Source organism: Paenibacillus sp. LC231, from assembly GCF_001860525.1.
Taxonomy (GTDB): domain Bacteria; phylum Bacillota; class Bacilli; order Paenibacillales; family Paenibacillaceae; genus Paenibacillus_AQ.
In genome coordinates, this window is the sequence record NZ_JFOM01000053.1 from 1 (window position 1) to 115,343 (window position 115,343).

General features: G+C 51.3%; 105 protein-coding genes, 1 tRNA gene, 1 other RNA gene and 1 riboswitch. Of the genes, 33 read left to right on the plus strand and 74 right to left on the minus strand.

The window, feature by feature from the left end:
- Nucleotides 1-174 precede the first annotated feature (174 nt).
- Genes AK95_RS27335 through AK95_RS27345 form a run of 3 tightly spaced genes read right to left on the minus strand, consistent with a single transcriptional unit; the run spans nucleotide 175 to nucleotide 5,837 of the window.
- Nucleotides 175-3,387 (minus strand): AAA family ATPase, encoded by a 3,213-nt coding sequence (locus AK95_RS27335; RefSeq protein WP_071223074.1) that lies wholly within the window; start codon nucleotides 3,385-3,387, stop codon nucleotides 175-177.
- On the minus strand, nucleotides 3,384-4,691 hold the full coding sequence (locus AK95_RS27340) for a metallophosphoesterase family protein (RefSeq protein WP_071223075.1): 1,308 nt from the start codon (nucleotides 4,689-4,691) through the stop codon (nucleotides 3,384-3,386). The genes AK95_RS27335 and AK95_RS27340 overlap by 4 nt, the downstream gene beginning before the upstream one ends.
- A 9-nt stretch (nucleotides 4,692-4,700) precedes the next feature.
- A complete protein-coding gene (locus tag AK95_RS27345; RefSeq protein WP_071223076.1) occupies nucleotides 4,701-5,837 on the minus strand; it encodes a glycosyltransferase family 4 protein in 1,137 nt (378 codons plus the stop codon).
- Between the two features lie 109 nt (nucleotides 5,838-5,946).
- Between AK95_RS27345 and AK95_RS27350 the strand changes: the two genes are divergently transcribed.
- Together AK95_RS27350 and AK95_RS27355 are read left to right on the plus strand one after the other, a co-directional pair.
- Nucleotides 5,947-7,110 (plus strand): GGDEF domain-containing protein, encoded by a 1,164-nt coding sequence (locus AK95_RS27350; RefSeq protein WP_071223077.1) that lies wholly within the window; start codon nucleotides 5,947-5,949, stop codon nucleotides 7,108-7,110.
- A gap of 193 nt (nucleotides 7,111-7,303) precedes the next feature.
- A complete protein-coding gene (locus AK95_RS27355) occupies nucleotides 7,304-8,692 on the plus strand; it encodes an RsmB/NOP family class I SAM-dependent RNA methyltransferase (protein WP_071223078.1) in 1,389 nt (462 codons plus the stop codon).
- 353 nt (nucleotides 8,693-9,045) lie between these two features.
- On the opposite strand, the gene AK95_RS27360 is transcribed toward AK95_RS27355, so the two are convergent.
- The 12 genes from AK95_RS27360 to AK95_RS27415 all read right to left on the minus strand — a co-directional run bounded on the left by AK95_RS27360 (nucleotide 9,046) and on the right by AK95_RS27415 (nucleotide 27,912).
- The gene (locus AK95_RS27360) at nucleotides 9,046-9,273 is read right to left on the minus strand and encodes an MbtH family protein (RefSeq protein ID WP_071223079.1); all 228 of its coding nucleotides are present in this window, start codon (nucleotides 9,271-9,273) and stop codon (nucleotides 9,046-9,048) included.
- Nucleotides 9,257-16,489: an amino acid adenylation domain-containing protein gene (locus tag AK95_RS27365; RefSeq protein ID WP_083397742.1), complete on the minus strand. Its 7,233-nt coding sequence runs from the start codon at nucleotides 16,487-16,489 to the stop codon at nucleotides 9,257-9,259. Before AK95_RS27365 ends, AK95_RS27360 begins: the two co-directional genes overlap by 17 nt.
- A 12-nt stretch (nucleotides 16,490-16,501) precedes the next feature.
- Complete coding sequence (locus AK95_RS27370) at nucleotides 16,502-17,479, minus strand: isochorismatase family protein (RefSeq protein ID WP_071223081.1); 978 nt, start codon at nucleotides 17,477-17,479, stop codon at nucleotides 16,502-16,504.
- 20 nt (nucleotides 17,480-17,499) lie between these two features.
- Entirely contained in the window at nucleotides 17,500-19,152 is a 1,653-nt protein-coding gene (locus AK95_RS27375) for a (2,3-dihydroxybenzoyl)adenylate synthase (protein ID WP_071223082.1), read from the minus strand.
- A gap of 3 nt (nucleotides 19,153-19,155) precedes the next feature.
- The gene (dhbC, locus tag AK95_RS27380; RefSeq protein ID WP_071223083.1) at nucleotides 19,156-20,400 is read right to left on the minus strand and encodes an isochorismate synthase DhbC; all 1,245 of its coding nucleotides are present in this window, start codon (nucleotides 20,398-20,400) and stop codon (nucleotides 19,156-19,158) included.
- A 69-nt stretch (nucleotides 20,401-20,469) separates the two neighbouring features.
- Nucleotides 20,470-21,255, minus strand: coding sequence for a 2,3-dihydro-2,3-dihydroxybenzoate dehydrogenase (locus AK95_RS27385; protein WP_071223084.1), 786 nt, complete (start codon nucleotides 21,253-21,255; stop codon nucleotides 20,470-20,472).
- Entirely contained in the window at nucleotides 21,236-22,111 is an 876-nt protein-coding gene (locus AK95_RS27390; RefSeq protein WP_071223085.1) for an alpha/beta hydrolase, read from the minus strand. Before AK95_RS27390 ends, AK95_RS27385 begins: the two co-directional genes overlap by 20 nt.
- A 13-nt stretch (nucleotides 22,112-22,124) precedes the next feature.
- Nucleotides 22,125-23,195, minus strand: a complete 1,071-nt coding sequence (locus AK95_RS27395) for an ABC transporter substrate-binding protein (protein ID WP_071223086.1) — start codon at nucleotides 23,193-23,195, stop codon at nucleotides 22,125-22,127.
- A 48-nt stretch (nucleotides 23,196-23,243) separates the two neighbouring features.
- Nucleotides 23,244-24,458, minus strand: a complete 1,215-nt coding sequence (locus AK95_RS27400; protein WP_071223087.1) for a helix-turn-helix domain-containing protein — start codon at nucleotides 24,456-24,458, stop codon at nucleotides 23,244-23,246.
- A 261-nt stretch (nucleotides 24,459-24,719) separates the two neighbouring features.
- The gene (locus AK95_RS27405; RefSeq protein ID WP_071223088.1) at nucleotides 24,720-25,520 is read right to left on the minus strand and encodes a Cof-type HAD-IIB family hydrolase; all 801 of its coding nucleotides are present in this window, start codon (nucleotides 25,518-25,520) and stop codon (nucleotides 24,720-24,722) included.
- 38 nt (nucleotides 25,521-25,558) lie between these two features.
- The gene (locus tag AK95_RS27410; protein ID WP_071223089.1) at nucleotides 25,559-26,311 is read right to left on the minus strand and encodes a pseudouridine synthase; all 753 of its coding nucleotides are present in this window, start codon (nucleotides 26,309-26,311) and stop codon (nucleotides 25,559-25,561) included.
- Entirely contained in the window at nucleotides 26,308-27,912 is a 1,605-nt protein-coding gene (locus tag AK95_RS27415) for an RsmB/NOP family class I SAM-dependent RNA methyltransferase (RefSeq protein ID WP_071223090.1), read from the minus strand. The genes AK95_RS27410 and AK95_RS27415 overlap by 4 nt, the downstream gene beginning before the upstream one ends.
- 159 nt (nucleotides 27,913-28,071) lie before the next feature.
- Here AK95_RS27415 and AK95_RS27420 point away from each other — a divergent pair, with 159 nt between their 5' ends.
- Together AK95_RS27420 and AK95_RS27425 are read left to right on the plus strand one after the other, a co-directional pair.
- Entirely contained in the window at nucleotides 28,072-28,599 is a 528-nt protein-coding gene (locus AK95_RS27420; protein ID WP_071223091.1) for a thioredoxin family protein, read from the plus strand.
- Nucleotides 28,596-29,051, plus strand: coding sequence for a PCYCGC motif-containing (lipo)protein (locus AK95_RS27425; RefSeq protein WP_071223092.1), 456 nt, complete (start codon nucleotides 28,596-28,598; stop codon nucleotides 29,049-29,051). Before AK95_RS27420 ends, AK95_RS27425 begins: the two co-directional genes overlap by 4 nt.
- 134 nt (nucleotides 29,052-29,185) lie before the next feature.
- Here AK95_RS27425 and AK95_RS27430 read toward each other — a convergent pair whose 3' ends face one another.
- The 3 genes from AK95_RS27430 to AK95_RS27440 are packed head-to-tail and all read right to left on the minus strand — an operon-like array spanning nucleotide 29,186 to nucleotide 31,551.
- Nucleotides 29,186-29,629, minus strand: a complete 444-nt coding sequence (locus tag AK95_RS27430) for a DUF309 domain-containing protein (protein WP_071223093.1) — start codon at nucleotides 29,627-29,629, stop codon at nucleotides 29,186-29,188.
- Complete coding sequence (gene yjbM / locus AK95_RS27435; protein WP_071223094.1) at nucleotides 29,619-30,431, minus strand: GTP diphosphokinase; 813 nt, start codon at nucleotides 30,429-30,431, stop codon at nucleotides 29,619-29,621. The genes AK95_RS27430 and yjbM overlap by 11 nt, the downstream gene beginning before the upstream one ends.
- Nucleotides 30,432-30,456: 25 nt before the next feature.
- Nucleotides 30,457-31,551: a quinone-dependent dihydroorotate dehydrogenase gene (locus tag AK95_RS27440; RefSeq protein WP_201259441.1), complete on the minus strand. Its 1,095-nt coding sequence runs from the start codon at nucleotides 31,549-31,551 to the stop codon at nucleotides 30,457-30,459.
- A gap of 196 nt (nucleotides 31,552-31,747) precedes the next feature.
- Between AK95_RS27440 and AK95_RS34640 the strand changes: the two genes are divergently transcribed.
- The gene (locus AK95_RS34640; RefSeq protein WP_015736685.1) at nucleotides 31,748-31,885 is read left to right on the plus strand and encodes a hypothetical protein; all 138 of its coding nucleotides are present in this window, start codon (nucleotides 31,748-31,750) and stop codon (nucleotides 31,883-31,885) included.
- On the opposite strand, the gene AK95_RS27445 is transcribed toward AK95_RS34640, so the two are convergent.
- From AK95_RS27445 to AK95_RS27455, 3 genes are all read right to left on the minus strand, one after another.
- Nucleotides 31,882-33,294 carry a L,D-transpeptidase gene (locus tag AK95_RS27445; protein ID WP_071223096.1) on the minus strand — a complete coding sequence of 471 codons (1,413 nt, stop codon included), beginning with the start codon at nucleotides 33,292-33,294 and terminating at the stop codon, nucleotides 31,882-31,884. The genes AK95_RS34640 and AK95_RS27445 overlap by 4 nt on opposite strands.
- A 166-nt stretch (nucleotides 33,295-33,460) precedes the next feature.
- Nucleotides 33,461-33,700, minus strand: coding sequence for a ferredoxin (locus AK95_RS27450; RefSeq protein WP_009594795.1), 240 nt, complete (start codon nucleotides 33,698-33,700; stop codon nucleotides 33,461-33,463).
- A gap of 187 nt (nucleotides 33,701-33,887) precedes the next feature.
- Complete coding sequence (locus AK95_RS27455) at nucleotides 33,888-35,219, minus strand: DNA polymerase IV (RefSeq protein ID WP_074961964.1); 1,332 nt, start codon at nucleotides 35,217-35,219, stop codon at nucleotides 33,888-33,890.
- A gap of 330 nt (nucleotides 35,220-35,549) precedes the next feature.
- Here AK95_RS27455 and cimA point away from each other — a divergent pair, with 330 nt between their 5' ends.
- Entirely contained in the window at nucleotides 35,550-37,166 is a 1,617-nt protein-coding gene (gene cimA / locus AK95_RS27460; protein WP_071223097.1) for a citramalate synthase, read from the plus strand.
- A 92-nt stretch (nucleotides 37,167-37,258) separates the two neighbouring features.
- Here cimA and AK95_RS27465 read toward each other — a convergent pair whose 3' ends face one another.
- Nucleotides 37,259-37,810, minus strand: a complete 552-nt coding sequence (locus AK95_RS27465; RefSeq protein ID WP_071223098.1) for a TlpA family protein disulfide reductase — start codon at nucleotides 37,808-37,810, stop codon at nucleotides 37,259-37,261.
- A gap of 107 nt (nucleotides 37,811-37,917) precedes the next feature.
- Between AK95_RS27465 and AK95_RS27470 the strand changes: the two genes are divergently transcribed.
- Complete coding sequence (locus AK95_RS27470) at nucleotides 37,918-38,451, plus strand: Mov34/MPN/PAD-1 family protein (RefSeq protein WP_071223099.1); 534 nt, start codon at nucleotides 37,918-37,920, stop codon at nucleotides 38,449-38,451.
- A 31-nt stretch (nucleotides 38,452-38,482) separates the two neighbouring features.
- Here AK95_RS27470 and AK95_RS27475 read toward each other — a convergent pair whose 3' ends face one another.
- From AK95_RS27475 to AK95_RS27485, 3 genes are read right to left on the minus strand one after another with little or no spacing between them, the layout of a single operon-like run.
- Nucleotides 38,483-39,223 (minus strand): 3'-5' exonuclease, encoded by a 741-nt coding sequence (locus AK95_RS27475; RefSeq protein WP_071223100.1) that lies wholly within the window; start codon nucleotides 39,221-39,223, stop codon nucleotides 38,483-38,485.
- Nucleotides 39,220-40,299, minus strand: coding sequence for a DUF294 nucleotidyltransferase-like domain-containing protein (locus AK95_RS27480; RefSeq protein ID WP_071223101.1), 1,080 nt, complete (start codon nucleotides 40,297-40,299; stop codon nucleotides 39,220-39,222). The genes AK95_RS27475 and AK95_RS27480 overlap by 4 nt, the downstream gene beginning before the upstream one ends.
- 48 nt (nucleotides 40,300-40,347) lie before the next feature.
- Nucleotides 40,348-41,787, minus strand: coding sequence for an ammonium transporter (locus AK95_RS27485; protein ID WP_071223102.1), 1,440 nt, complete (start codon nucleotides 41,785-41,787; stop codon nucleotides 40,348-40,350).
- Nucleotides 41,788-42,101: 314 nt separating this feature from the next.
- On the opposite strand from AK95_RS27485, the gene AK95_RS27490 reads away from it, so the two are divergent.
- The gene (locus tag AK95_RS27490; RefSeq protein ID WP_071223103.1) at nucleotides 42,102-42,551 is read left to right on the plus strand and encodes a MerR family transcriptional regulator; all 450 of its coding nucleotides are present in this window, start codon (nucleotides 42,102-42,104) and stop codon (nucleotides 42,549-42,551) included.
- 42 nt (nucleotides 42,552-42,593) lie between these two features.
- Nucleotides 42,594-43,274: a zinc metallopeptidase gene (locus AK95_RS27495; protein ID WP_009594846.1), complete on the plus strand. Its 681-nt coding sequence runs from the start codon at nucleotides 42,594-42,596 to the stop codon at nucleotides 43,272-43,274.
- A gap of 126 nt (nucleotides 43,275-43,400) precedes the next feature.
- On the opposite strand, the gene gltC is transcribed toward AK95_RS27495, so the two are convergent.
- Both gltC and AK95_RS27505 read right to left on the minus strand, forming a co-directional pair.
- Nucleotides 43,401-44,321, minus strand: a complete 921-nt coding sequence (gene gltC / locus AK95_RS27500; RefSeq protein ID WP_071223104.1) for a glutamate biosynthesis transcriptional regulator GltC — start codon at nucleotides 44,319-44,321, stop codon at nucleotides 43,401-43,403.
- 89 nt (nucleotides 44,322-44,410) lie between these two features.
- A complete protein-coding gene (locus AK95_RS27505) occupies nucleotides 44,411-45,025 on the minus strand; it encodes a rhomboid family intramembrane serine protease (RefSeq protein WP_071223105.1) in 615 nt (204 codons plus the stop codon).
- Between the two features lie 121 nt (nucleotides 45,026-45,146).
- Between AK95_RS27505 and tpx the strand changes: the two genes are divergently transcribed.
- A complete protein-coding gene (gene tpx / locus AK95_RS27510) occupies nucleotides 45,147-45,665 on the plus strand; it encodes a thiol peroxidase (RefSeq protein WP_071223106.1) in 519 nt (172 codons plus the stop codon).
- 72 nt (nucleotides 45,666-45,737) lie between these two features.
- Here tpx and AK95_RS27515 read toward each other — a convergent pair whose 3' ends face one another.
- From AK95_RS27515 to AK95_RS27525, 3 genes are all read right to left on the minus strand, one after another.
- Nucleotides 45,738-46,130, minus strand: a complete 393-nt coding sequence (locus AK95_RS27515; RefSeq protein ID WP_006211699.1) for a DUF1499 domain-containing protein — start codon at nucleotides 46,128-46,130, stop codon at nucleotides 45,738-45,740.
- Nucleotides 46,131-46,275: 145 nt separating this feature from the next.
- Nucleotides 46,276-46,467: non-coding RNA, 6S RNA (ssrS, locus tag AK95_RS27520), on the minus strand.
- A gap of 43 nt (nucleotides 46,468-46,510) precedes the next feature.
- Entirely contained in the window at nucleotides 46,511-47,314 is an 804-nt protein-coding gene (locus AK95_RS27525; RefSeq protein WP_071223107.1) for a YesL family protein, read from the minus strand.
- 188 nt (nucleotides 47,315-47,502) lie between these two features.
- On the opposite strand from AK95_RS27525, the gene AK95_RS34645 reads away from it, so the two are divergent.
- Entirely contained in the window at nucleotides 47,503-47,604 is a 102-nt protein-coding gene (locus AK95_RS34645) for a sporulation protein YjcZ (RefSeq protein WP_194543886.1), read from the plus strand.
- A 190-nt stretch (nucleotides 47,605-47,794) separates the two neighbouring features.
- Here the strand turns inward: AK95_RS34645 and cshA are convergent, their stop codons facing one another.
- The gene (gene cshA, locus AK95_RS27530) at nucleotides 47,795-49,402 is read right to left on the minus strand and encodes a degradosome RNA helicase CshA (RefSeq protein WP_083397743.1); all 1,608 of its coding nucleotides are present in this window, start codon (nucleotides 49,400-49,402) and stop codon (nucleotides 47,795-47,797) included.
- A gap of 286 nt (nucleotides 49,403-49,688) precedes the next feature.
- On the opposite strand from cshA, the gene AK95_RS27535 reads away from it, so the two are divergent.
- From AK95_RS27535 to AK95_RS27550, 4 genes are all read left to right on the plus strand, one after another.
- A complete protein-coding gene (locus tag AK95_RS27535) occupies nucleotides 49,689-50,510 on the plus strand; it encodes a YitT family protein (protein ID WP_071223109.1) in 822 nt (273 codons plus the stop codon).
- A gap of 172 nt (nucleotides 50,511-50,682) precedes the next feature.
- Nucleotides 50,683-50,877, plus strand: a complete 195-nt coding sequence (locus tag AK95_RS27540) for a hypothetical protein (RefSeq protein ID WP_071223110.1) — start codon at nucleotides 50,683-50,685, stop codon at nucleotides 50,875-50,877.
- A 379-nt stretch (nucleotides 50,878-51,256) separates the two neighbouring features.
- Nucleotides 51,257-52,444, plus strand: a complete 1,188-nt coding sequence (locus AK95_RS27545) for a putative glycoside hydrolase (protein ID WP_071223111.1) — start codon at nucleotides 51,257-51,259, stop codon at nucleotides 52,442-52,444.
- Nucleotides 52,445-52,712: 268 nt separating this feature from the next.
- On the plus strand, nucleotides 52,713-54,110 hold the full coding sequence (locus AK95_RS27550) for an MATE family efflux transporter (protein ID WP_071223369.1): 1,398 nt from the start codon (nucleotides 52,713-52,715) through the stop codon (nucleotides 54,108-54,110).
- A 169-nt stretch (nucleotides 54,111-54,279) separates the two neighbouring features.
- On the opposite strand, the gene pfkA is transcribed toward AK95_RS27550, so the two are convergent.
- The gene (gene pfkA, locus AK95_RS27555) at nucleotides 54,280-55,251 is read right to left on the minus strand and encodes a 6-phosphofructokinase (protein WP_071223112.1); all 972 of its coding nucleotides are present in this window, start codon (nucleotides 55,249-55,251) and stop codon (nucleotides 54,280-54,282) included.
- A gap of 21 nt (nucleotides 55,252-55,272) precedes the next feature.
- The gene (locus tag AK95_RS27560) at nucleotides 55,273-56,355 is read right to left on the minus strand and encodes a tetraprenyl-beta-curcumene synthase family protein (RefSeq protein WP_071223113.1); all 1,083 of its coding nucleotides are present in this window, start codon (nucleotides 56,353-56,355) and stop codon (nucleotides 55,273-55,275) included.
- A 243-nt stretch (nucleotides 56,356-56,598) separates the two neighbouring features.
- On the opposite strand from AK95_RS27560, the gene AK95_RS27565 reads away from it, so the two are divergent.
- On the plus strand, nucleotides 56,599-57,789 hold the full coding sequence (locus AK95_RS27565; protein WP_071223370.1) for an MFS transporter: 1,191 nt from the start codon (nucleotides 56,599-56,601) through the stop codon (nucleotides 57,787-57,789).
- Between the two features lie 92 nt (nucleotides 57,790-57,881).
- On the opposite strand, the gene AK95_RS27570 is transcribed toward AK95_RS27565, so the two are convergent.
- Nucleotides 57,882-58,079 carry a cold shock domain-containing protein gene (locus AK95_RS27570; RefSeq protein WP_006211711.1) on the minus strand — a complete coding sequence of 66 codons (198 nt, stop codon included), beginning with the start codon at nucleotides 58,077-58,079 and terminating at the stop codon, nucleotides 57,882-57,884.
- A gap of 195 nt (nucleotides 58,080-58,274) precedes the next feature.
- Here AK95_RS27570 and AK95_RS27575 point away from each other — a divergent pair, with 195 nt between their 5' ends.
- From AK95_RS27575 to AK95_RS27595, 5 genes are all read left to right on the plus strand, one after another.
- A complete protein-coding gene (locus tag AK95_RS27575; protein ID WP_071223114.1) occupies nucleotides 58,275-58,508 on the plus strand; it encodes a hypothetical protein in 234 nt (77 codons plus the stop codon).
- 3 nt (nucleotides 58,509-58,511) lie between these two features.
- Nucleotides 58,512-58,694, plus strand: a complete 183-nt coding sequence (locus AK95_RS27580) for a hypothetical protein (RefSeq protein WP_071223115.1) — start codon at nucleotides 58,512-58,514, stop codon at nucleotides 58,692-58,694.
- Between the two features lie 202 nt (nucleotides 58,695-58,896).
- The gene (pepF, locus tag AK95_RS27585; RefSeq protein ID WP_071223371.1) at nucleotides 58,897-60,687 is read left to right on the plus strand and encodes an oligoendopeptidase F; all 1,791 of its coding nucleotides are present in this window, start codon (nucleotides 58,897-58,899) and stop codon (nucleotides 60,685-60,687) included.
- Nucleotides 60,688-60,795: 108 nt separating this feature from the next.
- Entirely contained in the window at nucleotides 60,796-61,122 is a 327-nt protein-coding gene (locus tag AK95_RS27590; RefSeq protein WP_071223116.1) for a LapA family protein, read from the plus strand.
- 39 nt (nucleotides 61,123-61,161) lie between these two features.
- Nucleotides 61,162-62,196 carry a M42 family metallopeptidase gene (locus AK95_RS27595; protein ID WP_071223117.1) on the plus strand — a complete coding sequence of 345 codons (1,035 nt, stop codon included), beginning with the start codon at nucleotides 61,162-61,164 and terminating at the stop codon, nucleotides 62,194-62,196.
- 178 nt (nucleotides 62,197-62,374) lie between these two features.
- Here the strand turns inward: AK95_RS27595 and taeA are convergent, their stop codons facing one another.
- The 7 genes from taeA to hemE all read right to left on the minus strand — a co-directional run bounded on the left by taeA (nucleotide 62,375) and on the right by hemE (nucleotide 70,169).
- Nucleotides 62,375-64,321, minus strand: coding sequence for an ABC-F type ribosomal protection protein TaeA (gene taeA, locus AK95_RS27600; protein ID WP_071223118.1), 1,947 nt, complete (start codon nucleotides 64,319-64,321; stop codon nucleotides 62,375-62,377).
- A gap of 66 nt (nucleotides 64,322-64,387) precedes the next feature.
- A complete protein-coding gene (locus AK95_RS27605; protein WP_071223119.1) occupies nucleotides 64,388-65,194 on the minus strand; it encodes a DUF92 domain-containing protein in 807 nt (268 codons plus the stop codon).
- Between the two features lie 36 nt (nucleotides 65,195-65,230).
- The gene (locus AK95_RS27610) at nucleotides 65,231-65,854 is read right to left on the minus strand and encodes a fumarylacetoacetate hydrolase family protein (protein WP_071223120.1); all 624 of its coding nucleotides are present in this window, start codon (nucleotides 65,852-65,854) and stop codon (nucleotides 65,231-65,233) included.
- Nucleotides 65,855-65,858: 4 nt separating this feature from the next.
- Nucleotides 65,859-66,632, minus strand: coding sequence for a glycerophosphodiester phosphodiesterase (locus AK95_RS27615; protein WP_071223121.1), 774 nt, complete (start codon nucleotides 66,630-66,632; stop codon nucleotides 65,859-65,861).
- Nucleotides 66,633-66,665: 33 nt separating this feature from the next.
- Nucleotides 66,666-67,991, minus strand: coding sequence for a CapA family protein (locus AK95_RS27620; protein WP_071223122.1), 1,326 nt, complete (start codon nucleotides 67,989-67,991; stop codon nucleotides 66,666-66,668).
- 142 nt (nucleotides 67,992-68,133) lie between these two features.
- On the minus strand, nucleotides 68,134-69,075 hold the full coding sequence (gene hemH, locus AK95_RS27625) for a ferrochelatase (RefSeq protein WP_071223123.1): 942 nt from the start codon (nucleotides 69,073-69,075) through the stop codon (nucleotides 68,134-68,136).
- 35 nt (nucleotides 69,076-69,110) lie between these two features.
- A complete protein-coding gene (gene hemE / locus AK95_RS27630) occupies nucleotides 69,111-70,169 on the minus strand; it encodes a uroporphyrinogen decarboxylase (protein WP_071223124.1) in 1,059 nt (352 codons plus the stop codon).
- A 237-nt stretch (nucleotides 70,170-70,406) separates the two neighbouring features.
- On the opposite strand from hemE, the gene AK95_RS27635 reads away from it, so the two are divergent.
- On the plus strand, nucleotides 70,407-71,618 hold the full coding sequence (locus tag AK95_RS27635) for an MFS transporter (protein WP_071223125.1): 1,212 nt from the start codon (nucleotides 70,407-70,409) through the stop codon (nucleotides 71,616-71,618).
- Between the two features lie 111 nt (nucleotides 71,619-71,729).
- Here AK95_RS27635 and AK95_RS27640 read toward each other — a convergent pair whose 3' ends face one another.
- Entirely contained in the window at nucleotides 71,730-72,362 is a 633-nt protein-coding gene (locus AK95_RS27640) for an O-methyltransferase (protein WP_071223126.1), read from the minus strand.
- Nucleotides 72,363-72,525: 163 nt separating this feature from the next.
- Here AK95_RS27640 and AK95_RS27645 point away from each other — a divergent pair, with 163 nt between their 5' ends.
- Both AK95_RS27645 and AK95_RS27650 read left to right on the plus strand, forming a co-directional pair.
- Entirely contained in the window at nucleotides 72,526-73,674 is a 1,149-nt protein-coding gene (locus tag AK95_RS27645; protein WP_071223127.1) for a THUMP domain-containing class I SAM-dependent RNA methyltransferase, read from the plus strand.
- A 121-nt stretch (nucleotides 73,675-73,795) separates the two neighbouring features.
- Nucleotides 73,796-75,781 (plus strand): LTA synthase family protein, encoded by a 1,986-nt coding sequence (locus AK95_RS27650; protein WP_071223128.1) that lies wholly within the window; start codon nucleotides 73,796-73,798, stop codon nucleotides 75,779-75,781.
- A gap of 178 nt (nucleotides 75,782-75,959) precedes the next feature.
- Here AK95_RS27650 and AK95_RS27655 read toward each other — a convergent pair whose 3' ends face one another.
- From AK95_RS27655 to racE, 9 genes are all read right to left on the minus strand, one after another.
- A complete protein-coding gene (locus tag AK95_RS27655) occupies nucleotides 75,960-77,420 on the minus strand; it encodes a serine hydrolase domain-containing protein (RefSeq protein WP_083397744.1) in 1,461 nt (486 codons plus the stop codon).
- Complete coding sequence (locus AK95_RS27660) at nucleotides 77,417-77,980, minus strand: hypothetical protein (protein WP_071223130.1); 564 nt, start codon at nucleotides 77,978-77,980, stop codon at nucleotides 77,417-77,419. The genes AK95_RS27655 and AK95_RS27660 overlap by 4 nt, the downstream gene beginning before the upstream one ends.
- Nucleotides 77,977-78,339 carry a PadR family transcriptional regulator gene (locus tag AK95_RS27665; protein ID WP_074961966.1) on the minus strand — a complete coding sequence of 121 codons (363 nt, stop codon included), beginning with the start codon at nucleotides 78,337-78,339 and terminating at the stop codon, nucleotides 77,977-77,979. The genes AK95_RS27660 and AK95_RS27665 overlap by 4 nt, the downstream gene beginning before the upstream one ends.
- Nucleotides 78,340-78,459: 120 nt before the next feature.
- On the minus strand, nucleotides 78,460-78,726 hold the full coding sequence (locus AK95_RS27670) for a hypothetical protein (protein WP_071223132.1): 267 nt from the start codon (nucleotides 78,724-78,726) through the stop codon (nucleotides 78,460-78,462).
- 132 nt (nucleotides 78,727-78,858) lie between these two features.
- Nucleotides 78,859-79,080, minus strand: coding sequence for a YuzB family protein (locus AK95_RS27675; protein ID WP_071223133.1), 222 nt, complete (start codon nucleotides 79,078-79,080; stop codon nucleotides 78,859-78,861).
- A 30-nt stretch (nucleotides 79,081-79,110) separates the two neighbouring features.
- Nucleotides 79,111-79,413, minus strand: a complete 303-nt coding sequence (locus tag AK95_RS27680) for a heme biosynthesis protein HemY (RefSeq protein ID WP_071223134.1) — start codon at nucleotides 79,411-79,413, stop codon at nucleotides 79,111-79,113.
- A 104-nt stretch (nucleotides 79,414-79,517) separates the two neighbouring features.
- Complete coding sequence (locus tag AK95_RS27685; protein ID WP_071223135.1) at nucleotides 79,518-79,793, minus strand: hypothetical protein; 276 nt, start codon at nucleotides 79,791-79,793, stop codon at nucleotides 79,518-79,520.
- Nucleotides 79,794-79,955: 162 nt separating this feature from the next.
- A complete protein-coding gene (locus AK95_RS27690) occupies nucleotides 79,956-81,158 on the minus strand; it encodes a M14 family metallopeptidase (RefSeq protein ID WP_071223372.1) in 1,203 nt (400 codons plus the stop codon).
- A gap of 230 nt (nucleotides 81,159-81,388) precedes the next feature.
- A complete protein-coding gene (racE, locus tag AK95_RS27695; protein ID WP_071223136.1) occupies nucleotides 81,389-82,195 on the minus strand; it encodes a glutamate racemase in 807 nt (268 codons plus the stop codon).
- A gap of 230 nt (nucleotides 82,196-82,425) precedes the next feature.
- Between racE and AK95_RS27700 the strand changes: the two genes are divergently transcribed.
- Nucleotides 82,426-83,523, plus strand: coding sequence for a nitric oxide synthase oxygenase (locus tag AK95_RS27700; RefSeq protein ID WP_071223137.1), 1,098 nt, complete (start codon nucleotides 82,426-82,428; stop codon nucleotides 83,521-83,523).
- 117 nt (nucleotides 83,524-83,640) lie between these two features.
- Here the strand turns inward: AK95_RS27700 and AK95_RS27705 are convergent, their stop codons facing one another.
- From AK95_RS27705 to AK95_RS27725, 5 genes are all read right to left on the minus strand, one after another.
- Nucleotides 83,641-84,003 carry a YtxH domain-containing protein gene (locus tag AK95_RS27705; protein WP_071223138.1) on the minus strand — a complete coding sequence of 121 codons (363 nt, stop codon included), beginning with the start codon at nucleotides 84,001-84,003 and terminating at the stop codon, nucleotides 83,641-83,643.
- Between the two features lie 15 nt (nucleotides 84,004-84,018).
- Nucleotides 84,019-84,471, minus strand: coding sequence for a DUF948 domain-containing protein (locus tag AK95_RS27710; RefSeq protein ID WP_071223139.1), 453 nt, complete (start codon nucleotides 84,469-84,471; stop codon nucleotides 84,019-84,021).
- A gap of 271 nt (nucleotides 84,472-84,742) precedes the next feature.
- Nucleotides 84,743-85,165, minus strand: a complete 423-nt coding sequence (locus AK95_RS27715) for a DUF86 domain-containing protein (RefSeq protein ID WP_071223140.1) — start codon at nucleotides 85,163-85,165, stop codon at nucleotides 84,743-84,745.
- A gap of 43 nt (nucleotides 85,166-85,208) precedes the next feature.
- Nucleotides 85,209-85,496 carry a Dabb family protein gene (locus AK95_RS27720; RefSeq protein ID WP_071223373.1) on the minus strand — a complete coding sequence of 96 codons (288 nt, stop codon included), beginning with the start codon at nucleotides 85,494-85,496 and terminating at the stop codon, nucleotides 85,209-85,211.
- A 196-nt stretch (nucleotides 85,497-85,692) separates the two neighbouring features.
- Nucleotides 85,693-87,129 carry an NAD(P)/FAD-dependent oxidoreductase gene (locus tag AK95_RS27725; RefSeq protein ID WP_071223141.1) on the minus strand — a complete coding sequence of 479 codons (1,437 nt, stop codon included), beginning with the start codon at nucleotides 87,127-87,129 and terminating at the stop codon, nucleotides 85,693-85,695.
- Between the two features lie 77 nt (nucleotides 87,130-87,206).
- Nucleotides 87,207-87,306, minus strand: a riboswitch (purine riboswitch).
- A gap of 289 nt (nucleotides 87,307-87,595) precedes the next feature.
- Here AK95_RS27725 and AK95_RS27730 point away from each other — a divergent pair.
- Together AK95_RS27730 and AK95_RS27735 are read left to right on the plus strand one after the other, a co-directional pair.
- Nucleotides 87,596-88,192, plus strand: coding sequence for a helix-turn-helix domain-containing protein (locus AK95_RS27730; protein ID WP_071223142.1), 597 nt, complete (start codon nucleotides 87,596-87,598; stop codon nucleotides 88,190-88,192).
- A gap of 168 nt (nucleotides 88,193-88,360) precedes the next feature.
- Nucleotides 88,361-88,552: a hypothetical protein gene (locus AK95_RS27735; RefSeq protein WP_071223143.1), complete on the plus strand. Its 192-nt coding sequence runs from the start codon at nucleotides 88,361-88,363 to the stop codon at nucleotides 88,550-88,552.
- A 116-nt stretch (nucleotides 88,553-88,668) separates the two neighbouring features.
- On the opposite strand, the gene AK95_RS27740 is transcribed toward AK95_RS27735, so the two are convergent.
- From AK95_RS27740 to AK95_RS27750, 3 genes are all read right to left on the minus strand, one after another.
- On the minus strand, nucleotides 88,669-89,394 hold the full coding sequence (locus AK95_RS27740) for a WD40/YVTN/BNR-like repeat-containing protein (RefSeq protein ID WP_235613237.1): 726 nt from the start codon (nucleotides 89,392-89,394) through the stop codon (nucleotides 88,669-88,671).
- 200 nt (nucleotides 89,395-89,594) lie between these two features.
- Nucleotides 89,595-89,678: transfer RNA gene (locus tag AK95_RS27745), tRNA-Leu, on the minus strand.
- Nucleotides 89,679-89,815: 137 nt separating this feature from the next.
- Nucleotides 89,816-90,796 (minus strand): copper amine oxidase N-terminal domain-containing protein, encoded by a 981-nt coding sequence (locus AK95_RS27750; RefSeq protein WP_071223144.1) that lies wholly within the window; start codon nucleotides 90,794-90,796, stop codon nucleotides 89,816-89,818.
- A gap of 253 nt (nucleotides 90,797-91,049) precedes the next feature.
- On the opposite strand from AK95_RS27750, the gene AK95_RS27755 reads away from it, so the two are divergent.
- Nucleotides 91,050-91,310: a YczF family membrane protein gene (locus AK95_RS27755; protein ID WP_071223145.1), complete on the plus strand. Its 261-nt coding sequence runs from the start codon at nucleotides 91,050-91,052 to the stop codon at nucleotides 91,308-91,310.
- Here the strand turns inward: AK95_RS27755 and AK95_RS27760 are convergent.
- Genes AK95_RS27760 through AK95_RS27770 form a run of 3 tightly spaced genes read right to left on the minus strand, consistent with a single transcriptional unit; the run spans nucleotide 91,305 to nucleotide 95,359 of the window.
- The gene (locus AK95_RS27760) at nucleotides 91,305-92,426 is read right to left on the minus strand and encodes a GerAB/ArcD/ProY family transporter (protein WP_071223146.1); all 1,122 of its coding nucleotides are present in this window, start codon (nucleotides 92,424-92,426) and stop codon (nucleotides 91,305-91,307) included. The genes AK95_RS27755 and AK95_RS27760 overlap by 6 nt on opposite strands.
- A gap of 14 nt (nucleotides 92,427-92,440) precedes the next feature.
- Nucleotides 92,441-93,655, minus strand: a complete 1,215-nt coding sequence (locus AK95_RS27765) for a Ger(x)C family spore germination protein (RefSeq protein ID WP_071223147.1) — start codon at nucleotides 93,653-93,655, stop codon at nucleotides 92,441-92,443.
- A gap of 21 nt (nucleotides 93,656-93,676) precedes the next feature.
- Nucleotides 93,677-95,359 carry a spore germination protein gene (locus AK95_RS27770; RefSeq protein ID WP_071223148.1) on the minus strand — a complete coding sequence of 561 codons (1,683 nt, stop codon included), beginning with the start codon at nucleotides 95,357-95,359 and terminating at the stop codon, nucleotides 93,677-93,679.
- Nucleotides 95,360-95,506: 147 nt separating this feature from the next.
- Between AK95_RS27770 and AK95_RS27775 the strand changes: the two genes are divergently transcribed.
- On the plus strand, nucleotides 95,507-95,731 hold the full coding sequence (locus AK95_RS27775; RefSeq protein WP_071223149.1) for a hypothetical protein: 225 nt from the start codon (nucleotides 95,507-95,509) through the stop codon (nucleotides 95,729-95,731).
- A 231-nt stretch (nucleotides 95,732-95,962) separates the two neighbouring features.
- Here AK95_RS27775 and AK95_RS27780 read toward each other — a convergent pair whose 3' ends face one another.
- The 5 genes from AK95_RS27780 to AK95_RS27800 form a co-directional block, all read right to left on the minus strand.
- Complete coding sequence (locus AK95_RS27780; protein WP_071223150.1) at nucleotides 95,963-96,676, minus strand: MgtC/SapB family protein; 714 nt, start codon at nucleotides 96,674-96,676, stop codon at nucleotides 95,963-95,965.
- A gap of 43 nt (nucleotides 96,677-96,719) precedes the next feature.
- A complete protein-coding gene (locus AK95_RS27785) occupies nucleotides 96,720-97,325 on the minus strand; it encodes a glycerol-3-phosphate responsive antiterminator (protein ID WP_071223375.1) in 606 nt (201 codons plus the stop codon).
- 67 nt (nucleotides 97,326-97,392) lie between these two features.
- Entirely contained in the window at nucleotides 97,393-98,205 is an 813-nt protein-coding gene (locus AK95_RS27790; protein ID WP_071223151.1) for an HAD-IIA family hydrolase, read from the minus strand.
- Between the two features lie 337 nt (nucleotides 98,206-98,542).
- Nucleotides 98,543-100,306: a glycerol-3-phosphate dehydrogenase/oxidase gene (locus tag AK95_RS27795; RefSeq protein WP_071223152.1), complete on the minus strand. Its 1,764-nt coding sequence runs from the start codon at nucleotides 100,304-100,306 to the stop codon at nucleotides 98,543-98,545.
- 227 nt (nucleotides 100,307-100,533) lie between these two features.
- Nucleotides 100,534-101,391 (minus strand): AraC family transcriptional regulator, encoded by an 858-nt coding sequence (locus AK95_RS27800; protein WP_071223153.1) that lies wholly within the window; start codon nucleotides 101,389-101,391, stop codon nucleotides 100,534-100,536.
- Nucleotides 101,392-101,517: 126 nt separating this feature from the next.
- Between AK95_RS27800 and AK95_RS27805 the strand changes: the two genes are divergently transcribed.
- From AK95_RS27805 to AK95_RS27815, 3 genes are read left to right on the plus strand one after another with little or no spacing between them, the layout of a single operon-like run.
- Nucleotides 101,518-102,576 carry a Gfo/Idh/MocA family protein gene (locus tag AK95_RS27805; protein WP_071223154.1) on the plus strand — a complete coding sequence of 353 codons (1,059 nt, stop codon included), beginning with the start codon at nucleotides 101,518-101,520 and terminating at the stop codon, nucleotides 102,574-102,576.
- Nucleotides 102,573-103,430: a sugar phosphate isomerase/epimerase family protein gene (locus AK95_RS27810; RefSeq protein WP_071223155.1), complete on the plus strand. Its 858-nt coding sequence runs from the start codon at nucleotides 102,573-102,575 to the stop codon at nucleotides 103,428-103,430. The genes AK95_RS27805 and AK95_RS27810 overlap by 4 nt, the downstream gene beginning before the upstream one ends.
- 49 nt (nucleotides 103,431-103,479) lie before the next feature.
- Nucleotides 103,480-104,376 (plus strand): sugar phosphate isomerase/epimerase family protein, encoded by an 897-nt coding sequence (locus AK95_RS27815; protein WP_071223156.1) that lies wholly within the window; start codon nucleotides 103,480-103,482, stop codon nucleotides 104,374-104,376.
- 140 nt (nucleotides 104,377-104,516) lie between these two features.
- On the opposite strand, the gene AK95_RS27820 is transcribed toward AK95_RS27815, so the two are convergent.
- Together AK95_RS27820 and AK95_RS27825 are read right to left on the minus strand one after the other, a co-directional pair.
- On the minus strand, nucleotides 104,517-105,548 hold the full coding sequence (locus AK95_RS27820) for a Gfo/Idh/MocA family protein (protein WP_071223157.1): 1,032 nt from the start codon (nucleotides 105,546-105,548) through the stop codon (nucleotides 104,517-104,519).
- Nucleotides 105,549-105,572: 24 nt separating this feature from the next.
- A complete protein-coding gene (locus AK95_RS27825) occupies nucleotides 105,573-106,460 on the minus strand; it encodes a sugar phosphate isomerase/epimerase family protein (protein WP_071223158.1) in 888 nt (295 codons plus the stop codon).
- A gap of 219 nt (nucleotides 106,461-106,679) precedes the next feature.
- On the opposite strand from AK95_RS27825, the gene AK95_RS27830 reads away from it, so the two are divergent.
- Nucleotides 106,680-107,585: a helix-turn-helix transcriptional regulator gene (locus tag AK95_RS27830; RefSeq protein WP_071223159.1), complete on the plus strand. Its 906-nt coding sequence runs from the start codon at nucleotides 106,680-106,682 to the stop codon at nucleotides 107,583-107,585.
- On the opposite strand, the gene AK95_RS33930 is transcribed toward AK95_RS27830, so the two are convergent.
- The 5 genes from AK95_RS33930 to AK95_RS27860 form a co-directional block, all read right to left on the minus strand.
- Entirely contained in the window at nucleotides 107,571-108,776 is a 1,206-nt protein-coding gene (locus AK95_RS33930) for an aminotransferase class I/II-fold pyridoxal phosphate-dependent enzyme (protein WP_071223160.1), read from the minus strand. The two genes, AK95_RS27830 and AK95_RS33930, sit on opposite strands and share 15 nt — an antisense overlap.
- A gap of 6 nt (nucleotides 108,777-108,782) precedes the next feature.
- A complete protein-coding gene (locus tag AK95_RS33935; RefSeq protein ID WP_071223161.1) occupies nucleotides 108,783-109,700 on the minus strand; it encodes a D-alanine--D-alanine ligase in 918 nt (305 codons plus the stop codon).
- A 529-nt stretch (nucleotides 109,701-110,229) separates the two neighbouring features.
- On the minus strand, nucleotides 110,230-111,684 hold the full coding sequence (locus AK95_RS27850) for an aminotransferase-like domain-containing protein (RefSeq protein WP_071223163.1): 1,455 nt from the start codon (nucleotides 111,682-111,684) through the stop codon (nucleotides 110,230-110,232).
- A gap of 373 nt (nucleotides 111,685-112,057) precedes the next feature.
- Nucleotides 112,058-113,722, minus strand: coding sequence for a DUF4091 domain-containing protein (locus AK95_RS27855; protein WP_071223164.1), 1,665 nt, complete (start codon nucleotides 113,720-113,722; stop codon nucleotides 112,058-112,060).
- 173 nt (nucleotides 113,723-113,895) lie between these two features.
- Nucleotides 113,896-115,323 carry an alpha-L-fucosidase gene (locus AK95_RS27860; protein ID WP_071223165.1) on the minus strand — a complete coding sequence of 476 codons (1,428 nt, stop codon included), beginning with the start codon at nucleotides 115,321-115,323 and terminating at the stop codon, nucleotides 113,896-113,898.
- Nucleotides 115,324-115,343 lie beyond the last annotated feature (20 nt).

Genomic DNA, 115,343 nt, shown 5'->3' on the forward strand with positions numbered 1-115,343 from the left:
TCCTCCTCGTGTTTTAAATTTGGTTGGCGAACCGAATTTATCTTAACACTTCGGAGGATTTTTTTTATACAACGCTTAAGCTATCCTGAACCATACGCATAGCGTATGGTTTTCTTTTTACAATAAAGGGGCTATCCCAAAGGTAAGGTAAACCTGCCTTTGGGAAGCCCCTTTTTACGGCTGCATCGTGATGAATCGCGCACCCGGTATGAGTTTCATGGTTTGCTCCGCTACATGCCGATGACACGTCATCATCACGATTTGCCGGTCCTGCGATAATTCAGAAAACAGTTCGAGCGCATGTCCGAGCCGTTCGCCGTCAAAATTAACAAACAGATCATCAAGCAATAACGGCAACCCCGATGCATGCGGCATCGATTGGATCAAGCCGAGCCGCATCGCCAGATATAACTGCTCCGCCGTACCGCGGCTTAACCGGCTGCTCTCCACCAATTCACCAGTCGGGCGCTCTGCCAGCAGGCTCTGATCTCCCATCCGCATGACAATCCGGCTGTACATGCCGCCGGTCAGCATGGAGAAGTAGTGGGAAGCCAACTGCAGCACCTGCGGCTGTTTCTCTTCCTCGTACATGCGGCGCGTACGTTTGATAAATTCGGAAGCCATCGAACGTACCGCATATTGCGAGACTAATTCCCGCAGGGCGGTGCGCTGCTCCTCCAGCTGCTGCAGGGCGAAATCCTCGTTCCCCGCTGCTTCCAGCGACTCTCTCTCCTGAAGCAGCCGCCCCCGCCGTTCCTGGAGCTCGTCCCGCAGGTGGAGCGCAGCGGATACGGCTTCCTCCTTCTTCATGCATTGAGCATCAAGTTCCGCTGCATCCGTCAGCTCCAGCAGCTGTTCAAGCTGCCGTTGCCCCCCTTCATCCCATCCGCTGAACATGGTAATTTCGTGATGGCGGATCGTGCGAACAAGCTCCTCACGACGCTTCGCAGCAGCTCCCATACGAAGAAAGGTTTCTTCGTCTGCCGATTGGGATGATGCAATCAGAGCTGCTTTGCGCAGCTGCAGCCCTTCCCGCTCATCTGCAATCGCAATCCCCTCCTTGCGCAGCTCTTGAATACGCTCTGCAAGGACATTCCTCTGTCTCGATTCCTCTTGATAGGACTTCCATCTGGAATAGACGTTACCGAGCTCGGCAACGGCTGGGATTCGGTTGCCGTTAACGTCACCTTGGGGATCCGCCGCAAAGATCTCATGGCATTGGATGATATAATCCTCCGCCTCTTTTAACAGCACGTCCATTTTCAGTCCAAGCGATTTCTGCTGCCGGATCAGCTCCTGCCCCTGCTCCACTTTGACGAACACGTCCAGCATAACGTCAGGCGATAGACTCTGCGGGAGTGATCGGGACATAAGCCAATCCTCCCACTGCCGCTCCAGCTCCAAATATCGCTTCTCTTCCTGATCAATAGCGCCCTGAACCGTTTGTAATTCAGCCGCTTGCAGCGCAGCTTTCTCCTCAGCACCCGCACAATCGGATGTCAGTCGATCCAGCCGCTGCCGCCATGCTTGCCAGCCCTCCATCACGGATCGAAGCTCGCGCATTTGAGCCTCCACCATGAAGGGGTCGCGAGCCAATGCAGCGTTTTTGTCCCTTCGACTGCCCGGAATCGTGCTCGCTGCTGCCGCCGCATATGGGTCAGAGACGAGACTGGAATAGAGATGATCTATATGTTCCGTTCCCTGCACGTCTTGAATAGGAGTCTCATTCGAAGCTGCACCATGAACCTCCCGACCTCTTTGACCGCTCCAGAATACATAACCCATACCGAGCAGCATCACGATGCCTGAGACCACGGCAGCTTCCGAGGTTGACGTCCATAACAATACGGCCACCAACAGGAATGTCATAACAGCCATTCCCGCCAGCAGACCCGCGTGCATCCCAGGTAGACTGCCTCTTCCCGATGGGCGCGTGGAAGCAGGCTCAGGCTGAGTCCGGGTCAATCTCCGTTCGCGCCAGCGCTCAATCTCCAGCTGCAGCTGATTCCACAGCACAGCGGTCTCCTGGGGCGCTGCCGACTTAATCATGGCAAATGCCTCTTGTCCCCGCTCCATCTCCTCGCGCAGCTGCCGCCTGGCTTCCCGCAGCGCCGATTCGGCTGCCGCCGCAGAACGCTGGGCCCCGCGCTGTTCAATGAACAGCGCCTCCATCCGGCGATCATACCCGGCAAAGGCCGCACTGATACGCCGGACCTCCTCGCGCTCTGAAGCGGATAAAGACAGACCCAGCAGCTCCTTCCGGGTCCATGCCGGGTCGATATCCCGAAGCAGCTGTTCCAGCCGGATCTCCTGAGATTTGTATTCGGTCGTAAGCTCGGCAAGCTCCCGGTTGGCGGCTTCGTGCAGGCTTCGTTTCGCCCAGAGCTCCTCAATCTGTTCGCCATACTGTTCCATGAACGCATTCAGAGGGAGCGCTCTCAGCTTATCCTCCGCATCCTCGATCGCCCGCTCGGCGCGAATCGACTGGGTGAGGAGAAGGCGCTCTTCCTCCTGCATCTTTTCGTATCGGGGGATTCCATCCGGAGGAAAGTTGTCACTGTCCATCAGATCCTCTAATTCCAATCTGGCCTCACGCCATTCCAGCCAAGCCGGACGAATGTCCTGCGCTTTTCGAAGGAGCAACAGATCCTCGGCGTCCCGGGTGCGATCCTGTTCCAGAAGATTCAACCGTTCCTGTATTTCCAGAATGGATGTAACGGTCTCGTTATAGCGGGAAACGTACGTCTTGCTCTCCGAAACCCGGGTTCTTAAATGCTCGATGGCTTGCAGCAGCTTGGCGGTGTGCTGAACCTTTCCTCGCGGCTTATACAGCTTGTCCATCTCCTGGGATAACTTGCGCTCGGCTTCCAGTATATTGGCCCCGCCGCCGATTCCGGCATGGAACAGGTAACCGCTCATCTCGGCAGATTGCAAACTCCGGATTTCCTGCAGCTCGCTTAACGAGATGGCAAACAGCTGACGAAACATATCCTTGGACACACCGCCCAAAGCATATTGCTCCAGCTCCAGTTGTCCAAGCTCAATTACAATTCCATTATCCGCTAGTTTATGAATATGTGCGCGCTCGCCTCTGCCGGTGGCTGAATTTCCTTCTCTGGACCGGTTGTAGCGCCGAACCACCCAAGGCACTCCCTCCTTATCCAGAAACCGCAGCTCGCCGCCGTGAATGCCTTCCTCCGGAGGCTCTCCGCGTTCTGCAGGCGAGCCCTTGCCAGGGAATCCGTACAGCATGGCTCGGATAAAATACAGGACGCTGCTCTTCCCCGCTTCATTCGGCCCATATAGCACGGTCACAGGCGCATCTATCTCAAGGCTCTTGTCCCGAACAGCTCCAAAGCCTTGAATGTTCATCCGCTCTAGTCTCATGTTCCGACACCTTCCCCTTGCGAACGTTCGCGCAGCAACAACCCTAAGGTCAGTTCCTCCGCTCTGCGAACCCATTCCAGCAGTTCCTCCGGACTGATCTCGTCCAGCAAGGAGCGGATTTCCGCATGCTCAAGCAGAGGCTCCAAGCTTTTGGCAACAACCCCGCCAGGATCTTGAACCCGTTCCTGTTCCCCTCGAACAAGACGAAGCAAGTCCCCTGCAAAGCTGTCTTCCGCAAGCAGCCTCTGCCTATCGATCGCATCTCCGGAATGAAGCGAGAAGCTCTCGATCCAGACGCATCCCCGATAGCCGCATGTCTGTCCCTTCGCGGCCTCTCTTCTCCGCAGATCGATCAGCAGCTCATCGAGCACATATCCGCCTTCAAGCTGACGATGAACCGGACCCCGGCCCGTAATCCGAACGCGGATCATGCTCAGCCCATCCGCGTTCTCTCTGCTTATTTCGGTGAGAATGGATTCCAGTGAGCGTCTCCATTCATCGACGTCCTGACAAGAATCCAGAGGCGCTTCAACGATGTGCCAGCGCATGGAGCCGAGCTCATGGAAGCTCAGCTTCGTGTTGGAGCTCTCATCCACATCGACGATATAACATCCCTTGGGTCCCGTCTCCCGGATATGACGTCCCTGGATATTGCCCGGATACACAATATAAGGAGATTTCTGCAAGATTCGACGGGAGTGAATATGCCCGAGCGCCCAGTAATGAAATCCGGACTGGATTAAATCCCTTTTCGTACAAGGTGCATAGGTTTCGTGTTGGGGATCCCCATCCACGTTTGCGTGCAGAAGTCCGATATGGTATAGCCTGGATGACGGGGCAGGATAACGTATTGCAATATTATCGGTTACCTTCGAGGTCGGATACGACATGCCCGTAATGACCGCCACTTCATGATGATCCGAGCGGCGAACGGCCGTTACGCTTGCAGGCTCCGCCCCAAACACATGGACATGGGGAGGCAGCGCCATGCTAAGCTTGGTGCTGTCGAGTGGATCATGGTTGCCATGGATCACATATACCGCAATCTCTTCCATTCCCAGACGGTTAAGGGAATCCAAGAAGCGAAGCTGCGCGCGCAGCGAGATGTTGGAGCTGTCGTATATATCCCCGCTGATGACAATAAAATCAACCTGCTGGTCGATGGCCAGCTGAACGAGCCGTTCCAGCGCACGGAAGGTCGATTCCTGAACGTACGACCGCAGAGTGTCATCGAGTCCGCTTATCCCGATAAACGGACTGTCCAGATGTAAATCCGCAGCATGCATAAATCGAAAAGAAGCCATAATCGATCCCTAACTCTCTATCTTAGGTTGAAATTTCAAATACATTTTTTTCAGTTCATTCACGGATCGGGACAGGGAATATTGATTCTTCGCCTTATCCGAAGCGGTCCGGGCAAGCTCGTAGCGATAGAGCGGATCACTGATGACCTTCTCGAGCGCAACGCTGAGCGCTATCGGATCCTCCGGAGGTACAAGCAAGCCGTTTACCCCATCCTCGATCTGCTCCGCGATGCCGCCGACATCGGTACCTACCAATGCAAGGCTGCTAAGCGCCGCTTCCGCGAACACCGAGCCGAATGCCTCCGCTCTCGAGGGCAGGACAAAGATATCAAAGAACGGCATGAACTCCTCGGGATGCAGCGTATATCCGTAAAAAATCGTCTCCTGGTAGATGCCGAGTGTTTTGGCCATCTCCTCAAGCTCCTGACGGGAAGGTCCGTCGCCGATAATATGAAGGACGTAATCATATCCTTTGCGCTTCAGTTCCGCGCAGGCTTGGAGCAGAATGTCCAACCCTTTTGCAGGGACCAGACGGCATACCGTAATCAACTGCGGCACTGCATTTTCATGAGGCACCGGCTTAAATCTTTTATCGTCAAATCCGTTATGGATAACCCCGATCGATTCGGGTTCCTTCACGTACGGAGCCATGTAAGCCTTGAAGGAGTTCGACACCGTCAACAGACGGTCGCTGATATATTCAAGCTCCTTATATAAGGAGACCAGGAATCTGTGCTCCAGCCCACCTTCTTTGATTCTTCCGTTGAGGATAAGCTCACGCTCGTAACTGGAATGCACGGTTTGGATGAGCGGAACCTCTGGGAATACCGCTTTCATCGACATGCCTGCAATCGGATGATGGCTATGGATAAGATCATAAGGCTTTTGAAGACGCAGACGTGTCCACCACAGGTAATCCCGGTAGGTTTGAAGGTATTTGGCCACTACGGCACTCCCTTCAAACTCTTTCCAATCAAAGGTGTGAAATATCGGATCCTCCTGGCCTTTGTTGCGGATCCGCTTGGGCAGCCAGAACATCTCCATCTCCCAACGGGATGAATGAAAACGCTCCTGCAAATAAGGAATCATGGACGAGACGCCGCCTGGCTGTTCAGGAGGGAAGAATAATGCTTGAAGAAGTTTCATGGGGATCCCCCTTTCTCTAAATCTCTTTTCAGATTCTTTTTCGATATGATATATTAGAACATATGTTTCATGCAACGAAAAACCCATCTCTACTCAGGAGTGAATCGATTTGTCCTATGAATTGAGCTACTGGTCCACTTCTCCTCTACCCACCATATTTGCTGTGTGCGGAGCCTATATCGCGCTCATGATGCTGATCATGTGTCTCTTTATGTACAGCAAACAACGCAAGAATGCTTACATATATATGGCGGCAGCCTTCTTCTTCATTATGACATACGAGAGTTTGAACATCCATTCGGCTTGGACAGGAAAATCTGTTTTTCCGCCGGAATCGGACATCCTCCGTTTCATTCAGCTTTTTTCGTTTGTCCTGCTGAACGTCTCGGTTGTCATGCTGTACCGTAAGATCAAGACCATGCATTATTGGCTTCCCTTGTTGTCAGCCGCACTGCTTATGCTTCCGCTCATTCTTCCCTCATTTCTTCCTTACACTCTGGACCCGATATGGCAAAGCATATATTTTGATGGTTTTCAGCTCGCTGCGCTCTACCTGGCTTATACCCAAGTCACTCCGCGGATCGGACAACCGATCAAATATGCGATTGGACTTGCTGTCTACGCCATCTCGGCAGTTCTGCAATCTATCCATACCTATTCCGGCGGCCTGTCGCCTGCGTTTCAGGGACTCGCTCTCGCTCTGCCGGTGCTCTTCTACAGCATCGTGTTCTTCATCCTGTTCAGACGCATTGTGGAGCTGATGCAGTCCATCTACCGGTCTGCCATTACGGACGGATTAACAGGACTATACAACCGCAGGCATTTTATGAAGTATCTGGACCATTACGCCTCGCAGGAATTGAAAATATCCGCTATCTTCTGCGACATCGATAATTTCAAGAAACTGAATGATACCCAAGGCCATGCCCGAGCCGATGAAGTGCTGAAGCAGGTCGCGGCCATTATGGAGGAAGAGCTTGACGGTATCGGGATTACCGGCCGGTATGGCGGCGAGGAGTTGGTGGCCCTGGTGGTTGACCGCAAAGTCAAACCCGCACAGGTCGCCGAGAGCATCCGGGCCAGAGTGGCAAGCGAGAGCATCGTCACGCTCAGTATCGGCTACAGCGTACTGCGCAAAGGCGTTCGCGGCGATGAACTCATGAAACAGGCCGACAAAGCGATGTATCATTCCAAAACGACCGGCAAAAACAAGGTATCCGATTACCGGTCCTTAACAACCTCATCAACCGAACCAACGGAATCCGCCGGATAACTCTGGCGCAGGCTGCTCACGATATAAAGTGGGCGGTCTTTTTTTTGCTTGACATTTCTTTACTACGCCTGCGGCATCATGATAAACTAATGACCGATTCCTTAAAGACAGAGAAGAAATGACGCTGAACCAGGATTCTTTTGCCTTTACACTGCAGCATGTACCTTATTCTAAAGAAGGAGCAATCTAACGAATGCGAAAGGAACTATTACCTGTTGGCTTTGTTGCCAGCATAAATGATATTCTCGGGTATGCCTCGTGCGATTTTTGGGACAGCTACGATTTGCCCCGCACCCACGGGCTGCGCCTTAACCGGCTGAAAGCGGTTCATGCCGCAGACAGCGTAAAAAACCTCATCCGGCAATTCAAGCTGACGCCCGTGCCCTGGTGTGATTCCGGATACTATTATGATGAAAGCCTGCGTCCAGGCAAACACCCCTATCATGCCGCTGGATTATATTATATTCAGGAGCCCTCGGCAATGTCCGCAGTCGAGCTGTTGAATCCTCAGCCCGGAGAGACCATCCTGGATCTAGCGGCAGCTCCCGGCGGCAAGACAAGCCATATTGCCTCCAAGATGATGGGCCGGGGACTGCTTGTCTCCAATGAGATCCATCCCGAACGGGCACGGATTCTGGCCGAGAACGTGGAACGTATGGGAATAATGAATACCGTCGTTACGAATGCGGCACCGGATCAGCTATCCCGCCGTTTCGTTGCCTGCTTTGACCGGATCATGCTCGATGCGCCATGCTCCGGTGAAGGCATGTTTCGAAAGGATGCCGCAGCGATTGAGGAATGGTCTCCTGAACATGTGGATCTGTGCGTTGCCCGGCAGTGGGACATTGTTCAGGAGGCGTACCGGATGCTCAAACCGGGAGGAACCTTGGCTTACTCCACCTGTACGTTCAATACGGCTGAGAACGAAGAGATGATTGAGCGTATTCTTTCGCAGTATCCCGATATGGAGCTGCGTGAAATGAAGCGATTGTGGCCGCACTTGGAACGGGGGGAGGGGCATTTTGTTGCCATCTTGGTCAAATCGACGGCTGCCGAAGTTTTAAATGAAGATCTAGCATACTCTTCGGTCAGCAGCAAATCCCCGGCCAAATCCAACCGGGGCGGCAAACAAGGACCTGCGCTTTCGGCCCTGGCCGACTTTCAAGACTGGGCAAAGCAGGAACTACCCGGCTTTGAGCTTGACTTCGGCACTCCGATATTGTTCGGCGAGGAACTGTACTGGCTTCCGGTCAGCGAGAGCTGGGCATGGAATGACAAGCAGCTGAAAGGCTTGAAGATGCCGCGCGCTGGTCTGCATCTGGCTCACCTGAAGAAGAATCGAATCGAACCGGCCCATGCTCTTGCCATGTCCTTGCATCCTGGCCAAGCTGCCCGCAGCTGGGATCTGCCTTCAGATTCAGCCGAGACGGCTGCTTATTTGCGGGGAGAGGTGCTCTCCATTCCTTCCGAATACCGGGGCTGGACGTTGGTCACCACGGATGGATTACCTCTGGGGTGGGGCAAGGCCAGCGGCGGACAGCTCAAAAATCATTTGCCCAAAGGTTTGCGTAACCCTAAGTAACGCTTCTATTCGCAGTTTTATAATGAATGATAAGCCGATCCGAACCGAATACTGTATAACATACGTTCAAACGCGACATTAAAAGGGGCGTCTCTCTGCATTACAAACAGAGAGACGCCCCTTACTTTATCCACCTAATCAAAACCGGATGCTTTTTTCCTCATCTTAGGCTGCATCCTTATCTTTAACGAGACGACAGTTACTTCTTACAGTTCCGAAGCCGCAGGGGCACTCCAAGTTCGAGGCTGATCGTCTGAAACGCAGCATTCAGCACGGTGGCATCCATAGCGACAACAAACATCGCTGCCACATATACACGATGCACAATACCTTATTCGGGTTCAGCCAGGTGCTCATGACCTATGCTCTGCTGACGGCACGGTGTTGGCATACAAGCTTCGCGGCCGCAGATCAACCCAGTTCTCGTTGATAAAGGCTGCGCATTCCTCCCGCGTGCTAAGTCCAAAAGCCTGTGTCCAGCCGTTCGGAACAGCCGCGAAACCCGGCCAGAGCGAGTATTGCCCCTCATGGTTTACCAGCACAAGAAACTTGCCGTCGACTTGCTCAAAAGGATTGGTCATGGATAAGTTCCCTCCTCTCCGATGTGATCCGCCCTCGGGTTATAGCTGCCTCCAGCTTGCTTAAAATGCACTTGCCGATATAATCCAGTGGACCCGGCTGGCATAAATCCTTATGCCGGCATTCGATATCGTGCCGCTCGATCTTACCGCCCACGTAAGGCTCCCACATCTCCGGTTCAATGGGATCGAACCAATCGGGGATGATCGTCGAATGGAAGAATAACATGTCTCCCTCAAACCGTTTCGGAACGTAAGCCTTCAACAGCTGTACCGAATTCTCATAGGTCGTCTTCAGATTCATGATCGTCTCTTCCTCAAGGGACGAGAGCGCGTTGCTCTCATTCCGCAGCAATTCAAGGGCGGCCGCTATGGTTAACGGCGCGTCTCCAAGACCCGCTTCAATGCTCTCTCTGTCGAAGCCTCCCAGCGCCAGCAGCGCGGTTAAAGCCTCATCTTCATCGGGGGTTTCCTTAATCGGCAAATAATGACTTGGGTAAGCATCCAGTATGGCTAGCAATTCAATGTCTTCACCCGCCTCCTGCAGCTGTACCGCAATCGACTGCGCGACATTGCCACCCAGAGACCATCCGAGCAGCCGGTATGGCCCTTGTGGTTGAAGAGAACGAATATGGTCGATATAGTCTTTCGTCATCTCTTCCAGTGATTTCGGCAGCTCCTCTGCTTGCGCAATCCCCCTCGCCTGTAACCCGTAAATCGGATAATCCATGCCAAGATGCTTCATTAAACCGGCGTAACACCAGCTTAATCCTCCTGCCGGATGCACGCAGAACAGCGGTATTTGATCTCCATGCGCCCGAAGCGGAAGCACGACCTGCAGCGCGCTGTGTCCGCCGCCCATCTCAACCTTATCGATAAGCCCCGCTACCGTAGGCGATTCGAATAAAGCTGCTATGCTTAATTCTTTGCCGAGCGCTTCGCGAACCCGGCTGATAAGCCGGACAGCCAGTAGCGAATGGCCGCCGAGCTCGAAGAAGCTGTCATCGATACCCACCCGTTTGACTCCCAATATCTCCGCAAATAGCTCGCATAACACTTCTTCCTGCGGGGTTCGTGGATGGCGTCCATCGGCATCGGGCCCTATATCTGGAGCCGGCAGCGCTTTGCGATCGAGCTTTCCGTTAGGCGTAAGCCGCAGCATGTCCATCTGTACGAACGCCCCGGGAACCATGTAATCCGGAAGCATTGAGGCCGCATAACGGCGCAGCTCAGCGACTGAAGACAAATCGCTGCCTGGCTTGCTCACAACATAAGCCGCAAGCCGGCGGTCTCCGGGCTGGTCCTCGCGCACGATGACTGCGGCCTGAGCGACATCGGCATGACGTGTGAGGACCGATTCGATCTCGCCGAGTTCGATCCGGAAGCCGCGTATTTTCACCTGATGGTCGGACCGCCCCAAATAATCCAGTGTACCGTCGGCCAGCCGCTTCGCCAGATCTCCGGTTCGGTACATTCTCGTCCCCGGCGGACCATACGGATCGGCCACAAACCGGTCGGCGGTCAGGTCTGGACGCCCCCAATACCCACGCGCAAGTCCTGCACCCGCGACATACATCTCTCCAATTACGCCATACGGAACCGGCCGAAGTTTGGAATCCAGGACATATATCCTAAGGTCCGGAATCGCTTCTCCGATCGGACTGCCGGCTCCAGACAGCGCAAGGTTCCGGTTTAATTCCATATAACTGACATGCACGGTCGTCTCTGTAATGCCATACATGTTGATCAGACGCGGGGCATCGTCGGCATGACGCTCATACCAATCCGTGAGCCGTCCGAGCTCCAAGGCTTCACCGCCGAACACAACGTACCTCAGCGATAGTTTCTGCCCCAGTTCCGCCTGCTCCCGATCCGCCTGAATCAACGGATAAAACGCCGAGGGAGTCTGATTCAGCACGGTTACGCCTTCCCGGACCAGCAAGCTCAACATGTCGTCCGGCGATCTGCTGGTCGTATGCGGAACAACCACAAGTCGGCCGCCGTGCAAGAGAGGCCCCCATAATTCCCATACCGAGAAATCAAAGGCATACGAGTGGAATAATGTCCATACATCAGTCTCATCAAATTGAAACCAATGTGCGGTAGTGTCAAACAATCGGATGACATTCTGATGCGGTATAAGCACGCCCTTTGGTTTGCCGGTAGACCCGGAAGTATAGATGATATACGCGGCACTCAGCGGCATAAGCGGCCTATGACGCTCATGGTCGCTTGGATTCTCATGCGAATAGCGCTGCACCCGTAAAGCTTGTTCAGGTTCATCAATGACAACATGCTTTATGCGTGCAAAGCTCGGCAGCTGATCCATCACCTGAACGCTCGTAATGACGCATACCGGACAAGCATTCTCCATCATGTAAGCCAGCCGATCCTCCGGATACTCCGGATCCAGCGGCAGGTAAGCAGCCCCTGCCTTAAGTACAGCCAATATGCCGATGACCATGTCCAACGAACGCGGCAAGGCGAGCGCTACGATCTGATCCGTCCCGATGCCGGAGGCAATTAACAAGTGAGCAAGCCGATTGGCACGCTCGTTCAGCTCCCCATAAGTAAGCGATAAACCATCATGGACAATCGCGTTCCTTTGAGGCGTACGGATGACCTGCTCCTCAAACCGCTGAGGCAAGGTTGCCTGGTTGGTAAGAGGCAGCGGAGCGCTCCACTGTCGACGGGTTTCCTCACGCTCATGAACGGTTAATATATCAAGTTCACTGATGGCTTTACTTGGTTCATTGGCAGCACTCTCCAATACGCGCACATACCGTTCCGCCATCGCTTCCGCCGTTCTGCGCTCGAACAAATCCGTACTAAATTCGATCATACCGTCAACTCCGTCAGGTTCGCCGTGCATATCCCGCCGCTCCGTCAGCTCGAAGGTTAAGTCAAACTTTGCGGTACCTACGCTTTGCAGCTGCAGTTTCGAACTGACTCCCGGCAGTTCAAGCGAAGTTTCCGGCGTATTTTGCAGCACGAGCATCACTTGGAAGAGCGGGTGTCTAGACCTGGAACGCGGCGGATTCAATGTCTCGACAAGCCGCTCGAACGGCACATCCTGATGCTCGAAAGCCGCCAGGCTCCTCTCGCGCACCCGCTGCAACAGCTCGTCGAACGACGGGTCATCCGACGTGTCGACACGAAACACAAGCGTATTGATGAAGAAACCAATCAATTGATCCAGGCTGTCGTCGTTCCGGCCCGAGACCGGACTGCCGATCGGAATGTCCGTGCCTGCACCCAGCTTCGTAAACAGCGCAGCCATCGCAGACTGAAACACCATGAATAAAGTCGCCCGATTGCTCTGCGCGAGTGTATTCAGCCGCCGATGCAGTTCACGCGAAATCGGAAACGACACGCTTCCGCCCTGATAGCTGGCAACAGCCGGCCTCGGATAATCGATGGGCAGCTCCAATTGCTCCGGTAAATCGCAAAGTGCCTCGGTCCAATAGTCCAGCTGGCGGGCGATCAGACTGCCCTTATCGCCTGTGCTGCCAAGAAGCTTCTCCTGCCAAACGGCATAGTCTGCATATTGGACCGGTAACGGAGACCATTCCGGCTCACTCCCCAGGCGCCGTGCCTTATAAGCATCCGATAGGTCGCGTGTCAGGGGGGTAAGCGACCAGCCGTCTCCAGCTATATGATGCAAGAGCAACAGCAGGACAAACTCTCCATTCCCCAGTTTGAACAACTCTGCCCGCAGCGAGGTTTCCGTGGCAAGCTCGAATGGGTGCCTGACGGCTTCCGCCAATCGATCGGGCAGCGCCGAGTCGCTGATTTCGGTCACGATCAGTTCCGGTCGTGCCTCCTCGGCATCCAGGATGTGCTGATAGGAAGTCCCGTCATGTTCCGGGTAAACCGTGCGCAGCGATTCATGACGAGCGGCCACATCACCCAGCGCCAACCGCAGCGCTGCCAGATCAAGCTCACCTGACAAGCGAGCCACGAGCGGAATGTTATAGGTCGGGCTCGGACCCTCCAGGCGATATAAAAACCATAACCGCTGCTGGGCAAAAGACAACGGTGGATACTCGGTCCTTATCACGGGGCGTACAGTCACTCTGGCCTCTTGCGCATGATCAAGCCGTTTGACAAGACTCGCAGCCGTCGCTGTTTCAAATAGACTTCCTATGCTAAGCTCCACGCCGAAGGCCTCCCTGACTCGTATCATCACCCTGCCGGCAAGCAGGGAATGGCCGCCGAGGGCAAAGAAATCATCATCAATGGTAACCCGCGATAAACCAAGCACCTCGGCAAAAATCGTGCAGAGCATTTCCTCCTGCGGTGTCCGCGGCATGCGGCCGCCCGTTAACGGATGATCCGGCGCTGGCAGCGCCTTGCGATCCACCTTCTTATTCGGCGTTAACGGCAGCGCGTCGAGTGCCACGATGACAGACGGGACCATGTACTCGGCCAGCTTCTCTGCGGCATAATCCCGTAATTCTGCTGTATTGATGAGATTTGAAGCAGATGGCGATGCTACGATATAAGCAACAAGACGGCGATCACCGGCCCGATCCTCGCGGATGATGACGCAGGCCTGCTCCACCTCCGGATGATCCACAAGCACGGACTCAATCTCTCCCGTCTCGATCCGGAAGCCGCGCAGCTTGATCTGATGATCGGCACGCCCCAAATAATCAATCCAGCCGTTCTCCAGCCAGCGGGCAAGATCGCCTGTACGATACATCCGGGATCCGGGAGGACCGAACGGATCCGCTACAAACCGTTCCGCTGTCAAATCGGGTCTTCCCAGATACCCCCGGCCAAGACCCGAGCCTGAAATGTACAGCTCGCCCGTTACGCCTGGCGGAACCGGGGACAGTGACGAATCAAGCACATATAACCTCGTATTCCAGACGGGCCCCCCAATGGACGGCTTGTCCCTTTCATAATCGAGCTTGGCCGCTGTCGAATAAATCGTTGTCTCCGTCGGTCCATACTGGTTATTCACTTCGCAGTTCAGATCTTGAAGGGCAAGCTTAAGTCCGACCGGCAGCGCCTCACCGCCGGTTATGACTTTGAGACGCTCAAACTTTCCTGGACGGCAAGCGACAATGGACTGCCACAACGTCGGGGTCGCCTGCATGATGGTCGCCCCCGTTTCCCGAATTCGGCCTATGAGAGCCGCTCCGTCGAGAATGGTATCCCGCATCACGATGTCGAGCGTCGAGCCGCATGAAAGCGGCAGCAGCACTTCCATGACCGAGATGTCGAATGACATCGTGGTAACCGACAGCCAGCGATCCCGCTCCCCTATCTCCATTCGCTCGCGCATATCCGACAGCAGATTGGCAAGTCCTTCGAACGTAAGCAGGACGCCCTTGGGCCGGCCCGTTGATCCGGAGGTATAGATAACGTAGGACGGGTGAAGCGGCAGCAGCGGACTTATGCGATCAGCATCGACAGGGTTATGAAACGCCTGCTGCTCCAATCGCTGAAGGGTAGCCGGAGCATCCAGCATAACCATGTCCTTGTCTTTCATGACAGCTGCGAAGCTTCCAGCCAGATCTTGTGTCGTTATCAAACACGCCGGCTTCGCATCTTCAAGCATATAGGCGATTCGTTCGTCCGGATAATCCGGATCTAACGGCAAGTAAGCCGCTCCAGTCTTATGCACGGCAAGGATCGCAACGATCATGTCCGCCGAACGGGGCAGGGAAAGGGCAACGATTCGTTCAGGACCTATATGGGAGTCAATAAGCAGGCGGGCCAGACGGTTCGCTCGCCTGTTCAGCTCTTCGTAACGTAAGGTTAATCCCTCGCATACCACCGCCTCCGCCTGCGGGGTACGTGCCACCTGCTCCTCGAATAATTCCGGTATGCTTAACTGCGGTAAGGGCCGTGCCGTATCATTCCACTGAAAAAGCACCTTGTCGCGTTCTTCCGGGAAGATGAAAGCCACGCTTCCAACAGGATGGTCCTGCTCCGTTTCGGCAAGACTGTCCAGCAAATACAAATAGCGATGTAAATGGGAAGCTAACTCCTCCAGGCTATAGATCAACGGATTGGCATCCATATCGACTCTCAGCCCGTTTCCATCCAAACTTCCATATACGTTCAAGGTCAGGTCATCCACCGGACCGGAAGCCAGGTTACGGACGATGCCGCCACAGCCTCCAAAGTTCAATTCCGAAGCAAAGGGCATCACATTAACGAGCGGTCCGAATAACCTGCGGTTATCAGCAAGCAGCTTGAGATCGCGCCGGATATCCTGATGCCTGTACCGCTGATGCCGCTTGATCTCGCGAACCTCCCGTGCGACCTGCTGCAGCAGGTTGATTAGACTCATATCGGGCCTAACGCGCACTCGAAGCGGCAGCACATTCATGACCATCCCTGGAATACGGATGGAGGCCGAACCTAAGCGGCACATCACCGGCAATCCAAGAACAACATCCTCTGCGCCTGTTATTCGATGTATATATAGAGCCGTTGCAGCCGCTATCACGTCCGGCCAGCTAGTCCCTGATGCTTGCGCGGCCGCCTGTATGCGATGGATCGAAGATCCAGGAAGCTGCACCGAACGGCGCAGGAAGCTTCGCGCCGAACGCTGTGCCTGCCCCCCTAAGCTGACGACCTCCGGCTCATCGGCAAAGCGCCGCAGCCAGAATTCGCGATCCGAGTCGAGCTGCTGCGACATGCGGTATGACGTATCTTCTTCCAGGATCGTGCGAAACCTGCCGAACGCGCCTGTGCCTGAAGATTCTCCGCCCGCCAATCCCGTGTAGACTTGAGAGACTTTTTGCAGCAGAAGCGATACGCCGAACCCATCGATTACGATATGATGAATGCGTTGATACCAATAGTAGCGATCGGCGGAAATCTTGAACAGCGCCTCCGTAAACAACGGCCCTTGGCTTAGATCCACGGCTTGATCAAGGTCATGCACCATCCAGCTGTGGGCGGCATGAAACGGATCCTCCTTTCCGCTGACATCCACCACATGAAGCTGCCAATCCGGAGATGCATCAATCGACTGCCAAGGACCGTCCATATCTTCGCCGAAGCGAACATGCAATGCTTCAGCCTCCCCGACCACTTGACGTAAAGCCCTCTCGAACAGAATCGGATCTACAGGTCCTTGTATTTCAATGCATTCCGCCGTGTTGAATATCGGGTTGACCGGGTCAAGCTGCTGTGCGTACCATATCCCCAGCTGCGCTCCGGACAGTGACCAGCGCTCCTTCTCCCGCTCAAGCATATCCATCCCTCCTTACACCGTATAATAATCATAATTAGGCCGCGACAAGCTTAGCCTATTTGACAGCAATCCCCACCAGCCCGCCAATGTAGGCAGCTCTGCCATTTCCACAAAGGTGATGTCGATGCCTTCGCGCCGTAAACGATCGGCCAAACTCATGATCCGAATGGAATCCAGCCCCCAGTACTCAATCAGATGGTCATCTTCACCAATATTTGACGGCTGCTCCTGCAGCAAATCCGCTACGTTCTCTCGCAGCGTTTGCAGCGTCAGCAGCGGTTGGACCTTCGCAGAACTCCCCGTATTCCCCTCTCCGCCCTGAGCTTTAGAATGCTCCGAGACAGAACGCTGCTCTTGAGTTAACGAAGCAACCAAACGTTCCGTGGTCAGCGTAACAGCGCAGCGTTCGGCAGCATAAGTCAGTGCCAGGCGATGCTTCTCTTCCGAGAAATCGGCAAGGGCATCTGCAATGAAGAATGGCTGAATGTCTTTCATAAAAGCTTCGGTTGCGGTCAGCAAACAGCCAATATGGGCGTATATCCCGCAGATCATCAATTGGTCGCGGCCTAACTCGCGCATCATCTCATGCAAATTGGTTTTCTGGAAGGCGCTGTATCTCCATTTGGTTAACAGCAGATCCCGTTCGTCCGGCGCCACCGCATCCACGAACCTTTTCTGATAAGGACCGTCATTGATGCCGGATCCCCAGAAATCCTGCAGCAGACCGCGCTGCTCCGGTGCTTGTCCGCCAGGCTGTGCCGAATAGATAACGGGAATGCCAAGCTCGGCGCAACAGGACCGAAGCTTCTGAATATGGGTGATCAGCTCCACGACCGGCGATTGATCCGGAGTGAACGCATCGATGAAATATTGCTGCATATCGTGGATGAGCAGCACGGCCCGGTTCGGATCTGCCGTCCATGCCACCTTATTCTTGGGCAGATCCGCCTCCCCTGGCATGGGATAAGGTAAAATTTTTGGAAGTGTCATCATATCTCCTCATTTCTAGGTTAATTGGGCATATTCACCCGAACGTCATGATTCTGTAACGCTAGTTCACGCAGACTCTTTTTGCTTACCTTACCGACACCCGTGTGCGGGAAGGAATCCATAAACTCCACCCGATCCGGGATTTTGTACGCAGCGAGCCCTCTATTTCTGAGAAAAGCCTTCAGCTCATTGCCGCTAACCGCAGCATCATGGACAATAACGAAGGCACAGGTCCGCTCGCCCAGATACTCGTCCGGCATGGCGACTACAGCTGCGTCGTGCACGCTCGGATGGGCAAGCAGATGATTCTCGACCTCCTCGGCCGCAATCTTGTCGCCCCCGCGGTTTATCTGATCCTTCGAACGGCCTTCGATCACCAGATATCCTGAAGGCGTCATGCTCGCCAGATCCCCCGTTCGATAGAAACCGTCAGTGGTAAAAGCTTTTTCGTTATGCTTGTCCGCTTTATAGTAGCCGCGAATCGTATAGGGTCCCCGCGTCAGCAATTCACCGACTTCACCGGGAGCCACCTCCACGTCATCCTCATCGACCAGCCGCACTTCGTCATACGGAGACATCGGACGCCCTTGCGTATGCACCGTTATATCCTCCGGATCATCCAGCCGGGTATAATTCACCAAGCCTTCCGCCATCCCGTATACTTGCTGCAGCGTACATCCCAGCACCGTTTTTACCCGCTTGGCTGCCTCTGCGCTGAATTTGGCCCCGCCTACTTGCAGCACCTGCAGATTTGACAGGTCATCCGAACGGGACTGTGCAGCCTCAAGCCAGATTAAGGCCAGGGGCGGAACGACCGCCGTCATGGTTACGCCCTCGGAGGCGATCAGCGGGAACGCCACCTCCGGACTCGCGGACCGGGCAAGGACGACTTTCCCTCCCGCATACAGCGTCCCCAGCACGCCCGGCGAGCTAAGCGGAAAGTTATGGGCAGCGGGCAGTACCGCCAAATAAACGCTATCCTTATCCAGCGAGCAGATTTCGGCGCTCAAACGCAAGCTGTAAATATAGTCGTCATGCGTGCGCGGAATGAGCTTCGGCAGTCCGGTCGTCCCGCCGGACAGCTGCAGGAACGCGACCTCGCCGGGATCGGGGCCTTCCTCGTCTAAACGGCGAGAAGGACTTTCCGCATCATCGAGATACAGGTCATCCAGGGACAGAAATGCCCCCGAGGCCGGGCCGCCCGCAACGATGACATGGCGCAGCGAAGGAACCGATGCCTGGACTTGAGCTGCTAAGTTCCGATAATCATATCCCGAATCCTGATCCGGAATAATATAAGCGGCCGCTTCGCTGAAGCCGCATAGATATACGATTTCGCTCCGGCGGTGAACAGGCAGGGCGAAGACGGGAATGGCCCCGATGCGAAACAGCGCAAATATCGTATCGAAAAATGGCGCGATATTCGGAAGCTGAACGATAACCCGTTCCCGCGCCTTGATTCCAAGCTTAAGAAATCCCGCTGCCAAGCGGTCCACCCGGTTGTCCAGCTCGGCATAGCTTGTATGCTGATTGCCGCTCACGATCGCAATCCGATCCCCATGTTCCGCCGCACGCTTCCGCAGGAGCGCTCCAAACGTTTCGCCCTGCCAGCATCCTTCCTCCCGATAACGGGTTGCAAACTCCTCCGGCCAAGCCTTACAACCTGCCAACATTCCTTATTCCTCCCTTAAAATCGATGTCTGTTGTTCGTTCAAGCCCATGGCTGCCAGAATCGTACGGAATTTGGCCGACGTCTCGGCAAGTTCGGCTTCCGCAATGGAGCCTGACACGATTCCGGCTCCCGCAAACACCCGCAATAAGGTTCCTTCTGTTTCCGCGCAGCGAATCGTTACGGCCCACTCGCCGTCTCCGTTAGCATCCGACCAACCGACGGCCCCCGAATAGAAGCTGCGATCGAACGGCTCGATCGCTTGTATGGCATCCCTGGCCGCATCGGTCGGCGTGCCGCAGATCGCCGGTGTCGGGTGCATCGCCAGGGCAAGATCCAACGACGTTACCGAATCATCCTTCAGGATGCCGTTGATTTCGGTAGACAAATGCCACATGGCATTCGTGTGGATGAGGGAAGGTTCCGCAGGAACCTCCAGCTTGCTGCAATAAGGCTGCAAAGCCGACGCCACGGCATCAATCACGATGGCATGCTCATATCGGTCCTTGGCGGATGACAGCAGCGCTGCCGCCCGCCGCTGATCTTCAACGGGATCGGCGCTTCGCCCCGCAGAGCCTGCCAACGGATTTCCTTTAATGCGCAGCCCCTTCTTCGTAATCAGCAGCTCGGGGCTTGCGCCAAACAGCGTCCTTGTGGATGCAACGGCATCCGGACTTGAAGTGTGGGACAATTCAGGTGCCAATGGAACGGCAAATGTATATCCATGGGAGTGATGGTAAGCTAAGTGATTCAATATATGAGGAATGGATAATGCATGAGGAAGCGTGATATCCAGTGTTCGGGAAAGCACCGCTTTATGGAGTTTCTTTTGAGAAATGAGCTCCAGCAGCCGGTTCACGCCTTCCTGGAACGCCTCCGGTTCGGGAACGGACAGTACGTGATAGCTGGAAATTCGAGGCCGTTCCGGGGCTTGTCCTGTAGAGAATAGAAGGGAATCATGCCACTGAACCGAAAGCGGAATAAACAGGCTCGCCGGTTTCAATATGTCAAAAGGGATGGCGCCTACAACAACCGCGTTCGGCCGACCCGATTGCTTGGCGCGATCCAGCAGTTCCGTAACGCGTTCCGACAATGATCTATGGTTGTTCCCTGAAGAAGCCGAAAGTCTCGAATACTCTCCATGCGTTAACAACGTCTTGCGCGGGGATGAGAAGAAGAAGGACGAACCGACCCGGTATTGTTCCATAAGTTGCGCAGCCTCGGCTGCGGTTGGAGTTTCATAGTGCAACATTTCAGTCTCCTCTCTGCTTATGAGCCTACCATTTATCGAAATAGTAAAAAGAATAAAACGAGCGGATCCTCAGCAGCCCAACGTCGCACCGCCATCCACGCATACATCCTGCATGGTCATGTGCCGGGCCCGATCGGATACGAGAAATACGACGGCATCCGCAATATCGGAAGGAAGCGCGATTCGACCCAGCGGTATGCCGACACGGTAATCATCCAGCGACCCTGCGATGATGGGCTCTGCGCCCTGATCATCCTTCCATAGCAAGCGCTGCATCCCGGTGTCCGTAGAACCCGGGGAAACCACATTGCAGCGGATGTGATGACGGGCATATTCCAGCCCCAAACACTTCGTGAACATCGTAGACGCTGCCTTGGAGGCCGCATAAGCCGACATCCGGGCCCGCGGAACTTGGGAGGCATTCGAGCTCACGGTCACGATAGCTCCGGAATTACGGCTCGCCATCCGCCTTACGACGGAGCGTGACGTATAGAATACGCCGTTGGTGTTGACGTTGAAATGCTCCTGCCAATCCTCGTCGCGAAGCGACTCAACTCCACCGATTCGCAGCACTCCGGCAACGTTAACGAGAATCTCGATCGGACCGAGTTCCTCCTCAATCCGCTCGATCATCTCTTCAACCTCGGCACTGCAGCTGACATTCGCCCTGTAAGCAGCAGCCTGTAAACCTGAGCTGCATAGATCGGCCGCAAGGCGGATCAACTCGGCTTCCTTCTGATCGCATGCCGCAACGACAGCTCCTTGCCGGGCGAGGGCTCGTGCCACCGCTTCGCCTATCCCTTGGGCGGCACCGGTCACGAGGGCTACTTTCCCGCTAATACCTGTAATCTCCAAGGCGATCACCTCCATCATCTTGAGGAAAAAGTGCATACCGTAACCCTCGGCTAATGAGGACAGGCAGCACGGAAAGATGTCCCTCATCCTCAAACTGTTTGAATTCGGCTCGGATGCCATACGCAGACACAGCAGCCAGACGCTGGGCGAGCTCGGATGCGCTGATGCAATTGCCGGTGACATGGGACCTCTCGTGCTCTCCTGCGCCAAGCAGCAGTCGAACAGGGCAAGGTTCTTCCTTGACGCGTTTGACAAAGCGCTGCTCCAGCTCATGTAAATATTCCTGATTCCAGTGAATAGAAGGGCTGCCCGCGATATAACACGAGAATGCCTGCGGTTTGCTGAACATGGCATAGAGCGTGAACAGCCCGCCAAGGGAATGGCCGAATATCGTCTGACGACGGCGGTCGATGTTAAATTCGCTCTCGATCTGCGGTTTCAGTTCCTCCTCAATGAATTGCAGGAATTCAGCCGCTCCGCCCTGTTCCGGAACAGAAGCGCTATCCAACTTGTTCTTGAAGTTCGTGTTGGGGTAGGGCGTGTAATCATAGAACCGGTCCGGAGCATACTGCCCCTCCGTCTCGTAACCGATACCGACTACGACCGCCGGCAGTATCCCTGTTTTGTCCGGTCTGTGGCACTGCAGGCGCAGCGTTTCGACCATCGTGTGAAATACGCTGTTGCCGTCTAACAGATAGATGACCGGATAACCTGACGGCGGAGCCTGCCCCATCGGCTGTGCGGCAATGATTCGATAGCGGCGCTTCCCTGCCCTCGAGCGCATCACCCAATGCTCCGCATGGGGCAGCTCTACGCTGCGGCGCATCATATCAACGGAAGGCGTATGATTGCTCATGTCGTGCCTCCCGCTATAGACCCGTAATGGAGCGAACGACATCATCCACGATTTTCTCGTAGGCGATCAGGCCGCTTCCCAGCCAGTATTCGTTATTCGCTTCATAGACCTGCCCGTTCTTGACGGCCTGCACACCCTTCCAAATCGGGCTTTCTGTCATTTCCTTTAAACGCTCCGTTCCCTGATCATAGGCGTTAATGACAAAAATATAGTCTGCATCCAGCTGCGGAAGTATCTCCAACGAGATGTTAGCTGCATTCTCGTTCTCGACCAGCTTGGATTTGCCCAGTCCCAGGTCCTGATGGATCACAAAGCCGCAGAGATAATTTCCGCCCATCAAACTGACGCCTCTAGGTGCAAAACGAATGATGGCAACGTTCTTGTCCCCCACCACGGAACTCAGCTTAGCCTTCGCTTCACTTGCTTTTTGCTGGTAATCCTTTAGGGCGGTCTCCGCCTCGGGCGCTTTCCCAAGCAGATCCCCCAAGGTGGTCAGCGACTTCTCGACATTCCCGGATGCATTTTTGAACACGTACGTTGGCGCGATTTTGGCGTATTTCTCATATGTATCGTCCGCGGCATAGGTTTCGGTATGGAGCACGATAAGATCCGGCTCGTAGAACATCAGAGCTTCCGGTGAAGGTAAGCCTCCTGAAAAATCAATCAGGGGGACGCCGTCCAGCTCCTGCTGCAAATAGGTGTGTCCCATCTTGCCGTTCGCCCATTGTGCAACAGGCTTCACGCCGAGCTTCAGTAAAGAATCCTCCATGTTCGGTGCGAACACGTTTTTCACGTCTGCCGGTATCTTCACTTCATGCCCAAGCTCATCCGTTACCGTTCGCTCCTTCTCCGCGGGCGTTTCCTCCTGGTTCGTCCCTGGTTCCTCCGTCGACGCTTGACTGCTCCCTGCCTTACCGGACGTCTCCACCGCCGCGGTCTTCGCTGCCGGCTGATCGCCGCCCGCCGCTTCGGAATCCACCTTCTCTCCACAGCCTGACAACAAGCCTATGACGATGGCACAGCACGCAATTGCTGATATTTTGATCTTCCAACTTCTTTTTCCCCTATTAAAACGTTCTGCCACAATGTATCTCCTCCTGTGATAATGATTCTCAATTAAGTCGAGTATATATTACGTGGCAAACGATTCACCATGGCTTTTATCCAGAACTCCGTTTGGACTATCTCCTGTAAACAACAGCAATGCCTCATCCAGCATTCTCATCACGGCAAGCGCGGAATATTCGAACCACGGATCGGACGAGATCATGTAGACGCTGCCTCGAGTAACAGCTCGGAGTGTCTGCCATTTCGCAGAATGCTGAAGTGCAAGCCAATAGCGGCGTGATGTGGCTTCAGGGCATACCGCGATCAGGATGCGGTCCGGATTGAGCTGTTGCACATCTTCCAGCGTAATCTGTTGATTACGCGTGGTATCCAGACCGCCGGCTTCCTTGAGCTGCAGATCCTGATACAGCACCTCCTCGAGTCCCCGGTTACCATATGCATACAAGCTTTGTCCATATATTCGCAGCGCTACGACACGCTCGCTTCCCACGACTTGCCGCATTCGGGAGCGTGCGAACTGCACCCTTCGTTCATGCTGTTCTATCCAGGATTGTGCCTGTTCTTCTTTATTCAGAAACGTTGCAATACGCTCCAGCTGCTTTCTCCACCCTGCCTGAGATGGAACAATCAAGGTAGGGGCAATATGCTCCAGCTTGGTGATTTCCTCCGGATCGAGATGGTCCATGCCAATAATAACGTCAGGCTTTGCACGGAACAACTGCTCGATATTCTCCTCGAAGCGGCTGTCCGGATAAGGAGACGTCAGCTTCAAGCGGGACTTGATCTCCGAATGATACGCATTGTAATAATACGGGGTCCACTTCGCATCAAGAGGCGCAGCCGCAGGAATAACATTCAGTGCTGCCAACTGCCCGATAATAGAGGAGGAACAGGCCGCAATTAGCTGCCTTGAATTTCGGGCATATTCGGACGGCGACATGCCCACCTTCTTTTTAAAAATACGGCTGAAATAGAACTCATCTTTGTAACCGACTCGCTGTGCGATGTCACGAAGCCGTTCGTCGGATTCGGCCAAATAACGCTTGGCATGATTCATACGCACATGGGTCAGGTAATCGATTGTGGATTGGCCGAAAGTCTTTTTAAATAAATCCACAAAATACTTGGGACAAATATTAGCCATTCTGGCTAATTGGCCAATGGTTATCGTCTCTTTATAATGGCAATCTATATACTCCTTAATCTCAACCAGGCTGGTTCTCCCGTTACGATCCGAATCCGATAGGCTATCTATTTTCAGCTCTTCTTCCACACTCATGAATTGCCTCCTTTTTTACGATAAAACGAGTTGCAGGCTATGCAGGCATGTTGATCAGCCTTAATTAATTGATAATGATTATCATTTTCATTGATAAAAATAGCATGCCATTTCCATCGTGTCAATCCAAATTTGGAAGGAAATGCTTACCCCCATGCTCTGCGCGAAATCTGTTAACAAGCTTCAATCCACGCAAAAAACCCGTCATCAGGCACTTTTGCCAAGTGTCCTGTGGCGGGTTCTCATGTATAAAAAATCGATTTATGACAAGCAGTATTTCACCAATGCCTCGTGTACGCCGTCCTCGTTATTCGAGGTTGTCACCGCATTGGCTGCAGCCTTGACCTCGACCGGAGAGTTATCCATCGCAATCCCCATTCCGGCGTAGGTCAGCATCGTAATATCGTTGAAATAATTGCCGATGGCAAGCACCTCGTCCGGCTCATAACCTCTTCTTGCAGCCAGTTGCTGAAGCGCACTCCCCTTGGATGCTTGGCTATGCATGAGATCGATGAAGTATTCTCCGCTTCGCAGCATGTTGAAGGGAAGAGTCCACTGACTCCAATCCGCATAGACACGGTCGATATCGGCGGATTCGCCGAAGACCGTAAATTTGACGACCGGGTCTGACAGCTCCTCCCATGACGGCAGGTTGCTTGGCAGCATCAAATAGTTCTCGTACATCGAACGAACCGGACCGGCAAGCTCCTCCACCTGGTCCACATACATCTCAAAGGCGGTGTTCACATCAAAATGCACCCCGTGCTCACGACAGTATTTCATGAAAGGCTCAAGCTGGAGCGGGTCCATGCCGAACTGATGCACGATGTTATGGGTCTCCACTTCTACCGTTGCCGCACCATTATGACTGATGACATAACCGCCTAAACCCATGCTTTTCATAAAAGGAATCGAATTCAGCGGTCCTCTGCCTGTGCACAGTACAATTTCCACGCCTTGTTTTGCTGCTTCCATCACGGTGTTCCTCGTTTTCTCCGTGATTTCATGATCATCATTCAGCAGCGTTCCATCCACATCAAGTGCTACCAATTTATATGCCATTCTCCATCCATCCTTTAGTCTCTATTTCTCTATCGTAATCATGCCCTTCCGATCAAAGACAGTTCATGCTCGGTCAGCTCCCGGTACGCTCCGATCTCGAGATTTTCATCCAAACGGAGTTCGCCCATGCTGACTCTTTTGAGATAAACGACTTTTTTGCCAACCGCCTCAAACATCCGCTTGACCTGATGAAATTTCCCTTCATGGATCGTCAGCGAGATGCGGGACAACTGGACTCCGTCGCCTCGTTCCTCATGGGAATGAATCATCAGCTCTCCGGGTAAGGTCACGTACCCGTCATCTAAGGTAACTCCCGCAGCAAACAATCGCACGTCCTCATCGTCCACCCTGCCCGCTACCATCGCTTCATAGGTTTTCGGGATATGCTTCCGCGGCGACAGCAGCTCGTGGGCCAATTTACCGTCATTCGTAAGCAGCAGCAATCCCTCCGTATCCTTATCCAATCGGCCGACCGGAAACGGCTCGAAGATCAGATATTCCTCATCCAGGAGATCCAGCACCGTTCGGTCACGTAGATCCTCTGTCGCCGAAATGACGCCCGGCGGTTTGTGCAGCATGAGATATATGAATTCCCGGTATTGCACGGTCTCCCCCTCAAACTCGATGATATCCGTATAAGGATCAACATGTTTACCGGGGTCCTTCATCACCGTTCCGTTGACCACTATGCTCCCTTGTTTGGCCTTTTTCTTCAATTCGGCCCGTGAGCCGAATCCAAGATTGGATAGCACCTTATCCAATCTTAGCGTTGTTCTGCCTTTAGCATTCATATCGATGTCCACCTCCACCCTGCCGGATACTCATTCTTCAATATTCCTGTTTGCCATTTGGCCCAACCGGCAGAATATCCGTCTATACACACTAACACATAACCCTTCGCTTCAGCACCCGATCGACGAATCACGCGCTCTTCCGGAATCGACAAGGTTTCCCCTTTCAAATACCGGACCGCTTCTCCGTCCTCGGAGGACAGGCTGACATATCGAACAGCCTCATCCGCTTGCAGCGCTGTAGCCAAGGGATGTCCAGGTACAAACCGTTCATTCTTCAACTGTCCCATGTACCACCCGGGTCGAATCACTTTGAGCTGCTTCAGACGCTCTTCCGGCAGGGGTGATACATACACATGGTTCCCGTAGGTTACAGGATATCCGGTCAGCTTCAAATCCAGCTGCTCGCGGATAAAGGCTTGGAACCGATTGATCGAAACCGAACCCGATTCAGAATCTGTTACGCTCCGGCGGGATGCCTGTTGGCGCCCTGCACCTTTACCGTATTTCCCCGGTTTACCCGGGCGCTCCTCCTTGAAAGCCGCTTTTCCTTTACGCTCACGGGGATGCTCCGCTCGGGAGGATATAGCAAGCGATTCATTGGCCAAGGTGCCCGAATTGAATAATGGCGCTTGTTCCCGTTCAACTTCACGTTTATCCAGCTCGCCGTCCCGCTGAAGCACGGCCATGAAATGCCCTTCGCCTCTGACCTTATGCGGCCATAATCGAGCAGTACCGGCAAGCTGCTTAAGCACATCCTCCTTCACATTCCCTTGACCCGCCATCCAATCCGTTTCTCCCGGGGAAAAGATTTCCGAATGCTCCACCGGGACCACGCGAAAATCCGGATGTTCGCTCAGAAACTCGGCAATCATCCCTTCATTCTCCTCCGGCGAGAAGGTACAGGTGGAATACACCAGCCGGCCTCCCGACCGGAGCATGGCTGCCGCCGATTTCAGGATGTCCCGCTGCATATCCGCAAACTTGAGCGGAGAGGATTCGTCCCAGTACTTCAGCATGGACTCGTCTTTGCGAAACATCCCTTCGCCGGAACAGGGAGCATCAATCAATATTTTCGTGAAAAATTCGGGAAAAGCCCTGGCAATCCGATCCGGGTCCTCATTCAGCACCACCGCATTCCGAACGCCGTACATCTCCAGATTCTTGGCGAGTGCTTTGGTGCGATCCGGATGCAGATCATTGCTGACAAGCACCCCCTGCCCATTCAGCTTGGCCGCAATCTGCGTAGATTTGCCGCCGGGAGCCGCGCACAGGTCCAGCACCAAATCCCCCGGCGTTACGCCAAGCAGTTCGACCGGAGCCATCGCGCTAGGCTCCTGGATGTAATATAACCCCGCATGATAGTAAGGATGCCGTCCCGGACGCTCCCCGGCCTGAGTATAGTAACCGGTGGAGCACCAGGGGATGGGCGCAAGTTCAAAGGGGGACAACTTCATGAATTCCTCTCTGCTGATCTTCAGCGTATTCACCCGAATGCCGGCATTCGGAGCTAGTTCGTAAGACTTCATAAAATTGTCATAGTTTTCGCCAAGCAGCGATTTCATCTTCGCCAGAAACGGCGAGGGCAGTCGTAATGCCATACAAGGTACCTACCTGTTCTGTATCGTATCGTTTGAAGTATATTTTCACTGTGCTGAAGCAGACATTCGCATGTTCCGCTCCGACTTTTAATATTGTATAATAAACTACATTAAAAAGGACAAGTCCTTATTTATTATTAATCATTAGGGGGTGGATCCATGAACCGCAAAAAAAAGAATAAATACACCGCATTATACGCCTTCGGCGGAGTCTTCGTCTTATTGATTGCTGCGCTCGTTTTCTTGAACGGTCAAGGAGAAGCAAGCGAATTGTACGGCGGAAAGAAGGTCTCCAGCCTGAACCCGGCTACGCAGGAGCTCCTTAATGATCCGAACTACCAGCAAATCATTTTGCCGGATCAGCTGAAGAGCAAGGTCGACAACAAAGAGAATTTCTTTGTGTACTTCTTTGCATCCGACTGTCCGCACTGCCGTGCGACGACCCCGGAACTGATGCCTTTGGCGGATGATGCCGGCATTACGATGCACCAGTACAACCTTCGCGAATACCAGGAAGGCTGGAGAGAATACAACATTGAGTTCACCCCGACGCTGGTCTACTTCGAGAACGGCGCAGAGAAAGAACGCATGGTCGGCGGATTGAAACCGGAAGGTTCCAGTGAAGGCTACTCCATCGATGACTTCAAGCAATTCCTGGATAAATACAAGGGGAGCGTGACGAAATGAACCGCACTCGCGCCATCCTCTTTACCTTTGTCATTTCGGGCATGCTGCTGACCGCATGCGGCGGTAAAGAATCCGCTGCCGGGCATCAGCACGGCGCCGATTCCGAACGATACGAGACAACGGCCAGCCTGACGGTGATGCCGGAGTTTCTGTCCAATTATACCGACAATACGCAAGCAACTTATGCTACGGTCGGCGAACTTGAGGACATTATCAAGGAAATCAAATGTTATTGCGGCTGCATGGACGAGGAGACCGGCTATCATGATTCCCTCCATCGCTGCTTCATCGCCGAGAATAAGGACGGCGAAGTCAAATGGACGGACCATGGCGCCCAGTGCGGAATCTGCCTGACCGAGCTGCAGGATGCCAAACGGCTTCATGACGAAGGAAAATCCGTCGAGGAAATCAAGGAGTTCATCGATAACAAATATAAAGGTACCGAATCCTGATCCTGAAATATGCGAATGCAGAATTACTTACGCTTCGCTGAAAGCTTATTCATTCTATAATCTTGTAAAAAAAGAGCGGCCCAAAAGTAGATTACTCTACAGACAGGCAGCTCTTTTTTCACTTGTTCCCACAATTACTTGGAAAGTGCCCGCTCCGGCTTTCGCCGCTGCGGAATGTTCGGCTGGATGCGCTCCGATGCCAACTGAACTGCCTGCTTAAGCTCAGTATCCCCAATTTCGATCGTCAAATCCCTATAGGGAAACGGACGAACGTCATACGAAGATAACTGCTCGGCGTATTCCCGAACTTCGCTCACCAGCTTCCCCATCGAAATTCCCAGTTCATCGCCAGGATAACACTCGAGGCGCGATACAGCGCTTATGAACATTTTATATGCTCCTCTAACGTTATTGTTCCGGAAATGGAAAAGCCCGACGGCTACTTGCAGAAGCCCCTTATACCTTGGATCGCGATCCCGCGCAAGCCACAGTTCCTCCAGCACCTCATGGCATTCGAAGTAGTCTTGATCCCGGTTGAAGTAAACGAGGTAAGCGACATACAGCGGTTCATAACTCATGCTCGTTTACTTTCTTCTTGGCTTCGGCCAGCATCTCCTTCACCTCGTCCAGAAGCACCTTCATCGCATCCATGTCATGATCCTGAAATAGCGCGTTAAACCGGCTCTGAAAAGCAATCGCCTCATTGACCAGATGAAAGAAATACAGCTTGTGAATCGCGTTTAGCACCTGCGTCGTAATATTGGAATCATCCTCGAACTGCCGCTGCGCCTCCAATATATCCTCCCGGATGCTCGACATTTCCGTATCCAGCGTATTTGCCGCTTCTCCGGCTTTCTTCAGCCGCGCCCGGATGTCATCCGGCAGACTTTCCCGGTACTTGTAGCTAAGCGAATGCTCAATCGTAGCCCAGAAATTCATGGCCAGCGTGCGGATCTGAATTTCGGCAAGCACTTTCTTTTGCCCAAGAGCCGTTTGCACCGGATACTCGATAATCATATGAAAGCTCCGATAGCCGCTCTCTTTGAAATTGGTAATGTAATCTTTCTCATATAATACGGTCAGGTCTTTCCGTGCCCGGATGTATTCGGCTACCCGCCGGATATCCTCCACGAACTGACACATAATCCGAATGCCTGCGATATCCTCAATCCCGGTTTCCAACTCGTCCATCGGCACATCGAGGCGTTTCGCCTTGTCCAGTATGCTCGAGATCCGTTTGACGCGACCCGTTACGAATTCGATCGGTGCGTATTCCTCTCTTTTTTTCAGTTCGGAACGCATCGTCTTGAATTTAACCTTCAATTCCTCAACGGTCTGCTCATACGGAAGCAAAAATGTTCCCCAGTCTCTAACGTCCATCGCCTTGCCTCCTGTCTTTACCCCTTTACCGATGATTAGCGCCGACGGCTTCGGAAATATGGCTGAAGCCATCCCGTGCAAGCAGCTCCCGGAGACCGGAATGAAGCTTGCGGTTCACCTCAGGCCCTTCATAGATAAGTGCTGTATAAATTTCCACCAGGCTTGCGCCTGCGCGTATTTTGTCATAAGCATCACTTGCCGTGAAAATCCCGCCAGACCCGATAATCGGAAGGGCACCGCCGGTCTGCTTGTATATCCGGGATACAATCTCCGTCGAACGGTTACGCAGCGGTTTACCGCTTAGGCCGCCGGTTTCTTTGGCGTTGCTGTGCGTCAATCCATCCCGCGAAAGCGTCGTATTCGTGGCGATAATGCCGGAAACGCCGCTTGCGCTGATCGTATCCACCATGAATTCCAGTTCTTCATCGCTCACATCCGGCGCAATCTTCACCAGAACGGCCTTCTCGCCTCCATGAATTTTGGCTTGGCGGGACATTTCGTTCTTCACGGCTTCCAGCAGGGACGACAATTCGCTCCCATGCTGAAGGCTGCGCAAGTCCGGCGTGTTCGGGGAGCTGATATTGACAACAAAAAAGTCGCCATACGGAAATAAAGCTTGAATGCAAGCTTCGTAATCACCGTTGGCTTTCTCGTTCGGAGTCGCCTTGTTCTTCCCGATGTTGACGGCAACCGGGATGCGGCGTTCCTTGAGTGCGGACAGCCTTTTTGCCATTGCCTCGGCCCCTTCGTTGTTGAAGCCCATCCGATTGATGAGTGCCTCGTCAGGAGGAAGCCGGAACAATCGCGGCTGTTCATTACCCGGTTGCCCCTTCGGGGTCACCGTGCCTACTTCCATAAATCCGAAGCCGATGGAGGAGAATCCTTTGACGGCCTGAGCGTTTTTATCCAATCCGGCGGCAAGTCCGACCGGTGTCGGGAAATGAAGCCCGAACAGGTCTACTGCCAAATCCGGTGTTTCGCTAACACCGTACATCCCTCGCATGACAGCGTCTGCGCCAACCACGCCGGAGGCACGTCCAAGGCCGCCAACCACAAGGTGGTGAGCTTTCTCGGGATCGAGTTTGAAAAATATAGGTTTGCCTATGTTGCGGTACAGCACATCCACTCTTCCTCTCATCCAGTTATTTCTCTATCCTTCAGTTTATCCGTTTCTGCCTCAAAAAGAAAGTTCTTCAGCATAAACCGGGCGATCATCCCGGCGAGAAAGCGATATGGCAATTTCGGGACAAACGCCTTACAATAAAGGAAGATTGTACAAATCATTTTCACGATCATGAGAGAAAGAGGGGAAGCACATGTCAGCCAAACGTAAACCTCCGACCTTGCAGCAGAAAAAAGAAGAGGTCAACAAGAAGGCCATACTATGGATCAGCTCCGGCATCGCTCTTCTTATTATCCTGATTATTGTTCTGATAGTGATCGCCCAGCCTTAATCCAGCCAGTGATACACCTTGCCCGGGTTGGTCTGCCCCTGGGCAAGCTTGAGCTTGAAACGATCTTTCGGCGTCCACAGGCCCTCGGGCAGAACCCCTTCCCGAATTTTCACAACGGTTCCCATCGGAACCAGATCAAACAGCTCCTCGACATCCTCCTTAAGCATACGGATACAGCCCTCGGATTCATTCGCTTCAATACTGTCCACGTCTAGCGTACCGTGTATGGCATACAACGTATCGGACAGCTGCATTCCCCGCGTTCCATAGGGGCCCTTCGTGGTCCCGTTCGGATTCACAACCTTGTCATTGATACGAAAATCACCCAGCGGTGTTTTCGCTCCCCCGAGCCCGACCGCATAGTTGCGCAGCATGACGGTCCCGCTGACAACGGCAAGCCGATGATGTTTCCGGTCGATGATGACCTGAAGCGGCTGCTCAAAAAAAGGATCCCCGTTCGGCGATGTCCCCCAGTATCCCGTCTCTTTCGAATCGTTCCAAGGCGGCTGCTGCCCCGGCTGGTCCTCATGGCCGCCTGCTCTATGGGACATATGCTTCATTAAAGCTCCGAACATCTCCTCCATCGCTTTCGATCGGCCGGACAGCCAATTGTTCGGATACGGCTGCGTCAATTCATTCAGGCTTTCAGGCAGGCGTCCATGCCGAGCCTTATACTGGTTGGCCGCTTCCTGCAGCACGGCCGTTTCGACTTGCAGATCCGCCCATTGCCCCGCGCTTCGCTTAAGCTGCGAACTATCCGCTGGCTCGCATTCACACTCCAATACCGCTCCTTCATATGGCTGGATCGCAATGGCGCCCTTTGCATCCCGATGCAATCCGTATAAACGCTCCATGTCCTTGCTCCATAACTGCCACTTGCCTGAAGGCTTCATCCCCAGTGCAACCGACCAATTCGGCAATTCCTGAGGATGCCGGAGCAATGAGGACAGTGCGCCGGCGGAATCCTTCCCCTTGCCGGAAGCAACAGCGATGTACAGCGGTTCTTTACGCGAATCCCGCTTCTCGTTGTTAGCGACCGAGGCGGATACCGGTTCATTCGACGGGAACCCATCGGATGCATAATCCCCGGGAACGGAGCCCGGCGCCTGGGCCGGAGGAAGAAATACGAGCAGTAACAACACCAGCGCAGCAAGCAAACGCCGGGTTCTTTTTCGCCTGCGGTCCTTGTCCTTCTCCATCTCCAATAAGCGCTGTTCGTAATTTTTCCATATATCGGACGGAACCTGGCTAAGCTCGAAGGCTTCATAGACCCCCTCCGCCTTGTTATAGCAGTAATTTGCCTTGCCCTGTTCGCCAGCCTGCTCATATTCCTTGCCGAGCAGATACCAGGCCATTTTATTATCAGGATGCGTCTCCACATACCTTTTGAGGTACAGCGAATTGTTCATTCGGGAGCCTCCTTTTATGACATTTTTACCTCTATTATCCTGTATATCGGAATATACGCTCCAATTATGTATGAATCGTGGATACGAAAAAACGCCCCCTGCCTTTGTCGGGCAGAGGGCGTCGGTATAAGTTCAAGATGGAATATCAGGGCTCGAGCGGTAATGGTTATTCTGCGTTAAACGGCTCGTCTGCAATCCGAATTGAATCTGTCGGACAGCCGTCGCAGGCATCCAGCATATCGTCATGCATATCTTCCGGAATTTCGGTTACCCCGCGGTTGTTGTCTCCGTCAAAAATGACTTCTGCCAGGCCTTCGTCGTCGTAATCATAAATGTCGGGTGCCGTTGCTCCGCATGCTCCGCAAGCGATGCAGGTATCTTTATCTACCCAAGTAAACTTCGCCATAGTCTCTCTTCCTCCTGTATATCTATAAACATCTCTATAAACATAGTATAAGCTGACGGTCTCCCGCCACCATCTACATATATTAATACAATTTTTTTAGGAATACAAATAAATTTCCTCATATTTTCCGACAAAATTCAGGTGTGCTCAAAGGATATGGAGTATCTTCAACCAGCAATTAAAACGATTAATCCCGGTCCGGATCCTGCGAGATCGGCTGATCGGCATTTTTATTATCGTTCCCGAGATCCCTTACAAAATCCATCTGTAAAGATGTTCCTCTCCGCTTATGATTACGGATTAAAGACGACGGATCATCACCCAGCATGCCGGCGGTCAGCACCGCACTTTCCCCAAATTTATTGCGCAGCTCGTCCATGACCCGGGTCAGCGATTCTTTCTTCGGCTGTTTCTCGTAATCGAACAAATCCAGCTGAATGGCGGACTCCTCCTTAGGGGCAAGCTGCTGGAGCGTAACGCCAAGCAGACGGAGCGGCTTGTCCTGTTTCCAGTGCCGGTGATACAGCTCGCACGCTTCCCGGTAAATATCCTCGGTATTTTCCGTCGGAATGGCAAGATGCTTCGACCTGGTGATGGTCTTCATATCCGGTGTACGCAGCGTGATCTGTATGCCGCCGGTCATTAGACCCTTTCTGCGGAGCCGGCGCGCTACCTGATCGCTCAAATTCAGCAGCACCCTTCTCGCCTCCTCCGCCGATGTAACATCCTGCGGAAGCGTGGTCGTGTGTCCGATCGATTTGCTCTGTTCCCGCTCTGCAACGACAGGTGCATGGTCGATGCCGCTGGCTGCCCGTTTCATCCATGACCCCATCACGCCAAAAGTCGAGGTCAGCAGGCCTTCATCGGCGGCGGCCAGCTGTCCGATCGTCTGGATATTCAGCTTGCGCAGCTTATCGGCTGTCTTGCTCCCGATGCCGAACAGCTCTGCACAAGGTCTGTTCCAGAGCACCTGCGGGACATCCCGTATCCGCAGCACGGACAGCCCGTTGGGCTTCTTCATGTCAGATGCCATCTTGGCCAGCAACTTATTGGGAGCAATGCCGACGGAGCAAGGCAGCGACAGCTCCTCGCGAATACGCGCCTGAATTTCGCGGGCGATATCCAAGGGGGTGCCGAACTGCTTCGATCCCGTGATGTCCAGGTAACATTCGTCAATCGAAGTCGCTTCCAGCAGCGGCGTATAAGCATAAGCTATATTCATAAATGCATTGGAATACTTGCGGTACAGATGAAAATCCGGCTGGATGATCATCAGGTCCGGGTAAATCCGCAGCGCCTGTCTCACGTTCATTCCTGTGCGTATCCCGAGGGATCGTGCCGCATAGGAGCAAGTAACAATGACGCCTTTCCGCAGCTCGATGCTGCCTGCGACAGCTGTGGGCTTCCCCCGGTAAAGCTCCGGCTCCTCCGCTTCGTGTACCGAACAGTAAAAAGCATTCATATCCACATGTAGTATAACGCGGCCGCTGGCCGGATAATAATTGTCGATATGTCCCACGCAGAATTCCTTCTTTCTATGATACGGTTCTTCCTAATATAATGCCCCGGGTCTCTTCGGCAGTTTGGGTTAATGATTCTTTCATTTTCTATGTGTTCCATTATAACTTGTTTAGAGCCTCGTGTGCCCCTAACGTCTTGTTATGCAGGATCATGGACGCATAACCTGCCAGCCTAACGCCTCCAGCATACCGCTCCCCTTAACACGGGTCAAGAATAAGCCCCGCGGGGTAAAGTTTGTTTTTTACTCTGTTACTTTCCCGCAAAGAAATGTTATAATACAAAATTATAAACAATGCGGTCCAATCCCGGACACCCAAAGGAGGACATCATGTCTAAGTCCATTTCCATCTTTGATACGACACTTCGCGACGGAACCCAAGGCGAAGGAATCAGCTTGTCGGCGGACGACAAGGTCAAAATCGCCAAGAAACTCGATGCTCTTGGTGTTCATTATATTGAAGGCGGTATCCCGGGAAGCAACAGCAAGGACATCGAATTTTTCAAAAGAGTCCAGGATCTCGGCTTAACCTCAAAAGTAACCGCTTTTGGCAGTACTCGCCGCAAAGGTTCCATCGCCGATCAGGATGCCAATCTGCTTCGAATTCTGGAATCCGGCGTTTCTGCGGCCACTTTGGTCGGGAAGTCATGGGATTTCCACGTCCATACCGCGCTTCAGACGACACTGGAAGAGAATCTGGCCATGATCTATGATTCCATCGCCTTCCTGAAGCAAAAGGGCCTCGAAGTGATTTTTGATGCCGAGCACTTTTTTGACGGATATAAGAACAATCCCGAATACGCAGTTGCCGTATTGTCCAAGGCTCGGGAGGCAGGTGCTGATTGGCTTGTCATGTGCGATACGAACGGCGGCAGTCTTCCGCACGAGATCTCGAGCATCGTGGCATCCTTAGCGGGTCCACTACCAGGCGCTCCGCTCGGCATTCACACCCATAACGATTGCGAACTTGCCGTTGCCAACACGCTAAGTGCCGTACAGGCTGGTGTCCAGCATGTGCAAGGAACGATGAACGGTTACGGGGAACGCTGCGGGAATGCCAACCTGTGCTCCATCATCCCGAATCTGCAGCTGAAGCTGGGATACGAGTGCATCGGAGACGATAATCTCCGCACGCTGACGAATACCGCACGGTATATCAGTGAAATCGCCAACGTCAATATGCCGGTCAACCAGCCGTATGTCGGTAACGCTGCCTTTGCCCACAAGGGAGGCATCCATGTTTCGGCGATCCTGCGCGATTCCAGAACGTACGAGCATATCGAACCGGAGAAAGTCGGAAACAAGCAGCGCGTGCTGGTATCCGAGCTTGCAGGACAGAGCAACATCGTATCGAAGGCGCAAGACATGGGTCTTAACTTTGATCCGGCTAGTGAACAATCCAAGCATATTATCGGAAAGATCAAGGATCTTGAGCATGAAGGGTATCAATTCGAGGGGGCGGACGCTTCCCTGGAGCTGCTGCTTCGAGAAGCGAACGGAGAGTTTAAGGAACTGTTTACTTTCGAATCCTTCAAAATGCTCGTAGAGAAATCAGCCGGCCAGCCGGTTGTTTCCGAAGCCTTTGTCAAAGTCAACGTTGCCGGTGAGAGCATCTACACTGCAGCGGAAGGCAACGGCCCGGTCAATGCGCTTGACAACGCGCTCCGTAAAGCGCTGGTCCAATACTTCCCGACACTCAAGGAAATGCATCTTGCTGACTATAAGGTACGGGTGCTGGATGACAAGGATGCGACGGCAGCCAAAGTACGGGTGCTCATCGAGTCCAAGAACTTCGAGAACTCCTGGAACACCGTCGGGGTCTCCAGCAACGTCATTGAGGCGAGCTGGGAAGCGCTGGTCGACAGTATGCGTTATGCGCTGCTCGGTCAAATCTCACCGGAGCAGGTGCATGAGTCTGCGGCAAGGCAAGGGTTGGTTAATCACTAAGGCTGCCGTCCTATATAAAAAGCGCGTATCCGCCATGTATGCACATGGAGGCCGCGCTTTTTTTGGTATTTCAGCCGCTCTTCGCTTCACAATTAATTCAACAACTTAGCTACCTTTTTGCGGAGATCCTTGGGATCCGGAGCGCCAAGAATGATTTCCTGAATCACGCCGTTTCGATCAATCAGCACATTTGTCGGGAAGACCTGACCTTTATACAGCTCCTCGAACACTTCTCCTTTCGGATCGAGAAGGATTGGATACCGGAGTTCAAAATCCTTAACGAATTGACGAGCTTTCTTCTCATTGTCATATTTGGACACGTTCACGCCGTAGATTTCCAGCTCATCTGCATATTCCTCCGCCAGCTTATCGAGCTCCGGGGCTTCTTGCTTGCACGGCTCACACCAGGATGCCCAAAAATTGACAACCATCGCTTTATCGCGCGCTCCGCCTCCGGCATAAGTCTTGTCGTCCATCCCCTTCAAGGTGAAGGTTGGGGCAAGCAATCCGGCTTTGGCGCCTGTCTCCGTCGGGAGCGGCTTCTCCTGCGTAAAGACAGCCTGGATATTCTCGCCGGCTTGGTTATAGATTACAGCGCCTGCCGCTACAACCAGCAGAACGAGGATGATGATGTTTCGTTTCATAGGTATAGGTTCCTTTGCTAAACTTAGTTATAGTCCCTATTGTACCCTGAAACCCTGATCTTTCAAACACGTGATCCACTCTAAAATATAGCCCGGGAGGGAAAAAGATGAACCCGTCTGACATGGCCCTGGAGCAGCTTCTGCTGCACGCGGCCGTACAACAGCATATATCGGACTATACGTATGATTGTCTGCCACAGGAAGCTTGTGGTGTCCTTATCGGGCACTCCAGCGCAGCAAGGCGATCGGTAACCGTTACGCAATTTATTCCCATAAAAAATACAGCGGAGTTCCCGCTGCATTCTTTTCATCTGGACCCTGTTCAATGGACCAGCTTGGTGTTAACTGAAAAAAGAATTGTCGGATTGTTTCACAGTCACCCGGATACATTCCCTGAGCCGTCCGGCGAGGATCTGCTACAGCTTCAAGCCTTCGGCGGATTGCTCCAGGTGTATGCCATCGGATCTCCTGCAGCTCCAAACGCTCCCGATTCAAAACCATTACAGCTTCATACTTACAAAATTATTCGAGGACAAGAGACCTCAGAGTTATTCAGCAATCTGCCAACACATTCCTGGGTGCGACCGGGATCGGAATTCTATTCCCTCGCCCCGATTCCTTGCAAGATCATAATAGCATAATAAGCTATCGCGGCAACCATCTTATTCGCGGTTACGCCTCGCTTAGATAGACATACAAATCTCCAAGCGTGGTTGCATGGCCGCGCGCCTGAATTTCTTTCATATAATTCGTCCACAGCCGGGCAGTCATTCGCGCGTCGGACAGAGCATGATGCCGGCCCTCCACGGGAATGCCGCTGCTCCGCAGCAGCTCATCCAGACTGTAGTCCTTCTGCTCAGGATATAATCTCTGTGCGAGCATCATCGTATCAAGGAGCCGATGGGTTAATCGAACCTTTGACGTCTTCCACAAGGCTGCGTTCAGGAATCCACGGTCATGCGCAGCGGCATGGGCAACAAGCACCCTGCCTCCTATAAAAGCCATAAAATCATGCAGCCCCTCCATTAAGGGCGGGGCTGCATCAACCATATGCTGCGTAATTCCTGTCAGCTCAGCAATGAATGGGGGAACAGGAGCACCGCTGTTAACAATCATATGAAAGGTTTCGTTCTCGATCACTTGCTCGCCGATGACCTTGATTGCACCGAATGACAAAATTTCATCACCGTGCTGGTGATTGAACCCCGTCGACTCCAGATCAAATACAACAACCTCCAGCTCGTCCAGCGGGGTACCCAGAACCTCCGGCCTCCGGTTATCCTTCATCTGGGATCGGATGAACGCCAGCTGCTGCGCCGTCTGCGCCCCGCGCATAGAGGCGATGGCGGAATTAAAGTTACCCGAACGGAGGGATCTCCAGAAGCCCCCGTTCGATTGTCCCGGTTCAGTCATGGGTTCCTCCTCTCCGCAAAACGGTGCTCTCGCTGCAATGACCGGTGTATCCGTCTGACCACACCAAGCGTATCGCGAAGCTCGTACTGCATGGTTTTGTTCTTGAGCTGCTCCTGCGGGATATACCCGCTGCTCGTGATCAGCCCGTTCTCCAGCCGATGGGGCGTGTTATTTCTCAGCCGAAGCGCCGTCAAGAAAGCACGCTGCACGCTTTCCAGCAGCAAGTTGCCGCCCTCAAGCAGCATCACCTTCTCCATACGCTTTTGCGTCGAGGTTTCGATGATGCCTCTTTGGAGCGCCATCGTGCGAATACTGTTTACAAGTGGAATATAAACGCCATACTTTACGTCAAATTCACCGGCATGCTCACCAAACCGCTCCGTTACAATTCGCCCCATGACATTCAGCGTTGCCTTGTGCTTGACCGTGTTGCGCAGCACGGCGTTGCCGATGTTCGGGTTCAACTCGACGGAGCTCCGGAAATGGTCGGCCCATGCCTCCGTTAGCTCGCCATCTCCCGCTATATGACGGAGATCCGAAGCGATGATAAAATTGCGAATCGGCTCCCACTGCTGGTCTCCACACCATTCGCTAATCTGATTTTTCCAATCGCCAAGCTTTTTACTCCATAAAGGTTCGGAACACATCACTTTTCCCGAACATTTGGGATAGCCTGCATACTCTAATATGTTCGCCAGTCGAAGGCCATATTCCCGAAAGAAGGGAAGCTGTTCCTCCTCCAGCTCATCGCCAATGATCAAACCGTTGTCCTGATCGCTCCACAGCGTAGCTTCCTGCCTTCCGCTGCTGCCAAAAGCAACAAACGCATAACGCGCAGGAGGCCGGCCCAAGCCAGCCTCCCACATGCCCTGCTCACAGATTGCCGCGGCACGCTGTCCAATCAGATCGTGCATCATATTGACGGATGCGATCCACTCTCTCAGCTCCATGTCATGACGCATCTCGATCAGATGTTTCTGACAAACGATCCGTTCATCTCGTAATTGCTGGGCTGTTGCTGCTGTCTGAATTTCCGAGAATACCGGAAACAGATTTACGGATTTCAGAGGTTTCATGCCGCGGCCTCCTTATTACATACTCAATAACCATTTAGAGTTTTATATTTATAACGCCGTATCGCTTCCAGGTACCCCTTTGCCTCCGGAACGAAACTCTGGTAATTTCCCTTCCGATTCCGCCAGAAGTTTCATTTGCTCCGGATATCCGTAAGTTCCATGTTCGCTCATGTCTAGACCCACTAATTCTTCTTCCTCCGTTACACGGATTCCCATCGTAATTTTCATGAGGTACAGAATAATGAATGAGATCACGAGAACGAATGCAAACGTACCGATCAGGCCCAATAGCTGAACGCCAAGCTGACCGAAGCCCCCGCCGTAGAACAAACCTTCTTTGCCTACGCCTGTAATTTCAACCAGTCTCGGTGCTGCGAACAAACCGGTGGATACAGCCCCCCACATACCGGCAATACCATGTACGGAGAATGCATATACAGGATCATCAATGCCTTTGCGGTCAAACCACTGTGCCGTAAAGAAGGTAATCGTACCGGCTACTGCACCGATAACAACAGCCGCCCAAGGTTCCACGAATGCACAGGCCCCCGTGATGGCCACAAAAGCAGCAAGAATACCGTTCAGCATGCTAGGAATATCTGCTTTGCCAAGAACCGCCCAAGAGATCAGCAATGCCGCTAGCGCACCTGCCGCAGCCGCGATATTCGTATTTAAAGCCACAAATCCGAAGAATCCGTCCGTGAGTGCGGAGATGGTGCTGCCTGGATTAAATCCGAACCAACCGATCCAGATGATGAATACGCCCAGCACCGATAATACCTGGTTGTGACCCGGAATGCTGTTAGGCTTCCCGTCCTTATTATATTTGCCAAGCCGTGGCTTCAGAAGAACGGTAGCCACGAGCGCGGCTGTAGCACCTGTCAAGTGAACGACCGTCGATCCGGCAAAGTCCTGCATACCCAGCGCTCCGAGCCAGCCGCCGCCCCATACCCAATGAGCAACAATCGGATAAATCACGATGGTGAACAGCAATCCAAACACGATATAAACGCTGAGCTTTGCCCTTTCTGCCATACCACCGCAAGCGATGGCCAAGGATACGGCCGCAAAGGATAAATGGAACAGAAACATAATGGTTGTCGGCACATCGTAAGCGGACAAGGAATCAAAAGAGCCAGCCGCATTGTCGCCACTTAAGAAAAAACCTTCAAATCCGAAAAAACTGTTCCCGTTGCCGAATGCCAGGCCAAACCCTAGTGCCCAGAAGGCAACGATCGAAATGCCGAAGGTCAGGAATGTTTTGCCTGCAACGTGGCCTGCATTCTTCATACGGACAGATCCGGCTTCCAGCAGTGCGAACCCTGCTTGCATGAAGAATACGAGCAATGCTGCCAAGAATACGAACACGGAGTTCAAACCAGCCGTTAATTCAACGTTCGTGGCTCCCCCATCAGCGGCGAATGCACTCGCCGGGAATGCAAGCAATGCGATTACTCCCGCCATTAAACCTAGCCATCTTTTTCCCATGTTTTACACTCCCCTTAATGTAAACTAATATAACATGACCTTGAATTCATATTGTCATTATAGGGGGGTTAACCAAAATCTGCAACGGTTATTTTCATAAAAAACGAAGTTTGTGTAATATAATCTAACATTAAGTGCATACAGTGCAAATCCTCAAACATCATGTATCGATTAAAAAAACTAGGCTTCAAGATTTTTGTCACAACTATGACGTTTGACTGTATGGTTCATGATCATGTATCATATTTCTATTAAAATGAAAATATAAATGCATTCATTAATTTCCAATTCAATGAAAGCTTGTGAGGTGATGAATGATGGGGATCACGAGCGGAAACCTTTTCCGGATCGGTGAACTGGCCAAAGTTGCCGGAATCAGCGAAAGAACCATTGACTATTATACGAAGCTGGGTTTGATCTCCCCTGAAAAACGGACGTTAAAAAACTACCGGTTGTACAGTTCTGAAACCTTAAGCACTCTCGAACGTATTAATCAGTTAAAGCAAGAGAAATATACTCTCGATGAGATTAAGGAGAGACTGGATCGCTGGAAGTCGGTTCCCGATGATTCCGAAATGACGGAGAAGCTAACCAAGCTCGAAATACAGATGAAACAGCTGGAACGGGATGTGAAGGAACTCAACCCGCTACTGAGTGAATTAAAGCCAAGTCAAGCCCGGGAAGTACTCGCTAACATTCTTCCTAAAGGAGCTGCTTGCATCGAGTCGCTACAAATCTTGCTGAACCAGTTCACTTCGATGTAATGGTGAAGAACCAAATAACAACTTTGTATGGGGGTATGATACATGTATTCTGACTGGATGTTTATTCTCATTATTATCGCTTTTATATTCTCGCTATGGGCCCAGTTCCGGGTCAAAGGCACGTTTAACAAATGGGCTAAGGTCGAGAACAGCACCGGCATGACAGGTTACGATGCTGCCCGGCATATGCTGGATGCCAACGGACTCCACGATGTGCCGATTGAACCGGTGCCAGGCACACTCTCCGACCACTATGATCCGACCAAACGCGTTGTGCGTTTGTCGGAGCCCGTTTATTATGAACGCACGATCTCGGCTGTCTCTGTTGCTTGTCACGAGGTTGGCCATGCGATCCAGCATGCCGAGCACTATCCGATGCTTGTAGCCCGTCACAAAATGTTCCCGGTCGTAAACTTCGCATCGGGTATCGCACCGTTTCTCTTGATTGCCGGATTCCTGTTCCAAGCCATGAACCTGGTCGGTCTCGGCATCATCTTCTTCTCTTGCGCCGTTGCCTTCCAGCTCGTCACCTTGCCGGTCGAGTTTAACGCAAGTAACCGTGCTCGTCAGCTGATGGTTCAAGAAGGCTATATCGCCAATGACGAAGAACGCGGAGTTGCTAAAGTATTGAACGCCGCGGCCTTGACCTATGTCGCTGCAGCTTTGATATCTCTGCTCGAGTTGATCCGCTATATCATGATCTTTACGAGCAACCGGGAATAACCCAACAACAACACAACAACAAAGGGCTTTCCTCTCTACCTGGATCGGTGGAGAAGGAAAGCCCTCTTTTTTATATCTGATATATGTTATTTTTGATTAATGAAGCCAGGTTAGGGAGTTGATGCGTCAGTCCGCTTTCCCTTCCTTTTTCGGCGACGGATCAATACCAAAATATTGAAGCAGAAACGCACGGAATGCCTGAGCAACCGGTGGCAGCTTCTCGTCCGCGCGGTGGATCAGACCGATGGAACGCGTTACCTTCGGCTCCGAGATCCGGACGCGTGCCGGCTGCAGAGGATTCGTCTGGAATAGCGCCATTTCAGGAAGCAGGCTGACCCCCATACCGGCCGCAACCAGCCCGCGGATCGTATCCGTTTCCTCGCCTTCAAAAGCAATCTTCGGCGTGAACCCTGCTTCAAGACAGGCATGCCACACAATTGGACGCAAGGAGTAGCCTTTGCTGAACAGCACAAAGCGCTCCTCTTTCAACTGCTCCAGCTTGATGGACTGCTCCCCCGCAAGCGGGTGATTCGGCGGCAGGATCGCAAACAGCTCCTCTGTCAAAACGATATCCCCATCCACTTGATCATGACGATCCGGAAATGGCGACACAAATGCCAGATCCACTTCAGCTCCAACCACGTCCCGGATCAGTGTCGGGAACATCCCCTGCTTGAACCGGAACTTCACGTTCGGATATTTCTTTCGGAATTCAGCCACAATGGACGGAATCAAATGGATGCCCAGGCTGTGTGGGAATCCGATGCGGATCTCCCCCTGTTCCGGGTCCAGAAATTCATGTATCTCGACGACCGCACGGTCCAAGTCCTTCATAATGCTCTCCACCCGTTTGCAAAAAAGCTGGCCTACCGGGGTTAACTGCAGATTCCGGCCTTTTTGCATGAACAAATTAACACCAAGCTCTTCTTCCAACTGATGTATTTGACGGCTGACGGCTGACTGAGCCACATGAAGCTCTTCTGCCGCTTGGGTAACGTGTTCCTTTTGCGCAACCTTTACAAAGTATTGCAACTGTCGTAATTCCACGCCTTTTATCGCTCCATTCTTATTCCCTAGAAGACTTGAAGACTTTATCAAATCATCCAATTCTATTATAACAGACCTCTAAGGTCCGATTATGTTCGACGCTTAAATAATCGAATCATGAGACCGTAGAGGAAAAATCCGCCTACCAATCCGCCGAAATGCGCTACAAGGCTGACCCCTGGGGTAAACGAGAACAGTATCCCCAAAATAAGCAGGGTGAACAGCGTCTTGCGGGACGACTCATCAATGACATGCCGCTGGAACAGGGCGATGTACAGATAAGCGCCATAAGCTCCGTAAATGGCTCCTGAGGCGCCTACAAGGAAGGTATAGTCCTCCATGCGCTCATAATAAGCCAATCCGATTACATTACCGAGGACACCGCTGAGCAGATACAGAATGGCAAACTTCCAGCTCCCCATGATTCTCTCCAGCGGGGGAACAAATACCAGCAGTGCGAAGCCGTTGAACAATACATGATCAAACCCGTTATGCAGAAACATCGCCGTAAAGTATCTCCATGCCTGATCAACGAATTGCGGCAAATCCGATAAAGCTCCATATTTCAGCAGCGTAACCGGATTTCTGGAACCGCCGTCTAAGGATGTGATCACAAACATCACCAGGTTAATGACAAGCAGCAGCGATGTAACGGGATAATAACGCAAATAACTTTTCCAATTTTCATAACGTACGAATATCATAGCATCCTCCTCATCCTAAACCAGGGCAGGGATGCTCCTAGTGGACATTCCCTTTTTAAAAAGATTATAATGTACCATGAACCTGATCACCAAACTTTGATATCCAAGGAGGAGATTTCTCATGGCTCAAGAACGTTCAGGAGCTGCCACTTTCAAAGGCAATCCTATTACACTCATCGGTCCACAGCTCAAGGCTGGTGATGCCGCGCCGGATTTTACAGTGAGCAAAAACCTGCTCGAAGACGTATCTCTTAAGGATTATGCCGGTAAAATCAAGCTGATCAGCGTCGTTCCTTCCCTCGACACCGGGGTATGCGATGCACAGACACGCCGTTTCAATGAAGAAGCTGCTGGTCTGGGCGATGATGTGGTGATCCTTACGATCAGTGCCGACCTTCCGTTCGCCCAAGCCCGTTGGTGCGGAGCTGCAGGTGTTGACCGGGTCATTACGCTCTCCGACTATAAATCGCGTTCTTTCGGTGAAGCGTATGGCGTGCTCATCAAGGAATTCCAACTCGACATGCGTTCGATCTTCGTCGTGGATACTAACGATACCATCACCTATGTTGAATACCTTGGTGAGATGACGGAGCACCCGAATTACGAAGCCGCGATCGATGCAGTAAAATCTTTGCGGTAACACGCCAAAAGCTACATACACTGCACACTTTTAAAAAGCGGGAGAGCAGCTCTCCCGCTTTTTCTTATTCTACTAAGCATCCACTTTATACTTGCTCAGTTTTTTATCCAGAACAGCGTACAGGTTCAAGATAACCCGGTAGTTCGCTCCCAGATCCCCTAGGGAACCGCGGGACGCCGAATACATATCAACTGCGCTGCGAACCGGACTGATGCCGAGCACGGATACGGTAATGTCCAGTGTACGTCCAAACGAGGTTCTTTTCTCGAGCGTGATCTCTCCCACGGATTTAACCTCATGCAGAACTTTGTAACCCGGAATTTTTTTCAGTGTCGAGGAAACCTCTTCAAAACACTTTTCTTTTGAAAGATTGTAATAACGCGTCTTCAGCTTGGGATCTTTAGCACGGTCGCTTGTGCCGTCATAGCTGCGCACGATACCAATTAGAACTCGTTTTAATGACAAAGACCGTTCCTCCTTTATAAATGACCGTTCCTTTCCATACTCTAGTTTAACATTGTTTATGCTTTCAGCAAACCTTTATATATAGCAAAAAGGCACCTCTTTCACTTCGAATTCGAAATGAAAGAGGTGCCCATTCATTGACTTAACGAAACCCGCCTATGCCGTCCGGTAAACATTGTCTTCGAACCTGCATTAGCAGGTGGGTGACCGCAGAACCGCTTATGAATTCCCCTTGTCATATAGACAGGGCATTTCAGCCACGATTACGTATAGATCTCCCTAGACATCGTCATTGGTTCAAAACAACGGAAAACCGAAACGAACATCGCAGGATGTAGTCTTATTATAGGGGGTTTTGCCGGAAAAGTAAACCTCGCGTACTAAGGTTTCGATCTGTTCTCTCCCTTTTTGGCAGATTCCATGCTTTCCAGAAGAGCTTGTTCGGTTTCGGACTCCTCTTCCTCCGCTTTCTTCATCTTCTCCTGCTGTTCCTGCATTTTGGTGAAAGTGGCATAGAAATTAAAGAATGCGAACAATGCCATCAGGCAGAACAGGAAGAACACGAACAGCACCGGCATCTGCGTGCCGATATACGCCAAGACAGCGCTTCCGATTAAAGTCGAAAATACGCGGAACGGACGAATCAATGTCAGCAGCACCGCATTTTTTAACAGCTGCGTCGTTTTCATCTCATAATGAACGGTCATGGAGAAGAAATTAAACAGGGAGACAAACAGCACGATAAGCAGCACGAGCATCACAATGCCGACAAGCTGGAAACCATCTAGCTGCGTCATATAAACCGTGTAATCCACGTACATAATCACGAACAGCAGCGTATAAAAAATGCCGCCGATCATGCTCTGCTTATAATTTTCCTTATAACCCTTGAAGAACGTTTTAAATACGGATACGTCCGGATTGCCCATTACCCATTTGCGTACAACGGTAAATAAAGCCGCCGTAGCCGGAAACAAAACAAACGGTGATAATATTCCCAGAACCCAGTTCGACAGCAGCTGCTCATTATGCGCATCCGGTGTCTGAACGGCCATCAGGAATTTGGTTAGAACAATAAACAGGAAAGGCGATGTACAAATAACCCACAAGATGTTCGAAAAAGCAATACGGGTAATCCACTCGGTGAGCTTGTATAAGCCACCCATGGCTCCTTTCATTTCCAAATCCGTTTCCTCCTCACTCAAATCATGCATGTATCTATTAATATACCTTATTTGGTACATGCATTGCCAGAGCCTAATTTATACGAACCTGGGTGTTTATCCAATCCAGTGCCCCTGTTTCTCCATACGATATCACGTAATCCGTTCAACAAGCTTGAATTTCCAAATTTAAAGAGGAGGGATTATGTATGTCTTGTGAAGGCGGCGGTTACGGCTACGGAAGTAATGTTGGTATTGTCCTGGTTCTGTTCATTCTCCTTGTCATTATTCTCAGCACATTCTACATCTAATGTCTCTTTGAATCATGAAGTGGAACAGATCAGCTAGGTATTGCTCTAAAACTGCGAGTTTAAAGGGGATGCACCCTGGGTGCATCTTCTTTAAACATGAAAAAAGACGAAGCGCGGCTCCACCTGGCGTGGGCAGCTGCTTCGTCTTTTCTGTTTGGTTTCTTCAGTCAGAAGAAATTACGCGTATATATTATTCGTCTCCGCTCCGGTTAGGACGACGCTCGCCGCCGCTGTAGGAACGCGGTTTACGGTCACCGCTATTGTTGCGGTCACGGTTGTAGCCACCGCCCTCGCGGTTGCCATAACTGCTGCCGCCACCATCACGGTTGTATCCGCCTTTGGAGTAGCCGCCACGGTTACCACCGCCACCGCTGCCGCTGCCTCCATCACGACGATATCCGCCGCCGCTGCTGCGGCCGCCATAGCCACCGCTTGGCTTGCGACCATTGCGGATGTCCGGCTTCCGGCGTTTAGCACGGATCGGATCTTCAGGCGTCAGATGAATATCGGATGCTTCCTTCTTGTCGCCTGTCAGGATTTTCATTGCAGCTGCCAGCAGCTGTACGGAATCGTACTGCTCCAGCAATTGAATCGCAAGACCTTTGTATTCGGTCAATTCACCCTGCTCAATGATTTCAAGCACTCGCTCAGCGATGATACGCTGTTTGCCTTCAATCGCTTCGGCAATCGTTGGCAACGGCTTGCGTGGAATACGGTGACGAGTCACACGCTCGATGAAATACAGATGATCCATTTCACGCGGTGTCACGAAGGACCAAGCCGTACCTTCCTTACCCGCACGGCCTGTACGTCCGATACGGTGTACATAACTTTCCGGATCTTGCGGCAAGTCAAAGTTTACAACATGGGTAACGCCGGATACGTCGAGACCGCGTGCTGCCACATCGGTTGCCACGAGGACATCGATGCTTCCGTCACGGAATTTACGCATAACGGTATCGCGTTGGTGCTGGGACAGGTCGCCATGAAGACCATCTGCCGAGTACCCGCGTTTTTGCAATGCTTCTGCCAATTCGTCAACACGGCGCTTGGTACGTCCAAAGACGATCGCTAGCTCAGGTGACTCCATATCCAGAAGGCGGCTCAATGCTTCGAATTTTTGACGTTCAGGAACTTCGATATATGCTTGATCGATCAGAGGTGCACTAACGTGCTTAGGAATAACGGATACATGCTCAGGTTCCTTAAGGAACTGGGATGCCAGCTTCTGAATGTTAGCCGGCATAGTTGCGGAGAACAGCAAGGTTTGACGTTCTTCAGGAACAAGCTTCAGGATCGACTGGATGTCTTCCATGAAGCCCATGTCCAGCATTTCATCCGCTTCATCCAATACAACGGTTTGGACATCGTCAAGTCGGATGGTTTTTCTGTTGATGTGGTCAAGCAGACGACCTGGTGTGCCGATAATAATTTGGGGCTTCTTTTTCAAAGCGCGGATCTGACGCCCGATATCCTGTCCACCATAAATAGCCAAGGAACGGATTCCTTTAAAACGGGACAGTTTACCGATTTCTTCAGCAACCTGGATGGCAAGTTCACGGGTCGGTGTCATAATCAGAGCGACGATACGCTCCTCTTCCTTGGCGATTTTGTGGATAAGAGGAAGGCCGAATGCTGCTGTCTTACCAGTACCCGTCTGTGCTTGTCCAATCATATCCTTGCCGGTAAGAGCAATCGGAATCGACTGGGATTGAATCGGTGTGGCTTCCTCAAAGCCAAGTTCAGTAATTGCTTGAAGCACGCGCGGCTCCAAGCCAAAATCTGCGAAATTTTTCAATAGGTTCATACTCCTTCTATCTGTGGACTTCCACTTTCTTCTCTGTATTCTTAAGTAGTGGTAACGTTTATAGGCTTTCCCGGCCAGCAGGATTTTCTGCACGAGGTGAACCGGTATATTTCTCTTATCACCAGTATGATGACTGGTTAATGTATAATCATCCTGATAAGCTTGCAAAGTTATCAATGTAACGGACTACTCAAGAATATCCAATACATTATATCACAAAACATTTCTGGAATACCAGCAAGCTTAAAGAAGTCATAATAACCGGGAGGTGATTCCTATGTTGAAGCGTCTATGGACCTATTTCTCGATCGTGTTCGGCGGCATCATTATCGCCGGCGGATTTAATTTGTTTCTGATTCCCCATCATCTGCTCAGCGGAGGCGTTTCCGGCGTGGCCCTAATTATCGGCTACTTTACGCCGCTTAATATCAGCGTCATGTATTTTGTGCTCAATATCCCGATTCTTATCACAGGTTGGTTCAAGCTCGGCAAAAGGTTCGTTGGTCTCAGCGTTCTCTCGGTTATTGTGACTACCCTGTTCCTTGAGCTCATTCCGGTTACCCCGGTTGCGACCGACATGCTGCTGTCCTCGGTGTTCGGCGGCGTGCTTGTCGGATTCGGCACCGGCCTCTCCTTTCGGGTTGGCGGTTCCACAGGGGGCTTTGATATTATCGGCTCCCTCGTTACGAAATATCGGGACTTCCCCGTAGGAAGTGTACTCGTGACGCTGAACGCCATCGTCATTATGGCGGTTGCTTATTTGGAAAACGACTGGAACCTGGCCCTTGCCTCCATGGCCTCCATCTATATTGCCGGCAAAATGGTCGATATGCTCCACGTCAGTCATATCAAGGTTACCGTCTTTATCGTAACGAACCAGACGGAAGCCCTGCTCGAGAAGCTGCTTAAGCGCCCCCGCGGCATAACCAAGATCAAAACCGAGGGGGCCTTCAGTCATAAAGAAAAGGATATGCTTATGACCGTCACGACGCGATACGAGCTGGCTGAGCTAAAACAGATTATTACAGAGACAGATCCCCTGGCCTTTGTTAATATCGTGGAAACCACGGCTGTCATGGGGCAATTCCGCAAGAACTAAATATTTACCACCTGTCAGGGTAAGGTAAATTTGTGGTATAATATTTGTGCGCGGTTCCTACAATATTCATGAGATCTGTTTCCCGGGCATCGCTTTGGCCCAATTTTAATTGTTTTTCCGTTTTACAAAAGAACGTCCTGCCTAACCAATTTGGAAGGAAAGGGTGATTTTTATGGAAATGGAAACGGTAAAATTGTCACAAATCGTCATGAAGTGGTTCCCGGAAATGTTATCGTTCTTTAGACAGAACGAACTGAATTCCATGATCGTTCTTAGGGACGGGCTGAGTATTCTGGAGCAGGAGGACGCTCTTGAAATTATTCAGTTCAGCATTTGCGAGCATCAGAACCAAACGCCGCTTCATTAATTTTTATGCAACACGTGAATATCGCATCACAAGTGCCGTTATTCTCCGGTAAAATTCACCGGTGAGTAACGGCATTTTTTTATGGATAAATGTAAATTCTATAAGCACGTCATTTCCACCAGTTACAATGTAAACGCTATCCGCCTTCTTTCGGGTATTATACTCCGATGCTAGTCACTCCCCAAGTTCACACGTTGTTCACGGCCACCTGCCACAAATGTCGATATTTAGCGTTTAAAACGCCCTTGACCCGTTTAATGAACTAAGTACGCTCACCCGCCGCTTCCAATTTATTGTCGATTGTAACAATCCTGTTCTTTTTGAAGGCATCCGTTCCTTTATAATCATGATGTGAATGTACACAAGGGAGAGAGTAATTATGAATATCATCTTGGCTTTATTCATCTTGGCGTCCGCGGGCTTCGGCGGTTCCAGTCCGCAAGACAACAATCTTACCGCCAAACTTCAGGCATCGTTAAATACCGCCGTGATTCAGGGCATGCACCAAAAGAACAATCAAGGCCAGGGCCAACCCGGCATCAAGCCAAACACGACGGAAATCGATCCGCAGATTGACGCTCCCAAAGTCAAAGGCATTTATGTAACGGCTTATAGCGCAGGCGGCTCCAGAATGAATCAGCTCGTGGATCTTATGGACAAGACCGAACTCAATGCCATGGTCATTGACATCAAGGACGATGAAGGATACATAACGTACAAAACCGATAATCCGAAGCTGAAGGAACTCGGTAAATCCCAGCCTTTTATCAAAGACATCAAACAGCTGATGAAGCGGCTGGAGAAACACGATATTTATCCGATCGCCCGAGTTGTCGTGTTCAAGGATACCATTCTTGCCAAGAAAAACCCGGAGCTTTCCTTCCGTAAAGGAGACGGCAGCGTGTGGACCAATGGCGGGGGCGACAGCTTCGTTAACCCGTACAGCAAAGAGGTATGGGATTACAACATCGAGATCGCCAAGGAAGCTGCCAAACTCGGGTTCAAGGAAATCCAGTTTGATTATGTCCGTTTTCCGGAGGGCTTTGAGAAACGCGCCGATTCCCTGAAGTACACCAAAACGGATCAATCGCGCGTGGACGTGGTATCCGATTTTGTGCAGTATGCCCGGGAAGAACTCGCGCCGCTTGGCATCCGCGTATCCGTTGACATCTTCGGCTATGCGGCCTCGGTGCCTGCAGCAGAAGGCATCGGGCAGGACTTCGTCAAAATTTCCAAAAACGTCGATATCATCAGTCCGATGGTATACCCAAGCCATTACACGGCAGGCTGGTTCGGCTCTCCTGTACCGGACAAGGCTCCTTACCAGACCATCAAGGGATCCATGGAAGATACCCACAAGAAGCTCGAGGAGCTGGGAGAGCAGAAGCCGATCATCCGGCCATGGATTCAGGACTTTACCGCGAGCTGGCTCGGAAGCGGTAATTATGCCAAGTACGGCAAAAAGGAAATCGAAGAGCAGATTCGCGCCCTCAAAGATACAAACGTCGATGAATATTTACTCTGGAATGCTTCAAACCGGTATACGGAAGGCGTCACTCATAAATAATTCAATTATCCATTCGCAAAGGGTCGGCCATCAACATGGCCGGCCCTTTCTGCGTTCAAGCAGTTCGGTGAACTCTCTTGACAGCAGATGCTATGATGATGGGTAGGGCTGGCTTGCCCCTTAATCTGTCAAATTGACGCACTCCAATTCAACGATTGGTTGAGTTTTGGGTCGCCGCTCAATAAGCCAGTTATTGTCCCCAACCATAGCAGAACCCTACAATATGGGGGCACCGTCCGAAAACTACAATAAGAAAGGCACATCGCACATGCAACCGACCACGACAACACGGGGAAAGCTGAAGCAATTTGCAATCATTCTTATCCCCATCTTAATTACGCAGCTAGCCTTATCGGCCATTACTTTTTTCGACACCAACATGTCCGGAAAATTCAGCTCAGCCGACCTGGCAGGCGTAGCAATCGCGACAAGCATCTGGATCCCGGTCCAAACCGGCCTTAGCGGAATTCTGATGGGGATCACCCCCATCGTTTCGCAGCTCGTTGGCGGGCGAGTGGAAAAAAAGATCGCTTACCAAGTGAACCAGGCGCTCTGGCTGTCCATCTTACTTGCCATCGTCGTCCTTGCGATCGGGTATGCCGTTGTACCGAGCATTCTCGGAGCCATGAGCCTGGAGCCGGAAGTTCGGCGGATTGCCTCCCAGTTTCTCGCCGCCATCTCGATCGGCATCATTCCGCTGTTCGCTTATACCGTACTGCGCAGTTTTATTGATGCGCTCGGGCAAACTAAAATTTCCATGGTGATCACGCTGATTACCCTGCCGGTGAACGTAGGCCTGAATGCGCTGTTCATTTATGGATTCTGGGGCTTTCCAAGAATGGGGGGCGTGGGCGCCGGTATCGCTTCCGCGATTACATACTGGACCGTGCTCATCATCGCCATCGTGATCATCCATAACAGCCACCCGTTCTCTTCATTCGGCATCTTCAGGCAGCTTCAGGGAGTTTCATTGAGCGCATGGAAAAGCCTATTAAAAATCGGCGTGCCGATCGGGTTCTCCATCTTTCTGGAGACCGCCGTCTTCGCTGCGGTGACGCTGCTTATGAGCAGCTTTGATACGGCAACGATTGCCGCTCACCAAGCGGCCCTGAATTTCGCTACAACACTGTATATGCTGCCATTAAGCATATGCATGAGTCTCACCATCCTTGTAGGCTTCGAGGCCGGCTCGGGACGAATGAAGGATGCCTGGAAGTACGCGAAACTCGGCATCAGCACAGCCGTTATCCTGTCGCTGATCACGGCTGTCATCCTGTTTATGGCCGGCCGCCAGGTTGCCGGATTATATTCCAACGAGCCTGCCGTCGTGGCGCTGATCCAGCAGTTTCTGCTGTTCGCGATCTTCTTTCAGATCTCGGACGCGATCGCCACGCCAACCCAAGGAGCGCTGCGGGGCTATAAAGACGTTAATGTCGCCTTCATGCTCGCTTTTCTGTCGTTTTGGGTGATTGGTCTGCCCGTAGGTTATGTGCTCGCCAACTACACCGATTGGCAAGCCTTCGGCTACTGGATCGGGTTAATCACGGGCCTTGCCGTCGGCGCTGCCCTGATGCTTATGCGTCTGGTCAAAGTTCAGCGCAAGTTCGCACGTCAGGTACATGCTCCATCCCGATCCGCATCCTATCGTCAGTCGAAGAGCCTCTAAGAGAAGAGACACCGTATTCTGCGGGAGTTTTTCTTGCGAAATATGGCTGGCACGCCTCCGAGGTTTCTACTTTCTTACCGCTACAAAAAGACCGTCTCCATGCAGAATGCGTTCTGCAATGGGAGACGGTCTTTTTGCTTCTCGCCAGAAATTAGGACGTGTCCTAATTTTATTGGGACAACCGCAATGCCAAGTCATACAGCTCACGGTTAAATTCTTTCTTCGTGTTAACGACCTTGTCAATATCCGTGAGGACCAGCTCGCCCTTGATGATGCCGCATCCTTTATCGGATTGGCCGTCAATCAGACTGCGAACCGCAAAATCGCCAAGACGGCTTGCCAGGTTGCGGTCAAACGGAGTTGGAGCTCCACCACGCTGGATATGTCCGAGCACCGTTACCCGTGCGTCGATCGAGGCGTGGCACTCTTTAAGATCACATACGATGTCCTCGCCGCGTCCGACGCCTTCCGCTACGATGATGATGCTGTGACGCTTGCCTTTTGCGAAATTCTCGCGCAAACGGTTTGCCACTTCATCAAGGTTGTACTCCACTTCCGGCACCAGAATGGTCTCTGCGCCTGAAGCAAGGCCCGCATGGAGCGCAATGTCGCCGCAGTGGCGTCCCATAACCTCTACAACGGACGAGCGCGCATGGGAAGACATCGTGTCGCGCAATTTATTAACGGCGTCTACAACGACGCTCACGGCTGTATCAAAGCCGATTGTATAGTCCGTATAGGAAATATCGTTATCAATCGTGCCCGGTAGGCCCATGGTTTTGATTCCGAGTTTGCTGAGCTTGTTCGCCCCGTGGTAAGAGCCGTCCCCTCCGATAACGACCAAGCCGTCGATGCCGTGCTGATTCAGAATGTCGGCACCCTTCTGCTGTCCTTCCGCCGTCTTGAACTCTTCACAGCGGGCGGAACGAAGGATCGTGCCTCCGCGCTGGATAATATCCCCTACGCTGCGAAGATCCATTTTGACGATGTCGTTCTCCAGAAGTCCTTGGTAACCACGCTGAATTCCATATACTTCAAGACCATAATACAGACCGCTGCGCACAACCGCGCGAAGCGCCGCGTTCATCCCTTGGGAATCGCCACCACTTGTAAGAACTGCAATTTTTTTAACCTCTGCCATGTTTCTTTTCCTCCTTCAATGTCACTCATGCTTATGCTTGCGAATCCATCGGCTGTTGACGTAGAAAAAGATCCGGGTCATCGGACTCTTCTTCATCAAACGCTTGGATACGGAGCGAACCAGTTGCTGCTCGCTGACTTTTGGATCGGATAAATATAACGCCAGTAACCCCTCAATGATCATACGATGAAAAGGGGTCGAGGGAATCGTTCTGACATCCTTCCGGGCCCACTCAACAATGGAAGCTATCCGGTTCAGCATCGTATCGGCATCTTCGTAATAATTACAAAAGTTCAGATCGCCGCCCAGCCTGTCTTCGTCTTGATCAATAAGATAATCCAGCATAATGTGGAGACTGCATACATTCGGAAAATAAGACGCATGGATGGACGAAGCATCCTCGTCATCCAGAAACGGATCGGTTGCAGCCAAGAATAGCATGAACACGCCCAAGGTTGATCCCGTTGCTGCCGCAAACTCGTTCCACCGCAGATGCGGTGTCCGGTGGGCATGCTGGGACCACCATTCAAGCAATGCCGCTTCCCTCTTATCCGGATGGATGTGCTTGTATACCTGCAAATCGGTATACAGCCCAGCCAAATCCCTTATGTAGGGCTTTGCCGCTTCATATCCTGATAATTGACCGATACAATCCCGGCATTTCTGCACAAGACGGAGAAGGTAGCCTCCATCCTCCCTTTCGGTCCGGAGGGCGTAATAATCGGCCGGCTCAGTCTCAGGCGAAACGGCATCCAGCATCGACTGATGGAGCTGTCTGAAATCCGCTGGGTCCAGCGAAGTACTACGGTCACATAAATTATCGAGATAATCGCTAATTGTCTGGTAAGCTACAATCAATGGAATGAGAATATGCTTCTCCGGCAGATTGGCTGCGGCATACACCGCGCCGCCCTGGCAGTGAAATCTTTTGGTATCTATACTGGCCAGTGCCTGCTTTCGTAGCTCCTCATCCGGAATTTGCTCAGCCTCCCGGCGCCACTTCTCCAATTCGATCCGCACTTCCGGGAGTATGAATTTGTACACCCGGCTCATCAGCCCGACCGGACTGCGCGGAACCTTACGGCTTAGCTCTTGATTATTCAATGAACTCTGCCTCCACATGGTTGTCTTTTTATACCTATCCAAATCAAACCTATTATAATATGATCGTTCATTTTGCACAAATAACACAAATCATTGACGACCCATGTCAGTAAACGCATCTTATAATCCATCTATCTCCATTCTGCGATATGTTATATACTAGTCGGAGCTGAATAACAGACCATGAACCTCACGAATAACGTTATCTACGCCGGGTTCGTGAAAAGAACGGAGATCCCCAGCATGAAACTTCCTGCTACGCCCAGACCGGATCAGAACTGGCTGCGCGCCTTTATGTTTACGATATTTGGCACGACAGCCCTTGTCATTTCCTATTTTCCGCTATATTTCAAAGAAATCGGCTTCAGCAGCGCGCAGATCGGTTATCTGTATGCCATCGGCCCGCTTATATCCATGTTCTCCAATATGATTTGGAGTTACACCAGTGACAAATACCGGACCATCAAACGCATCATGAACATTCTCATTATCGGACAGCTTGTCACGATGCTTGTTTTATGGCAGGTTGCAAGCTTCGGCGTAGTATTGATCACGATCAGTCTATTTTATTTTTTCTACTATCCGGTCTATCCGCTGGCGGATACGATGGCCATCCAAACGGCACAGAGGTACGGACGCAGCTTTACCGTTATTCGCGTATTCGGCTCACTCGGCTACGCATTCTTCGCGCTTGCCATCGGATATGCCATCAGTGCCGCGGGTGCGTCGGCCACATTGGCTATCGGCATCGGCATCGGCGTGTTCACGCTGCTCTGCTCGTTTCTTCTCCGCGACGGAGTTGCTGCCAAGTCGGAGCCTGTCGAGCTGGCAGCCCTTCTCAAAATATTGCGTTCCAAAGAAATATTGTGGTTCTTCGGCTGCACCTTCTGTCTTGCCATCGCCCACCGGATGAATGAAGCCTTTCTTACGCTTACCTTATCCGAGCTGGGAGCGGGCGAAGGACTCATCGGCTGGTCCTTGATGGTCTCGGCTGCCAGCGAGATCCCGATTTTCTTCCTGCTGAGCAAGTATGGCGACAAGATGAAGGAGCTGCCTCTGCTGACTTTTGCAAGCCTGATGTTCGCGCTCCGTTTCCTGCTCATGGCCCTTGCGGCTGACCCGTTATCCGTGCTTGCGGTTCAATCGCTTCACAGCATTACCTTCGGCGTGTTCTATGTAACCGCCGTGCGCTATATTACAAGGATCATTCCTTGGCATTACCGCGCGACCGGCATGGCTCTATTCATTATCTTCTGGTCAAGCGTTTCAGGACTTCTCAGCGGGGCCTTCGGCGGTCTGCTGTTCGAAGCGGCGGGAAGACCGGCCTTCTACCAGCTCGCAGCCCTCCTGGCCTTTATCGCCGGTCTCGGTTTTCTTTACAGGCACCTTTTTGCCAAGCCGGAGGATATGAATGTCGGCGGAATCAGCGCTTGACCCATACGAATACAAAAAAGCACAGTTCTCTAAGCCGAGAACTGTGCTTCATGCCTTGGTAATTCTATAAGATCTCCGTATTGGGAGCTAACTTACAGTTTTGTTACGTTGGCTGCTTGAGGACCACGGTTACCTTCAGTGATGTCGAACTCAACCGCTTGACCTTCTTCCAAACTCTTGAAGCCTTCTTCTTGAATTGCGGAGAAGTGTACGAATACATCCTCGCCACCTTCAACGGAAATGAAGCCGTAACCTTTTTCTGCGTTAAACCATTTAACTGTACCTTTCAAATGAACAACCTCCTAAAAATACCGCCATCTATGGCGAATATCCATATTATATCCCATGTTTTCTGACAATGCAATCCGTCAATTCGCCCTAAGGAGCTTTTTTTGAGCCACTATTTAACAGAAGATTATTTGCTTTTACGCCCGCCTGTGCGTTATCATTTACCCAAAAGCCTAAGTAGCAAACGGAGAATGCATATGATCAAAAAACATGAAATATACAAAAAAGACAAGTGGAACATGATGACGGTTGAAGTTCAGGGCCGGTACATCGTTCTCCGCGAAATTTCTGACCAGTGGGGTGAAGAGACCCATACTTTTCTGAGTCGTCCAGCCTTGATGCACTGGGCTCAAAACCGTTTTCCCAAAGCAGATTTTGAAGGCCGGGAAGATGAGTGGAGAGAAATGATGGCTGCTTTTAAGCAGGTGTAACGAATGGATTATACGAATATCGTCATCTTCATTATTCTCGCGTTCAGTCTCGGTGCCATCATGATCATGTACCGGGATAAGATACCGCCGGGACTGAGGAAGGGGATGGCCCTGATTGCCGTCGCCTTCATCTTGTTTGCCTTTTACCTTATTGTATACAGTTTCTTGAATCTGGGTTCCTCGTAAATTTATAGGATGAAAGTGGCGGGTACGCGGCATACTATCGCTCGGATGCTTCAATTCGAGGAGGTATGATGCCATGAGAGGCGCCAAGGTGCTCTCCATTACGATTGCAATCAGCCTGATCGCTCTATCGACTGCCCGCAACGAAGTCTTATCTGAAGGAACCCGGACTCCAACTAATACCTATCATTCAAGGAGGATTTCCATGGAACAATTGTTAAAACGCGCTGATGTCCCTAAAGAGCATCAATGGAAGCTTGAAGATTTATTCGCTGACCAGAAGGCATGGGATGCGAGCTATGCGGAGCTGAAGAATCTTCTGAAACGCACAGCCGATTATCAAGGCAAGTTAACCAACGCGGCTTCCATCAAGGAATGCTTCGAGCTTGAGGACGAAATCTCATATCATGCCGAACGTTTATACGTATATGCTCACATGCATCATGATGAGGATACAGCAAACCCTACATATCAGGCGTTATCTGCCAAAGCCAAAAAATTGAATGTCGAAGCCGGAGAAGCCCTCTCCTTCATAACGCCGGAAATTCTGTCCTTGTCCGAAACGGAGCTTGACAAACTGATTGAAGACCCTACCCTCAAGGAATTCAAGTTTACGCTGTCCGAAATGAAACGGGAGAAGGCTCATGTTCTGTCCAAGACCGAAGAAGCGCTGCTGGCTCAGGTCGGCAACCTCTCCTCTGCGCCGCAGACCATTTTCGGCATGCTGAACAATGCGGACATGAAATTCCCGAAAATCAAAAACGAGGACGGCAAGGAAGTCGAGCTCACGCACGGCAACTATATTCAATTCCTGGAAAGTCCGAACCGCGAAGTTCGCGAGCGTGCTTTCAAAGCCGTGTACGAAACCTATGGCAAACAGAAGAACACGATTGCAGCCACGCTGAATGCCAATGTAAACAAAAATATTTTCTATTCCCGCGTGCGCAAGTACCCTTCCGTTCTGGAAATGGCGCTCTATGGCGATAACATTCCGAAGGAAGTCTACACCAACCTGATCGATACCATTCACGAGAGCCTGCCGCTCCTCCACCGCTACATGGAGCTCCGCAAGAAGCTGCTGGGCGTGGATGAGCTTCACATGTACGATTTGTTCGCACCGCTCGTAGAAGAGTATAAGTGGGATATCACTTACGAAGAAGCGAAGCAAATGACCAAGGAAGGCCTGACGCCGCTTGGCGAAGATTATCTGAGCAGCCTGCAGGCGGGATATGACAACGGCTGGATCGATGTATACGAGAACGAGAACAAACGGACTGGCGCATACAGCTGGGGCGCTTACGGCACCCACCCATATGTCCTGCTGAACCATAAAGATAACCTGAACAGCATGTTTACCCTTGCACACGAGATGGGTCATGCGCTTCACTCTTACTATTCCGACAACGCTCTGAAATACCGTGATGCCCAGTACACCATCTTCCTGGCTGAAGTGGCATCTACAACGAACGAAGCGTTGCTGATGGATTACCTGCTGAAAAACGCCAAGGATCCGAAGCAGAAAATGTACCTGCTCACCTACTATGCCGATCAATTCCGGACCACGGTATTCCGTCAAACGATGTTTGCCGAGTTCGAGAAGATTGTGCACGAACGCGCGGAAGGCGGCGAATCCCTGACTCCTCAGGATCTATCCGACATCTATTATGAGCTGAACGTGAAATATCACGGTAAAGGCATGCAGGTAGACAAGGAGATCGGAATGGAATGGGCGCGAATTCCTCATTTCTACAACAGCTTCTATGTTTACAAATATGCGACCGGCTTCTCGGCTGCGACCAGCTTCTCCAAGCAAATCCTTGAGGAAGGCCAGCCTGCCGTTGACCGTTACCTCGGCTTCCTGAAGAGCGGCGGCAGCGATTACTCCATTAACATCCTCAAGAAGGCCGGCGTGGATATGTCCTCGCCGGAGCCGATTCGTGAAGCGATGAGCGTGTTTGAAGACATCATCAGCCAAATGGAGCAGTTGACGAAATAAACAGCCGCTATGGCAGGTTGAGCGTATCTCAATTGACCAGTGGAATAAAATCCCTTGCCCTTTACAGGCAAGGGATTTTATACTGTTTGGAGGAAGGAGGTGTTCCCCATGAAAATTCAATGGTCGCTAATCGCAGCCTTATTGTTTGCCCTGATTACGGCTGTATTCGCCGTCATCAATGTCAAACCGGTCGCAGTGAATTTATTATTCGGCACAGTCAATGTACCGCTGATTCTGCTGATTATCGGGTGCTCGCTGATCGGGGGACTCATTGTCGGCACGTTCGGCATTTACCGTCAATATCAAATGCAGAAGGAGATCCGTTCGTTAGCCGAGCAACTTATACATATCCGTGAAGTAACGGGATACACCCCTGAAGTACAAGCTGCGGAAGAGGAAAGCAAGAAAGAACAGAAGGACGCCCCCGCTGAATAGGGAAGGCTGTTCGATTGAACCAAGGAGGCTGAACAATTAATGGCGATACAACCGAATGAAACTTACGTGCTGAACCTGCTAAAAGAACTGCTCGATACACCGAGCCCAACCGGATATACCCATGACATCATGAAGCGGATCGAACAGGAAGCGGCAACGCTTGATGTTTCGCTCGAATGGAATGAAAAAGGCGGCGCCATTCTGTCCGTTCCCGGACAAGACGGCAGCCGTACGGTCGGTCTGAGCGCCCATGTGGACACGCTTGGCGCGATGGTTCGTGCCGTGAAATCAGAGGGCACGCTCCGTCTTACCTCCGTTGGCGGATACATGATGAACAGCATTGAGAATGAATACTGCATCATCCATACCCGCAGCGGCAAGAAATATACGGGCACGATCCTGTCCACGCATCCTTCCGTCCACGTATACAGCGATGCACGCGATTTCAAGCGCCAGGAAGCCCATATGGAGGTCCGGATCGACGAAATGGTGGAGTCGGCCGATGATGTGAAGAAACTCGGCATCGGGGTTGGAGATTTTGTTTCTTTTGATGCCCGTGCGGTCATTACGCCAAGCGGTTACATCAAATCGCGCCATCTGGATGACAAAGCCAGCGTCGCTGCCCTCTTCGGCTTGCTCGAAAGCATGAAGCGGGATAACTGGAAACCTAAACATAATGTAAAGCTTCTCATCTCGAACTATGAAGAAGTGGGACATGGCGCGGCTTACATTCCTGCCGACATCAATGAGATGATTGCGGTCGATATGGGCTGCATCGGCGATGACCTGAGCTGCAAGGAAACCGATGTATCCATCTGCGCGAAGGATTCATCCGGTCCCTATGACTATGACATGACCAGCCGTTTGATCCAGTTAGCCGAAAGCGAAGGCATTGCGTATGCGGTGGATGTCTACCCTCATTACGGCTCTGACGCTTCTGCAGCGCTTTCCGCGGGCAGCAACATCAAGGCCGCGCTGATCGGTCCCGGCGTCCATGCATCCCATGCAATGGAAAGAACGCATAAACAAGCCGTTCTTAACACCGTAAAGCTGCTGGCGGCCTACGTCAGTTGATCATTTTATAAAAAACGTCTGTTCGCGTTCTTTCACAAAAAACCATCCTCTCTTTAGAAGATGTTGTTGCTGTATGATCAAAATGGTTCAGCCACGCTGGCCTTATACTAACAAAGGGGCGTCCCGCCAAGGCATTATGCCTGGGGACGCCCCTTTATTATTCTGATCGCGTGAATCCTTACGATTTCTTGCTCTGTTCAATCTTCTCCGCGAGCTCGTTCAGATAGGTCCAGCGTTCCATCAGATGCTCCAGCTCACGTTCCGTTTCCTCCTGAGCCTTCATCAGCTCCTGAAGCCTGGCTGCGTCGCTGCCGGCGGTCTCCATCTCGGATTGAATCGAAGCGAGCTTGCTCTCGGTATCCTCGATGAGCCCGTCAATCTGATCAAACTCCCGTTGTTCTTTGTAACTGAATTTCAAGCGCTCACGCGGCGCTTCTTTAGCTGAATCACTGTCCGTGCCATCGCTGCTCCCCGAAGCAGATTTGGCTATGGATGCCTCCGCCTTGCTCCCGGAAGCTTCACCGCCGTGACGCTGCATCCATTCCGCATATTCGCTGTAAGAGCCGACATGGACACGAATCTGACCGTCGCCCTCAAAAGCCATAATCTTGTCCACGGTTCGATCCAGGAAAAAGCGATCATGGGATACCACGATACAGACGCCCGGGAACTCATCCAAATACTGCTCCAGGACGGACAATGTCTGGATATCCAAATCATTGGTCGGTTCATCAAGCAGCAGCACATTCGGTGCGCTCATCAGCACCCGCAGCAGATACAAGCGGCGCTTCTCGCCTCCGGACAGCTTCGCAATCGGCGTCCACTGCAGCGCGGGCGGGAACAGAAAGCGTTCCAGCATCTGGGCTGCGGTAATCGCCGAACCGTCCGCCGTGCGGACAACCTCGGCCTCATCCTTGATATACTCAATCACGCGCTGACTGCCGTCCATCTCCTGATGCTCCTGCGTGAAATAACCGAGCTTGACCGTCGGTCCGAGCACGACTTCCCCGCCACCCGGCTGAATCCGCCCGGCAATCAGATTGAGCAGCGTGGATTTGCCGCTGCCGTTCGGGCCTACGATACCTATCCGATCCTCGGGAACGGCGATATAGGAAAGGTCCTGAATTAACGTTTTGTCGTCGATCTTCATCCGGAGACCTTCAATCTCCAGAATTTTGCGTCCCAAGCGGGTGGAAGCGACCGAAACGTCCAGTTCACCGGAGCTGTGCACCATCTCCTGATCCTTGAGTTTCTCGAAGCGTTCAATCCTCGCCTTCTGCTTGGTCGTGCGGGCCTTGGCCCCTCTGCGGATCCAGGCAAGCTCGCTCCGCAGCAAATTTTGGCGCTTTTGCTCGGAAGCGGCTTCACGCTCCTCGCGTTCTGCCTTCAGCTCCAGAAAACGGCTGTAGTTCGCCTCATATCGAAACAGCCGTCCGTGATCCAGCTCCAGCATAACATTGGCTACCCGGTCCAGAAAATACCGGTCATGCGTAATCATGAGCAGCGCGCCGCGGCGCTTCTGCAAATACTGCTCCAGCCAGGCAACGGATTCATTGTCAATGTGGTTGGTCGGCTCGTCCAAAATAAGCAAGTCGGAAGGCTGAATCAAGGCGGCGGCTAATGCCACCCGCTTACGCTGGCCGCCCGACAGCGTTCCCATCTTCGCTTCATAATTCCGAATCCCCAGCTTGGACAGGATGGTTTTCGCATCGCTTTCAAGCTGCCATGCCTGCAGCGTTTCCAGCGTCTGATTGAGCTTCAGCAGTTTCTGCTGGAGCTCCTCATGACTTGGATGCAGCTCCAGCAGTTCCATCGTTTCGGTGTATTCCCGCACGGCCTTCATCTCCGGAAGATCGCCCTCAAACACCTGCTGCAGGACGGTTTTGTCCGGATCAAACTCCGGATTTTGCGCGAGGTAACGAACCCGGATGCGATTGCCCATCGATATTTTACCGGAGTCGGGCGGCTCGAGCCCCGCGATGACCCGCAGAAATGTGGATTTCCCCGTGCCATTCACGCCGATAATGCCGATTTTATCCTGATCCTCCATTCCGAAGGATGCATCTTGAAACAGAATTTTGTCTCCATAGCTTTTTGTTACCTGTTCGACGGTCAAAATATTCATTGTTATGATCCCTACTTACATCTATAGATTTCGTTGATCGTTTGTTTCATCGGTAAGATGGATACATTATAACGCAATCAGCACGGCAATCCCATAAGCTGCCGCTCCGCCGAGAAGCGAACTGACCAGATTGACTGCATCGTTGGACATCCACGCAGCGCCGCGCGTACGCACGGTATCTTCACCACAATGATCCGACACTTCCACCGATTTGCCGCACACACGGCAGCGATACATCACTTGTAATGTCGCTCCGAGGTACGAATCGGCAAAGGCTCCAACCAGTCCGCCGGCGAGGGCTGCCAGGACATACGGCAATAGCTCTGCATCCATGCCGCTCCATCCGGCAAGCAGCCATCCGCCTGCCCCAATCAGTAAACTCCCTGCCGCTGCTGCCGTGGAGCCGACCCAGGACACGCCGCCGGATTCCCCGGCGGTCAGCACCTTGCCGTTCAGCACGGAACGCGGGGGCTTACGGCTAAGGCTGCCTAACTCCGTGGCCCAGGTATCCGCCGTTACCGTAGCCATAACGCCTATAAACAGGAATACCCACAGATCGGACGGAATCCATACGTTTAACAGACACAGCACCATGCCGATGCCGCCATTGGCGAAGACCTGACCCGCATCCCGCCGTCCTGTCTTGGCATAGGATTTTTCCAGGTCTGCCTTCCGCTGTTTCCCGTACCGGGATAGCAGTGTGGATGTAATGAAAAAAAGAAGCAGGGTTCCGAACCAAAACACGTTCCCTGCTCCGTAATATATGGTACCCATCAGAATAGCGGCTGCGGCTCCGGATTCCGATAGTGATCGTTTCCTGTAAGCGGCTCCTGCCACGATAAAAGCGCCTGCCGCTCCGATCAGCCAATCCATCTGTGACCCCTCCCATGTGTTAAAGCATATATCCGTTTACCCGATTTCGCAGCGGCCCAGACGTTCATCTCCCCAGAACAATTCGAACACGTCGCCGGATTCCGTCGGTCCTACGCCAGCCGGTGTACCCGTGAAGATTAAATCACCTTGGCCAAGGCCATAATGCTCGCCGATGTAATCGATGATGTGCTGAAGGGAGAAGATCATATCCTTCGCATTCCCGCGCTGCACCTCTTCGCCGTTCTTCCTTACGGTAAAATCGATATCTTCCAGCTTCGCGGTCCCGGGAAACGCAATGGATGGCGTAAGCGGTGCGGAAGATTTAAACGCTTTTGCCGCCGTCCAAGGATGTCCCTTCTCTTTAATGACCGACTGTACGTCACGCAGCGTGAAGTCGATGCCAAGGGCCATCGTTTTGACAAGTTCGTCAACGGTCTTGCCTGGCGCGTAATCCTCCGCGAGCTGTATAACTAGCTCGCCTTCAAAATGAAGACTGCCGCGGTCCATCGGCAGCTTCAGCACGCTGCCATCCAATGGAACGACGGCATGCGAGGGTTTAAGGAAAATCATCGGCTCTTCCGGCACGGCATTGCCGAGCTCCGCCGCATGCAATTGATAATTACGACCTACACAATAAACGTTATTCACTAGGGCACACATAACATTAAAACCTCCATTTTCTTCGCCAGAATGGAACTTTGGGTGCAATTTTATGGATAAAAATCTGCCCCCATGTATCGGGGCGGTTCGTACAGATCATGATGGCGGGATTCATTCGGGCGAGCGATCTCATGCTCTTCGCATCATCCACCGTCCAGGCCATGGGCGTAATGCCGTTCTTCACCAGATCGGACGCAAAGGCCGCATCCAGGTGGGAATAGCCGATCGATAAAAAGGAACATTTCATTTGCTTCAAACGCGCCAGCAAATTGCGGGGATGCGCATCGATAATAAGTCCGGTTTTTACGTCAGGTTCCAATTCCTTGGCCTTCATCAAGGCTTTCGGCTCAAAAGAAGTTAGCACCACGTCCGGCAGCATCCGGTGGGCATGAATCCGCTCCAGAACGGCTTTTTCCAGGCCGGGATACATGTCGCCGCTCGTTTTAAGTTCGATATTAAGTTTCAATCGTCCTTTGACAAGCTGCAGGACTTCATCCAGTGAAGGAACCTGCTCTCCCCTGAATTGGCGTCCCTTCCATTCTCCGGCGTCCATCCTCCGGATTTGTTGCCAGGTCAGATCCTTCACCTTGCCTTTTCCGGTCGTGGTCCGGTCCACGCTATAGTCATGTATCACGACAGGGACCCCGTCCTGAGTCAATTGCACATCAATTTCCATCCAATGCACGAAGGGCTCATCCATCGCCATCTGAATGGCTGCGCGCGTATTTTCAGGTGCTTTACCGGAGAACCCCCGGTGAGCCACACATAAATTGTTCATGGTGGGACCTCCTTGATGTAAGGATTTAAAGAATTATTCCACAGCCTTGCCTGCGATAACTTTACCATCGAGCGCTATTTTGACGCCGCCGACAGATCGCTTCTCCACCTCTTTCAGCAAAGCCTTAGCTTCTTTGCCTTCGAGAGGAATGACCTGTCCGATCTCTGTACGGTAAGGCGTCAGCTTCAAGTCACAGTCTCCTTGCTTACTGCATGATGCCTGGAATACGGCTGTTTTCCACGTATCCTCATTCGACGATTTGGTAAATATGAAATTACCGGTACTGTAAGCAATCCACTTGCCTTTGTACTGCTCCAATCCCTGCAGCACATGGGGATGTCCGCCGATAATCAGGTCGGCTCCACCGTCAATAAACGCACGTGACAGATTAATCTGGTGAACATTTGGCGTTTTATGAAGTTCCTCTCCCCAATGGGCAACCACAACCACCAGATCGGCCTTGGAACGCGCCGCATTAATCGCTTCAACCGCCTTGGGCAGCACATGGTCATATGCCCCGGCCACCCCCGGCCTGTTCTCCAGCGCGTACCAGGACGTCTCCGGAAGCACACGGCTGAATCCAAGCAAGGCAACCGTCATGCCCTGAAGCTCGAAATACTGGGCCGCGAAGGCCTCCTTCTCATTCCGTCCTGCTCCCACATAACGGATATCATGGTCCTTTAAATGCTTCAAGGTATCCAGAAGTCCTTCTTGTCCTTGATCTAGGATATGATTGTTAGCCAGATTTACGGCCTCTACCCCGGCATCTCGGAGAGCCGGCAATACGTCCGGTGAGGACTTGAATACAAATTTCTTATTGGCGGCGCCAACGCCTCCGGTCGTAACCGGCGTTTCCAGGTTAAGTACGGTCAGATCATCCTCATGGAATGCAGTACCCAGATGCTTGTATGGATAATCGTACCCGTGATTCTTCAGCGCATCCTCCACTTTGCCCGAGAACAAGGTATCCCCGGCAAAATGCATGACCACCCGCTTGGCGAGAGCGGAATCGGCAGGATCATCTGCTGCGCTGCCTTCAGGCTCGGTCATATCGGCATCTGGGGGCTCGCCGGTCTCCGTCGTCTCCGTCGTCTTCGGAGGCATCGAATCCGTCCCCTCGCCGTCAGCTGGTTGTCCGGAACCCGGGTTACCCGCCTGCTCCCCTTCCATGCCAAACTCCGGCATACCGGGCGGATAAGCCGTTTGCTGAACAGGATCTTCCTTAAATTTAAAATGATAGACAAGCAAAGCAGCGATCATAAAAATCAGACATAAGTTAAGTATGATCCAAACCTGACCGGTTCGCTGCTTACGGGCCTTCTTCTCGGCCTTGCTTTTCTCTGATCGTGACAGATGCATAGGTCACTCCTTTATTCACTTATAAGCTCGCGTAATAAGTCGCTCCCCCCATTATACCAGCTTCCCTATAAAGAATAGAACCCCCCGTCACCGGGGAGTTCCATATCTAAGCATTCTATTCGAATTTCCGGTAATAACGGATTTACAGACCGATCAAGGTGATCACGGAATCGCTGAGCGCTTCCATGTATAGCGGATCGCTGTTCAAGGAGTCGATGCGCTCAAGCCGCATATCCATTTCCTTGGCAATGCTTTTGGCTTCAATATCCAGATCGTACAGAACCTCAAGATGATCCGAGACAAAACCGACCGGCGCAACCAGCACATCCTCGACCTGCTCTTCTTTATTCAGCGTTTGCATCGTATCCAGAATGTCCGGACCAAGCCAAGGCTCCGCCGTCCGGCCAGCACTTTGCCATGTGAACTGCCACTGCTTGACGCCTGCCTGTTCGGCTACGGCTTTGGATGTTTCAAGCAGCTGATCCTGATAAGGATCTCCGATGGACAAGATGCGTTCCGGGAGGCTGTGAGCACTAAACAGCACTCTCACGCTGTCACGGTCTGCCCCTGCTTCCTCGAACTGGTTCAGCTTGGCGGACACCCGGTCCGCAAAGGCCTCGATCAGTTTCGGATGTTTGTGATAGCTTTCCACAAACGAGATCTGAAGTCCCAACTCATCCGCTTTGGCTTGAGCGCGCTTCACGTAGGATCCGATGCTCATCGTGGAGTAATGAGGAGCCAGCACAATGCCGACCGCTTCCTTAATGCCGTCCCGCACCATTTGCTCAACACCATCTTCAATGTATGGGGCAGCGTGCTTCAGTCCCTGATAGCATACAAACTCAAGATCGATCGCGCGAGGATCCGCATTCAATGTATCCTGCAGCGTGCGTACCTGTCGGTCCGTATTCTCCCGGAGTGGAAACACACCTCCCACAATCGCCTCATAGCGGTCAGTAAGCTCCTTAAGCTGCTCCTCCGACGGCTTATTCCCGCGACGGATATGGGTATAATAACTCTCGATTCCTTCCATGCTCTCCGGTGTGCCGTAGGACATAACCAACACGCCAATCTTGTTCTTCATACCATTTCACCTCTGACTAATAAAATATTCAACATTTAAGAGCGTTGTGCACCTGCCTGCAGTGCCTGAGCGGAGTATTCGTGAATATACGATGTCAACTCACGAAGTTTCTCCAGCGAAGCCTCCGGGAATAAACCGTGCCCTAGATTAAACACAAAGCCAGGCTCCTGAATCCCCTGATCGATAATCTCCTTCGCATACTGCTGGATGACCGGCATCGGTCCGGTCAGTATGGTCGGGTCCAGATTGCCCTGAACAGCATACTTATGCTCTAAACGGCGGCGTCCTTCTGCAATGGACACTCTCCAATCGAGACCGATGACATCCGTTCTCAGATCGGTAAGCGTAGGCAGCAGCTCACCTGAGCTCACGCCTGGAAAATAAATTTTCGGAACACTCAGGTCCTGAAGCTCTGCAAAAATACGCTTAATGGTTGGAAGGACATACGTTTGGAAATCCTGTGGAGACAAAGCCCCCACCCAGCTGTCAAACAATTGAAACGCTTTCCCGCCGTTAGCGACGTGGGCGCGCAGATAAGCGATCACCATATCCCCGAGCTTGTCCATCAGCGAGAACCATACCTTCGGCTCACTGTACATGAGCTCTTTCGTGCGAAGATAATTTTTGGATGGTCTGCCTTCGATGAGATAGCTGGCAATCGTGAATGGAGCGCCCGCAAACGTGATTAGCGGCACTTCCAGCTCCTTATCCAGGATCCGGATGGTCTCCAACACATGTCCAAGATCCCCCTCGACATCGATCGGGCGCAGTTTCTCTACATCCGCCGCAGATCGGATCGGATTATCAATCACCGGGCCGATATTTTTCACAATATCGAAGTCTACCCCGATCGAGGCAACGGGATTCATAATATCGGAATATAAAATAGCCGCGTCCACACCAAGCTTCCGTACGGGCATCAAGGTTACCTCTGCCGCCAGCTCCGGTTGACTGCATATTTCCAGTAAGGAGTACTTTTCTTTAATCTTTCGGTACTCCGGGTCGTAGCGTCCCGCTTGACGCATGTACCATACAGGAACGTGGTTCACTTCCTGCTTGCGGCAAGCGCGAATGAATTGATCGTTATAGGTCATGATTAGGCCCCCATCAATGTGTATAAAGTTTCCTAAATTTCATTATGCCCTTTTTAAAAGTAAGTAACAACCGTCTTACATGGACATCCTATGAAAATCGCATGACAATCTTATGACATTGTTAGCATTTGGCACTTTTTAAATATGTTATACTGGAAGAACGGCATTTTTAGGGTAGTTCCACAATTCGCCCGGTTATTTCGGGCTCGACAGCTTAGAAAGGAAGTGAAGGGCACATTGACCAATTGGAAAATCAATCTCATTGTGCTTTGGTTCGGACAGTTTTTGGTCAACTCCGGGATGACCATGATCACCCCGTTCCTGACGTTATATCTGGCGCAAGACCTGAATGTCGTGGGAGATCGGGAAATAGGACTATGGGCAGGATTAATATTCGCTGCCAACTTCCTGACATCATTCATTTTTCAACCGATCTGGGGAAAGGTCGCAGACAAATACGGACGCAAAATCATGCTGCTGCGCTCCGGCTTCGGCATGGCGCTGGTCATTGCGTGCATGGGCTTTGCTACCCATCCATGGCATCTGCTGGTTCTGCGTCTGCTGAACGGTACCATATCGGGATTTAACCCTGCGGCGATATCGCTCGTATCGGGTACAACGCCCAAGAATCGAATGGGATTTGCGATGGGTATCATGCAGTCCGGACAAGTTGCAGGCACGATTCTCGGTCCGTTGATCGGCGGACTCATGGCAAGCTGGGTCGGATTCCGGCCAATCTTCTATATCACGGGCGGATTGATTTTTGCCGCTTCGATGCTTGCCTTGTTCCTCGTCAAGGAGAATTTCAACCGCGAGAAGGCGGCCAAGGCGCCGCAGCCTTCGGTTATCGCCGGGCTCAAGGAGCTGAGCCACATTCCGCAGCTGCCGGCGTTATTCGCCGTCACGTTCCTGCTGCAATTCGCCATGATCAGTCCCATGGCGCTGCTTCCGCTGTACGTTCAGAAGCTTCATGGAACCGCGGTGGATATTGCGATATGGGCCGGGTTCGTTGTGGCGGTAACGGGGCTGTCGAACATGATCGCTTCCCCGATTCTCGGCAAGCTCAGCGACAAGGTCGGTGCGCACCGCATCTTGACCTACGCCTTGATCGGTACGGGACTTACGCTGATCCCGCAAGCTTTTGTTCAATCGGTATGGCAGTTGATTATCGTACGGTTCATGATGGGCGTCTTCATGGGCGGGCTGCTGCCAAGCGTCAACGCGCTGATTCGCTCTTACACGCCGGACGGCATGGAAAGCCGTTCCTTCGGCTTCAATACAAGCTCGCTAGCGCTTGGCAACATGCTGGGGGCGGTGATCGGCGGATTCTTATCCGGCTTCATCGGCATCGAAGGATTGTTTATTACTTCCGGCTGTCTGTTGATCATCAATATGATGTGGGTGAGAAGAAAGCTGTTCTCGCAAAAGCCTTCGCCCAAATATCGTTGATCCCCTGGAGTCTGTCATCTACAGCTAGTTTGTCTCCCAATCCAAACAACGAGGGGCTGTCCCGTGGTCTGCATCGACCCGAGGACAGCCCCTTGTTTATTATCGGTAAGATCACTTAACGCGTGCAAGGATCAGCCCGTCATAAGCAGGCAGCAGCGTGCTGACCAGCCTCTTGTCCGTCGCAATGACTTCATTAAACCGGCGTACCGCTTGAACCGAAGGACCGTTCTTGTCCGAATTCAGCGTTCTGCCGCGCAAGAAACAGTTATCCCCGGCAATAAGGGCACCCGGATTCGCTAGCTCCAAAGCATAATCCAAGTATAGGGGATAGTTCTCCTTATCCGCATCAATAAAGAAAAAATCGAAGGTTCGTCCTTCCTGCTTCAACGCTGCCAAACTGTCCGCAGCCGGACCGATCCGGTACTCCACCCGATCCTTGAATCCGGCCTTCTCCAGATGCCTGCCTGCAAGCTGCGCGTATTCTTCCTTAAGCTCAAGGGAGGTGAGCTTGCCGTCCGCAGGAAGCCCTCGGCATAGACAGATCCCGCTATAGCCGCCAAGGGCGCCGATTTCGAGAATATTCCTGGCGCCGGCAGTCTGTACCAGCATGGTCAGCAATCGGCCATATGCCGGTGCCACCGACACCTCCGGCATCCCATGCTCGCGGATGGCCTCTATCACGAACTGAAGCTCTTCATCTTCAGGGTATAATTGGTTAACATAATCATCAGGGGTCGTAAGCAATGAAGCCGCCTCCTTTGTCTTAATTAAGAAACGTTGATTCCCGTTAAACCTAACGAGAACTATCATATGATAATTGTCTTAGTCAATGCAATCGCCTATACTATATAGATTGAACCGGCGGCGACTATCGCCGTACACATGTTAAATGGAGTTGACATCGTTAATGCCTCGATTACAATTGATCGCGACGGCCCCGATGGGGCTGGAAGCCGTCGTTGCCCGCGAGTTGAAAGAGCTCGGGTACACCGACATGGAAGTAGAGAATGGTAGAGTTACCTTTTCAGGTGACCTGATTGATATTTGCCGCTGCAATCTGTGGCTCCGGACGTCCGACCGTATTCTCGTCAAGATGGGTGAGTTTAAAGCCTTTACCTTCGACGAGCTCTTTGAAGGAACCAAAGCTCTTCCATGGGAAGAGTGGATTCCTGCTGATGGCGAATTCCCTGTGGAAGGGCGTTCCCATAAATCGCAGCTTAGCAGCGTTCCCGCCTGTCAGGGCATCGTAAAAAAAGCAATCGTGGAGAAGCTGAAGCTCTCGCACCGTACGGAATGGTTCCCCGAGGACGGCCCCCGTTATGTAGTCGAGGTTTCTCTATTGAAGGATCGAGCCATACTGACCCTTGATACCACAGGACCAGCCCTTCATAAACGCGGCTATCGCAAGCTGGTTACGGAAGCTCCGCTGAAGGAAACCATGGCTTCCGCTCTGCTGCAATTAAGCCGCTGGGGCCCGCATCGTCCGCTCTATGACCCGTGCTGCGGTTCGGGCACCATTCTGATCGAAGCCGCGATGATGGCCTGGAATATTGCGCCCGGCCTGCGCCGCTCGTTCCCGTCCGAGCATTGGGATATTATTGGGGACAACCTCTGGGAGGATGCGCGCGAGGAAGCTTTTGACGCTGTGAAGGACGATATTCCGCTGCATATTGCCGGAAGCGATATCGACCCGAAAGCGATCGAAGTAGCCAAGGCCGCCGCCAAAAGTGCGGGACTTGCCGGCGAAATCGACTTTAGGGTTCTCCCTGCAGCCAAAGCCATCCCTGAGGGCGAATTCGGCTGTATCATCACCAATCCGCCATATGGCGAGCGGTTAAGCGAGAAAGAGGAGGTTGAGCGTCTCATTCGCCAGCTCGGATCCGTAACGCATTCACTTCCGACCTGGTCCTTCTTCGCGCTCAGCCCGACCAAGCAGTTTGAGCATTACTTCGGCCGCAAGGCGGACAAGCGCCGCAAGCTGTTCAATGGCCGGATCGAATGTCAGTATTATCAATACCTGGGCCCCTTGCCGCCGCGTAACAAATCGGCGGAATAACGAAATGACGCTTCTTGCAAACGCCGCCCTTGGGCGGCGTTTTTTGCTCGGTCATCCGGGCCAAGCTATAATAAGAAGACTGCGATTAAAGGATGTTTTTTAAAAAAAGGAGGATACCCACGTGCTCTCATCCCCATCATGGAGCGATATCCGAAGCCGGGTCTCCAAAGGGCTGCATTACCGCTACACCGCATATTTATTATTCCTTATCCTCATGATGTACAAGCTGATCATGCTTGATCATCATCTCCATATTACCAACATGAAGCTGGATCAGGCAGACTATGTGATCGCTGTCGGCTCGCTCCTGCTGATCTCCTTCTGGACCTTGTGGCTTCCGGCTAGAGGCCGGCTTGCAGCTTTAACTTTATTAAATCTCTTATGGACGGGGATCCTGTACGCCGATTTGATCTATTACCGCTACTTCGATGATTTCATAACCGTGCCTGTGCTTATGCAGGCTGGACAAGTCGGTTCCCTCGGGGATAGCATACGTTCCCTGATTCATGCATACGATCTGTTCTTTTTTATCGATTGGCTTATTATTGTCCCGTTTACTGCCGTGATGGTATTCCGCAAACGGAGAACCACCTTGGAAACCTATGCACTCCCGGGTGAATATCGCCAGCATCGGCGGAACCGGATCATTCGCCGGTGGGTTACAGGCACGCTCGTGTTCATCCTGGGCATGATCATGACTTTCGTTCCTATCAAGAAAGCGTCCAATACATGGGCCGTAGGCCTTTTTGAAGGCAATTGGTGGAATATTACGCTGTATAATGTGACGGGACTGATCGGCTTTCACGGATATGATATCTACCGTTATGGACGAGATCATCTCGTGGGGCAGCCCAAGCTGGCAGAGGAAGAGGTCAACCAGGTCAAGGCATGGTTTGATGCCAAGCGTATGGAGCCGTCCGGTACGGGCGCCTTGTTCGGCAAGTATAAAGGCAGCAATGTCATCATGATTCAGACGGAGGCCTTAATGAATTTTGTCATCGGCCAGTCGATCGAGGGTCAGGAAATTACCCCTAACTTCAACCGATTGATGAAGGACAGTATGTATTTCAGCAATTTCTATCATCAAACCGGTCAAGGGCGAACGTCCGATGCGGATTTTGTCACGCACAGCTCCTTGCTTCCGCTCCCCACGGGTTCCGTATTCACGCGATATGCTGACCGCGAGTACGATACCCTTCCGGAGATTCTGAAAGAACAGGGTTATGGAGCAAACGTATTCCATGCCTATGACAGCAGCTTCTGGAACCGTACCACGATGTACCGGGAAATGAATTACGACCGTTTTTACAGCAAGAAGGATTTTGAAATGAACGATGTGCAGGGATGGTCATTAAGCGACAAAGCGTTCTTCGCGCAATCGCTGGATGAGATGAAAGGCATCAAACAGCCCTTCTATTCCTTCCTCATTACGTTAACGAGCCATCATCCGTATTATGTCCCCAAGGATGCTGCGAAGCTGGATACGGGGGCTTTCGAAGGCTCGATATTCGGGAACTATCTGCAGTCGATCCACTATGTCGACGAAGCATTTGGCCAGTTCGTCGAGCAGATGAAACAACAAGGGTTGTGGGATAACACCATATTGCTTATCTATGGGGATCACGACAATTCGATCAAGGAAAAAGCGGACTATGAGAAATTCCTGAGACGAGACCTGAACGCACTCGACATGGAGCAAATCATGAACCAGGTTCCCCTCCTCATCCGCCTGCCAGACGGAGGGCATGCCGGAGTTTACCCGGAGGCCGCCGGCATGATGAACGTGACACCAAGTATTCTTCATCTTCTCGGTGTATCGGATGAGCCATATTACTGGATCGGCAGCCATCTGTTTGATGATGAACCGCGTCTGATTCCGCTGCGCAGCGGCGCTTTTTCCGATGAGAAGGTGTTCTATCTGCCCACCGAGACGGCCGGGCTTGAAGGTGGAACCTGTTATGATCTGACGACACGTCAGCCAACTGACATCCAGGCATGCCGTGACGGATATGATGAGACACAGAAGCAGCTGCGGATTTCCGATCAAGTGATCACGTATGACCTGCTGAAGTTATTTAAAGCAGAAGGTGAAGTGAATACTCGATAACCGCGCCTAACGTTATAATATTTTAGCCTCTCATCGCTGTTGACTGAGGCTGCTAAACGAAACAAACCAGGCTGATCTCGCTCATCGGCCTGGTTTGTTTTTTGGGGCTAGGCAATGTCCGAACACACACCAAGCTGGATTTATGGGGGGACCATCTTTTTACTGATTGCATTTCATATCAAGCGCGCCGGGTAATCGACTCAAGATGTTTCCTACGGCTGACAAGCGTTCCATACATCAGCACAAGCGCCATCAATGCCAGGCTAGCTGCAATCCCCAGCGTCATATAGGCAATGTCCGGTGCAAAGAGTCGTATGGAATTCCAAGGAGAGCTTGTCAGCCGCGTGAAGAGCGGAATGATGCCAGCTGAAATCGCAAAGAGAACCAAGCTTAGCGGGAGCGTGAGATATAACTTTAAGCTGCGTTTCTGCATTCTTAGCAGCATCCATATCACGATAGCGAGCAGAATGATCAAAGTTACCGCCAATCCCCAAATCACCGGATGGATTCCAGCGGAAGGCGGCTTCGGGTCTTGTCCGTCTAATATCCCTCTCAAATCCTTGGAGACCTGAATCAATCTGGCTTCCTCCAGAATGTGGTCCTTGTTGGTTAAAATAACGGCCCCAACGCCCTGTTCAGGGACGAAGAAGATTTCCGCCCGTGCTTCCGGTGTTGATCCGGAGTGCCATACCAGCCTCTCGCCTTGTTCCGTCTCGCTTATTCTCCAGCCAAAACCATAGGCACGATCCGGCCGATGCTGAACTAAAGGCGACAGGAGCAGCTCCTTGTATTCCCGACTAAGCAACATGTCATTATCTTGGAGCAAAAATTGGAGATACCGCGCCATATCGTCGATACTCGCCGAGATATAACCATAAGAAGCACCGCTATTGTCATAGGGGACGCTGCTCACTCGCGGATAGCCGAACCACGATTGATACCCATGTTCAAATCCGGTTTGAACCGCCCGCTCCTCATCGGCTGCAGCCGTACTCATGCCCAGCGGGCCAAACACATGCTGCTCCATATAATCGGCATAGGATTGACCCGACACCTCCTCCAGAACAGCTCCCAGGATCATGTAATTGGCGTTGCTGTACTGATGTTGTTCCCCTGGTGGTCTGCTAAGCTTTGCGTTGGAGAGATTGCTCACAATCTCTTTCAGGGCAGAAGCATCCTTCGCACCCACATCGGAATACGCCAAGCCCGTATATGTACTATATCCGCTCGTCTGAGCCAGCAATTGCCTTATCGTTATTGACGATACCTCAGAAGACGCTTCGGCTGCAAACCACGGCAAATAGGTCCCAACAGATTCATCCAATTCGACCTGGCCCGACTCCACAAGCTGGACAATCCCTAACGCCGTCATGGATTTGGAGAGAGATCCGAGTAAAAATGGAGTTTTGGAGCTGACCGTACTGCCCTCTGCTGTAACACCATAACTGTTCGTAAACACGATGTCCCCATCCTGCACGATGGCAGCGGAAAGACCCGGAATTTGATATTCCTCCATCGCCGCTTTCATGTAGAGGTCAACCTTATCAGCCATGAGTTCTTCTGCTTCAACAACATTCCCCCATGTCGGAAGCACGAAAGCCAGTACGGTTAATACGACATACGTCCACTTCTTTCTCACAATACGTTTCCTCCTTCTGTAAACGGGAGGAGATCTCTATGTTTTCTTCTTTTACCGAAGACATGGGTCAGAATTGTAACGAGCGCCGAAATCGAAAGGCTAAATACGATCAACATCATATTCCACCACGTCTGATCGGATATTCGGTACAGCAGATTGAAGCCGGTTATCTCATACCCCTTCACCCATGCCGTCGTTAATGCGAAGGAAAATAACAGCTGACATATGATATAGACGGCCGCAAAAACCAGCGAATATTTCAGAAAACCCCATACGCCCAGCCGCCAGCTGCGCTGTCCCGGAGGTTTTTCAGGAACAGACTCGAGGTCCATGGCGTCTTGCATTCTAACCAAACCTTGCACCTCTGCATAATCCCTGACATACATATCGGGAGAGCCCAGATCTTCAAGACCATACTCCCCGTGCTCCCGGCTTGCCTCCAGATGTTCCCGGATCTGTTCGACAACGGCTTCCACCTGGTTTGACGTCATTTCGTACCGTATCAACTCGCGGCGAACGTCCGCAATAAATTGTTCTTCTTCATAGGATAATGTCATCATCTCTGGCTCTCCTGTTCCACGCCATCTGCCATTCGCTGTACATTCGATGAGAGCAATGATCGAATATCCTGCTGCAGCTCCTCCCACTCCTGGATTTTCTTATCCAGAAACAAATCTCCGCTTGGCGTTATTTCGTAATATACTCTGGCTTTGCCGCTCTCGCTAAGCTCCCTCGTATCCGTCACCCATCCCTGATCTTTCAGCTTGGACAGGATGGGATAGATGCTTCCTACTCCCTTCAATTTCAGTCGGTGTTTCTCCAGCTCCTTCATAATCTCGTAACCATAACTCTTGCCATGACTCAGAATGGCCAATACGCACATTTCCAAATGCCCTTTTATTAAACTTGTTCTATCCATGACAACAATTTAACAGAATTATATATCGGAATCAAGTATATAATTCAAATGCGTATATAAATTAAAAAAAGCCCGTTCATTAGCTCGAAAGCTACTGAACGGACTGCACAGGATCCTAAACTACTTTTTAGCTGAACGAAGCTTGGACAGACGTTCCTTCTCTTCGCCTAACAACTCTTCCGCCAATTCCACGGCGTTTGCGTTCCCCTGCTCCATCACTTGGGCGACCGCTTGCTCCGTATGGGATAACGAATTCTCCGCTTGCTGAATCAGCTGTTCCGTCGGGTGGGACATTGCCGAGGATACGGCACGGTGCAGCTTCTCCACGGAATCTAGCGCACTGTTGCTGGGACTGTTGGAATGAAGACTGGAATCGTGACTGTTCATGACGGATGCTCCCTTCTAAAGTTGTTGTTCCTGCTGCCCCCTTAGCATGGATGGCTGAGCCAGGAACTATACCGAAGAATGGGAATTTTCCGCGAAACTTCGATTCTGAAGTAACAAACAGCCAGTTGTTTGTTATTTCACAAACGGCAGCGCCTTTGCCAGCACTTCATCTTCTGTAGGCGCGCTGACATAACGGCCATTGATATACATGAAGGCGCGTTTGCCGCAAGGACCGCAATAGGATTTGCAGCCGATCTTAATGTCGGCATCCGGTACCATTTTCTTAATTTTCGGGATTATTGTCTTTAACTTCGTATGTCTGCACTTCTCGCAGACGCGAATATCATTAGCCATTGTACATTACCTTCTTTATTCTGAAGTAACCTAGTGGTCGCCGTGATTGCCCTGGGACGGATTCGTAATCACAAAGCCTTCCTGAGGAAAATAAAGATAGTCGATTTTGACGCCGTCCAGGAAAGGTTGTCCCGCTTCCAAAATGACGTCGATCTCTTTATCTGTGGATACGACGACATCATTTTCCTTCGGCGTATCCAGATCCAGACCGTAGTGGGCATGATCACCATGCGCATGGGTTACCAGTACACGAATTTTCTTGTCCTTGTTCTCTTCCTTGTCCAGCTCTCTCTTTAACACCTTGGCGGCATTACGGGTAATTTTACATTTCACGTATATTCATCTCCTCACGGATGTTTCATTCAATATGTTATTGTAGACCCCTGCCGGTTTTTTCGCAAGGGTCCTGTCCGTATATTTACGTCCGAAAAGCTCGTTTACCGTACGCGCTTGGCGGGGCCTTGATCTTCACCGAGCACACCTGGATATTTCCGCTCGACGCGGGATACGAACCAATTCATCAGCAGCATCGTGACTCCGATATCGTCGATCGGCAGCAAAGGCATAAAGTCCGGCAGCACCCAGTACAGCACAACCGGAACCAGAAATAACAGCTTGTCCCCGAGTGAAACCCGGGAAGAGGTTAAATAACCGAATATCCGCTGGAATACGTGCGACCAGCGCCGAAGCGACCATAATCTTCTCCACTTCATGTTGTTCCCTCCATTCCAGGCAGCATGTCTATATCATTACCCAATTAACAGGGTTGCAGCAATTAAAGCACGAAAATAGGCCACTGCCTTGTAATCCGTAAAAGCAGCGGCCGTATTCTTCTATATTTATACGTTAAATAGATCTTTTCGTTTCATAATATGCTATTCCAAAGACATAAACGCAGCCAGAATGGATCCCACCTCCACGCACAGATCCTCGAAATCCTCAAGCGGCAGCGGATTCACCCCATAACCAATCTCCACGGTAAAGCCCGGTTTTCGGTAATGCTGAATGAACCAATCCTTGTATCCCGCATCACTGCCCTGCAGCTTCACCGGCCTGTAACCGCCCGCCTGACCTAATCTTCTGGCCATATCCTCACTTTCCGGAGGCTCATAGTCCCTGTAATTCCAATAGATTTCCCGCCCTTGGCTGTGAAGGGAAATGGCCCGTTCCGGAGATATCGATAGTGTATGCTGATAGACAGCTTCGGCTTCCGGCTCACTTAGCGGCTTAGTCCCCGCATAATCCTGCGGGGATGGACAGATTTTCCCCCTTCGCGCAACTTCCTCATGCCAATGTGCAGGGAACTGGTCACCCAAATCCACGCCGTTTATATTAGCCTTCCAGCGCCGAAAATCCTCGCGTCCGCCATTCCACTCGAGCAGACGTTCATAATAGGGATGCGAAGGAGTGACTCCTTCTTGTACGAGCTCTACCCCGTCCGGGTTTGCCATCGGCACAACCCATAACGTATAGTTCCGGTACCAGGCATCCGGCTCCTGAAAATAAACCGGTGACTCTTGCGATAATCCCCTGCCGTACTCCTCCATGAATCTCATCAGACACGGGGTTGTGATCCATTCATTGGCATGGAGTGCTGCATTAATATGCAGGTTCTTAGGGCCTTTACCGATTTGGGCCGCATATAGCGGTTTGCCGAGCACGCTTCGGCCGATGACACTCCACTCGATAACAGGGTAACGCAGCTGCATCTCTTGTATATCGCGTTCCAGATCCCCCGGTCCGTATTCGCCGGTTAATCGTATCATACGCCTAGGCGTGGTGCCCGGCAGAACGATCGTTTTCCCCTGCGGCAGATGATGAGCCGATAATCCGGGATTCAGTTCTTCCAAGGCTTCCTTCCGAAACCGGAACGTATTGGCAATACTATCAAAGGTATCATGTTCCTGGATGACATACCTTCGGCGCAGCGATGCAGGAAGATAGAGCATTTGCCCCTGCTGGAGATACGGCTGCTGTGCCGCCCATGGATTCGCCGTAATCAGCTGTTCATACGCCAGACTATATCTGGCAGCCACGCGTCTTAGCGTATCGCCTTTCTGTACGACATATTGCTGCATAATGGATTCCTTTCCGCGGCAAAGCCGCTTCAATTAGCGTCCATTCCATGTATATGAGCAGCCGGTTGTCCAACATGTATGATGCAAAAGATCGAAAACCGCGCCATATCCCGCTCCTTTTCTAAACTTGGCACTGAAAATAATAAAGGCAGGACAAGGTCTTATCCCTTGTCCTGCCTGCGTTTTCTGCTCTTATTCATTCTGGATTAGCTCTTAGTATGAATGGTGAATTATAGCCTTGTAATTTGCCAGACAACAGGTGTCCGCTTGATATGATCTCCGAGCCATTCGGTTGCGATGCTCTGAAAAATAACCGGATCTCCAGTACAGAAGAATTGATGCACCGGGCTCTCCATGCTGCTCGCAAGCTGGCCTTTATCGTACAGAATCGTGCTGACCTCGCGAGCTGTTTCATCGGCGGAGCTGATCAGTTTCACTGACGGCCCCATGACCGTTTGAATCGTATTCATCAGGAACGGATAGTGAGTACACCCCAGGATCAGACAATCAATGGAGGTCTCCTTGATGCCTCTCAAGGATTCTTGCACCACCTGCAGAGCATCCTTGGATCGGAACAATCCGTGTTCGACGAGCGGCACCAGTTCGGGACAGGCTTGGCTTTCCACCTCGACGTAAGGCGAGAGCTGTTTCAGAGCCGCTGTATATGCTCCGCTGCCAATGGTTCCGACTGTACCGATCACACCGACGTTACCGGTCTTCGTTGCACTTATGGCGGCACGCGCCCCTGGGTGAATGACACCGATGACGGGTACAGGCACTTTGGACGAAATATAATCAAGCGCCGCCGCCGTAGCCGTATTACAGGCGATCACAATCATTTTAGGATCATACTGAATTAAATAATCTACAATTTGCTCCGTAAATAAACGGACTTCTTCCGGCGTACGGGGTCCGTAGGGTGCGCGGGCTGTATCTCCGAAGTAAATAATTTTCTCTCTCGGGAGCTGTCTCATCACTTCTTTAGCGACAGTCAGCCCGCCGACACCCGAGTCTAGTATTGCGATTGCTTGCTGCACGAACCCACCGCTTCCTTCTTGTCATATTCATGGTTTACAGTGATACCATATGTCATTTCGGATCGAAATGTACCTTAAATCTTACCCCAATTCCCCCCTATCTTCAACAAAATCGCTGCTGCAATAGACGGCTGGTAATTTGTTCAATCAATTGTAGGACTCTTGCGCCAGTCGCTGACCGCAGGTAGTTTATACTATAGTAAGCGCGCGTACAGTAAAGGAGAATTTACATGAAGGACAACATACATCATATCGACCTTATGGAAGCTGCGAAGCAGTTTATCGAGCTTTGTTATGCAGAATTAAACCGTACCACGGAAGAAGCCGAGGCCCGGCTCATGGACATCCGCTCACAGATCAAGCTGACAGGTACATATGAGCATACGCTTGAGGAACTGACGCATGGGGCCAAAATGGCTTGGAGAAACAGCAACCGCTGTATCGGCAGACTGTTTTGGGATCGCCTAAAGGTAGTCGATGCCAGGCACTTAACCGAGACCTCTGACATTTTCTCAGCACTCCTTCATCATATCGAGAGTGCCACCAATGGCGGAAAAATCATGCCTATGATTACGATTTTCAGGGCTGCACGTCCAGGGGAGGCCCCATTGATGATCAAAAACCACCAATTGATTCGGTATGCGGGTTACGAAACGCCGGACGGGACGGTTGGCGACCCGGCTTCCCTCTCCTTCACGAAGGCATGCATGGATCTGGGATGGCGGGGAGACTTGACCGACTATGATGTGCTGCCGCTGGTTGTGCAGCAGGGGAATGAGCCTCCGGAATGGCTTCCGATACCGAAATCCCACGTGCTGGAGGTCCCCTTGGAGCATCCCGAACTTCCTGCACTGAAAGCGGAGGGAATAAAATGGTATGGGGTGCCTCTCATCTCGGACATGCTGCTTGAAATCGGCGGCATTATGTATACGGCCGCACCGTTCAACGGCTGGTATATGGGAACCGAGATCGGAGCCCGTAACCTTGCAGACGAAGGGCGCTACAACAAGCTTCCGCTTATCGCCAAGCTGATGGGGCAGGATACTTCCAGCGAAACGACCTTATGGAGAGATCGCGCATTGGTCGAGCTCAATGCTGCCGTCCTCTATTCTTATAAAAAAGCTGGCGTTAGCATCGTGGACCATCATTCGGCAGCATCCCAGTTCGGTTTGTTTGAACAGCGGGAACAGCAGGCCGGGCGGGAGCTCACAGGGGATTGGAGTTGGCTGATTCCTCCGGTCTCGCCAGCTACAACACATATTTTCCACAACTCTTATCATAACGACATCCGCTCGCCGAATTTTCATTACAGGAACAAGGAAAAGTAGTCTTTATCTTTCGAGTAGTTATACACAGCAAAGCCGGGGCTGTTTGCCGCCCCGGCTTTCATGTATTTTGGCGTAATCCTTATCCTCGTAAATGAGTGCTGTAGATCTGATCCTGAATTAGTCGTTGACCTTCACTTCCGCAGCAGAGGGAACATAGGCATCTTCTTCAAAATCCTCGTCAAACGAGGAAACCTGCGCAATTTCCTCATCCGCCAGCCAGCTTTCTTGCCGGTTGCGCCAGGACTGAATGTCGGAGATCACGTTCTCCGCCCGATCCGTCATGATGCCGATCAGGTTAACGCCCTGCTCTCCTACCTTCTCTGCTGCCTCCTGCACCTTGGTGCCGATGCCGCGGGCGCCGTCGGCAATGTCATCCCGAAGCTCTTTGCCGGATTTTGGAGCCAGAAGAAGTGCGGTAACAGAACCTGCAACACTGCCGATCAATACTCCCCAGAGGAGTCCTTTGCTCTTCTCTTTCATATTCCATCTCTCCTTCTATTTGGCTTGCCCTTCGCCGGATTTGGAGGTGTACTTGTTCCATGAATGCCAAAGCGTCATTCCGGCATCAACCCACCGGAACATCTCCCCGATCTGCCGTTCATTATCGAGGCGAGCACGTTCCAGATGCTCAATGGCGGTTATGGAAGCTTTTTTCCCTACAGCATGAACCGCATCGGCCGTCTTGGCTACCGCTGACGCAGCATCGGACATGGAAGCGGCAAAAGCTTCGCCTGCCGCCAGCTGACGCTGTATCATCTCTAGCGAGACGGATGCCTGCACCAGGACTTGCGAGGCTTCCTGTGTCAATCGGGCACTGTCTTCCTCAAGCCGGCCCAGCATGGTCTCGGCCCGCCCGATCAGCCTTTTAACCGACACCATCATGATCACCGCCGCAACCGCGATCAGAACGATACCGATGGCAGCAGCCAGCGCACTCCTTTCTGTCATGGGGAACTCCTCCTTTCGTCCGACCGGGCGAATGCCTAGTCGCTTGATGCATTATAAGCAGCATGGGCTTGTCTTGACACAACATCGGCGATTTTTTTATTCCAGCACAGCAGAACCACGAGTTACCCCGCAATTTCGGAACATGCAAGCGCTTGAGATAACACCAACAAAAAACAGACCGTTCAGGGATTCCCTAAAGGCCTGTTAAGGATCGTGTGTATGGAAGAGCCCATGGCATCATGGGATATTTCTTTGTGAAACTAAATAACCATTAGTACATCTCGTTCTTTAAATACTCACGGACATTTCCCGCAAATCGCTCCAGCACATCAGGCAGAATCGGGGTTAAAGAATGAAGCGTATGCCTCTCCCAATCATAGTAGTCCTGCACAAGCGGTTTGCGCAATCGGACCAGCTCCAGCAGCACCTTATGAACCTCTTCGGGGAACACCTTTTCCTCATGATTAATATCCATGATATCTTCATAACTGCTGGCATCCCGCATAATAAATCCGTCAATCAAGTAGCTGCCGACATCCGTCACGACTTCGATCGCCAGATGAAGCGCACGCTCCTGAACCAACCCCAGCACCAGGCCTCCGTCCCATGATTGTGCCGCAGTACGCAACCCTTCCGCAATTTCAGGAATCGCGCTCAGCCGCCGTTCAATTTGTTCTTGATTTACATAATACACCGCAAATCTCCTCCAACCCGTTGTTGTAAGTCTATATCAATGCCTACACTTCAAAATCAACGCTAAGCGTATGATCTTTCACCGTATTGATGTACTGGATCACTTCCTGGTGAACAGGATGAACGGCATATGCTTGCAAATCTTCAAGATTGTCCACTTCAACGATCAAAGCCAAGTCATATGAGCGCTCCGAGCGAACTACATCTGCGCCCGCCTCAAGGGATCTAAGCATCGGAATCTTGCCATCCATATCGCGCAGCACCTGCACCGTCTTCTCAATATTCTCTGCGGATGAGTCCTTCAATTTGAAAAAAACAATATGTTTAATCATCGTCCGTTCCTCCATCTCTAGCATGTATGTAAATCTTTCGTATCTATCATACCCCGTTCGTCCGGAAAAAGAAATCGCTCCCACCAACATATCGGACATATCGGCAGCGCCAGATCTGATCAAATAGGAGCAGCGTCTGGCTTACACCAGAGCGTGCTCCTGAAATCAACACTCTATTTAAGGGAATGACGCTGAATCACGAACTTAATTGGTTCAGCATGTTCTGGGCAATCCAGACGCCGGCGGCTCCTGCCTGAGCAAGCCCCCTGGTAATGCCCGCACCATCCCCGCCACAATAAAGTCCCTTAATTTCCGTCTCGAAGGACTCCGTCAGCTTCGGTCTGGCGGAGTAGAACTTGGCCTCCACCCCGTAGAACAGCGTGTGCTCCGACGCGATTCCCGGCGTGACTTGATCAAGCGCTTCGACCATCTCGATCAGGCTTTTCATGGTGTTGTACGGCAGCACCAAGCCAAGATCACCTGGAACGGCTTCCTTCAGCGTCGGCTCCAGAAACCCTTCGCGAATTCGGCCCTCGGTGGATCTCCGGCCGCGGAGCACGTCCCCGTATTTCTGCACAATAACCCCGCCACTGGATAGATCGTTAGCCCGCTTGCATATTTCACGCGCATATTCGTTAGGCTTGTCAAACGGCTCCGTAAACTTATGGGATACGAGCAGCGCAAAGTTCGTATTGGCCGATCCCAATGCCGGATCTTTATAAGAATGGCCATTGGCTGCCATAACCCCGCTATGGTTCTCAACCACAACATGACCGGAAGGATTGCTGCAGAACGTACGCACCCGGGTTCCCACCGAGGTGTTAAAGATGAATTTGCCTTCATACAAATGCTCATTGATCTCGCGCATGACCACATCCGAGGTTTCAACCCGAACGCCCACGTCCACCTGGTTATTATGCATTTTCAATCTGCGTTTTTTCAATACACTGGTCAACCAGGCAGAGCCGTCACGGCCAGGGGCGACCATCACCAAATTCGCCTCATGGACCTCCCCGCCTTTCATTGCGATGCCGGTAACGCGATGGGCTCCGTCTTCTTTGACGGTGACAATGTCCTCGACCTCCGCCCGAAAAGCCATATCAATTCTTGTCTTCAAATATTCATATATCGACTTCAGTATCTCCAAATTCTGCTCGGTTCCAAGATGTCTTACCTGAGCGCGAAGCAGCTTCAGGCCCGCTGCGTATCCACGATGTTCAATATCCCGGATCGCATTTGTTGTCGGATCCGTAATGGCAGGTGTTGCTCCGTGCTCCAGATTGATGGCGTCCACATATTGGATGAGCTCCATGACTTTGGAGCCTGGCAAATAATCGGTCATCCAGCCGCCAAACTCTGTGGTTATGTTGAATTTGCCGTCGCTGTATGCTCCTGCCCCGCCAAATCCGGCTGTAATCGAGCAAGCCGGCAAACAACCGGCAAATTCCTTACGTCCTATTGCCGGTGGACAGAGCTTAATCTTCTCCTCCAGGATCGGGCAGCTTCTCCGGTAAATATCATGTCCCTTGTCAACTAATAGCACCTTGCTGCCTGGTGACTTTAACGTCAGTTCATAACAAGCGAAAATACCGGCCGGACCGGCACCAACAACGATAACATCATATTTGCTCATCATATCCCCCTGTGTGTTTGACTGTCGCTTTGTGCACACCGCTATTCGGGCACAAAAAAATCCTGCTCCGAATAGGTATGCTTGCGCATCCTATTCGTAGTCAGGAATTTAAGGTCCCTTGTAGAAACCCCTGAACCTTATTTTCAGGGATATACGAATAAGCATCTTTTTTTCTTCATCAACCATTGTTAATATAAAACGAATTCACGAATGAGTCAAGTGGTATTTAATCAATCGTTCGTGTTTAACTCCAATAAATCTCGTTTTAAACGCCGGTTGCCCCTGTAATATCCACTAAAAGGCGAACAATGCTTTATAATAATCAATCAAATGAGTAGGTCTATCGGACCAATACGTCCGACTTATAAATCAGGTAACAACGAAATGGAAACAATTGTTTTAGAATTGGCTATTGAAAAGTGAGTGTCGAATATTGTAGTATTGTGTTAAAAAAATCGGAGGAATTATGCCTACACAACTGCAGCAAGAAAAACACTCCATTGAGGCGTGGTCCCTGATCAATCGTAAATATTTGGGGAAAGGTGTGCGAGTCAAGCGCTTTCGCCGGCCGACCCGCTGCCAAATTCGCAACCGCGTCCTACTAGCCGTACTTATGGCCAACGATATCAAATTGTCGCAATTGGCCGAGGAACTGGGAGTATCCTCCCGTAGTGTCAGCGCATGGGTATATGAGGGGCGCGTTCCCGGAAAAAACAACCTGGAGAAGGCCTGCGACTATTTGGGTTATCCCCGTCACATTCTCTTCAGGGAGGAACTGCTGGACAAGTCACCTTTAATCTGCCAGCCGGCACCTTCCCGCTTCATGAAACGCACCCTGACACGCTCACCCGTCAGCAATCGGATTCTGACTGGCCTGTGCATGGTTCATGACTTGTCGGTAAGCGATGTTAGCCGCTGGATCGGCGTACATCCCGGCACATTCCGCAAATGGCTGCACCAGGGCACCGTACCATCCGCAGCGTTCCAGGAAAAAGCAGAACAGTTCTTCCGGATCCCTAAATCTGTTCTATTCGCAGATTGCGCATTAAAGCAAAATTCATAATTAAACCTGCTGTTATAACGTAACCATACTTATGATTCCAACCAATGCTCAGCTTGCCGGGTCGATCCGGCTAAGCCGGGCATATTTTCTGTTATGGCATATTTCCAGACGATCAGGGAATACAAGTAACATTCCGTTCGCATCATCCAACAATTGAGGTGAGTGAGTATGAGGTTACGTCATAAGCAGATTGGCGCTGCACTGGGATTGCTCACCGGAACAACCATGGGAAGCGGTATTGGATTTCTGCTTGGTTGGCACTCCTTTAATCTGATCGTTCTGGTGGCCCTCTTCGGCTTATTCGGAGTTGCCGCTGGTCTATGGCTGGGCTCACGAATAGTATTTAAAGAGCTACCTTAAAGAGCTCCCTAAATGAACGATATGATGTTTGTTTATCGTTCTGCCTCTTTCTTGCTGAGATTGGAGGCATAACCAGAAAAAGAAGACCGGAGAGCTTCGGTCTTCTTTTTTATGAATCAGTTATGGGGTTTCGTGTTAACAACATACAACGATCCTGAAACAGCCTCTTCGTTCTTGGGAGCTCTGGCAGCTTCATCGGTGATAGCTCCAGTGACAGGGCTGCTGGCGGTCGTATCCGGTATATCCAGGCTGCTCCAGGTTTGGCCCCCGTCCTCGGTTTTGGCTTGCCCGCTGAATCCTGTTTCAGGCGAGATGAAATGGAGAAATCCGGCATTCGGCGTGCTTCCAATCCGAATCCATGTCTCACCGCCATCCGTTGTGCGGTACAGATCGTTATTCTCCATCACAGTCCAAGCATGCTTGCCATTTAGCGCAAAGATTTGGCGTACGGTGCCTTTTGGCTGAGCCTGAACCTCCCATTCCGTGCCACCGTTATCACTAAAAGCTATCCAGCCTTCTCCGCCGATCCAGCCCGAGCTATGATTAATGAGCCGGACCGCCGTCACATCCGCTAAATCCACATCGGGTTCAGCGGCCTGATTGTCTGGAGCAACGTCCGTATCATCCTGTTCTGCGACGGTACCGCTTCCTGCCGCGTGATCCCCTCCACCTAAAGATTCTTCTGTGCCGGTAGAGGGCTCTGCCTTCCGGGTATCCTCCTTCGAAGATTCCACCGATCGCTCAGCGACATTCCCCTTATCCGATGGTTGACATCCAACAGATAAACTCACAGCAACGAGTATCAACAAAATAAAGCCCAGCCCTTTTCGAGGTTTTATCACAGGATCACACCCCTTGTATTCAAAATAACCCGCCAGTAACTTCTGCTAACAGGCCAAATATTATAAATCCACTCCATTGAATTCACCCTAAAGATGAACGGTTCCTCCAGTTTAGTATAACGCGATTACCACATGAAGAGGAACGAAAAAAGCTGTTCTTCAAGTTAAATTTCACTTGAAAAACAGCTTTGCTTCATAGATGCGGTCGAGAGGACTCGAACCTCCACGGGGGTTAGCCCACACGGACCTGAACCGTGCGCGTCTGCCAATTCCGCCACGACCGCATGTTATGTAATTCGTGATCGAGTTGATCACCGTAATTAAGAGTATATAATGCTCAAAGTTAAAAAGCAAGCATTTTTTTAAAAAAATTGTCGAAACCATCAAACTTCATAATGGTTTCGACAGAACAAGTCTATTTTCAGATCGTCCATTGATCATGTATCACGCCAGACAACACCCACTCCTCTCCATATGGTTCAAATACAAGCCGGAGGCTTTCCCAATCCATCCCCGCATAATCAGGATGAACTCCTTCGTAATAATACTCGACGATGACAGCTCCCTTATACTGGCTGCTTGCATTATTCACCGTATTTCCTTCGCTCTTGGATTGGTTGTAACCGATCCATGGCGCTGCGGCAAAATCAAGGGTATAAACGAATTTATGATAATAGCTCTCAAAATTCATGGAGATCGGTTCTCCGCTGCCATCATACTCGCCCCAGCGGTATAAGGTGTCGTGGTTAAACCCCTTCCTCAGCTGCTGCTTGCTAAGTGTGACATCCTTCTGCCGATCAACATGCGCATAAGGGGAGAAGGTAATCCCATCGGGATGAGCCAGCTCGGCAAGCTTCTCAAAATCCTTGTTTTTCAAAAGTGTTATTGCCTGATTACTCTTCTTGGACAGGGCAGCTTCTGCCTCCTTCGGTGTGAGCAGCGGATAGATCATAGCTTCTTTAGCCTGGTTATTCCAGACAACCTTGCCCCCAAGACCCTCTGCCGAGAAGCGAAGCGGGATATAAACACGTCCATCCTTGAGCAGTGGCGGGGCATCCAGAGTTACAGCTTCGCTGTCCTTGATGGCGTGATTCTGCCCCACAGTGTAGCTTGTCGTATGTTTACCATTACTCACAATGGCCGTCTGCTTGGCTTGATCCCAGCGAACTTCGGCTCCCATCGCTCTTGAAATTCCGCGGAAAGGCACCATCACCCTGCCGTTATGAATAAAGGGAGGCGATTCCAGCAGAAGCCGACCTCCATTCACTCGAACTTCGATAGGTCTGCCTGAGGATGTGTCCACAGCCCAAACTTCTCCTCCATATGACATGCAACCGGTTATCCCTATCACTGCCGTCATGATACCGGCCAGCAGACTTCTCACGCCTTGACGTTTCTTCATCACAAGCTCTCCCTCCCCAAGCTAAAGTTCACGATCCATTTCCATTATAAAAGATCTATAACCCTTAGGCCCATCCATAAACGGCATTTTGCTAAACTTCTGTTCCTGTCGGTTCATATATTGACCCTTTTCAACGCTTGGTTCGATTGGATACAACTCTTCTTTGTATGTTTATTCAATAAACCCTTCATACTAATACAACGTTGTCATGGATTGGCAAGTCATAAACAATAGGAAATGCGAGGAAGTAACGATGTATATCAAAAAATATGCGATCACCCTGCTGTTAGGTACTCTCTGCCTGTCTTATACCGTGCTTACAGATTGTCTGTTCGGGTTCCCATGGTACAACTTCATGATCAACTGGCAGTTCACTCTATTCTCCATCGTAGAGAAGCTGACGGTTACGGTGCTGCTATGCCTCCTGCTCCTTCCTGATTGTTACCGAGCATTCAAAAATAAAAAGCCCCGTGATTCAAGCCAAAGTCCTGGAAACGCGGGACATGGTTCATGAACCGGAGCTAGAGTCGGACTTTGTCTTTCCTTTGGAGCTTGCTCTGCGAATCAAACCGATCACAACAAGCACCAAGGGGACAGCGATTGAAAATATAGGGAGAACCATATATAGATGCTGGCTTCCTTTCATGAGATGCTCGCTATACGAACGGGCAAGAATCATCGAGTTCCCGAGCATGATTAAAGCGAATGGATAGATCAATTTTTGATAGGGAATGTTGAACAGCTCGGATGCAGAGATCAATGCGGCATAATAATACAGACTTATTTTAAAAAACACACCAATAATCAGAACCATCACGATCAAAATTTCCGTCCGTTCAATGAACTCCGAAATATTGGCTTTTCCGACCATCGTCAGCAAAGGAAAAACCGAACGCTCCACAATGTTCTCGCCAAGGACGGAAATGGTAACGGCAGAGGTTAGCGCCAGCATCGTTCCACTGAATAAAATAGCCCAATACCCCGCCTTGATCCCGCTCTTCTGCCGGCTCAGATGTGGAAGTAGAACTGTAGCAACAATCAGCTCCCCAAACGGGAAGTGCATATTTTTTTTCACTACGGATTGAATGATGGGTTGTACGCCATTACCCAGAACAGGAAGCAAGCGATGGACTTCCACGATTACGGAAAATACGATAACCAGAGCACTGAATACGCCGATCAGCAGAACAATCGCCAAGAATATCAAAGCGGTGCGCCCAAGCACCTCCAATCCTTGATGCAGCACAAAAGCGACGGTCATCACCATGATCAAATTGACAATGAGAAGCGGGGTCTCCTTAAGGGCTGCCGAAGCCATTACCAGCAACCCTCCATCTACGATATCTCTGGAGCCTGTATACAGGTAAAACACGCAGTATGATACTCCCACCAATCCCCCTAAATATTTCCCAAGCAATATTCGATAATAAACCGTCGGCAGATGATCAGGAAACATGGTGTACAAATAAACATTCAGCGAATACATCATCGTCCCGATCACCATGCCAATCAGCAGCCCAATCCAGGAATCCTTACCGGCCTGCAGTCCCATGTTCACGACAAGCGTCGTTCCAAACTGAAATAGAACCAGCAGCGAGAAGAACTGCAGCGGACTGATTTTCACCTTCACCTTTAAGCTCCCCTTTATTGGTTGTTCATGTTGTATTTAAAGGAGCGATCTCTCATCTGAGAGTTACGCACAACGGATTTCACATGATATTCCACTTCCAACTGCGGAAAGATCACATCCCACCGACCCTTCATTTTGTGCCAGGCTTCTGGTCTGGCGCGTTCTACCGTTTGACCGAATCCGAGGATATCACTATTCGCTTTCTGACACTTCTTCACGGCTGATTTCAGAATACGACCCACCTCTTGGTTAGCAGCTGCTTCAAGCGTTCTCATCGATTCCGGATTCCGTAGGTCGATGTCGCTTATCACTTCCCGGATCGAGAAATTAGGCTCAACGAATATGTGGATAACGGGTTGAAGCGGTTCTTTAAATTTCACTTCCAGCCGGGTCTTCGATCGCATGACATCCAATGCAATTTCGCCTTGTCCATGTTCAAGACTTATATTTAATGGCGTTGTATGCATTTTATCCTTGATCCACACGGTTCCCTTGCTCTCTTCCCTGGTCATCCAATCTTTAAGTTTGTCTCCTTTAAAAATAGCCAGATTGGAAATAACACCCAGGCCTGCACTCTTCGAGCTTTCGAGATTGGATTTCTTTACGGCTTGCTGCTCATCTCCTTCGATCATGACGCCGTTAATGACAGGCCCACCGCCGGGAACGAGCAGATCCCGAATGACATCGTCTACCTCAACACGGAAGTTCTCGCTTAACTGCCTTGAGGTTAACTCAATCTTCTGTACAAGCGCAAAAGCCGTAATCTTTCCGATAGGCGTCAGTACGGCAACCACGTCTTCTGCCTTTTGTCCTTCCGCGGCAACCATTATTTCGGTTGTTAATCGAATATCGGAATCACGATCCAAATAATCGAATAGATCGATAATTCCGTTTCTGGCCACTTCGTCGGATATGACGATCAACCCCGTGTGGGCTAGCGACAGGATACGCGGCAATTTACGGGACGTATTACGCATCGCTTCAACGATCGTTTTTCCGGATGACTTGTATATGGATGTAGGTGTCGCTCCCCTGCCTGTTTTGCCGGATATTTCATCCGCGATGATGGTCTGGAAGGAAATCATATATTGCTGCTCTTCTTCCTTCCAGTCAATGCCGATACCGGCGACAATGGCCCGCTTATTCAATTCAGTCGCATCCCAGCAGCCCGTTATCGTGCTCAGGCAGCAGCACAGGAGAATGCTAACCAACCATCTGTATCTGAACATTTTCCGGCTACACCCCTAACGTTAATTACGATTGGACTCAACGGCCGGAACAGCCGTCTTCTGGTCCCCCGTATCACTGTTATCCCTTCCGGCATTCCGATTGTGTAAACCGGATGATGGATTCCCGGCTTCCTGCGATGCAGCTTCCCCTGTACCTCGATTACTGCCCGAATGAGATGCGGACAAGGCTTCCGCTTGGAGCGATTTGAAAGGCATTCGGATGACAGCGTCTTTTTGATTCCGCAATCGAAAAGGACTGATCGGCGATAAATAGGGAACTCCGAACGAACGGAGACTATTCATATGGGCAACAAGGATGATTAATCCCAGCGTCAACCCGTAAAATCCGAACAAGCCGGCCAGCACCATAAAAGCGAACCGTATCAAGCGTCCGGCGATGGATAGGTTATAGGCCGGTATGGCAAAGCTTGCAATACCGGTTAAAGCCACGACAATGACCATCGCTGGCGTAATCAGGCCGGCTTCAACGACTGCCTGTCCCAGGATCAAAGCACCAACAACCGAGACGGTCTGCCCGATGGCTCTGGGCATCCTCACCCCGGCCTCACGCAGAATCTCAAATACGATTTCCATCAGCATCGCTTCGACAAAGGCGGGAAACGGCACCCCTTCCCGTTGAGCAACCAAACTGATTAGCAATAAGGTCGGCACCATTTCGTAATGAAAGGTGGTGAGGGCTATATAAACCGATGGGCCCAGGATCAGAATAATAAAACTAAGATAACGGACAATCCGCATCACAATCGCAATATCAAATCGCTGTGCATAATCTTCGGGGGATTGGAAAAAGTGAACAAATACCGTTGGAAGGACCAGGACGAAGGGGGTACCATCTACCAGGACGATGATCCTGCCTTCCAGCAATTTACTGGCGGCATCGTCAGGACGCTCCGTATTATAGATCGTGGGAAAAGGGGTTACCGTTTTATCCTGAATAAATTCTTCGATATAAGCCGATTCCAGTATCCCTTCAATCTCGATATCATTCAGCCGTTCTTTAATCTCCTTTACGATCCCGGGATCTGCTTTTCCCTTCACATACATAAGAGCTACGTGGGTATGGGTTACGGATCCGATTTTCATGGTCTCCAGCCAGAGATCGGGGGATTTTAGCCTCCGCCGGATCAGGGATATGTTGGTAGCGATGGACTCCACGAAGCTATCCTTGGGTCCGCGAACTACAAGCTGGGAGGTCGGCTCGGTAACGGATCTCCATTCTCCGCCCTGCGTGCCGGCTACGATGGCTTTCTCAGCACCTTCCAGCAGGATGACCGTGTCCCCTGACAGAATGGCCAGCATAATGTCGTTCCATTCGGTCATTATTTTGGATTCGCCCATTGACAGCCCATCCTTCATAATGTTGTCCAGGAAGGCATCAGGCTCTTCACCCTTATATAAATCAGGGGTTAAACGCAGAAGAGAATCCATTACGAAATTGTTGACCATCTCAGGATCGCTGAGTCCGTTCAAATATACAATGGCACAGTTCTCCTCAGGCTCACCGCCCAGCTTCAAACGCCGGGTGACAATATCCGGGCTGTCTCCGGACTCGGTCCGTATGCGATCGAGCAGCTCTTGTATATGGCCGGAAATCACGGATGACCCTGACTTCGAGGACACCGCCTGCTCCTCTGATTTCTTTGCGGGAATCGGGCGACGGTTTCGAGATCGGTAGCGTATCATGTCGGTACCCCCATCCTTCAAAGCTCAAGTTAACTCCATTATTTGCTTTACATTCCTTTTTCATGCGAAAGATTAGAAAGAGGGATTGGGACGCTGTAAGAAGAATTGTCTAAACATGAAGATTACATTATGTGGGGAGGTTTATAGTTGAAACGATACGTGCTGCCATTGATCATCCTGATCATGAGTCTGCTTTATATATTCTTCATTCCGTCCGAGCCCTTGCTCGTGAAACTCCTGTTCAAACTCATTCCGATGTGGCTCATCATCCTGTTTGCCTATCGGCAATTCCCGCCCCATGCCTCTAAAGTTCACTATCTTCTGTTATCGGGACTGTTGCCGATATCCGCTATTCGAACGTCTGGATTATGACCACTTATTACGCGGCCCAATTCCTGATTGCCAGAAGCATCTCGGCTTTTGACAGTCCTCGAGTACAGGCCTTAGGAAGCTCGTCCTTGAATACAACTGCCGCCCCATAGAAAACATACATAAAAAAGCTGAGCCCGGGTCCACCCGGGCTCAGCCCTGTACAGCATGCTGGGTCCAATCATAGGAGCTGATCATGTAACATTTTTGCTCATCAATCCATACAAGAAGCCCTTAATCCCGCCAGTTCATACGAACCTGCTTAATGCCCTCTACCTGCCACAACTGCTCGAATAATCCGTTAATTCCCTTGCTGTTAAAAGAATACACCCGGAATTCCATCGTCACCTTGGTCGAATCATCTTCCGTCGTGTCATTATTCACGATCATGCCTTCCACCGTCATATTGGCCTTTTGCAGCAATTCGGTAATGGTACTCACATGAACCGGACGGTCTCCGGCCTCAATGATGATCTTCAAGCTGCCTGACTTTTTGATAAAAAGAAATTTCGATTCCAATTTATTTAACACAAGCGTGCTGACCAGAACGATCGCCGTCGTTATGATCGCCGGCCAGTAAAAACCGGAGCCGACACTTAAACCGATTGCAGCCGCCACCCAAAGAGTTGCCGCCGTGGTAAGACCTGAAATGATATGATTGGAACGCCGCAATATAGCCCCGGCACCAAGGAAACCGATACCGCTCACAACTTGTGCCGCCAGCCGGGCAGGATCAAACCTCGCATTGGGATGATTAATCAGTGCAGAATCAAAACCGTAAATGGAAGTCAGCATAATCAGCGTTGATCCGACAGCCACCAAGAGATGGGTTTTTAAACCGGCCTGCTTATTTCTGCGTTCCCGCTCCCAACCGATTAAACCGCCAAGCAATGCAGCGAACAGCAGCCGCATCAGCATGGTTTGCGTATCCAGTTGAAACACATCCATTCCCTAATCTCCACCCCTCTTTGTCATGTAAGGCGGCTCTTCGCTATACCATATGTTCATCCTGCCAGCGCCATAGCTCTTTGCTGGAGGTGGATATGCCAATTACACCGCTCTTCAAAGCCGTATCAAAATCCTCCAAATCGATCATGAGTCCTCCAGCGATGACGGGCACGTCCACTTCTGCACGAATCCGTTCCATGATCCGCTGACACACCATGCCCGGCAGCACTTCAATGGCATCCGGATTGGAGGCCTTAATCATCTTGATCCCGTTGTCCAGCGAAACGGAATCGAATACAAACAGACGCTGGACCGTCAACAAGCCCAGTTTCTTCGCTTCTACAATCGCCGTGTTTTTTGTCGTGACAATACCGTCAATGCCCACCTTTTCAGCTAAATACTTAACCCCCGTTTTGTCTTTACCGATCCCTTCAATCAGATCAAAATGCACAAACGAGAGCTTGCCCGCCTCCCGAATCTGTTCAACGATCGATTCGATGATAAAAATATCGGTTTTGAGAATAAACACGATATTCGATTCAGTCGCCAGCACAGCAGGGAGTTCATCGGCATTCATTAATGAAGTAATAATGGGCTTACGCTTCAAGCAATACGAAATTCGTTGTGCACCTTCAACACTGGTTTTCATGTCTTCACCTCGTTGCCGCCGCAACATCTCCAATTCTCCCGTTGCCCCGGCATATTTTTGTTCATGCTCATGACCTTGCTTCATCTGCCTGCTTCACGGCAGTACCGCTGAGATAAATATCGTAGACCGAATTCAATACATAGGTGGGCTTCACGCTGCTGTCCATCAGATCGTCCCTGCTCGATACGCCGGTCAGCACCATCGCCGTACTCATCCCTGCCTGATTTCCCATCTTGATATCCGTCTCCAGCCGATCCCCTGACATCAGACAATCTTCGGCCTTCACTCCCAAAATATCAAGAGCTATTAATGCCGTCAAGACGGAGGGCTTGCCCATGACGGTCGTGATTGTAATGCCGGCGGTGCCTTCGATGGCACCGATCATACCGCCGCAATCCGGGACATCGCCGCCAGGCATCGGACATGTTCGATCCGGGTGGGTGGCAATCACATCCGCACCCCGTTTAATCGCCTGATATGCAAAATCAAGATGGCGGTAGTGAAAATCCCGGTCCCACGATACAACCACAACGTCGGTTTCCTCCGGCGCTGAGGCGAATCGTATTCCATTGTCCAGCAGCTCATTCTTCAATATATCCTCGCCAATGACATACACGTTTGCGCCCGGATGATGCTTCTGAAGATAATGAATCGTAACGAGCGCAGGATTCAATATGTTGTTCAGCTCAACTTGGATGCCAAGCTTCCTTAATTTCTTCAAATAGTTTTCCCTGGAATCTATCGTTTTGTTGGTCAAAAACAATAGTTTCTTACCCAGTCCCTGCAAATAATGAATGGTCTCCACCGCACCATCAATGGCCTCAGCCCCAAGATAAATCGTACCGTCCAAATCAAAAATATACCCTGAATAATGATCCATGTTTCGTTCTCCTCTGCATGTTCAATCTGTAATTTCGCCCGATTGTAAACATAAATTGGACATGTTCTGGCCAGATCAGTTCTGTTATGGACCCACAGTCCCCATCCGTAAAGTATACATATGACGGTGCCATGCCCTTTAGTCCTTGGACAAGCGGTTCCATGCGGATACAAAAAAATGAGAAGCACTTTGCATTGAAAAAGCCTTCATTCATCACAAATGAAAGTTCTCGTTATGCAAAGGGCTTCTCATCATCTCTGCCCAGCTCTATAACTTTATATGGTTATACTACATCCACATTTTACATTTGACAAGATGATCCTGATAAATAAGATCCCTATCGATTCATCGCCGACACGACGGAGGAATGCCCGGCTTCCTGGTCGGAACGCGATCCTGCGACGTCTTCCAAATCCGGCAGATCCGTAAACCGTTCTATCCTGCTGCCTTCCGCCACGCCCCATGCCAATTGCAATTGATCCTGCAGCAGCTCGCATTGCCTGTCGACTTCCTCTTGATTCCACTCTAAATATTCACGCATCAGCCTCATGACGGGAGCAATGGTCCGCTCGGTTTTTTGCCTGTCAAATAATAACCAGCCCGTTCTTCTTAACAGAAAATCGACTGCGGTCATCGTCATCTCATATTCAATGGAATACTCGATTTCCGCACGTAACAATCGAAGTTCGGTCGTTTCCGCTTCCTGCGAAGAGGCAGCGACCCGGTTCATCAGCTCCATCGTATTGGAGCCATACCTGTTCATGAGGCTCAGAATGTCTTCAGGCCTGATACCAAGGGATTTACCCTGCTTGATCAACTTCTTCTGAACCTCCTCATAGGTAAGGCCGTTCAGGTCGCCCCCGCTGATGGGAACCCGATCCGTCGTACAAGGAGGATAGATGGTGCCGTCGGCGTCTTGAAGCTGTCTGGCTGCAAGATTCACTACCTTTTCGGCCATTTTCCGAAATCCGGTCAGCTTTCCGCCCGCAATGGTGATCAAACCGGAATCGGATATAAACATCTCATCTTTTCTCGATATTTCCGAAGGACCCTTTCCTTCCTCACGGACGAGCGGCCGTAAGCCCGACCAACCGGATTCGATATCGTCCGCCCCCAGACTTGACTTCGGGAAAGCATGATTCACCGCATCGATCAGATATCGCCGATCCTCCTCGGTAATACCAGGCGTCTCAATCGCCCCCTCGTAAACGGTATCAGTCGTTCCGATGTAGGTCTTACCCTCTCTTGGAATGACAAAAATCATTCGGCCACCCGGCACATCGAAATAAGCAGCCTGCCGTATGGGAAGCTTGGCATGATCCACCACCAGATGAACGCCTTTTGTTAAGAGCAGGCGCTTTCCCTTGAGCGAATTGTCCTTGAGTCTGACCTGATCCACCCATGGCCCGGCGGCATTGATGATCTTTTTGGCGTTTATCGTATAGGTCTTGCCACTCACTTGGTCTTCTACTTGAGCTCCTACTACTTTTCCTCCTCGATACATGAATTCCTGGGCTTTGGCATAATTCGCGATGAGCGCTCCCTTGGCCCTTGCAGACTTCATCACTTCCACCGTTAATCGAGCATCGTCGGTTCGGTATTCATAATAATAACCGGAACCTCTCAATCCCTCCTTTCGAAAGAGCGGTTCAAGGGTCAAGGTTCTCTCGCGCCGGAACATCTTGCGCCGTTCGCTGCGTTTGACTCCTGCCAGCCAGTCGTACAGATACAATCCGATCGCGCTGGCAAAATAACCATAAGTGCCTTTTTTATAAATTGGGAGCAGCATGGGAATAGGCTCCACCAGATGCGGAGCGCTCCGGTGAAGCAGTGCCCGTTCAGAACCCACCTCACGTACCAAGCCGATCTCTCCTTGCTTCAGATACCGAAGACCGCCATGAATCAGCTTCGTTGATCTACTGCTCGTTCCCGAAGCAAAATCATTCATTTCCACCAATCCGACGCTCATCCCTCTGCAGCTGGCGTCCCAAGCAATTCCCGCACCCGTGATACCCCCGCCAATCACCAGCACATCCAGCTTTTTTGCCGACATGTCCTGCAAATATTGGGTCCGCATCTTGGCGGATAAGCTTGTGTCCACCTGTCATTCTCCTCTCTGAATTTAAAATAAGGAACCTATTCCATCATAAGAAAATTTCAAAAAAAGAACCGCTTCTGCTAAAAATGCATACCAAATACAGTACGCATTTAAGCAAAAGGGTTCTCCGTTATCTCCGCCACTTTATGCAATAAATATGATTATTCATTATAGGTTGCTTTTATACTTATGTCTACATGGAGCCTATTCAGAACCGTTAAAGCCGATTCTCACTTTTTTCGTAATGCCGATGGAGCCATGCTTTTATATTTCTTAAAGGTTCGACTGAAATAATAAATATCATTAAACCCGGTCGCAGCCGCGATTTCGGATACGGTAAGCGGACTCTCGCGAAGGAGATAATCCGCCCGGTTGAGCCTCGTCTCATTTACATACTCCGTCACGGTCCGGCCGCTGATCTCCTTGAACAGCCGGCTGAAATGAAAGCGGCTGAGACCCGCCATGCCGGATAGGAGCTCCACTGATAAATCCTCCCGGTAATGCTCTTCGATATACTTGAATATCGGGGCAAACCGCTCCACATTCTTCATCCGCTCTACGTACTCATCCAGGGTAAGAACCGTCGCTACATAACCTCGAACAAGCAGCGTAAGCAGCCGATACAGCTCTGATTTGACGGCCAGCTCATAACCGAATTCCCGCTGTTCCAGCTCATGAATGATAGACAGCATGGAGGCTAGCGCATCATCCCCGCTGATTCGGTTCTCGAAGATCAGCCGGTTCTGGGTGATCGGCGTGATGAATTTCATCTCGGGCGCATCCAGGGAATGGCTCTGCAGCAGCGAGAAGTCTGCGATTAGCGCATAATAAAACAAATGGTCCGACTGGCTGAGGCCGTAATGCAGTTCATTCCGGTTAATGACGATCATATCGCCTTCCTTGGCGGTAAAGGTGGACGAGCCGCATTCCAGCGTCGCTTCCCCCGAAACAAAATATAGAATTTCAAGATGCTCATGCCAGTGATGATTAAATAATACCTGTCCCCGGCCATCAAACTCGCAACGATGAACCTTAATCGGAAACTGAGGATCCGGCATCGTCATCGGTTCTCGCAGTGTTTTGTCCAATGTTCTGATCTCCTTCCAGTAAGACAGCACAATTGTACAAACAAACAGCACGGTTTATCATGGTGTCTTCCTCTAAAAGCATTATAATACGAAAGTGTAATGCAGTAAATTCAGAGGAGTGAACTCATGAAATCTATTAATGTTGGCGTCATTGGCACGGGATCGATCTCTGCTATGCATTTGCAATCCTATGAGAAACATGCGAACGCGAATTTGCTCGCCGTGTGCGATTTAAATGAAGAAAGAGCACAGCGTGCAGCTGAAAAATACGGTGCTACCAAAGTCTACACCAATTATAACGAACTTCTGGCTGATCCGGAAATCGATGCAGTAAGCATCTGTACCTGGAACAATACGCATGCCGAAATCAGCATTGCGGCACTGAATGCGGGCAAACACGTCCTGGTTGAGAAACCTCTCTGCCGTACCGTTGAGGAAGCGCTTCAAGTACAGGAAGCTGTTAAATCTTCCGGCAAACTGCTTCAGGTCGGCTTCGTAAGACGTTACGACCCTAACGCTCAGATGCTCCGCGAGTTTGCAGACAAGGGTGAATTCGGGGAGATCTACTTCGCGAAGGCTTCCTCCGTTCGTCGTCTCGGCAATCCAGGCGGCTGGTTCTCTGACATTGAACGTTCCGGCGGCGGACCTCTCATCGATATCGGGGTGCATGTCATTGATCTGTGTTGGTACATGATGGGTCGTCCAAAACCGGTTTCCGTCAGCGCCAATACATACCGAAAGCTGGGGAATCGCTCTAATGTTCGCAACCTCTCCTTCTACAAAGCGGCTGACTATGACGCGGAGAAGAACACGGTTGAGGATATGGCGAATGCGATGATCCGTTTTGAAAACGGCGCCTCTTTGCTGGTGGACGTCAGCTTCACGCTGCACTCGAAGGAGAATCTGCAATCCGTTAAATTGTATGGAGACAAGGGCGGATTCGAGATTGATCCAGAAGTGGTCATCGTAACGGAGAAACACGATACCATCATCAACATCCAGCCTCAAACGGACAACAAAGGTTTCGATTTCAACGCAGCTTTCCAAAGCGAAGTTGATCATTTCATTTCCAGCATCGAGAACGGCACGTCACCTCTCAGCCCGGTGGAAGACGGCGTTGAGATCATGAAGATTCTGTGCGGGATCTATGAATCCGCCGAAAAAGGGGTTGAGGTTCTCTTATGAAACTTGGAATAAGCTCATACAGCCTGTACCAGGCCATGAATAAAGGCGAAATGACCATTACTGATGTCATCGACTACGTTGCAGAAATCGGCGGAGAGCATATCGAAATCGTTCCGCTCGGCTTTAACCTGAAGGAAACGCCGGAGTTGATCGATACAATTAAATCCCATGCCGCTTCCAAAGGGCTTGAGATCTCCAACTATGCCATCGGCGCCAATTTTGCGGAATTGGATGATACTGCATATGAAGCGGAGATTGAAAGAGTTAAAGGCGAAGTGGACATTGCTGCCGCGCTTGGCGTTAAGCTGATGCGCCACGACGTAGGCTCTTCCAAGGACTTGTCCATCACGCATTTCCTGGAGGAACTTCCCCGTCTGGCGAATGCTTGCCGCATCATTGCCGATTACGCGGCAGAACGCGGCATTACCACCAGCGTGGAGAACCATGGCTATTTCATTCAACATAGCGATCGCGTCAAAGCGCTCGTTCAGACCGTTAATCACCCTAACTTCAAAACAACCCTGGACATTGGAAACTTCCTCTGTGCAGATGAGGTATCGACTGTGGCTGTCAAGAACAACATCGGCTTGGCATCGATGGTTCACTTCAAGGACTTCTATTATCGCCCGGCTCACCGCGCGCCTGGATCCGGTTGGTTTAACACCTCCAGCGGCAACTGGCTGCGTGGCGCGATTGTCGGCCAAGGCGATATCGATATGCCGGAAGTCGTTCGCATCGTGAAGGAATCCGGTTATGACGGCTACATCTCGATTGAATTCGAAGGGATGGAAGATTGCCGTACGGGAGCTAAGTTTGGATTGGAATATCTCCGTAAAACCTGGAATGAGGTTTAAGTTATACGGACGATGGATGACACAAGGATGATATAAGGGGGAAATTAGGATGTCGAAGCCTATCATGCCTAACAAAATTGGCGTTATTGTTGACAGCTTTCGGGTTGGAGTAAGAGATGGCCTTCTTAAAGCCCGAGAAGTCGGAGCAGACGGCGTACAGATCTATGCCGTCCATGGCGAAATGGATCCGGCCAACCTCTCTGCTTCGGCGCGAAAAGAATTGAAGGATTACATCGATTCACTGGGACTTGAAATCTCCGCCCTCGTGGGTGACCTTGGCGGACACGGCTTCCAGGACCCTGCTGAGAATGCGGCTAAAATCGAGAAATCCAAACGAATCATGGAGCTCGGCTTGGAGCTGGGAACCAATATCATCACCACGCATATCGGTATCGTGCCGCAAGATCATAACGGCCGCGTATATGAAACGATGCACAAAGCTTGCCTGGAGCTTAGCACATTCGCGAAGTCCATGGACGCATTCTTTGCCATCGAGACAGGTCCGGAGCCTTCGGCTCATTTGAAATCATTCCTGGATGGTCTGGGTTCCAACGGTGTGTCCGTTAACTTTGATCCAGCCAATATGGTCATGGTCACTGGAGACGATCCGGTTCAGGGTGTGTACAACCTGAAGGATTATATCGTTCATACACACGCGAAGGACGGAATCAAGCTGGCTGACTATATCGACCCTCGTGATGTATACGGCGATTTCGGATACGAGGCACCTGCCCTTGACCATGACAAAATTGCCGATATGGCGGAATCGGGCGAGAAGTTCCGTGAAGTGCCGCTTGGCGAAGGCGGCGTGAACTGGAATGCTTACCTGCAAGCTCTCAAGGATATTGGCTATACGGGGTATCTGACCATCGAACGTGAAGTGAAAGCCAATCCGGAAGCGGATATCAAGCTTGCCGTGGACTTCTTGAAAACATTCAGAGCTTAACATGTACACGATTCATTCAGTGTCTCCTGCAGGGCGTCAATGCTATTGCTTGAATAGGATGCAGTGAACTCATGAACTAAACAAGGCCAATCAGGGAATAACCTGATTGGCCTCGTTTTATATTGTCCTACTCAGTGAATTTAAGATACCACTTGTTTCCCAGATACCGTCTCCAGGGCGCCGTTCGCTTTTGCGGAACGAATCTCGGCTTCAATAATTTCCAGCGAACCGGCAGCGCTCTCAGGCGTACATACCGTGACCGGCTCTCCTTGCGCAACGTGCTCAATGAAATACCGGAGTTCACGATAATAGCCGGAATCATCGGACAGCTCAGCCGTAAAGCCCGGGGCGTCTTCAGGGTACACCTTCAGTTCATTATTCTCGAACACTAGCGTTGCCTCTTCCAAATTCACACGGTAACCCATATAAAAACCGTGTTCGCCGTGCAGCGTCCAATCCGCATGCGCGTTAATCACTTTGCCATCCGGGAAACTGTAGTGGGTGGATACGATATCGTACGAGCTTCCTTTAATAATCGTTTTGGCGAAAGTCGATACGCGCTCCGGTTTGCCCATAAGCCAATGAATCATATCCACGTCATGCACATGCATGTCCGTGATACAGCCACCGCTCTTGTCTCCTTCCAGGAACCAGCCTTGAGGCGGCTCCGATCCCCGGAAGAATTCGCCTGCAACGATGCTTCCATAACGACCGTCCTCTACGCATTCTTTTAAATATTCATAAGCCGGCCAGAAACGGAGGCATTGTCCGATCATGAGCGTTTTTCCTGTGCGCTCCGCTGTTTTTACCATACGCCAGGCTTCCTCGGAGCTGCCTGCGACAGGTTTCTCACACATGACGTGAATCCCCCGCTCCAACAGCATGCAGGACATGTCCGCATGCAAATAAGTCGGCAGGCATACATCCACAATATCCAGCTCTTCATGCTCCAGCATTTTGTCCACATGGTCATACAGATGATAAGGCTCCAGGTCGTATACATCACGCTCGGTCGCCATATTGCCGTTGGCTTTGCTGTCCTTAAGCTCATCGATGCGCAAATCGCAAATCGCCACCAGCTGGATGTCCGCACCCTCTTCGGCTAGTCGAACATAATTGTCGAAATGCATGCGCCCCATAAAACCAAATCCCAATATTCCGATTTTCAGCATCCTTATTCCCTCCGTTATCCCTTGTTATGATTGGCCCTGATGCTGGCGGGCATCCGGCTTGCGCAAAGTTGGCGTACGTCCAAGAATCGCATCCATTGCATTGGATGTATTAAATATGATCTGCTCCGAGTAGTGGGTATACGCCGGGATCATCTCTGCCGTAACATAGTTGTCATAGCCGATCAAGCGCAGCGCTTCAACAACGGCCGGATAATTAACGTCTCCTGCCAACAGGTCGACAAATCCGTGCAATCCGCCTGCCTGTCTGCGGTAATCTTTGAAATGGACTTTTTTGATCCGCTCACCCAAAATCCGAATCCAGTGCTCCGGATAACCGTTATGCACAACATTGCCTACGTCGAAATAGGAGCCGACATAATCGGAACCGATCTCGTCGATGAAGGTCCGCAATTCCAGCGGCGACAGCAGGAATTTATTCCATACATTCTCGATCGCGATGGCAACGCCTGCGCTTTCCGCGTAAGGAACCAGCTTACGAATGGATTCTTGAGCCCGCTCGTAGGCATATTCGTAATCGATGACTGCTGAACCAGGAACAAAATCGACACCGACCGCCCCCGGAATCACAAGGATGGCATCCACTCCGAAAGCGGACGCGAGCTCCAGCTGCTTCTTGCAAATATCCATGGCCTTCTCACGGACAGCCTGGTCATCACTGGTCATCGGATATTCCCAATACAAACCTGTCGCCAAACCCGCGATATCCAGGTCGGCTTCTTTCAACTGTTCCGTTATGGCCTGTACCTCTTTATCGCCAGCCTGAAGGCCGAGCTCTCCTGTTTGGTTTAATGACAATTCGATTCCTTCAAACCCGGCTTCCTTTGCCAATCGGATGCAGTCGGAGATGGAAGCATCTCCCGGGAACGACCAGATATTAATCCCTTTCTTCATCGTGAATCCCTCCTAGAATCAATAGGTTGATGTTGTAACACTCGTTTTCTGAAACACATCATTTGACTTTTTCCGTCAAGTTGTAAATAAACCATTTGGATGTAATAATACTTATATAATAAATAAATATTCCACCAAATGATTTAGATAGAAAAGTGATTATTTGGACTATTCCGTTCTATTTATTATCTCTTAATAACATTTTGGAGTGAGTTTACGATGAGCGAGATGGACCTCAATTTTCCGATAAAACGCGAAGCGCCTTTTCGCGAATGGTCACCCTGCATTCACTATGCGCAGTTTCAACGCATGGCGACGGGATCACTCCCGCAGCGCAGGTTATACGATTTTGAACTGCTCTATGTATACCAAGGGGAAGCCGCTACAACGATGTACGGGAACCGCTATCGCATCGAAGCCGGTCAACTGATCTTCCTGCCGTCCGGTGTTTACCACCAGAATGAGGTGGTCTCCCATCCTGACGCGCGATTTTTGGGGATTCATTTTGATTTCTTTGATGAGCTGGACATACAGACCGAAGCGGATATGATCGTGAATGAAGCCGTGCTGGATACGGATAAATTCGCGCATGAAGCGGTATCCTCCGCTTTTCCCCCGCTCTCTTCCCGTGTCATATACACCCCCCCGCTGCCTTGCGTTCAGATGATGGAACGAATCGTGGAGGAGTTCACCCTGCGTCCCTCCGGCTATGAGCTTGCCTGCAAAGGGCTGATGCTGGATGTGCTGGTTCAACTGCTTCGGACGCATCCTTCCCAGGCCTTGACGGAAACGTCACCGCACGATGCCAAACTGATTGAACTGATGTCTCAAATCGAAAGAACTCCAGCCAAAGACTGGAGCAACAAAGTGATTGCGGAGCATTTAATGTTAAGCCCGGATCATACCGCCAAATTGTTTAAACGCTTTGCGGGGATGCCGCCAAGTGAATTTGTGCAATCCGTTCGCCACCGCGAAGCGCGCCGGCTTCTCCGGGAATCCGATATCTCGATCGAAGCGGTTGGCGAAGGGGTCGGATACCCGGATATTCATTATTTTAGCCGAATCTTCCGCAGACTGGAGGGGATTACCGCTACCGATTACCGCAAGCTCTCAAGAATTCTGTAAGGTGTGCAGGCCATGGTCAGCACCTGCATGCGTCCTAAGCCAGCGATCCATTCGATCGAGCGCTTCGCTCAATTGATCGGGCGAAGCGGCATACGAGCAGCGAATAAAGCCTTCGCCCCCGGCGCCAAACACATGACCGGGAACAACGGCCACCTTTGCCTCTCGAAGCAATCGCTCCGCAAACTGCTGGGAGCCCAGACCCGTTCCGGTTATGCTGGGGAATGCGTAGAAAGCACCCTGAGGATCGCGGCAGCTTAGGCCGATATCGGTCAGACCCTGCACAAACATCCTTCTGCGTTCATCATAAGCCTGCTTCATCACATCCCGATCCCCGAGTCCATTTCTTAAACATTCGAGAGCCGCAATCTGCCCCATGATGGGCGCGCAGAGCGCGGTATACTGATGAATCTTGACCATGGCGCTCACCAGGCGGGAATCGCCGCAGAGGTAACCGACCCGCCAGCCCGTCATGGCAAAGGCTTTGGAAAATCCGCCGATGACGATGGTGCGCTCCCGCATCCGAGGCAGCGAAGCAATGCTGGTATGCGTGCGGCCGTAGGTAAGCTCGGCATACATCTCGTCTGAAATCACCACCAAATTGTGCGTAACCGCAAGGCGGGCGATCGGCAGCCAATCCTCGTAGGTCATCACAGCGCCTGTCGGATTGCTTGGAAAGTTAACAACGATTGCTTTCGTCCGGGGGGTAATCAACTTCTGCAGGGCATCCGCAGTCAATTTGAACTTATGTTCTGCGGAAAGCTCCAGTTCAACAACAGTTCCCCCGTTCAATTGCACAAGAGGAGCATAAGCGACATATCCCGGCACGGGAATAATAATTTCATCCCCCGGCGAAATGAGCGCCCGCAGCGTAAGATCAATCGCTTCGCTGCCGCCAACCGTGACCAGTATCTCCCTCGACGGTTCATATTGCAGCTGGAACCCGGTATCCAGATATTTCGCAATCTCTTCCCTTAGCTCCATCAGCCCTTCATTCGGCGTATACATCGTGCGGCCATGATCCAGAGCTCGTTTACAGGCCTCAATCGCACATGCAGGCGTCACAAAATCCGGTTCCCCCACACCGAGAGAAATGACGTCATCGTCCGCTTCGGCCGCATTAAAAAATTGCCGGATGCCGGAAGGCGGCATGACTTGCACCGTTGATGTTAGAAAGCTGCTCGTTGTATTCATATGCTTCTACTCCTTGCCTTCGCTTTTTCGTTCCGATAATGAAGTTTCAATGATGGCATCCAAAAGTGCGCTGAACGAATAGCCCGCCGCTTCCGCGCTTCTGGGCAGCAAACTGTTCTTCGTTAAACCCGGGAGCGTGTTAACCTCCAAAATATACGGAATCTCTTCCTTCAGGATGATATCGATCCGGGCATACACACTGCACTTCAGCGCCTTATAGCATTGAAGCGCAGCCGTGAGCACCTGCTGCTGAAGTTCGGCGGGAAGCTCAATCACTTGCTCATCCGCCTCGCCTTCTTCGTATTTGGATGTATAATCGAAAAATTCGGAGTTCGGCTTGATGGACACAATCGGGAGCATCTCACCGTTCAAAACCGCGCAAGTGATCTCTTCTCCCTCGACCATTTGCTCGATCATCACGGAGCGGTCCCATCGCAATGCCTCTTCTACGGCGGAGGCAAGGGCAGGCGTATCACGCACGATCCGAGTACCAACACTGGACCCGCCTGCGTTCGGCTTCACCACGACAGGATAACCGAGTCCCTCCACGTCAGCGGCGGCCAACTCCTCCATACTGCTGACCATGATCCAATCGGCTGTAGTCAATCCCTCGTACCGCAGCAGCTTCTTGCTCAAATCTTTATCCATGCAGACGCTGCTGGAAAGAACGCCGCTGCCAGTATACGGAATGCCCAGGGAGTCGAGTGTGCCTTGCACCGTCCCGTCTTCCCCGTATTGCCCGTGCAGGGCAAGTAAAGCCATATCGATGCCTTCGGTTTTGCTGATCAGCTCGCGTTTATCGTTAATCTCGATCGGATAAACCTCGTAGCGGTTTTTATCCAGATGAGCGATCATCTCTTTGCCGGTCATGAGCGAAACTTCCCGCTCGGAGGATACGCCTCCCATGATGACGCCAACTTTCATGATGTAGACCTCCTAAATAATTTCTTCAAGCTGATTGCCTATGCATCACTCCGCTTGCGGATGATTCTTCCGACTTCTCCGTGCAACCAGCGATCTTTTTCTCAGACCAACTTCCCTGTAAGCTGATTATCACTCCGCATGCGGATTATTCTTCCGATCTCTGTTGCCATCAGATTTCTGCTGATTTGAATATTCATTTGTTGAAATCCGAAAGCAAAGGAGAACGCTTCGCTTCTACAGAATAATTCCGCCTTCTCCGTTGAAGTCAAAGATCTTTTCCACAAACCAGCTTTCCCTGCAAGCTGATCATCACTCCGCAGTCGGATTATTCTTCCGATCTCTGTTGCCATCAGATTTCTGCTGATTTGAATATTCATTTGTTGAAATCCGAAAGCAAAGGAGAACGCTTCGCTTCTACAGAATAATTCCGCCTTCTCCGTTGCAGCCCACGATTTCTCGGAGAAGTATTCTTTGTATGTTAATCATCACTCCGCATGCGGATGATTCTTCGATCTCCGTTCCATCCCGTTTACATCAGCTTCCTCGCAGCCTCGCCGATGATGCGGATCCCCTTCTCGATGTTCTCATCGGAGACGCGGGAGAATCCAAGACGCATGGTGTGATGGCCGCCGCCATCGGTAAAGAAAATGTCGCCCGGCGTGAATACCACGCCCTGGGCTGAGCAGGCTTCCAGCAGCTCCCGAGTCCGGAAGCCGGGACCGAATTCAACGAACAGGTGAAGCCCGCCGTCACCGGACAACCGCTCCATCGGGAGCCATTCCTCGCAGCAGCGGATCGCAAGCTCATATTTTCGCTTGTACTCGGCCTTCGCTCTCTTTAAATATTTCTCGAAGTTGCCGTTGTACAAATATTGAAAGAGCAGGGACTGATCCAGGGTCGACGTATGAATGCTCCGGGCGCGCTTTACGCTTTCCAAATAATGAATCAAGGTCTTGTCGGCCAGCACCCATCCGACTCGCAGGCCGGGAAACAGAATCTTGGAGAAGCTGCCTAAATAGATCACGCTGTTGTTCTCGCCGCCTGCACATGCAACAAGAGGCGCGATATGTGAGCCCGAATAGCGCAGCTCTTCGTTGAAACCATCTTCAATAACGGGAATTTCGTACTCATTCAGCAGCCGGAGCGCTTCCAGCCTCTTCTGGTGAGACATGACGATTCCTGTAGGATTATGATAGGAAGGCACAAGGTAGGCCATGTCGTACGTCCGCTCCGACAGCTCGCGTGCAAGCCCTGTCAGGCTGATGCCGTCTGGCTCCATCTCGACGCCGGTAATGGCATACCCGTGCATTTTAAAATTTTTTATGGCTGTATGATGGGTGGGATTCTCGCACAGAATGCGGCCATGCCCTTTGTTCAGGGCGGATAGCACCAGACTTAAGCCTTCCGTAAAACCACTGGTGATCAGCATATCCTTACCTTGAATATTCACGCCCTTGTTCTCCATATAACGGAGGAGGTAATCGATAAGGGGTTTATAACCCTTGGCGTAACCGTAGTTAAGAAGTACATCACCTTCAAGCGACATTCGGTCCAAAAATGCGCGCTTGACATTTGGCAGATCGAACAGCTTCTCATCGGGGGCGATGCTGGTAAAAGATATAGAGCCCTTCTCAGCGCGGATGCCGTGTTTCATCAGATCATTGGCTTCCGCAAGCCTGGCGTATTCATTCAGGCGAGGCCCCCAATCCAGCCGTTTGCCATCGGGCTGCATGGGTGCTCCGCTGATCGAAGGGACAACAAAGTGCCCTTGCCCTTTAACCGCATAGATATAGCCTTCGCCCTCCAAATCCGAGTATGCGCTCAGCACCGTATTACGGCCCACTCGAAACAGCGCGCTTAGCTCACGCGTGGAGGGGAGCTTCTGATCGGCTTGCAGCGCCCCGGTTGTCATCAAGCGCTTCATGTAATCCTTGACTTGAATGTACGCCGGGCGGTCATTCGCCAACTTGAAATCCAAATACATCGTTCATTTCCCCCTTGCTCTAATGATGGCATAATTTCGGCGGCACCACTAGAACCACAGCAGGCCTCTTTCGCCTCGGGCGTGGTTTGCCGATAATCTTGGCAGAACCCAGGCTATGTCATCTCTAGATCGGACTGCCCTTTGCGCCGGTATACCTGAATACATACACTTTCTCTTTATCATGGAACCATACGAGGTCATGCACAAGCAAGAAAGAACATGCTTGGTATTCATCTGGCGAGAAAAACAAATCGTGATGCAAATCAAAACGGCCCCACCTTCTCAAAGGAAAATGGGGCCGTTTTTGCATAGAATTTATGCGGTCTGATTGACCATGATGAATAGGCTTTATATGTCGTAAGCGCCGGTGCGGTTACTTCACAACCAAACTTTCCTTGATCTTATCGTTGATCCACTGCCGCTTCGACAGCAGCCACTCCTGCTCCCTCGGATACGCCTTAAAGGTGATCGGCTCGTCAAGCCCTTCCTCCAGCGCCTGGAGCACAGCCTCCCTGCCGATCTGCGTCTCTAGCAGCTGAAGCGCTCTCAAATCCTGAAGCGCTTCCTGGAATACTTTCAGCCGAATGGATTCGATCGGTCCTTCCTCGCCTGGATATACCACGAAAGCATCTCCGGAAGGAAAACCGCAATCCGCATCCGTCACCTTGAACGGGTCAATGGCGCGCTTCGAGTATTGCGAGTTCCAAAAGTTATATCCCCAGTGGAGAAATCCCTCGATGTTAAACTTATACAACTGAATCCCGATGATCCGGTTTCTTGCCGAGGGCAGATTGAAGAATCGGTTGGACACATCCTTGTACTGGGAACAGCAATAATAGGTCCACAGCGGCGTTACCTCCTGATCCAAGAAAGGCTCGATGTGGTTGCTTGCAGGAATCGGGCGCTTCACAAGCCCTTCCTCATAAAACGAAATATCGGAGAGCGCGTCAATGATCGGGTAATCCGGCAGCAGCTCGTTCATCAGCCGGCTTGCATGACCGTAAGCCTCCAGATGGGACACGGACGGCTCATCGGAAACATGGAAATAGCAGCGCTGCTTAAGTCCCCGGCCTTCAATCCAGCCGGTCAGGGCCGGTATGAATTGTCTGATGAAGGCATGATACTGTTCTCCTGTCGCATCCGTCTCCCATCCGAACAGCTTCTCGGGCTTTCCGTTCACATTAGCGATAATCTTCGGCGCATGCCCGGCTCCCCACTGGGTGAAAAGATGAGAAAATTCCAGGTACTGAATCCCATTAGAATCACACAGGTCTGCCCAGCGGTCCAGCTTATCAAAACCAAACGTATACGCTCCATCCGAGGTTACGGCGACGTCAACCAGCTGCACCGTTGGCCGTTCTCCCCCCACTTCCGTATCCAGCGGAGGCGTAAACAATGGGGTCAGGATCATATTGATGCCATTCTGAGCGGCGGTCTGCATAAACTGACCGATCAACGCCCAGTGCCGTTCACTAAATATCTCCACCTCGTAGTAGTTCGCCAAACAATCGGCATGGAACCATTCCGTATGAATCAGCGTCTGGTCCGGCAAGGTTGCCGGTATCACTTCGAGCGTGAACACCTCTTCTCCAAGCGACTCGCCCGATTCCGCTTCAAAACGGATCCGGATTTCATATGTACCGCCCTTGATCTCACCCTCAGGTTGTACCGTAAACCACAGACTTCTCCACTGGTTCGGGCATCCGGTTACAACAGGCTCTGATGCCAGAGGCAGCAACGGGTCCGGATACAGCCCGGGGGCAGCTCTTAAGATAAACTCATCATGATCATGATACGTAGGCAGCTCCGATGGAACCAGGCCTACAGAACGGATGGTAATCCGATCACTCAATGATGATTGCAGGTGAACCCGGATGTTTTTTAACAAACGATTGGAACGGTATGCAACTTGAAACGAGTACGTCTCATTGCCAAACGAAGACCCTCTGTCATACGAGGCCTGGGACAGTTCTTCATCGGCAAATACTTTGGACAAAGAGCTTAACAGCCGGGTCTCAAATGATACGGAATGGCTCATGCAGGTTACATCCTCTCTACAATGAAATGGGATACTTTCACGTACATCTTACACTAATCTGGATGGAACGGAAGGTAAATTTTGCGTTTTCGAACAAAAGGAGCCACCGCCCTTTTGCGATGGCCGCCTTATTATCGCACCATACCGAAATTCCGCCGAATGTTAGAATTCTTTCACCAATCCGTCGAACTCCGATATACTTCAAAGCCGGACAGACGCGGACACCATCTCGATTCCAAAATGGTAAGCCGGATATATTGAGCCCGTACAGCGGGAAAGCGGCAGATGCGTTTGCGCCCGATTACCGTCCCGGATTGAATCGTGTGCCAGTTCCCGTTTTCCATATATTCAAGCTCGAATCGCTCGATCCGCTGCCCGTACCGGTATTCAGCCAATACGATATGATCAAAATCGATCGCCCGCCCAAGGTCCAGCTCAATTACGGCGTATTCCGTGCCCTCCTCAGGGCTCCAATACGTATCCTTTCTGCCATCGACAACAAATCGAGCCTCCAGCCCCGCCTTCGTCTCGGATGCCGTAACATCCGCATCAGCAGCCAGATTGGTTTCAAATGTATTTCGAATGGCGTCACCCAGTTCCTGCAGACGCTGCAGATCGTTCTCATGAACAAGTCCGCGGGGATCCGGCGGAATATTGAGCAGAAAGGTGGCATTGCCGCCAACCGAGCCGTAATAAATATGCAGCAATTCTTCCAGCGATCGGACTTTATCGTCTTCGGACGCATGGTAGAACCAGCCGGGACGGATCGAGGTATTGACTTCGGCCGGATACCATACCAGCTCCTTCTCGCCCTGAATGACGCTCCGGCTGCCGAGATCCTCTTCGCTCGATTCATAGCGGCGCGCAAACTCCCGGTCATCGGTTTGCTGCGACTTTTCCTGGATCGCTTCATTCTGACGCAGCGACGCCGGAACGACGCTCCACTCCGACTCCCTGCATTGCCCCGCTTCATTCCCGCACCAGCGAATGTCCGGTCCGCATACCGAGATGGCGGCATTCGGCTGCAGTTCCCGAATCAGGGCGTAGTACGACTCCCAATCGTATTCCTGACGCTTGCCATTCGGACCTTCACCACAGGCGCCGTCAAACCAGACGCTGAATATCTCGCCGTAGCCGGTCAGGAGCTCTCTTAGCTGATTCAGAAAAAATTGATTGTACCGCGGCGAATCCCCATACGACGGTTCATGCCGGTCCCAGGGGGACAAGTAGATGCCGAACTTGATTCCCCCTCTCCTGCAGGCATCGGCAACCTCCTTCACCACATCCCCGTGTCCGTTTCGCCACGGGCTGCTCTTCACGGAATGCTCCGTATACTGACTCGGCCATAAACAGAACCCGTCATGATGCTTACAGGTCAGGATCAAGCCGCGCATACCGGCACTGACACAAGCGCGCACCCACTGATCCGCATCCAACTGCTCCGGATTGAACAGGGCCGGATCTTCTTTTCCCGTGCCCCATTCCATATCCGTGAACGTATTGATGGTAAAATGAAAGAAGGCGTAGAACTCCATCTCCTGGACGGCTAATTGACGTTCCGAGGGCTTAATATTGGCCGCGTATTCAATGAAATTGTGCAAGCGATAAACCTCCTATACCT

Excerpts from the sequence above, each read along its gene's own strand:
- AK95_RS27785 (WP_071223375.1), bottom strand. The coding sequence starts at position 97,325 with ATGAAAACCAGTGTTGAAGGTGCACAACGAATTTCGTATTGCTTGAAG.
- AK95_RS27665 (WP_074961966.1), bottom strand. The coding sequence starts at position 78,339 with ATGGATAGAACAAGTTTAATAAAAGGGCATTTGGAAATGTGCGTATTG.
- AK95_RS27790 (WP_071223151.1), bottom strand. The coding sequence starts at position 98,205 with ATGGATCATTATTCAGGGTATATTTTTGATTTGGACGGTACGATTTAT.
- cimA (WP_071223097.1), top strand. The coding sequence starts at position 35,550 with ATGTCTAAGTCCATTTCCATCTTTGATACGACACTTCGCGACGGAACC.
- AK95_RS27540 (WP_071223110.1), top strand. The coding sequence starts at position 50,683 with ATGGAAATGGAAACGGTAAAATTGTCACAAATCGTCATGAAGTGGTTC.
- tpx (WP_071223106.1), top strand. The coding sequence starts at position 45,147 with ATGGCTCAAGAACGTTCAGGAGCTGCCACTTTCAAAGGCAATCCTATT.
- AK95_RS27565 (WP_071223370.1), top strand. The coding sequence starts at position 56,599 with ATGAAACTTCCTGCTACGCCCAGACCGGATCAGAACTGGCTGCGCGCC.
- AK95_RS27620 (WP_071223122.1), bottom strand. The coding sequence starts at position 67,991 with ATGCATCTGTCACGATCAGAGAAAAGCAAGGCCGAGAAGAAGGCCCGT.
- hemE (WP_071223124.1), bottom strand. The coding sequence starts at position 70,169 with ATGACCTATAACGATCAATTCATTCGCGCTTGCCGCAAGCAGGAAGTG.
- AK95_RS27430 (WP_071223093.1), bottom strand. The coding sequence starts at position 29,629 with ATGAGTTATGAACCGCTGTATGTCGCTTACCTCGTTTACTTCAACCGG.
- AK95_RS27365 (WP_083397742.1), bottom strand. The coding sequence starts at position 16,489 with ATGCTTGAGCGGGAGAAGGAGCGCTGGTCACTGTCCGGAGCGCAGCTG.
- AK95_RS33930 (WP_071223160.1), bottom strand. The coding sequence starts at position 108,776 with ATGAATACAACGAGCAGCTTTCTAACATCAACGGTGCAAGTCATGCCG.
- AK95_RS27470 (WP_071223099.1), top strand. The coding sequence starts at position 37,918 with ATGAACCCGTCTGACATGGCCCTGGAGCAGCTTCTGCTGCACGCGGCC.
- yjbM (WP_071223094.1), bottom strand. The coding sequence starts at position 30,431 with ATGGACGTTAGAGACTGGGGAACATTTTTGCTTCCGTATGAGCAGACC.
- hemH (WP_071223123.1), bottom strand. The coding sequence starts at position 69,075 with ATGAAGAACAAGATTGGCGTGTTGGTTATGTCCTACGGCACACCGGAG.
- AK95_RS27450 (WP_009594795.1), bottom strand. The coding sequence starts at position 33,700 with ATGGCGAAGTTTACTTGGGTAGATAAAGATACCTGCATCGCTTGCGGA.
- AK95_RS27830 (WP_071223159.1), top strand. The coding sequence starts at position 106,680 with ATGAGCGAGATGGACCTCAATTTTCCGATAAAACGCGAAGCGCCTTTT.
- AK95_RS27605 (WP_071223119.1), bottom strand. The coding sequence starts at position 65,194 with ATGGATTGGCTGATCGGAGCGGCAGGCGCTTTTATCGTGGCAGGAGCC.
- AK95_RS27690 (WP_071223372.1), bottom strand. The coding sequence starts at position 81,158 with ATGCAGCAATATGTCGTACAGAAAGGCGATACGCTAAGACGCGTGGCT.
- AK95_RS27410 (WP_071223089.1), bottom strand. The coding sequence starts at position 26,311 with ATGAATGCTAAAGGCAGAACAACGCTAAGATTGGATAAGGTGCTATCC.
- AK95_RS27850 (WP_071223163.1), bottom strand. The coding sequence starts at position 111,684 with ATGTATTTGGATTTCAAGTTGGCGAATGACCGCCCGGCGTACATTCAA.
- AK95_RS27610 (WP_071223120.1), bottom strand. The coding sequence starts at position 65,854 with ATGTGTGCCCTAGTGAATAACGTTTATTGTGTAGGTCGTAATTATCAA.
- AK95_RS27810 (WP_071223155.1), top strand. The coding sequence starts at position 102,573 with ATGAAACTTGGAATAAGCTCATACAGCCTGTACCAGGCCATGAATAAA.
- AK95_RS27765 (WP_071223147.1), bottom strand. The coding sequence starts at position 93,655 with ATGTTCAGATACAGATGGTTGGTTAGCATTCTCCTGTGCTGCTGCCTG.
- AK95_RS27770 (WP_071223148.1), bottom strand. The coding sequence starts at position 95,359 with ATGATACGCTACCGATCTCGAAACCGTCGCCCGATTCCCGCAAAGAAA.
- AK95_RS34640 (WP_015736685.1), top strand. The coding sequence starts at position 31,748 with ATGTCAGCCAAACGTAAACCTCCGACCTTGCAGCAGAAAAAAGAAGAG.
- pepF (WP_071223371.1), top strand. The coding sequence starts at position 58,897 with ATGGAACAATTGTTAAAACGCGCTGATGTCCCTAAAGAGCATCAATGG.
- AK95_RS27490 (WP_071223103.1), top strand. The coding sequence starts at position 42,102 with ATGATGGGGATCACGAGCGGAAACCTTTTCCGGATCGGTGAACTGGCC.
- AK95_RS33935 (WP_071223161.1), bottom strand. The coding sequence starts at position 109,700 with ATGAAAGTTGGCGTCATCATGGGAGGCGTATCCTCCGAGCGGGAAGTT.
- AK95_RS27415 (WP_071223090.1), bottom strand. The coding sequence starts at position 27,912 with ATGGCATTACGACTGCCCTCGCCGTTTCTGGCGAAGATGAAATCGCTG.
- AK95_RS27340 (WP_071223075.1), bottom strand. The coding sequence starts at position 4,691 with ATGGCTTCTTTTCGATTTATGCATGCTGCGGATTTACATCTGGACAGT.
- AK95_RS27720 (WP_071223373.1), bottom strand. The coding sequence starts at position 85,496 with ATGATTAAACATATTGTTTTTTTCAAATTGAAGGACTCATCCGCAGAG.
- AK95_RS27710 (WP_071223139.1), bottom strand. The coding sequence starts at position 84,471 with ATGACAGAAAGGAGTGCGCTGGCTGCTGCCATCGGTATCGTTCTGATC.
- AK95_RS27475 (WP_071223100.1), bottom strand. The coding sequence starts at position 39,223 with ATGACTGAACCGGGACAATCGAACGGGGGCTTCTGGAGATCCCTCCGT.
- AK95_RS27805 (WP_071223154.1), top strand. The coding sequence starts at position 101,518 with ATGAAATCTATTAATGTTGGCGTCATTGGCACGGGATCGATCTCTGCT.
- AK95_RS27335 (WP_071223074.1), bottom strand. The coding sequence starts at position 3,387 with ATGAGACTAGAGCGGATGAACATTCAAGGCTTTGGAGCTGTTCGGGAC.
- AK95_RS27575 (WP_071223114.1), top strand. The coding sequence starts at position 58,275 with ATGATCAAAAAACATGAAATATACAAAAAAGACAAGTGGAACATGATG.
- AK95_RS27405 (WP_071223088.1), bottom strand. The coding sequence starts at position 25,520 with ATGGCATATAAATTGGTAGCACTTGATGTGGATGGAACGCTGCTGAAT.
- AK95_RS27345 (WP_071223076.1), bottom strand. The coding sequence starts at position 5,837 with ATGAAACTTCTTCAAGCATTATTCTTCCCTCCTGAACAGCCAGGCGGC.
- AK95_RS27480 (WP_071223101.1), bottom strand. The coding sequence starts at position 40,299 with ATGAAACCTCTGAAATCCGTAAATCTGTTTCCGGTATTCTCGGAAATT.
- AK95_RS27615 (WP_071223121.1), bottom strand. The coding sequence starts at position 66,632 with ATGAACAATTTATGTGTGGCTCACCGGGGGTTCTCCGGTAAAGCACCT.
- AK95_RS27675 (WP_071223133.1), bottom strand. The coding sequence starts at position 79,080 with ATGGCTAATGATATTCGCGTCTGCGAGAAGTGCAGACATACGAAGTTA.
- AK95_RS27815 (WP_071223156.1), top strand. The coding sequence starts at position 103,480 with ATGTCGAAGCCTATCATGCCTAACAAAATTGGCGTTATTGTTGACAGC.
- AK95_RS27400 (WP_071223087.1), bottom strand. The coding sequence starts at position 24,458 with ATGAGTGTGGAAGAAGAGCTGAAAATAGATAGCCTATCGGATTCGGAT.
- AK95_RS27685 (WP_071223135.1), bottom strand. The coding sequence starts at position 79,793 with ATGAAGTGGAGAAGATTATGGTCGCTTCGGCGCTGGTCGCACGTATTC.
- AK95_RS27390 (WP_071223085.1), bottom strand. The coding sequence starts at position 22,111 with ATGAGCAATCATACGCCTTCCGTTGATATGATGCGCCGCAGCGTAGAG.
- AK95_RS27590 (WP_071223116.1), top strand. The coding sequence starts at position 60,796 with ATGAAAATTCAATGGTCGCTAATCGCAGCCTTATTGTTTGCCCTGATT.
- AK95_RS27375 (WP_071223082.1), bottom strand. The coding sequence starts at position 19,152 with ATGTTGGCAGGTTGTAAGGCTTGGCCGGAGGAGTTTGCAACCCGTTAT.
- AK95_RS27485 (WP_071223102.1), bottom strand. The coding sequence starts at position 41,787 with ATGGGAAAAAGATGGCTAGGTTTAATGGCGGGAGTAATCGCATTGCTT.
- AK95_RS27825 (WP_071223158.1), bottom strand. The coding sequence starts at position 106,460 with ATGAAGAAAGGGATTAATATCTGGTCGTTCCCGGGAGATGCTTCCATC.
- AK95_RS27420 (WP_071223091.1), top strand. The coding sequence starts at position 28,072 with ATGAACCGCAAAAAAAAGAATAAATACACCGCATTATACGCCTTCGGC.
- AK95_RS27495 (WP_009594846.1), top strand. The coding sequence starts at position 42,594 with ATGTATTCTGACTGGATGTTTATTCTCATTATTATCGCTTTTATATTC.
- AK95_RS27855 (WP_071223164.1), bottom strand. The coding sequence starts at position 113,722 with ATGAGCCATTCCGTATCATTTGAGACCCGGCTGTTAAGCTCTTTGTCC.
- AK95_RS27750 (WP_071223144.1), bottom strand. The coding sequence starts at position 90,796 with ATGAAGAAACGTCAAGGCGTGAGAAGTCTGCTGGCCGGTATCATGACG.
- AK95_RS27535 (WP_071223109.1), top strand. The coding sequence starts at position 49,689 with ATGTTGAAGCGTCTATGGACCTATTTCTCGATCGTGTTCGGCGGCATC.
- AK95_RS27725 (WP_071223141.1), bottom strand. The coding sequence starts at position 87,129 with ATGAGCAAATATGATGTTATCGTTGTTGGTGCCGGTCCGGCCGGTATT.
- AK95_RS27645 (WP_071223127.1), top strand. The coding sequence starts at position 72,526 with ATGCCTCGATTACAATTGATCGCGACGGCCCCGATGGGGCTGGAAGCC.
- AK95_RS34645 (WP_194543886.1), top strand. The coding sequence starts at position 47,503 with ATGTCTTGTGAAGGCGGCGGTTACGGCTACGGAAGTAATGTTGGTATT.
- AK95_RS27660 (WP_071223130.1), bottom strand. The coding sequence starts at position 77,980 with ATGATGACATTATCCTATGAAGAAGAACAATTTATTGCGGACGTTCGC.
- AK95_RS27545 (WP_071223111.1), top strand. The coding sequence starts at position 51,257 with ATGAATATCATCTTGGCTTTATTCATCTTGGCGTCCGCGGGCTTCGGC.
- AK95_RS27595 (WP_071223117.1), top strand. The coding sequence starts at position 61,162 with ATGGCGATACAACCGAATGAAACTTACGTGCTGAACCTGCTAAAAGAA.
- AK95_RS27820 (WP_071223157.1), bottom strand. The coding sequence starts at position 105,548 with ATGCTGAAAATCGGAATATTGGGATTTGGTTTTATGGGGCGCATGCAT.
- dhbC (WP_071223083.1), bottom strand. The coding sequence starts at position 20,400 with ATGTTGCACTATGAAACTCCAACCGCAGCCGAGGCTGCGCAACTTATG.
- AK95_RS27445 (WP_071223096.1), bottom strand. The coding sequence starts at position 33,294 with ATGAACAATTCGCTGTACCTCAAAAGGTATGTGGAGACGCATCCTGAT.
- taeA (WP_071223118.1), bottom strand. The coding sequence starts at position 64,321 with ATGAATATTTTGACCGTCGAACAGGTAACAAAAAGCTATGGAGACAAA.
- AK95_RS27730 (WP_071223142.1), top strand. The coding sequence starts at position 87,596 with ATGCCTACACAACTGCAGCAAGAAAAACACTCCATTGAGGCGTGGTCC.
- AK95_RS27580 (WP_071223115.1), top strand. The coding sequence starts at position 58,512 with ATGGATTATACGAATATCGTCATCTTCATTATTCTCGCGTTCAGTCTC.
- AK95_RS27700 (WP_071223137.1), top strand. The coding sequence starts at position 82,426 with ATGAAGGACAACATACATCATATCGACCTTATGGAAGCTGCGAAGCAG.
- AK95_RS27425 (WP_071223092.1), top strand. The coding sequence starts at position 28,596 with ATGAACCGCACTCGCGCCATCCTCTTTACCTTTGTCATTTCGGGCATG.
- AK95_RS27670 (WP_071223132.1), bottom strand. The coding sequence starts at position 78,726 with ATGAACAGTCACGATTCCAGTCTTCATTCCAACAGTCCCAGCAACAGT.
- AK95_RS27550 (WP_071223369.1), top strand. The coding sequence starts at position 52,713 with ATGCAACCGACCACGACAACACGGGGAAAGCTGAAGCAATTTGCAATC.
- AK95_RS27355 (WP_071223078.1), top strand. The coding sequence starts at position 7,304 with ATGCGAAAGGAACTATTACCTGTTGGCTTTGTTGCCAGCATAAATGAT.
- AK95_RS27705 (WP_071223138.1), bottom strand. The coding sequence starts at position 84,003 with ATGAAAGAGAAGAGCAAAGGACTCCTCTGGGGAGTATTGATCGGCAGT.
- AK95_RS27505 (WP_071223105.1), bottom strand. The coding sequence starts at position 45,025 with ATGATATTCGTACGTTATGAAAATTGGAAAAGTTATTTGCGTTATTAT.
- AK95_RS27780 (WP_071223150.1), bottom strand. The coding sequence starts at position 96,676 with ATGGATGTGTTTCAACTGGATACGCAAACCATGCTGATGCGGCTGCTG.
- pfkA (WP_071223112.1), bottom strand. The coding sequence starts at position 55,251 with ATGGCAGAGGTTAAAAAAATTGCAGTTCTTACAAGTGGTGGCGATTCC.
- AK95_RS27755 (WP_071223145.1), top strand. The coding sequence starts at position 91,050 with ATGTATATCAAAAAATATGCGATCACCCTGCTGTTAGGTACTCTCTGC.
- AK95_RS27735 (WP_071223143.1), top strand. The coding sequence starts at position 88,361 with ATGAGGTTACGTCATAAGCAGATTGGCGCTGCACTGGGATTGCTCACC.
- AK95_RS27370 (WP_071223081.1), bottom strand. The coding sequence starts at position 17,479 with ATGACACTTCCAAAAATTTTACCTTATCCCATGCCAGGGGAGGCGGAT.
- AK95_RS27360 (WP_071223079.1), bottom strand. The coding sequence starts at position 9,273 with ATGACCAATCCTTTTGAGCAAGTCGACGGCAAGTTTCTTGTGCTGGTA.
- AK95_RS27465 (WP_071223098.1), bottom strand. The coding sequence starts at position 37,810 with ATGAAACGAAACATCATCATCCTCGTTCTGCTGGTTGTAGCGGCAGGC.